The 115,343-nt window shown below is 45.3% G+C and carries 100 protein-coding genes and 2 tRNA genes (2 of these 102 cut by a window edge); 47 read left to right on the plus strand and 55 right to left on the minus strand.

Annotation, left to right across the window (positions count from 1 at the left end):
• The 5 genes from QZZ22_RS07755 to QZZ22_RS07775 all read left to right on the plus strand — a co-directional run.
• A protein-coding gene (locus QZZ22_RS07755) for a VWA domain-containing protein (RefSeq protein ID WP_292463860.1) crosses the window boundary here: on the plus strand, positions 1-1,794 show its 3' portion. The gene continues 657 nt to the left of window position 1, outside the view; 1,794 of the gene's 2,451 nt are visible here — the last part of the coding sequence; its start codon lies off the left edge, out of view; it ends in the stop codon at positions 1,792-1,794.
• Between the two features lie 303 nt (positions 1,795-2,097).
• Positions 2,098-3,399 (plus strand): O-acetylhomoserine aminocarboxypropyltransferase/cysteine synthase family protein, encoded by a 1,302-nt coding sequence (locus QZZ22_RS07760; protein ID WP_292463861.1) that lies wholly within the window; start codon positions 2,098-2,100, stop codon positions 3,397-3,399.
• Positions 3,396-4,868, plus strand: coding sequence for a homoserine O-acetyltransferase (locus QZZ22_RS07765; protein WP_292463862.1), 1,473 nt, complete (start codon positions 3,396-3,398; stop codon positions 4,866-4,868). Before QZZ22_RS07760 ends, QZZ22_RS07765 begins: the two co-directional genes overlap by 4 nt.
• A gap of 128 nt (positions 4,869-4,996) precedes the next feature.
• On the plus strand, positions 4,997-5,368 hold the full coding sequence (locus tag QZZ22_RS07770) for a MarR family transcriptional regulator (RefSeq protein WP_292463863.1): 372 nt from the start codon (positions 4,997-4,999) through the stop codon (positions 5,366-5,368).
• Between the two features lie 78 nt (positions 5,369-5,446).
• The gene (locus tag QZZ22_RS07775; protein WP_292463864.1) at positions 5,447-6,061 is read left to right on the plus strand and encodes a 4Fe-4S binding protein; all 615 of its coding nucleotides are present in this window, start codon (positions 5,447-5,449) and stop codon (positions 6,059-6,061) included.
• Between the two features lie 163 nt (positions 6,062-6,224).
• Here QZZ22_RS07775 and QZZ22_RS07780 read toward each other — a convergent pair whose 3' ends face one another.
• The gene (locus QZZ22_RS07780; RefSeq protein ID WP_292463865.1) at positions 6,225-6,623 is read right to left on the minus strand and encodes an immunoglobulin-like domain-containing protein; all 399 of its coding nucleotides are present in this window, start codon (positions 6,621-6,623) and stop codon (positions 6,225-6,227) included.
• 281 nt (positions 6,624-6,904) lie between these two features.
• On the opposite strand from QZZ22_RS07780, the gene QZZ22_RS07785 reads away from it, so the two are divergent.
• Together QZZ22_RS07785 and QZZ22_RS07790 are read left to right on the plus strand one after the other, a co-directional pair.
• Entirely contained in the window at positions 6,905-8,005 is a 1,101-nt protein-coding gene (locus QZZ22_RS07785; RefSeq protein WP_292463866.1) for a hypothetical protein, read from the plus strand.
• Between the two features lie 134 nt (positions 8,006-8,139).
• A complete protein-coding gene (locus QZZ22_RS07790) occupies positions 8,140-8,574 on the plus strand; it encodes an SRPBCC domain-containing protein (RefSeq protein ID WP_292463867.1) in 435 nt (144 codons plus the stop codon).
• Positions 8,575-8,577: 3 nt separating this feature from the next.
• Here QZZ22_RS07790 and QZZ22_RS07795 read toward each other — a convergent pair whose 3' ends face one another.
• Both QZZ22_RS07795 and acnA read right to left on the minus strand, forming a co-directional pair.
• Positions 8,578-9,675, minus strand: a complete 1,098-nt coding sequence (locus QZZ22_RS07795; protein WP_292463868.1) for a citrate/2-methylcitrate synthase — start codon at positions 9,673-9,675, stop codon at positions 8,578-8,580.
• Between the two features lie 174 nt (positions 9,676-9,849).
• Positions 9,850-12,615, minus strand: a complete 2,766-nt coding sequence (acnA, locus tag QZZ22_RS07800; protein ID WP_292463869.1) for an aconitate hydratase AcnA — start codon at positions 12,613-12,615, stop codon at positions 9,850-9,852.
• 193 nt (positions 12,616-12,808) lie between these two features.
• Between acnA and QZZ22_RS07805 the strand changes: the two genes are divergently transcribed.
• The gene (locus QZZ22_RS07805) at positions 12,809-12,976 is read left to right on the plus strand and encodes a hypothetical protein (protein ID WP_292463870.1); all 168 of its coding nucleotides are present in this window, start codon (positions 12,809-12,811) and stop codon (positions 12,974-12,976) included.
• Positions 12,977-13,036: 60 nt separating this feature from the next.
• Here the strand turns inward: QZZ22_RS07805 and QZZ22_RS07810 are convergent, their stop codons facing one another.
• From QZZ22_RS07810 to QZZ22_RS07820, 3 genes are all read right to left on the minus strand, one after another.
• Complete coding sequence (locus QZZ22_RS07810; RefSeq protein WP_292463871.1) at positions 13,037-13,231, minus strand: B12-binding domain-containing protein; 195 nt, start codon at positions 13,229-13,231, stop codon at positions 13,037-13,039.
• Entirely contained in the window at positions 13,219-13,344 is a 126-nt protein-coding gene (locus QZZ22_RS07815; protein WP_292463872.1) for a hypothetical protein, read from the minus strand. Before QZZ22_RS07815 ends, QZZ22_RS07810 begins: the two co-directional genes overlap by 13 nt.
• Positions 13,345-13,405: 61 nt before the next feature.
• Positions 13,406-13,837 carry a hypothetical protein gene (locus QZZ22_RS07820; RefSeq protein ID WP_292463874.1) on the minus strand — a complete coding sequence of 144 codons (432 nt, stop codon included), beginning with the start codon at positions 13,835-13,837 and terminating at the stop codon, positions 13,406-13,408.
• Between the two features lie 608 nt (positions 13,838-14,445).
• Here QZZ22_RS07820 and QZZ22_RS07825 point away from each other — a divergent pair.
• The gene (locus QZZ22_RS07825; RefSeq protein WP_292463875.1) at positions 14,446-16,938 is read left to right on the plus strand and encodes a Cache 3/Cache 2 fusion domain-containing protein; all 2,493 of its coding nucleotides are present in this window, start codon (positions 14,446-14,448) and stop codon (positions 16,936-16,938) included.
• Between the two features lie 190 nt (positions 16,939-17,128).
• Here QZZ22_RS07825 and QZZ22_RS07830 read toward each other — a convergent pair.
• From QZZ22_RS07830 to QZZ22_RS07845, 4 genes are all read right to left on the minus strand, one after another.
• Positions 17,129-17,205 (minus strand) — tRNA-Val (locus tag QZZ22_RS07830).
• Positions 17,206-17,414: 209 nt separating this feature from the next.
• Positions 17,415-18,017 (minus strand): NAD(P)H-dependent oxidoreductase, encoded by a 603-nt coding sequence (locus QZZ22_RS07835; protein ID WP_292463876.1) that lies wholly within the window; start codon positions 18,015-18,017, stop codon positions 17,415-17,417.
• 71 nt (positions 18,018-18,088) lie between these two features.
• A complete protein-coding gene (locus tag QZZ22_RS07840) occupies positions 18,089-18,391 on the minus strand; it encodes a Dabb family protein (protein ID WP_292463877.1) in 303 nt (100 codons plus the stop codon).
• A gap of 217 nt (positions 18,392-18,608) precedes the next feature.
• Complete coding sequence (locus QZZ22_RS07845; protein WP_292463879.1) at positions 18,609-18,758, minus strand: hypothetical protein; 150 nt, start codon at positions 18,756-18,758, stop codon at positions 18,609-18,611.
• A 167-nt stretch (positions 18,759-18,925) separates the two neighbouring features.
• Between QZZ22_RS07845 and QZZ22_RS07850 the strand changes: the two genes are divergently transcribed.
• Genes QZZ22_RS07850 through QZZ22_RS07860 form a run of 3 tightly spaced genes read left to right on the plus strand, consistent with a single transcriptional unit; the run spans position 18,926 to position 21,372 of the window.
• Entirely contained in the window at positions 18,926-19,546 is a 621-nt protein-coding gene (locus QZZ22_RS07850; RefSeq protein ID WP_292463880.1) for a magnesium transporter, read from the plus strand.
• The gene (locus QZZ22_RS07855; RefSeq protein WP_292463881.1) at positions 19,543-20,100 is read left to right on the plus strand and encodes a magnesium transporter; all 558 of its coding nucleotides are present in this window, start codon (positions 19,543-19,545) and stop codon (positions 20,098-20,100) included. Before QZZ22_RS07850 ends, QZZ22_RS07855 begins: the two co-directional genes overlap by 4 nt.
• Positions 20,101-20,160: 60 nt before the next feature.
• Positions 20,161-21,372, plus strand: a complete 1,212-nt coding sequence (locus QZZ22_RS07860; RefSeq protein WP_292463882.1) for a potassium channel family protein — start codon at positions 20,161-20,163, stop codon at positions 21,370-21,372.
• Positions 21,373-21,394: 22 nt separating this feature from the next.
• Here the strand turns inward: QZZ22_RS07860 and rpiA are convergent, their stop codons facing one another.
• The 4 genes from rpiA to argH form a co-directional block, all read right to left on the minus strand.
• The gene (gene rpiA / locus QZZ22_RS07865) at positions 21,395-22,090 is read right to left on the minus strand and encodes a ribose-5-phosphate isomerase RpiA (protein WP_292463883.1); all 696 of its coding nucleotides are present in this window, start codon (positions 22,088-22,090) and stop codon (positions 21,395-21,397) included.
• 16 nt (positions 22,091-22,106) lie between these two features.
• A complete protein-coding gene (aspS, locus tag QZZ22_RS07870) occupies positions 22,107-23,438 on the minus strand; it encodes an aspartate--tRNA(Asn) ligase (RefSeq protein WP_292463884.1) in 1,332 nt (443 codons plus the stop codon).
• A gap of 160 nt (positions 23,439-23,598) precedes the next feature.
• Positions 23,599-24,861 (minus strand): Glu-tRNA(Gln) amidotransferase subunit GatD, encoded by a 1,263-nt coding sequence (gene gatD / locus QZZ22_RS07875; protein WP_292463885.1) that lies wholly within the window; start codon positions 24,859-24,861, stop codon positions 23,599-23,601.
• Positions 24,862-24,896: 35 nt separating this feature from the next.
• The gene (gene argH / locus QZZ22_RS07880; RefSeq protein ID WP_292463887.1) at positions 24,897-26,375 is read right to left on the minus strand and encodes an argininosuccinate lyase; all 1,479 of its coding nucleotides are present in this window, start codon (positions 26,373-26,375) and stop codon (positions 24,897-24,899) included.
• Positions 26,376-26,600: 225 nt separating this feature from the next.
• Between argH and QZZ22_RS07885 the strand changes: the two genes are divergently transcribed.
• From QZZ22_RS07885 to budA, 3 genes are all read left to right on the plus strand, one after another.
• Positions 26,601-27,134 (plus strand): J domain-containing protein, encoded by a 534-nt coding sequence (locus QZZ22_RS07885; RefSeq protein ID WP_292463888.1) that lies wholly within the window; start codon positions 26,601-26,603, stop codon positions 27,132-27,134.
• 299 nt (positions 27,135-27,433) lie between these two features.
• Positions 27,434-27,907 (plus strand): chemotaxis protein CheW, encoded by a 474-nt coding sequence (locus tag QZZ22_RS07890; RefSeq protein WP_292463889.1) that lies wholly within the window; start codon positions 27,434-27,436, stop codon positions 27,905-27,907.
• A gap of 184 nt (positions 27,908-28,091) precedes the next feature.
• Positions 28,092-28,958: an acetolactate decarboxylase gene (gene budA / locus QZZ22_RS07895; protein ID WP_292463890.1), complete on the plus strand. Its 867-nt coding sequence runs from the start codon at positions 28,092-28,094 to the stop codon at positions 28,956-28,958.
• A gap of 10 nt (positions 28,959-28,968) precedes the next feature.
• On the opposite strand, the gene QZZ22_RS07900 is transcribed toward budA, so the two are convergent.
• Entirely contained in the window at positions 28,969-30,852 is a 1,884-nt protein-coding gene (locus QZZ22_RS07900) for an ATP-binding protein (RefSeq protein ID WP_292463891.1), read from the minus strand.
• 169 nt (positions 30,853-31,021) lie between these two features.
• Here QZZ22_RS07900 and QZZ22_RS07905 point away from each other — a divergent pair, with 169 nt between their 5' ends.
• Together QZZ22_RS07905 and QZZ22_RS07910 are read left to right on the plus strand one after the other, a co-directional pair.
• Entirely contained in the window at positions 31,022-32,179 is a 1,158-nt protein-coding gene (locus QZZ22_RS07905) for an LL-diaminopimelate aminotransferase (RefSeq protein WP_292463892.1), read from the plus strand.
• 225 nt (positions 32,180-32,404) lie between these two features.
• Positions 32,405-32,770: a hypothetical protein gene (locus QZZ22_RS07910; protein WP_292463893.1), complete on the plus strand. Its 366-nt coding sequence runs from the start codon at positions 32,405-32,407 to the stop codon at positions 32,768-32,770.
• Positions 32,771-32,780: 10 nt separating this feature from the next.
• Here the strand turns inward: QZZ22_RS07910 and QZZ22_RS07915 are convergent, their stop codons facing one another.
• Together QZZ22_RS07915 and QZZ22_RS07920 are read right to left on the minus strand one after the other, a co-directional pair.
• Positions 32,781-33,800: a phosphate uptake regulator PhoU gene (locus QZZ22_RS07915; RefSeq protein ID WP_292463894.1), complete on the minus strand. Its 1,020-nt coding sequence runs from the start codon at positions 33,798-33,800 to the stop codon at positions 32,781-32,783.
• A 24-nt stretch (positions 33,801-33,824) separates the two neighbouring features.
• Positions 33,825-34,958 carry a hypothetical protein gene (locus tag QZZ22_RS07920; protein ID WP_292463895.1) on the minus strand — a complete coding sequence of 378 codons (1,134 nt, stop codon included), beginning with the start codon at positions 34,956-34,958 and terminating at the stop codon, positions 33,825-33,827.
• A gap of 125 nt (positions 34,959-35,083) precedes the next feature.
• On the opposite strand from QZZ22_RS07920, the gene QZZ22_RS07925 reads away from it, so the two are divergent.
• Complete coding sequence (locus QZZ22_RS07925) at positions 35,084-35,755, plus strand: RAD55 family ATPase (RefSeq protein WP_292463896.1); 672 nt, start codon at positions 35,084-35,086, stop codon at positions 35,753-35,755.
• Positions 35,756-35,863: 108 nt separating this feature from the next.
• On the opposite strand, the gene QZZ22_RS07930 is transcribed toward QZZ22_RS07925, so the two are convergent.
• The 7 genes from QZZ22_RS07930 to QZZ22_RS07960 form a co-directional block, all read right to left on the minus strand.
• Positions 35,864-36,031 carry a hypothetical protein gene (locus QZZ22_RS07930; protein ID WP_292463898.1) on the minus strand — a complete coding sequence of 56 codons (168 nt, stop codon included), beginning with the start codon at positions 36,029-36,031 and terminating at the stop codon, positions 35,864-35,866.
• Between the two features lie 316 nt (positions 36,032-36,347).
• A complete protein-coding gene (locus tag QZZ22_RS07935; protein ID WP_292463900.1) occupies positions 36,348-37,700 on the minus strand; it encodes a type II secretion system F family protein in 1,353 nt (450 codons plus the stop codon).
• The gene (locus tag QZZ22_RS07940) at positions 37,697-38,614 is read right to left on the minus strand and encodes a type II secretion system F family protein (protein ID WP_292463901.1); all 918 of its coding nucleotides are present in this window, start codon (positions 38,612-38,614) and stop codon (positions 37,697-37,699) included. The genes QZZ22_RS07935 and QZZ22_RS07940 overlap by 4 nt, the downstream gene beginning before the upstream one ends.
• Positions 38,615-40,822 carry a type II/IV secretion system ATPase subunit gene (locus tag QZZ22_RS07945; RefSeq protein WP_292463902.1) on the minus strand — a complete coding sequence of 736 codons (2,208 nt, stop codon included), beginning with the start codon at positions 40,820-40,822 and terminating at the stop codon, positions 38,615-38,617.
• A 139-nt stretch (positions 40,823-40,961) separates the two neighbouring features.
• Complete coding sequence (gene pstA / locus QZZ22_RS07950) at positions 40,962-41,855, minus strand: phosphate ABC transporter permease PstA (protein ID WP_292463904.1); 894 nt, start codon at positions 41,853-41,855, stop codon at positions 40,962-40,964.
• Complete coding sequence (gene pstC / locus QZZ22_RS07955; RefSeq protein ID WP_292463905.1) at positions 41,852-42,754, minus strand: phosphate ABC transporter permease subunit PstC; 903 nt, start codon at positions 42,752-42,754, stop codon at positions 41,852-41,854. The genes pstA and pstC overlap by 4 nt, the downstream gene beginning before the upstream one ends.
• A gap of 85 nt (positions 42,755-42,839) precedes the next feature.
• Entirely contained in the window at positions 42,840-43,835 is a 996-nt protein-coding gene (locus tag QZZ22_RS07960) for a PstS family phosphate ABC transporter substrate-binding protein (protein WP_292463906.1), read from the minus strand.
• A 250-nt stretch (positions 43,836-44,085) separates the two neighbouring features.
• Between QZZ22_RS07960 and QZZ22_RS07965 the strand changes: the two genes are divergently transcribed.
• Positions 44,086-44,547: an arsenate reductase ArsC gene (locus tag QZZ22_RS07965; RefSeq protein WP_292463908.1), complete on the plus strand. Its 462-nt coding sequence runs from the start codon at positions 44,086-44,088 to the stop codon at positions 44,545-44,547.
• 320 nt (positions 44,548-44,867) lie between these two features.
• Here the strand turns inward: QZZ22_RS07965 and QZZ22_RS07970 are convergent, their stop codons facing one another.
• The 6 genes from QZZ22_RS07970 to QZZ22_RS07995 all read right to left on the minus strand — a co-directional run bounded on the left by QZZ22_RS07970 (position 44,868) and on the right by QZZ22_RS07995 (position 50,718).
• Positions 44,868-46,892 (minus strand): hypothetical protein, encoded by a 2,025-nt coding sequence (locus QZZ22_RS07970; RefSeq protein ID WP_292463909.1) that lies wholly within the window; start codon positions 46,890-46,892, stop codon positions 44,868-44,870.
• Between the two features lie 24 nt (positions 46,893-46,916).
• On the minus strand, positions 46,917-47,096 hold the full coding sequence (locus QZZ22_RS07975) for a hypothetical protein (protein ID WP_292463910.1): 180 nt from the start codon (positions 47,094-47,096) through the stop codon (positions 46,917-46,919).
• 100 nt (positions 47,097-47,196) lie between these two features.
• The gene (locus QZZ22_RS07980; RefSeq protein WP_292463911.1) at positions 47,197-47,631 is read right to left on the minus strand and encodes a hypothetical protein; all 435 of its coding nucleotides are present in this window, start codon (positions 47,629-47,631) and stop codon (positions 47,197-47,199) included.
• Entirely contained in the window at positions 47,585-48,547 is a 963-nt protein-coding gene (locus QZZ22_RS07985; RefSeq protein ID WP_292463912.1) for a phosphate uptake regulator PhoU, read from the minus strand. Before QZZ22_RS07985 ends, QZZ22_RS07980 begins: the two co-directional genes overlap by 47 nt.
• Positions 48,548-48,713: 166 nt before the next feature.
• Positions 48,714-49,811, minus strand: coding sequence for a chorismate synthase (aroC, locus tag QZZ22_RS07990; protein ID WP_292463913.1), 1,098 nt, complete (start codon positions 49,809-49,811; stop codon positions 48,714-48,716).
• A 25-nt stretch (positions 49,812-49,836) separates the two neighbouring features.
• On the minus strand, positions 49,837-50,718 hold the full coding sequence (locus QZZ22_RS07995) for a cation diffusion facilitator family transporter (RefSeq protein ID WP_292463915.1): 882 nt from the start codon (positions 50,716-50,718) through the stop codon (positions 49,837-49,839).
• Between the two features lie 182 nt (positions 50,719-50,900).
• Between QZZ22_RS07995 and QZZ22_RS08000 the strand changes: the two genes are divergently transcribed.
• Positions 50,901-51,617: a hypothetical protein gene (locus tag QZZ22_RS08000; RefSeq protein ID WP_292463916.1), complete on the plus strand. Its 717-nt coding sequence runs from the start codon at positions 50,901-50,903 to the stop codon at positions 51,615-51,617.
• A gap of 88 nt (positions 51,618-51,705) precedes the next feature.
• On the opposite strand, the gene QZZ22_RS08005 is transcribed toward QZZ22_RS08000, so the two are convergent.
• Positions 51,706-52,290, minus strand: coding sequence for a hypothetical protein (locus QZZ22_RS08005; protein WP_292463918.1), 585 nt, complete (start codon positions 52,288-52,290; stop codon positions 51,706-51,708).
• Between the two features lie 161 nt (positions 52,291-52,451).
• Between QZZ22_RS08005 and QZZ22_RS08010 the strand changes: the two genes are divergently transcribed.
• Both QZZ22_RS08010 and QZZ22_RS08015 read left to right on the plus strand, forming a co-directional pair.
• Complete coding sequence (locus QZZ22_RS08010) at positions 52,452-53,222, plus strand: carbon monoxide dehydrogenase accessory protein CooC (protein ID WP_292463919.1); 771 nt, start codon at positions 52,452-52,454, stop codon at positions 53,220-53,222.
• A gap of 26 nt (positions 53,223-53,248) precedes the next feature.
• Positions 53,249-53,614 (plus strand): cupin domain-containing protein, encoded by a 366-nt coding sequence (locus QZZ22_RS08015; RefSeq protein WP_292463920.1) that lies wholly within the window; start codon positions 53,249-53,251, stop codon positions 53,612-53,614.
• Between the two features lie 448 nt (positions 53,615-54,062).
• On the opposite strand, the gene QZZ22_RS08020 is transcribed toward QZZ22_RS08015, so the two are convergent.
• Positions 54,063-54,599, minus strand: coding sequence for a PGF-CTERM sorting domain-containing protein (locus QZZ22_RS08020; RefSeq protein WP_292463921.1), 537 nt, complete (start codon positions 54,597-54,599; stop codon positions 54,063-54,065).
• A gap of 350 nt (positions 54,600-54,949) precedes the next feature.
• On the opposite strand from QZZ22_RS08020, the gene QZZ22_RS08025 reads away from it, so the two are divergent.
• Positions 54,950-55,735, plus strand: coding sequence for a winged helix-turn-helix domain-containing protein (locus QZZ22_RS08025; RefSeq protein ID WP_292463922.1), 786 nt, complete (start codon positions 54,950-54,952; stop codon positions 55,733-55,735).
• A 224-nt stretch (positions 55,736-55,959) separates the two neighbouring features.
• Here the strand turns inward: QZZ22_RS08025 and QZZ22_RS08030 are convergent, their stop codons facing one another.
• Positions 55,960-57,303: a tripartite tricarboxylate transporter permease gene (locus QZZ22_RS08030; protein WP_292463923.1), complete on the minus strand. Its 1,344-nt coding sequence runs from the start codon at positions 57,301-57,303 to the stop codon at positions 55,960-55,962.
• Positions 57,304-57,445: 142 nt separating this feature from the next.
• Between QZZ22_RS08030 and QZZ22_RS08035 the strand changes: the two genes are divergently transcribed.
• Entirely contained in the window at positions 57,446-58,366 is a 921-nt protein-coding gene (locus QZZ22_RS08035; RefSeq protein WP_292463924.1) for a TIGR00269 family protein, read from the plus strand.
• Here the strand turns inward: QZZ22_RS08035 and QZZ22_RS08040 are convergent.
• The gene (locus tag QZZ22_RS08040) at positions 58,360-59,268 is read right to left on the minus strand and encodes a hypothetical protein (protein ID WP_292463925.1); all 909 of its coding nucleotides are present in this window, start codon (positions 59,266-59,268) and stop codon (positions 58,360-58,362) included. The two genes, QZZ22_RS08035 and QZZ22_RS08040, sit on opposite strands and share 7 nt — an antisense overlap.
• Before the next feature lie 446 nt (positions 59,269-59,714).
• Here QZZ22_RS08040 and QZZ22_RS08045 point away from each other — a divergent pair, with 446 nt between their 5' ends.
• Together QZZ22_RS08045 and QZZ22_RS08050 are read left to right on the plus strand one after the other, a co-directional pair.
• Entirely contained in the window at positions 59,715-60,329 is a 615-nt protein-coding gene (locus tag QZZ22_RS08045) for a hypothetical protein (protein WP_292463926.1), read from the plus strand.
• A complete protein-coding gene (locus QZZ22_RS08050) occupies positions 60,253-63,546 on the plus strand; it encodes a lectin like domain-containing protein (protein WP_292464100.1) in 3,294 nt (1,097 codons plus the stop codon). The genes QZZ22_RS08045 and QZZ22_RS08050 overlap by 77 nt, the downstream gene beginning before the upstream one ends.
• Positions 63,547-63,716: 170 nt before the next feature.
• On the opposite strand, the gene QZZ22_RS08055 is transcribed toward QZZ22_RS08050, so the two are convergent.
• From QZZ22_RS08055 to ftsZ, 4 genes are all read right to left on the minus strand, one after another.
• A complete protein-coding gene (locus QZZ22_RS08055) occupies positions 63,717-65,738 on the minus strand; it encodes a sodium-translocating pyrophosphatase (protein WP_292463928.1) in 2,022 nt (673 codons plus the stop codon).
• A gap of 208 nt (positions 65,739-65,946) precedes the next feature.
• On the minus strand, positions 65,947-66,402 hold the full coding sequence (locus QZZ22_RS08060) for a hypothetical protein (protein ID WP_292463929.1): 456 nt from the start codon (positions 66,400-66,402) through the stop codon (positions 65,947-65,949).
• 8 nt (positions 66,403-66,410) lie between these two features.
• Entirely contained in the window at positions 66,411-67,889 is a 1,479-nt protein-coding gene (locus QZZ22_RS08065; RefSeq protein ID WP_292463930.1) for a dihydropteroate synthase-like protein, read from the minus strand.
• A gap of 92 nt (positions 67,890-67,981) precedes the next feature.
• Positions 67,982-69,160, minus strand: coding sequence for a cell division protein FtsZ (gene ftsZ, locus QZZ22_RS08070; protein ID WP_292463931.1), 1,179 nt, complete (start codon positions 69,158-69,160; stop codon positions 67,982-67,984).
• 502 nt (positions 69,161-69,662) lie between these two features.
• Between ftsZ and QZZ22_RS08075 the strand changes: the two genes are divergently transcribed.
• The 5 genes from QZZ22_RS08075 to QZZ22_RS08095 all read left to right on the plus strand — a co-directional run bounded on the left by QZZ22_RS08075 (position 69,663) and on the right by QZZ22_RS08095 (position 74,125).
• Entirely contained in the window at positions 69,663-71,408 is a 1,746-nt protein-coding gene (locus QZZ22_RS08075; protein ID WP_292463932.1) for a site-2 protease family protein, read from the plus strand.
• Between the two features lie 66 nt (positions 71,409-71,474).
• Positions 71,475-72,485 (plus strand): potassium channel protein, encoded by a 1,011-nt coding sequence (locus tag QZZ22_RS08080; protein ID WP_292463933.1) that lies wholly within the window; start codon positions 71,475-71,477, stop codon positions 72,483-72,485.
• Positions 72,486-72,489: 4 nt separating this feature from the next.
• Positions 72,490-73,176: an NAD-binding protein gene (locus QZZ22_RS08085; RefSeq protein WP_292463934.1), complete on the plus strand. Its 687-nt coding sequence runs from the start codon at positions 72,490-72,492 to the stop codon at positions 73,174-73,176.
• 44 nt (positions 73,177-73,220) lie between these two features.
• Positions 73,221-73,970 (plus strand): sulfite exporter TauE/SafE family protein, encoded by a 750-nt coding sequence (locus QZZ22_RS08090; RefSeq protein WP_292463935.1) that lies wholly within the window; start codon positions 73,221-73,223, stop codon positions 73,968-73,970.
• 57 nt (positions 73,971-74,027) lie between these two features.
• Positions 74,028-74,125, plus strand: a tRNA-Arg gene (locus QZZ22_RS08095).
• Positions 74,126-74,151: 26 nt separating this feature from the next.
• Here QZZ22_RS08095 and pheT read toward each other — a convergent pair.
• Positions 74,152-75,774, minus strand: a complete 1,623-nt coding sequence (pheT, locus tag QZZ22_RS08100) for a phenylalanine--tRNA ligase subunit beta (protein ID WP_292463936.1) — start codon at positions 75,772-75,774, stop codon at positions 74,152-74,154.
• A gap of 437 nt (positions 75,775-76,211) precedes the next feature.
• Between pheT and QZZ22_RS08105 the strand changes: the two genes are divergently transcribed.
• From QZZ22_RS08105 to rnhB, 3 genes are read left to right on the plus strand one after another with little or no spacing between them, the layout of a single operon-like run.
• Entirely contained in the window at positions 76,212-78,389 is a 2,178-nt protein-coding gene (locus QZZ22_RS08105; RefSeq protein WP_292463937.1) for a type II/IV secretion system ATPase subunit, read from the plus strand.
• A gap of 16 nt (positions 78,390-78,405) precedes the next feature.
• A complete protein-coding gene (locus QZZ22_RS08110; protein WP_292463938.1) occupies positions 78,406-80,583 on the plus strand; it encodes a type II secretion system F family protein in 2,178 nt (725 codons plus the stop codon).
• 39 nt (positions 80,584-80,622) lie between these two features.
• On the plus strand, positions 80,623-81,267 hold the full coding sequence (gene rnhB, locus QZZ22_RS08115) for a ribonuclease HII (protein ID WP_292463939.1): 645 nt from the start codon (positions 80,623-80,625) through the stop codon (positions 81,265-81,267).
• Positions 81,268-81,364: 97 nt separating this feature from the next.
• On the opposite strand, the gene QZZ22_RS08120 is transcribed toward rnhB, so the two are convergent.
• The 4 genes from QZZ22_RS08120 to QZZ22_RS08135 form a co-directional block, all read right to left on the minus strand.
• Positions 81,365-83,866, minus strand: a complete 2,502-nt coding sequence (locus QZZ22_RS08120; protein WP_292463940.1) for a PGF-pre-PGF domain-containing protein — start codon at positions 83,864-83,866, stop codon at positions 81,365-81,367.
• A gap of 239 nt (positions 83,867-84,105) precedes the next feature.
• The gene (gene purQ / locus QZZ22_RS08125; protein WP_292463941.1) at positions 84,106-84,801 is read right to left on the minus strand and encodes a phosphoribosylformylglycinamidine synthase subunit PurQ; all 696 of its coding nucleotides are present in this window, start codon (positions 84,799-84,801) and stop codon (positions 84,106-84,108) included.
• Positions 84,798-85,049, minus strand: coding sequence for a phosphoribosylformylglycinamidine synthase subunit PurS (gene purS, locus QZZ22_RS08130; protein ID WP_292463942.1), 252 nt, complete (start codon positions 85,047-85,049; stop codon positions 84,798-84,800). The genes purQ and purS overlap by 4 nt, the downstream gene beginning before the upstream one ends.
• A 101-nt stretch (positions 85,050-85,150) precedes the next feature.
• Positions 85,151-85,738, minus strand: a complete 588-nt coding sequence (locus QZZ22_RS08135; RefSeq protein ID WP_292463943.1) for a CDP-alcohol phosphatidyltransferase family protein — start codon at positions 85,736-85,738, stop codon at positions 85,151-85,153.
• 248 nt (positions 85,739-85,986) lie between these two features.
• On the opposite strand from QZZ22_RS08135, the gene QZZ22_RS08140 reads away from it, so the two are divergent.
• From QZZ22_RS08140 to QZZ22_RS08150, 3 genes are all read left to right on the plus strand, one after another.
• Positions 85,987-86,370: a hypothetical protein gene (locus QZZ22_RS08140; RefSeq protein ID WP_292463945.1), complete on the plus strand. Its 384-nt coding sequence runs from the start codon at positions 85,987-85,989 to the stop codon at positions 86,368-86,370.
• A gap of 215 nt (positions 86,371-86,585) precedes the next feature.
• Positions 86,586-88,796: a diphthine--ammonia ligase gene (locus tag QZZ22_RS08145; protein WP_292463946.1), complete on the plus strand. Its 2,211-nt coding sequence runs from the start codon at positions 86,586-86,588 to the stop codon at positions 88,794-88,796.
• A gap of 79 nt (positions 88,797-88,875) precedes the next feature.
• Entirely contained in the window at positions 88,876-90,114 is a 1,239-nt protein-coding gene (locus QZZ22_RS08150) for a hypothetical protein (protein ID WP_292463947.1), read from the plus strand.
• A 35-nt stretch (positions 90,115-90,149) separates the two neighbouring features.
• Here the strand turns inward: QZZ22_RS08150 and QZZ22_RS08155 are convergent, their stop codons facing one another.
• Positions 90,150-91,529 (minus strand): divalent metal cation transporter, encoded by a 1,380-nt coding sequence (locus QZZ22_RS08155; RefSeq protein WP_292463949.1) that lies wholly within the window; start codon positions 91,527-91,529, stop codon positions 90,150-90,152.
• Between the two features lie 111 nt (positions 91,530-91,640).
• Here QZZ22_RS08155 and QZZ22_RS08160 point away from each other — a divergent pair, with 111 nt between their 5' ends.
• From QZZ22_RS08160 to QZZ22_RS08170, 3 genes are all read left to right on the plus strand, one after another.
• Positions 91,641-92,168, plus strand: a complete 528-nt coding sequence (locus tag QZZ22_RS08160; protein WP_292463950.1) for a CidA/LrgA family protein — start codon at positions 91,641-91,643, stop codon at positions 92,166-92,168.
• Entirely contained in the window at positions 92,161-92,877 is a 717-nt protein-coding gene (locus QZZ22_RS08165) for an LrgB family protein (protein ID WP_292463951.1), read from the plus strand. Before QZZ22_RS08160 ends, QZZ22_RS08165 begins: the two co-directional genes overlap by 8 nt.
• Positions 92,878-92,955: 78 nt before the next feature.
• Entirely contained in the window at positions 92,956-93,201 is a 246-nt protein-coding gene (locus QZZ22_RS08170; protein ID WP_292463952.1) for a hypothetical protein, read from the plus strand.
• A gap of 64 nt (positions 93,202-93,265) precedes the next feature.
• On the opposite strand, the gene QZZ22_RS08175 is transcribed toward QZZ22_RS08170, so the two are convergent.
• Positions 93,266-93,556: a hypothetical protein gene (locus QZZ22_RS08175; RefSeq protein WP_292463953.1), complete on the minus strand. Its 291-nt coding sequence runs from the start codon at positions 93,554-93,556 to the stop codon at positions 93,266-93,268.
• A gap of 257 nt (positions 93,557-93,813) precedes the next feature.
• Positions 93,814-94,833, minus strand: coding sequence for a TIGR00341 family protein (locus QZZ22_RS08180; RefSeq protein ID WP_292463954.1), 1,020 nt, complete (start codon positions 94,831-94,833; stop codon positions 93,814-93,816).
• A gap of 143 nt (positions 94,834-94,976) precedes the next feature.
• Here QZZ22_RS08180 and fen point away from each other — a divergent pair, with 143 nt between their 5' ends.
• Positions 94,977-96,002, plus strand: coding sequence for a flap endonuclease-1 (gene fen, locus QZZ22_RS08185; RefSeq protein ID WP_292463955.1), 1,026 nt, complete (start codon positions 94,977-94,979; stop codon positions 96,000-96,002).
• Positions 96,003-96,031: 29 nt separating this feature from the next.
• On the opposite strand, the gene QZZ22_RS08190 is transcribed toward fen, so the two are convergent.
• The 4 genes from QZZ22_RS08190 to QZZ22_RS08205 form a co-directional block, all read right to left on the minus strand.
• On the minus strand, positions 96,032-96,811 hold the full coding sequence (locus QZZ22_RS08190; protein ID WP_292463956.1) for a CPBP family glutamic-type intramembrane protease: 780 nt from the start codon (positions 96,809-96,811) through the stop codon (positions 96,032-96,034).
• Between the two features lie 249 nt (positions 96,812-97,060).
• Entirely contained in the window at positions 97,061-97,351 is a 291-nt protein-coding gene (locus QZZ22_RS08195; protein ID WP_292463957.1) for a hypothetical protein, read from the minus strand.
• A 410-nt stretch (positions 97,352-97,761) separates the two neighbouring features.
• Positions 97,762-98,100 carry a DUF86 domain-containing protein gene (locus QZZ22_RS08200; RefSeq protein WP_292463959.1) on the minus strand — a complete coding sequence of 113 codons (339 nt, stop codon included), beginning with the start codon at positions 98,098-98,100 and terminating at the stop codon, positions 97,762-97,764.
• Positions 98,093-98,377, minus strand: coding sequence for a nucleotidyltransferase family protein (locus QZZ22_RS08205; RefSeq protein WP_292463961.1), 285 nt, complete (start codon positions 98,375-98,377; stop codon positions 98,093-98,095). Before QZZ22_RS08205 ends, QZZ22_RS08200 begins: the two co-directional genes overlap by 8 nt.
• Before the next feature lie 189 nt (positions 98,378-98,566).
• Here QZZ22_RS08205 and QZZ22_RS08210 point away from each other — a divergent pair, with 189 nt between their 5' ends.
• From QZZ22_RS08210 to QZZ22_RS08220, 3 genes are all read left to right on the plus strand, one after another.
• Positions 98,567-98,695 (plus strand): hypothetical protein, encoded by a 129-nt coding sequence (locus tag QZZ22_RS08210; protein WP_292463962.1) that lies wholly within the window; start codon positions 98,567-98,569, stop codon positions 98,693-98,695.
• Between the two features lie 86 nt (positions 98,696-98,781).
• Positions 98,782-101,385, plus strand: a complete 2,604-nt coding sequence (locus tag QZZ22_RS08215) for a DEAD/DEAH box helicase family protein (protein WP_292463964.1) — start codon at positions 98,782-98,784, stop codon at positions 101,383-101,385.
• A 212-nt stretch (positions 101,386-101,597) separates the two neighbouring features.
• Positions 101,598-103,403, plus strand: coding sequence for a thiamine pyrophosphate-binding protein (locus tag QZZ22_RS08220; protein WP_292463965.1), 1,806 nt, complete (start codon positions 101,598-101,600; stop codon positions 103,401-103,403).
• A gap of 113 nt (positions 103,404-103,516) precedes the next feature.
• Here the strand turns inward: QZZ22_RS08220 and QZZ22_RS08225 are convergent, their stop codons facing one another.
• Genes QZZ22_RS08225 through iorA form a run of 3 tightly spaced genes read right to left on the minus strand, consistent with a single transcriptional unit; the run spans position 103,517 to position 107,327 of the window.
• Complete coding sequence (locus QZZ22_RS08225) at positions 103,517-104,803, minus strand: phenylacetate--CoA ligase (RefSeq protein WP_292463966.1); 1,287 nt, start codon at positions 104,801-104,803, stop codon at positions 103,517-103,519.
• 5 nt (positions 104,804-104,808) lie between these two features.
• Positions 104,809-105,441 carry an indolepyruvate oxidoreductase subunit beta gene (locus QZZ22_RS08230; RefSeq protein WP_292463967.1) on the minus strand — a complete coding sequence of 211 codons (633 nt, stop codon included), beginning with the start codon at positions 105,439-105,441 and terminating at the stop codon, positions 104,809-104,811.
• Positions 105,438-107,327 carry an indolepyruvate ferredoxin oxidoreductase subunit alpha gene (gene iorA, locus QZZ22_RS08235; protein ID WP_292463968.1) on the minus strand — a complete coding sequence of 630 codons (1,890 nt, stop codon included), beginning with the start codon at positions 107,325-107,327 and terminating at the stop codon, positions 105,438-105,440. Before iorA ends, QZZ22_RS08230 begins: the two co-directional genes overlap by 4 nt.
• Before the next feature lie 289 nt (positions 107,328-107,616).
• On the opposite strand from iorA, the gene QZZ22_RS08240 reads away from it, so the two are divergent.
• The gene (locus tag QZZ22_RS08240) at positions 107,617-108,393 is read left to right on the plus strand and encodes an SDR family NAD(P)-dependent oxidoreductase (protein WP_292463969.1); all 777 of its coding nucleotides are present in this window, start codon (positions 107,617-107,619) and stop codon (positions 108,391-108,393) included.
• A 26-nt stretch (positions 108,394-108,419) separates the two neighbouring features.
• Here QZZ22_RS08240 and fdhF read toward each other — a convergent pair whose 3' ends face one another.
• Together fdhF and QZZ22_RS08250 are read right to left on the minus strand one after the other, a co-directional pair.
• Entirely contained in the window at positions 108,420-111,149 is a 2,730-nt protein-coding gene (gene fdhF / locus QZZ22_RS08245; RefSeq protein ID WP_292463970.1) for a formate dehydrogenase subunit alpha, read from the minus strand.
• Between the two features lie 16 nt (positions 111,150-111,165).
• Positions 111,166-112,815, minus strand: a complete 1,650-nt coding sequence (locus tag QZZ22_RS08250; protein ID WP_292463971.1) for an NADH-ubiquinone oxidoreductase-F iron-sulfur binding region domain-containing protein — start codon at positions 112,813-112,815, stop codon at positions 111,166-111,168.
• A gap of 593 nt (positions 112,816-113,408) precedes the next feature.
• Between QZZ22_RS08250 and QZZ22_RS08255 the strand changes: the two genes are divergently transcribed.
• Both QZZ22_RS08255 and QZZ22_RS08260 read left to right on the plus strand, forming a co-directional pair.
• On the plus strand, positions 113,409-114,839 hold the full coding sequence (locus QZZ22_RS08255) for a sodium:solute symporter family protein (protein WP_292463972.1): 1,431 nt from the start codon (positions 113,409-113,411) through the stop codon (positions 114,837-114,839).
• Between the two features lie 176 nt (positions 114,840-115,015).
• A protein-coding gene (locus QZZ22_RS08260; RefSeq protein ID WP_292464101.1) for a hypothetical protein crosses the window boundary here: on the plus strand, positions 115,016-115,343 show its 5' portion. Its footprint extends 20 nt past the window's final position; 328 of the gene's 348 nt are visible here — the first part of the coding sequence; its start codon is at positions 115,016-115,018; its stop codon lies beyond the right edge, outside the window.

Raw genomic sequence — 115,343 nt, forward strand, 5'->3', positions numbered from 1 at the left:
ACGCTTCATGACATCAAGTTCTCAAAGCTTGGAAAGCACACTATGAAACTGGTAATCATACCTTCCGGCGGTGACAGCGACAATATCAATAATGATTTCTATAAATCGGTATATGCTATCCCTAAACCCAAAATAACTGCCATCGGTCTTGAAACCGGCTCCCCCCTTGCCTATTCACTGCAAAACCTCTATGCAGTCTCAACGGCAACGGACCTGTCCAGTATAGATGGCAAGAAGGCGATAGTGATTGACAATACACACGCCAATTCCTTCTCGCAGAGCGATGTGACGAAGCTCAAAGCTTTCCTTAATGACGGACATGGGATCGTAGTAGTCGGCGGGGACCACTCATACAACTATGGTAACTACCTTGACTCTCCGATCGAGGAGATACTTCCGGTAGTATCCAGACCCACTGACTGGAGCGGAGGAAGGAATGTAGTTCTGGTGCTTGATGTATCGGGGAGTTCAGTCGATTACAATATGACTACAGACATAGTTTCAAATGCAGTCAAAATAATAAAAAATGAGAATCTAAGGGACTCACATGTAGGAATTATTACTTTTGGGAGTAAGGGGTTTGACTTCTCTAACGGACTATTATATCTTGGCACTTCTTCAAATATAGAACTTTTAGAACAGCAATTAGAAGAGATGAAATTTGGTGGTGGAGAAACCAATTTGAATGAAGGATTAGAAGTTGCTGAAACTTGGTTAGAGGATGAAACAGGTGAATTAGAAATTATAATAATTTCCGATGGAGCAATTGACTCTTACAAAGAAACAATAGCAATATCTCAAAGGCTTCATGCGAAAGGTGTTAATTTTTACTTCCTTCATATTAATTCAGGCGATAAAGGCCAAGATGGTTTACTAGACGAAAATGGTAACTATGTGAGTAAAAGAATAATGGAAGAAGTAAACGGATCTCATGTTTGGCTTGAGAAGGGAGAAAGAGCAAATATAATATTTAGCGGTATACAGCAGCCTTCCGATCAAAATGATACTGCATTTGGTTCATTCCCTCTCATAGAACTCAACACGCAGCATTTCATAACACGTAATGTTGAAGTGGAGGGTGAGATTACAGGGTACAATGATGTCACACCCAAGGCTGGAGCCGACAGGCTGGTTATCACAGCCACAGGTAAACCTGTACTCACTACCTGGAGATATGGCCTGGGGAGGGTAGCAGCCATTACAACTGATAATGGGGAGCGGGGCGGGAACAGGTGGGGAACCGCACTGTATTCCGGCAACAATTCAAAAATAGTCTCCTCAACTGTTAACTGGGCCATAGGCAACCCCCGCGAGGAAACGGGTGCAGTTGTGGAAGCACCGGATACATGGTACGGAACACCTGCCGATGTTGTGCTTACAATGTATGATACCGGCATCCCTATCCTGAAGCTCAACGGTGACAATGTTGATCTTTCCCTTACAGGGAACAATGTATATGAAGCGAGCATCAGTCCCGACACCATCGGAGTGCATGACCTTTCGGGTTATCCGCTGGCCGTCAACTATGCGCTGGAATATCGCGATGTAGGTCTCAATGAGAACCTGCCTTCCCTCATCAGGGCCTATGGGGGCAACACATATACAGAAGATGAGGCGCGTGCCAGCCTCCTTACGGAAGCCCGGCAAAAATCCCAGAAACTGGTGCGCGATATCGTCAGCCATAAGATGTATTTCCTGCTTGCCGCTCTTATAATCTTCCTTGGTGAAGTGATAGTCAGGAGAATCAGGGAAATAAGGGAAATGAAGAAAATGCAGAGCGAGATGCAGGGCTAAACCAGCCTGCATCATTCTTTTTTAGATATTCACCCAGCCTTGCTAGAATTTGTTGCCAAGAGACTTGTTATCAAGTATGATAACAAATGATTAAGCCATGGCTGCCATTGAAAATACTATCTTCCAATCGTATCAACCTGTTGCAGACCAGTTTTTTGAGTAAACATCCTGTTTTAGTAAGCTCTATTGAGGCTTTTTATTACTAATGAGCATAAATTCACAATTGTTATATGCGAAATTAATATATACTGGTTCAAACTACTACACTCTTACGTTAAAGGCATACACACAGAGGAACAGTAAATGGATAACAAGGAATATGGATTCAATACCCTTGCCCTTCACGCAGGGCAGGTCCCTGACCCTACAACAGGTTCAAGGGCAGTGCCGATATATCAGACAGCAGCTTATGTCTTCAAGGATGCAGAGCATGCAGCCAGCCTTTTCGAGCTTAAGGAATTTGGCAACATCTATACCAGGCTGATGAATCCTACCACCGATGTCCTTGAAAAAAGGGTCGCAGCAATCGAAGGCGGCACCGGAGGGCTTGCTGTAGCCTCGGGCATGTCTGCGATAACCCTGGCCATCCTCGGGGTGACCGGACCAGGAGACGAGATTGTCTCAGCCAACAACCTGTACGGTGGCACTTACCAGTTATTCAACAATACCCTGCCCAACCTCGGCAGGAAGGTCAGGTTCGTTGATTCCACAAAACCAGAAGAGTTCCGCACGGCCATCAACGAGAAGACAAAGGCCGTGTATGCGGAGATCATCGGTAATCCCAAACTTGACATACCTGACCTTGAAGCGATAGCAAGGATAGCACATGAGGCAGGGGTGCCGCTCATTGTGGACAACACCGTGGGCATAGGCATTACAAGACCTATTGACTTTGGGGCTGACATAGTTGTGCTCTCTGCCACCAAGTTCCTTGGAGGACATGGGACGACCATCGGAGGTGTCATCGTGGACTCCGGGAAGTTCAACTGGGATAACGGAAAATTCCCGGGACTGACAGAGCCTGACCCAAGCTATCATGGCCTGAGATACTGGGAGACCTTCGGAAATTTTCCTGAACTTGGCAACATAGCTTTCATCATCAAGCTCAGGGTACACCTGCTGCGTGACCTGGGACCGGCCCTGAGCCCTTTCAGCGCCTTCCTTCTCCTCCAAGGTCTTGAGACACTGCCCCTGAGAGTGGAAAGGCACAGTACCAATGCCCTTCAGGTCGCAGAGTTTCTCAGAGCGCATCCGCTTGTGGAATGGGTCAATTACCCCGGCCTTTCGGACCATCCAAGCCACGGGCTCGCAGGAAAGTACCTCCATGGAAAATACGGAGCTATCCTGGGATTCGGTATAAAGGGAGGACTTGAAGCCGGCAGGAAGTTCATTGACAGCGTGGAGCTGCTCTCCCATCTAGCAAATATCGGGGATGCAAAGACCCTGGTCATCCATCCTGCATCCACTACTCATCAGCAACTGACCGCTGAGGAAAGAAAAGCTACAGGTGTGACCGATGATTTTATCAGAATCTCAGTAGGACTTGAGGATGTCAGGGACCTGATCGCAGATATAGACCAGGCGCTGAAGAGGTCTGTAACATGAAGAACGAATCATTGGGAATTGTTGAGACTCAGTATTTTCACCTTCAAGAAGACCTGCAGCTTGAAAGTGGAAAGAAACTGTCTTCGGTGACGCTGGCATATGAGACCTACGGAAGCCTGAACACCGACAGGAGTAATGCGGTATTGGTGTGCCATGCCCTCAGCGGGGATGCGCATGCAGCCGGCTGGCATGCCGGGGACACGAAACCCGGATGGTGGGATACGATGATAGGACCGGGCAAAGCGCTTGATACTGACAGGTATTTTGTGATATGCTCCAATGTGCTGGGAGGATGCAAAGGTTCCACAGGGCCATCAAGTATCAACCCGGCCACTGGCAAACCCTACAGTATCGATTTTCCGGTGATAACCATAGGTGATATGGTTAAGGCACAAAAAGCGCTCACAGACCACTTTTCCATCAAAAAGCTATTTGCCGTCATCGGGGGCTCCATGGGCGGTGTACAGGTGCTGCAGTGGACGGTATCATACCCGGACTCCGTGAGCAAGGCGATAGCCATAGCAACAACCTCACATTCATCTCCCCAGCAGATAGCCTTCAACGAGGTAGGGAGGATAGCTATAATCTCGGACCCTAACTGGAGTGAAGGGAATTACTATTCCCAGAGCCCGCCGGTCCATGGTCTTGCACTAGCCAGAATGATCGGCCACATCACCTACCTAAGTGATGATTCGATGCAGCATAAGTTCGGAAGAAGGCTTCAGGGCAAGAATAAATATGATTTTGACCTGGCTTTCGATTTCGAGGTGGAGAGCTATCTCCATCATCAGGGCCAGTCCTTTACGAAGCGGTTCGATGCCAACACCTACCTCTACATAACCAAGGCACTTGACTATTTCGACCTAACCAGGAACGGCTCGCTCAGGGAGGGTTTAAAGGATGTCCAGGCCAAGTTCCTTATAATAGGAGTCAGTTCGGACTGGCTGTATCCGCCTTACCACTCCAGGGAGATCGTAGCCGCGCTGAGCGCCAACGACAAGGAAGCCATTTACAGGGAGATCGAATCCAACTACGGGCATGATGCATTTCTCCTGGAGACCGGGCAGTTGAATTACCTTCTGACCAATTTCCTGTCTCACGTGACGGTTGCAGATATCATGAAAAAGGATATTGTCTCTATCAGGGAAGGGATAAGCATTGAAGAGACCGCCCGGGTGATGTGCAGGGAAGAAATAACCCACCTGCCAGTGACTTCCCAGAATGGCGAACTTGCCGGGATAGTCACCTCATGGGATATATCCAAAGCCGTTGCCTTGAAATATACTTCCCCCGAGCACATCATGACCAGAGAGGTCATAACCGCAAGTCCTGAAGAGACAATCGAGAGCGCAGCAAAGAAGATGCAAAAGATGAATATCTCTGCTTTGCCGGTGGTTGACGGAAACAGGAAGATACTGGGCATAATAGGCAGTGATGAGATCAACAGACTCATCGGCGGCTACATCTGAATCTACTTTTTTCTTTCATTTTTGTAGGGGAAACAGTACTTCTGGTTCTTGAACTCTGACGCAGTACTTGGAACTATTTATATAGGCTGCTGATTTAATACAGTACTGTTACAAAACAGAGGTATTATATGATCGACTTTGCCTGTAAGGAGTTTAAGATAGAAGCTGTCATCAAATGCGGTTTGAACCTGACAAAAGCTGACCTTGAGGTTCTGAGACACTTTCTCCAGTTCGGTCAGGATTGGCTCAACACCGAGCATATTGCAGAGGATCTGGGACTTAACCTTTCAACGGTCCAGAGAAGTGTAAAGAAACTATATGAACGTAACATCCTCATCCGCTCCCAGAACAATATGGATGGCGGAGGATACTTCTTTGTCTACAAGATTCGTAGCAAAAAGGAGATAAGGGAACTCATAATGCAGGTTGTCAACAGCTGGGTGAACAGGGTCGATACTGAACTGCAGGCCTGGGCTGAAGAAAAGCACGAAAAGAAGTGATCATGTAGTACAGGTACACAGAATAAAATTATCATACTCAAAACATCCTATTCAAAATCTTAAATCAAGAGTGTAATCATGCTTAAAATAACTCCATACCTGGGCATTTTTGTCCTTATAGTATCCATCGCAGGACTCTGGTTCCCATTGCTTGGCTATTTCCTGTTGCTGGTCTTTGCCACACTTATGATCACCAGTATCTTCAGGGGAAGGTGGTTTTGCGGGAATCTCTGCCCCAGAGGAAGTTTCAATGACTTCTGGGTAAGTAGGATATCCAGAAGCCGGAAAATACCAAAATCCCTCCGGAGCTTCTGGGTGAGGGTTCCAATCCTTGCGCTTATGATGGGATTCATGGGCTACAGGCTCATATCAACACAGGGGATCATAAACCAAATCGGAATGGTCTTTGTGGTCATGTGTCTGATAACCACTACAATAGCACTCATTGTAGGTGTCAGTTTCAGTCCGCGTACATGGTGCACCTTCTGTCCCATGGGAACCATGCAGAACATCATCGGCGGTCACAAGTACAGATTGCATGTAGATAACTCAAAATGTATTGACTGCAACAAATGTGATAAGAAGTGCCCCATGCAACTTGAAGTGCATAACAACGAGCACAAACCGGATTGCATAAAGTGTGGCAGATGTGTTGCAGCCTGTCCTACAAAGGCGCTAGCATTCAAAAACTGAATATTCGGTGCAGGTAAATTTGTCTGTGATGTAAATTGCGGAAAATATGAAGGATATTCAATCCCCCTTCCTTTAGGAAGGGGCAATTAACTTTAAAATTAAATTTAGAACTAATTTTTATAATTGAAATTCTATTTATCTATCAGGCTATAATCCTGTTTATTCAGAACCTTGCTTCTATCATGAAAGTCTCTTCCAGTTCCATACTTTCATCGGTTTCAACAACTGACACGACTTTCTTAATCCTGTATTGCCCCTCTTCTATTTCATTCACAAAGACTTCTTCAGGAGTGAACCCCTGAGTGAATACTTCCCCGGGTGTCAGGATGATCATATCCATTGTCACGACCATGTCCATCTCTACAGGTTCCCAGGCTGCACTGCTAGCATTGTAGAATTCAATATCGAAAGTACGGCCGAACATGAGATTAGTGTTACCTGTGTTCCTTATATCGAATTCGATAAGATCGGACATGCTAAATGTGTCCTGGGAAATTTCCATAACTGCACCAGGTATCAACTCGCCATTATCCGCATCCGCATTCCCTGGCTCATTGTCCAAGCATCCTGCCAGGAATATAAAAGATGCAACTAATACGATTGACACTAAAGGAATCCATTTTATTTTTTTGTTCTTTTCTTGTATCATTTTCTTTTTGCCCATAGTTACCGTGCTCTTAAACGCCATGACAAGTGATAAATGATTCTATAGTTACGGATTCGGTTGCAGCTATCGTCTTTTTTGGAAGAAGAAGTAGTATATTGCGGCCATTCTTTTCATGATACGTTAGCAAAGAATTTAACCTCATGTACCATAGTATTTTCAGGGTAATAGGGGTTCATATGAAAAGCAGATCTGCGGTTTTCATGGCAGCATTGCTGCTGATTCTCATATTAAGTGGGACAGCATCCGCCCTGACAGCAAGGAACGGTGGAACTGTTGTAATAGATGATGTGATAGAGGATGATGTCTATATAGCCGGAGGTAATGTCCTGATAAGCGGGACAGTTGTCGGTGACGTCGTGATAGCCGGGGGAAGAGTAGAGGTCAGCGGCAATATCACAGAAGATCTCACTGTTGCAGCCGGTGAGGTTGTTATAACCGGGAGTGTCGGCGACGATATAAGAGTCGCAGCAGGCAACCTGACCTTCAACGGGGATGTGGAAAGCGACCTTGCCCTATTCACCGGCGATACGGTCATTGGCAGGGAAGCACTTGTGGGCGGAGTGCTTGCGTTCTCAGCTGGCCAGATGGAAATGCTTGGGAATGTCACATGGGACCTAGCAGGTTCATCTGGCACCATGGTATTTGGAGGTCATGTTGGCGGGGATGCTGAAATTCAGTCTGGGAACCTTGCAGTGCTGCCGGATGCAAGAATAGAAGGCGATCTTCGATACACTGCTCCCGAAAGGATTGAAATTCCCGACGGAACGGTCGGAGGAGAGGTCTATTACAACATGATGGCCGACAGGAGCGGGGAAGTTGGAATTATTGTGGTCCTCTGGTGGATATTCAGTTATCTTGCTCTTGTTGTTATCGGTCTTGTGGCCCTGGCAGTCTGGCCTGACAGGATGCAGCGCCTGGCACGAAGAACATCAGAAAATCCGGGAAAAGCTTTCCTGGCAGGGTTAATGATAGTGATAGCAGCTTTCGCCATCTCTCTGTTACTAATGCTCACGATCATAGGGATACCTTTTGGATTGATAATACTGATATTGACCATCATCCTGCTTTATGTAGTGAGGATAATTACAGGGCTCTGGCTTGGAAAGTGGATGTTCGCTAAAATGGGAAAAATGCAGAGACCGTGGGTGGAACTTGTATTCGGGCTCTTCGTACTGCTGCTGGTAAGTGCCATTCCGGTAATAGGGTGGCTTGTTAACCTGGTCGCTACCTTGATACCGGTCGGGAATCTGGCTGAGGAAATAAGAAGGCGTTTGTGAGATATCTTCAATTTTTGAAGAAATGAGCAAAGATGCTCGCATAAAAGTCAAAGTATAAATATGAAAGAGTATATCAATGCTTTTAACAAGCAGAGTTTTTAATATTCCCTTTTTTAAGGGAGGTTCATTTCGAGATGCAAAAGATATGCACAGACATCATTATTGATGCGCCTGCCGAGAAGGTGTGGGGCATTCTGACTGATTTTGAGAGTTTTGATAATTGGAACCCTTTTATACGGGTCAAAAAAGGAAAGCTTGAAACCGGCGCACAGCTAGAGGTTCTCCTTCAGCTGCCAGGGCACAAAGCAATAACCATGAAGCCAACTATGGTAAAGGTTGAACCAGTCCGCGAATTTCGCTGGTCTGGCAGCATGTGGGTGAAAGGTTTATTTGATGGCGAACACGCTTTCAGGATAGAGGAGCTTGATGAGAGCAGATCACGCCTTATACAGTGTGAACGATTCAAGGGAGTGCTTGTACCTCTTATTCTTCATATGATAGGGGATGAGATAAAGCAGGGATTTGAAAGCATGAACCGTGCACTGAAGAAGGAAAATGAAAAGACCTGAACTTTAAATATAGTTTGCTCTTGGCCTTATCACCCTGTTATTGGCATATTGCTCAAAGTAATGGGACACCCATCCCGATACTCTTCCTGTTGCAAACACGGATGTTGCAAGTTCTGGCGGGATATCAAGGTACTTATACACTACCGCAGAGTAGAAATCCACATTCGGAAAGATAGGTTTTCCTTTGGTTGCCATGAACTCGCGATACATAGTATGCTCCAGTGTCTCAGCCACATCATACCAATGACTATCTCCCTGTTCATCTGCGAGCCTTCTTGCAATATCCTTGAACAGTTTTGCCCTGGGATCACAGGTTTTATACACCCTGTGACCAAATCCCATCACTTTTTGTCTGTGTGATAACTTATCAAGCACATACTTTTCAGCATTTTCCGGGTGGGACACTTCATCAAGCATGTTCATTACACCTTTACGGGCACCGCCATGAAGAGGTCCTTTAAGTGTACACAGGCCTGTTATCACTGCGGAATAGATATCTGCCATCGTTGAAGCTGTAATTCTCAGGGAGAAAGTAGATGGGTTCAGTTCATGTTCCGCACTCAGGATAAAATCCTTTTCAATAGCATCAGCTTCGAGTTCAGTAGGCACTTTTCCTTTTAGCATGTATAGGAAATTGGCACCATGGGAAAGATTCTCATCCGGAGCTATCGGAAGCTGTCCGGTCTTGTACCGGTGTACTGATGCAACAAGGGTCGGGAACTTTGCCACCAGTCTGATGGACTTGCTCATGTTTGCTTCCATTGAGCTGTCATCTTTTTCCGTATCCATATGAGCAGAGCAGCAGACAGCCGTCCTCAATGAGTCCAGGGCTTCTGAACCATAGTTACAGACGTTTAATACATTCAGTATATCACTATTGATGTATCGCTCACTCCTGAGCTTTTTGGAATAGCTGTCAAGCTCCCGCTGGTCAGGAACCTTTCCGTGTATCAGAAGGTATGATACTGCATCATAAGACATCTGTCCCAGTTGTTCAACTTCGATCCCCCTGTATTTCAAAATTCCCTGTCTACCATCGATAGAACATATGCTGGTATCCAGAGCTAAAACATCTTCAAGTCCTTTTTTCGTATCTTGCATATAAGTGCCCCCTACGCAGGAAATCTACGTTTTGGTAGAAAGATGTCCATAATGGATTGGACATACAGTTATAGAGTCACTAAAAGTCCGTCTCAAATTGACCGGACATTATTCAATGAATGAGTAAAACACATTAAGTATGTGTGATTAAATGTGATTAATAGGTAAAGAGGATTATTCCCCTTTAATCCTATCCCTCAGGAACTTATGCAATATTCCACCGTTCCTGTAATATTCTATCTCAATAGCAGAGTTCAGCATTACGATTACATTGAACTGTTTCTGACCTTCGCTACCTATGGCTGTGACGCAGAGCTCGCCAAATGGTTTCAACCTGTCGATTCCCTGGATATCAAAGGTTTCCCTGCCTGTCAGTCCCAGGCTTTCAGCAGTCTCTCCGTCCCTGAACCTGAGTGGCAGCACACCCATACCAACAAGGTTGCTGCGGTGTATCCTTTCAAACGACTCTGCAATGACTGCTTTTACACCCAGCAGCTGTGTGCCTTTTGCGGCCCAGTCCCGGGAACTGCCGGTTCCATACTCCTTTCCGGCAAGGATGATAAGCGGAGTGTGGGATTCTACATATTTCATTGCTGCCGGATAAATATACATCTCCTCACCTGTGGGGTGATAGAGAGTCCAGGAACCTTCTTTTGCAGGAGTGAGCTTGTTCTTCAGGCGCACATTCCCAAATGTCCCCCTCATCATGACTTCATGATTTCCACGTCTGGATCCGTAAGAGTTGAAGTTCTTTTCATCGACTCCCCTGGAGAGAAGGTACTGGCCTGCCGGATAGTTGGTACGTATGGAGCCTGCAGGAGAAATATGATCAGTAGTGATGCTGTCACCTACCATTACAAGGACGTGCGCATTCTTTATGTCAGCTAGCGGGGCTGCTACAGGCGGGAAGTCCTTGAAGAATGGCGGCTCCTGTATGTAAGTAGAGTCCTTGTCCCAATCATATAGCAGTCCGGAAGGAGCATTGAGCTCTCTCCAGAGCGATGTTCCCTTGAAAACATTGGAATATTCCTTTTCGAACATCTCCGGAGTGATAAAGTCCTTTGTATAATTGTCTATTATTTCTTTCCCGGGCCAGATGTCCTTCAGGTATACAGGCTGCCCGTTAGGATCACATGCGATAGGCTCTGTAGTAAGATCGATATCTACAGTTCCTGCCAGCGCATAGGCAACTACGAGCATAGGCGATGCAAGGTAGTTGGCTTTGACCTGGGCATTGATCCTGCCTTCGAAATTCCTGTTACCGCTAAGCACTGCTGCAACGGTGAGGTCCTTTTTCTCGATCTCCTTTGAAACGGCCTCATTGAGAGGACCGCTGTTACCGATACAAGTGAGGCATCCATAGCCTACAACGTGGAAGCCAAGCGCCTCCATATATGGCATGAGGCCTGCCTTTGTGAGATAATCAGTAATGACACGTGATCCCGGCGCCAGGCTGGTCTTCACGAATGGCTTGACCTTAAGCCCGCGTTCCACTGCATTCTTTGCGAGAAGTCCTGCCTCCATCATAAGCGAAGGATTGGAGGTGTTGGTACAGGATGTTATAGAGGCGATGACCACTGAGCCATGTGAGACGTTCATATCATCCGCACACTTGACTTTAGCGATGCCGGTGTGGTGTGGTGCTGCAGCAATGCTATAGCCGCCTTCCCCCAGCCAGCGGCTGTAATCTTCCCCATTTGGAGTCTTGCTGTTCTTTGCTTCAAAGGCTTCCTTCATGGTCTGATGGAATGCAGTTGACATATCCTGTATGGCAATGTGGTCCTGGGGTCTCTTAGGCCCTGCAAGGCAGGGTGAGACAGTGCTCATGTCAAGTTCAAGGGTGGAGCTGAAAGCCGGCTCAGGAGAGTCCTCTGTCATGAAAAGGCCCTGCTCCTTGCAGTATTCCCTGACAAGATTGATGTGCTCCCCGGTTCTGCCTGTCTGGAGCATGTAATCGAGTGTCCTCTCATCCACAGGACAGAAACCCATGGTCGCACCGTATTCAGGAGCCATGTTGGCAAGTATTGCCCTGTCAGCCAGGTCAAGTGTCCTGTATCCGGGGCCGAAGAATTCTACGAATTTGCCCACAACACCATGTTTCCTGAGCATCTGCACAACAGTCAGTACCAAGTCTGTGGAATTGACACCTTCCATGAGCTCTCCGGTAAGCCTGAACCCGACGACCTCGGGCACAGGCATGTAGTAAGGCTGTCCGAGCATGACTGCTTCGGCCTCAATACCGCCTACTCCCCAGCCCAGCACACCAAGTCCGTTTATCATGGTGGTGTGGGAGTCAGTGCCCACAAGGGTGTCAGGATAGGCGATCACTTCGGAGCCTTTCTCCACAACATGCACCAGAGGAGCCAGGTACTCAAGATTGACCTGGTGGATGATACCGCTTGCCGGAGGGACAACTCTCATGTTGTCAAAAGCTTTCTGCGCCCAGTGAAGCACTTCGTAGCGCTCCTTGTTCCTGTGGAATTCGTACTTCTCGTTGCAGTGAAGCGCATAGGAGGTGCCGTAGTAGTCCACCTGGATGGAGTGGTCGATAACAAGATCAGCGGGTATAACAGGATTGATCTTCTTCGGATCTCCCCCAAGTCTCTGCATGGCCGACCTTATGGCAGCAATATCAACAACTGCGGGCACACCTGTAAAGTCCTGGAGTATCACTCTTGAGGGAACAAAAGGAATATCGGATTCCGGAGCAGAGTCAGGGCTCCATTTTGCAAGGTTTTTGACGTCATCTCCGGTAATGACCTCTCCGTCAATGTTCCTCAGGACCGCTTCAAGCAGGACCCTGATAGAGTATGGCAAGCCTGAAAGGTTAACAACACCAAGTTCTTCCAGTTTTTTCAGGCGGTAGAGAGTTATTTTTTTACCGCCAAGGTCAAGAGTCTGTTTAGCCCCGAAGGGGTCATTAGCAAGAATACCTTCCATGAATGTCACCTATGGTAATTAACACGAATAATATAAATGGTTATTTAAACGGATCTTGTTTCCGTTATCTGTAATGCTGCAACAGCAATCTTCAAAGCCGGATAATGTCTTCACGGCCCTATCTTCCGCAGATTTATGATTGAACGCCCATAAAATCTACAGGAATATATAACTTTGCCTGCATACAGCCCTTATGAACGCCGGAGCCGACAAGGCCAGGTCTCTGGAGCTTTTGGTAAGTAATACCAAGATGGTCCTGATCAGCACCCACGATCCCTTTCTGGCACTGTCGGGGGATCAATGTCTGGTCATTAAAAGGGTGAGGTTCTCTAAACAGAAACCATTAGAAAAGAATATTTGATATAGAAGGAGGGAGGTTTCGCATTTTAGCGAAACCTCTGGATGGAGAGTTTATTGGAAGTCACACTTCAGCTACAATGTTGCCAAAACAGCACATCCCATTTTTTGAACCTGCCGGTAGCGATGTGAACGCAGAGATCCCTGACTCAACGATCCGGGATGCTGCAAACATTTGGGGCAACTGGCACCTGCCCTCTTCAAAAAGGTCACCAAAGAATCTCATGCCTTCGATGAAGCCATGCTCTATAAGCTGCACGAGTCCACACCTGCTTTGATGGCCTCGAGTGCTATTTCTTCAACCGCGCTCTCACTTAGATATATGGCCGCATTTTTTGTCCTGTCAATGATCTTTTCCTTTACATGATCCACATTATTCACCTTTGTTCAGCTTTCTTTGTTCAACATTCTTCAATCGTTTATAGTAGGATTATCACAAGTATGCTATTATACCAAAATCCAGCGTCAGGGAAAGGAATATAGCTATCAGCGAGAACACAATTATCACGAGGTAGTTCAGGCGTTCCTTTGATAGCGAGATGCTCCTTACGATATACTCGAGCCCTTCGTAATCGGTTTCGTTTAAGGGCCTTCTTTCTTCCACCTTCCGGAGCAGTTCCAGATCATTCAGGACACCTACACGCCGAGTTGCAATATGATACCTGTGAGCGAAGAATGCAAAGTAGCCAATGACACCCAGATAAAAGAAAGCTTTTGACAGGAGCCCGTTGTAGTGGTCCGCGATAATTACCATCCTGACCAGGATAGCTGATATAATGCCCAGCCAGAAATAGAACTGGACGGTTCTGAGGCTGTGAGCTCTTGGAATATAGATGTTTATTGCATTCGATACTGAATCTGTCATAATTATCCTTCTGCCTGTATCCCTGCGATTTTTTGTTCTTTTGGTATTCAATTGCCCTTATCTGATGATTCAATTGAATTACTAATTTAAAGTAACCAGAATCCTACTACCTATTTTATAATATATAAATATACCTCAATTAGCGCTTTGTTCGAAAAGGAGGATTTTATCGGACAACGAAATGAATTTTCGGACAAAAATACGAATATTCAAATAAGGTCTCTGTAGAAATCCTCATTTGAATTACATAGACAAAATTGGTAAAAAGGCAGTTTGGCACATGGTTGTAAAATTGCTTGTGTGTTTTACCAAGGATTGTAATTAACTTATGGTGCATATAATTTTACGTATAATAATAATTGTATATTATAAGTGGTATTTATATAGCAGTCCTTCTAAATCCTATAAGGGCATGTATATTCAGGCGGAATTGTTTCATCTATATCCGGGGTCTGCCAGATGGATCTAAAAAAAATAAGCATTAGCCATAAAATATTGGTAGTATCTTTATTATTAACTATATTGCCCGTAACGATTGTTGGTTTTCATGCTTCGGGCAAACAGAAGCTGGTACCTGGTCTCAATTAGAAGAGTATTTGAATGACCAAATGTTTCTTGAAAAGGTTTATATAAAGTCTACATTTTCCCTTGCACAAGACAAAGTAAATAGTGACCTGGGAGTTGCAAGGGCTGTTTTTTACTCTAACGGTAATCCTGAAATTGTTGATAGACAAATGGTACTAGGAGAAGATTATGTCGTCAATAATAATTTTGAGATCGTCGATAATGTCAAGAATATGGTAGGAGGGACTGCTACTGTATTTCAGGTACTGGATGAAGAGGCTGTAAGGATCTCTACTAACGTCATCACCGATGAGGGAGAAAGAGCAGTCGGTACTACCGTGTCGCAACCAGTGTATGATACAGTTGTCAACAAAGGTGAAACGTTCTACGGAAGGGCATGGGTGGTCAATGCCTGGTATCTGACCGCATACGAACCGATCAGAAATAGTTCTGGTGAGATCATAGGTATTCTTTACGTTGGTGTTCTTGAAGATCCATTCGTCAATACAATAAAGACACATATGAGTGAAATTGTTGTAGGTGAGACTGGATATATCTATATAATGGACTCTGAAGGAAATCTTGTTATTCACCCTAATATGGAAGGTGAGAATGTCTACGAGCATGAGTTTGCAAAAGAGATCATCAATAACAAAGAAGGTATTATTGCTTACGAGTGGGAGGGTCGTGAAAAGATTGCAGGCTACACGTACTATGAGCCAAACGATTGGTATATAATATCAAATACTTATTATGAAGAGTTTGCAGGTCCTCTACTGGCAATCAGGAACAGTTTAATAATAGCTGTTTTAGTCTTTGTGATTCTTGGTGTTTTAGCTGCATTCCTTCTAAGCAGATCTATTTCCGGTGGAATTCAAAAAATAGTTACTGAATTTGACGATATAACCAACGCTACTCTTCAGGGTAAACTGGACAGGAGAGCAAATGTTGATGTAGGTATTGATTTCGAGGCGATACCCAGGGGTTTCAATCAGGTACTGGATGCTGTGAAAGAGAATGAAGAAAAGCTCCAGGAATTCATAGACAATGTCCCTGTTGGGATCTTCCGTACTAATTCTGATGGAAAAGCTCTTCAGGCAAATCCTGAGATGGTACGGATCGTAGGCAGAGAGAGTAAAGAAGAATCTCTCGAATACATGCATAATGTAGGGGAACAATTATATGCTAATCCGGAACGTCGTGACGAGCTTATCAATGTACTTGCAAAAGAAGGTCATGTTGAGGATTTTGAATTTGAGGCTTTACGTGCAGATGGCAAACATGCCTGGTTAATGATCAATGCAAGAACAAATGTAAAATCAAAATCAGATGATAATCACTTTTTAATAGATGGTTTTGTTCTTGATATTACAGAACGTAAAAAAGCAGAAGAATCACTGAAAAGAACCGAATCGAAATATAGGCAGGCACACAATATACTGCAAAAGGTCATTGAAAGCCCTAAAGATGTTGTCATATTTGCTCTTGACGAAGATTATCGGTACATTGCCTTCAATAAAAATCACCAGATGACAATGGATCATATATGGGATGCCAGAATAGAAATTGGTGTCAATATGCTTGATTACACTAAAAACCCTGCAGATGCGGAAAAGGCAAAAGTGAATTTTGACAGAGTACTTGCAGGAGAAGCCTTCACGATTGTTGAAAAGTACGGTGATTCTTTACTCGAAAGAAAATGGTATGAGAATGTGTACAGTCCTCTTGAAGGTGATAAAGGAAGTGTTATCGGACTTACTCTGTTCATGACTGACATCACTGAACGTAAACAAGCTGAAATGGCACTTCTTCAAGCCAAGGCCTTGGCTGAAGAATCTAATAAGATAAAATCAGAGTTCATTGCGAACATGAGCCATGAACTTCGTACACCGCTCAATTCAATCCTTGGTTTTTCCCAGATACTGAATGAAAAAGTGGTTGGAGATCTGAATGAAAAACAAATACGTTATATCTCTAATATACTGAATAGTGGCACTCATCTGTTAGACTTAATCAATGATATTCTTGATATTTCAAAAATAGAATCTGGCAATATGGAATATGCACCTGAGATAATTGATATCAAAGAAGTAATGAATGAAATAATAGTATTAACGGAACCTCTGGTAAAAGAGAAGAATATTGGTTTTGAAGTCAGCAGTGCATTTGAAAGGCTGGAAATAAATGCAGACAAGATGAAGATCAAACAAATAATATTTAATCTTCTTAGCAACGCAATCAAATTTACACCGAAAAACGGCAAAGTATGGTTTGATTCTAAAATAATGACTGGAACTGTTCAGATCTCTATATCAGATAATGGTATTGGCATTCCACTAGAAGAGCAAAAAGCTATATTTGAGCCATTTAAGCAAGTTAATTCATCTGCAAACCGCACTCACGGAGGAACTGGATTAGGACTTGCAATTGTTAAGTACTATGTAGAGATGCATTCAGGAGAGATACATGTTGAAAGTGAAGTTGGTAAGGGAAGTACGTTCACATTTATAATACCAATTGGTTTGAGAAACAATTGATTATTGATCATAGAAATAACTTTGATTTAAACCCCGCCTCAGATAGGCACTCCTATTCCCCACTACAAAAACCAGTATCAACTGACACAGTAAATAATTGCAATTCAGAGGAAGCATAATCTGAACTATCATGTTGCAATGACGAAAAGGAACTTTTTAAGTACTTAAAATCAGAAGAAGTATTTGAACATGGTGGGCCCGAGGAGATTCGAACTCCTGACCCCCGCCGTGTAAAGGCGATGTCATAACCGGCTAGACCACGAGCCCAATGTGTGCAAATTCAATGCCCGCAACAGGAAACTTACGAGCAACTCCTTAATGTAACTAGTTGTATATATTACTTTTTGGTCAACTGACTGTGACTTTGATTCAGGGGGATCCTGTGACTGCATCCATTCCATTGACGGCAATGGCAGAAAGAGGGATGAAATAGACGGAAACAGGCTCAGTAACCGGACTTCTTATAGGTCATCTAATTAGTAACTATTTTGCGGGAAACACATATCTACCGTATCACGGACTTCCCGGAGCCATGCCTCTCTTTGCTCCTGAGTGCTCCCGGCTATCGTCCTGAACATCCTGCGGCTGTAGTTCCTCACGCCGCAGAAATCAAAGATGCAGTTTCTCCATATCTTCTCGAGCGGGTCCCCGAAGACAGTGTTCTCCCTTTCCCCGGGAGTGTTGGAGGTATTGAACACGATAGCTGCTTTTGCCTTTAAAAGACCTATCGGAAGGCCGGAGCCATCATTATTTTCATCGAACCTATATGCCACCTTTTCCCGGAGTACCCGGTCCACCCAGCCCTTAAGGATAGCCGGGGGCTGTCCCCACCAGTTCGGATGGATGATGATTATGCCATCGGCGTCCCTGATCTCTGAGCAGTGGGTCCGCACGAGTACATCCTCCGATCGGTCTGTGATAAGTTCCTCATCCCGGATAACAGGATCAAAATCCTCCATGTAGAGATCATGGAAACGGACATCATGCCCGTTCTCATTTAGAGTATCAACTGCCTCAGATGCAATAGCGTGATTGAGGCTTTTATCATAAGGATGACCCAGTATAACAGAAATTTTCATGACAGGACCACCCTGCAAAAACACAAACAGCCCGGGCGCTTACATATGAATGTCATGTGTGAACTGTCCTCTTATACCAGATAATCTACAACAACCCGCTCTTCCCGGATCTTTGCCACAAATTCAGCAACTTTCAAATGCTCCGGGTCACCCTGATAAACGGACAGTGCCGCTTCGTCTCTGAACTCTGAGTAGAGCACGATATCGAATGCGGCATCCGAGGGTTTCATATTGTGCCCGACTTCCAGCAACAGGATCTCAGGTATCTTTCCCGGCAGGGACTCAAGCATCTCTTTCATTACGGCTGCATTCTCATCTTTGCTTTTTCCTTCCGCATAGTCTTTCAGTTTCCACATAACGATATGTTTTAGCATGGTATCTTCCTTTTCCGGGACACTTCTTTAGTACTCTGGGTTTGTTTTGGCATCCCGGCATTCATCTTTGAACTGTAAGTGTAGTATATATTAAAAAAGATATGCACCCACACCGATGAACGAAACTCCGAGAGGATAAGAGAGAAAAATAACTAGAGGAGACAATCAGGCGAGGGAGGCAAATAAGCAGGGGAGATAAATAGATAGAGGAGACAAATCACAGATATGATAGCTCGGTGGATAGCCTCGCAATCTTTGATACATGGCCCCTTGTACTGCAACAACTGTCAAGCATTAGCTCCATTGGGAAAATTGTCACCATGTCTGCACCTTCCCTGAAGGTCCCTATCACGGATTCCAATTCCATGCCCCTGGTGATTATATTGTTTGCAAGTTCGCTGTTAGCGAGTTTGAACGATTCGAACGCATCCCTGAAGCTACCCGGAATATGCGTGAAGCAGGCTATGCGCTATTATTAGGTTAAAAATATTAATCGACGTATCTATATATAAGAGCGAAACGTATTAGGCATCTATGCCTTCCCATGCAGGTCATGAGGAAAATGATGATAATGAATTTGTCGAAGAGTATCTTGGCGATTTTGCAAGTGTCAGGTCAATAGTACGCGAAGCTCTGCCCTTTCAGCTCATAGCGACATTCGGGGGAGTTACCTCAGGCATTATCCTTTCAGGAATGACCGATGAACTGCAGATGATACCCGGACTTATAGTGATAGCTCCGGCAGTGCTTGGAATGAGAGGAAATATCTCATCCACCCTGGGATCCAGGCTTGGCAGTGCCATCCATATGGGCCTTATCACTAAAATAGAACGGAATCCCGAACTCATCAACAGCGTATCAGGTTCTCTGCTCCTCAGTGCCATAATGTCCTTCATACTTGGCATAATGGGACACTATATAACCATCGCATTCGGGTTGCAGAGCGCCGGTATACTGACATTGACTCTTATTGCAGTAATTGCCGGTGTTTCTTCAGGTATTATCCTGTCCTTTGTGGCGGTTCTTCTTGCCCTTGGAATGTTCAGGTTCGGATTCGATCCTGATAACGTTGTTACGCCTGCTATTGCCACTATAGGGGATATCGTTTCCATGCTGATGATATTCATAGCCGCAAGGATGGTGCTTGCACTGTGACATACTATACTGTGAGAGGGATAGTAGGAAGGAGCTTTCCAATAATCCTCTTCACTTCGATCATAGGCATACTCACCGGACAGCTGCTCAACCTGCGGATAGAGAACCTTATAGCAATGCCAATAATACTGCTTCTCATACCTGCACTTATTAAAATAGGCGGTGATACCGGCAGCATGCTGGGAGCACGCCTTTCATCTGCCCTGCACATGGGTCTTGGAGGCAGCCTGCGCCATAGTCCGGTCGTACGTAATAGCGTGATTGCAGCTTTTATAGTGGGCGAGTGCGCTTTTACCTTCCTGGCAGTAGTAGTATGGATGACAGGGGCGATACTCGGGATAGGATTGGATCTTGGAACCCTGATGATGTTATGCCTCATAGCAGGCACCTTTGAACTCATCATCGTGTTCTCATCGACTGTCACGGTAGCCTTTGTATCACATCGCCTCGGCGCCGACCCTGACGACACCGTCATCCCCCTTATAGCGACGCTTGGAGACCTGATAGGTGTTGTCGGCATATTTATGACAATGAATCTGTTAGGATTCATCTAGCAAAGATTTAAAAACACTAAAAGTACATGAGAAATAGTAATAACAGCCGGTAGAAAAATTATGAGCCCTAAGGTAATAAAGTATATCCCACGCAATCTCAAGGATCTCCTTATAGAGATGAAGAACACATCCGAACTGATGGTGGATCTTGCTTATTCTGCAATGGTGTATGACGATGAGGATATCGCGGAAGAGGTCCTCAACCTTGAAGAGAAACTGGACACACTCGACTATCACATGAAGATCGCTGCCATGTTAAGTGCAAGGCGGGTGGAGGAGGCAGAGGAGATGTCAGGTGTGCTCCAGGTTGCACGTGCATCCGGAAATATCTCCAATGCTGCAGGCGACATTGCAAAGATAGTCCTGCTGGAAATGGGAATACCCATGGAACTGAAACTGGCACTCCGGGAAGCAGAGGAGACTATTGCAAGAGCGACTGTCAGCGAGGACTCACCCATTGCAGGCAGGACCCTTGAGGACATCGAGCTCGACACAGAAACAGGCATGTGGATAATTGCCATCCGTCGCCAGGACGAGTGGATATACGATCCCAATCACGCCACCAGAATACGTGAAGATGATGTGCTATTTGCACGCGGGCATGATGAAGGCGTTCCTATATTCATGGAACAGGCCACCAACCAGAAATATTTACCAAGGGAAGTGCAGCATGAACGATTCCTTATAGACCTGGAAAGGGCAGTGGATATAATCGTCGAGATGAAGAACATGAGCGAACTCTCGGTAGGTCTCGCCTACTCTGCACTTTTGTTTGATAACAAGGACATTGCACGTGAAGTCAAGGCACTTGAAGGAGAGCTCGATGCCATGAAGAATGAGCTCCAGCATTGGGTACTGGAAACAGCTAAACATGTTCCTGACGTTAATCAGCTCAGAGGGCTCCTGCATCTGGCCCATGCAACTGAATCAATATCTGACGCCGCATATATGATAGCAGATACTGTCCTGAGAGATATTGAACTGCATCCGGTCGTTACCCTTGCCATCAGGCAATCGGATGAGGTCATCACAAAGCTTGTTGTCCAGAGCTGTTCACCCATAGTAGGAAAGACATTTGGCCAGCTCAAGGTCGAGACAGAAACAGGGATGTATGTAATGGCCATTAAAAGAGGAGATAAATGGGTGTACCGTCCCAATAAACGAACAGTCATCGAGGCAGGCGACCTTCTTATAACACGAGGCTCACGTACAGGAGAGGATGCACTATTTGAAATATGTGCCTGTCCTTTTGAAAATGAGAAAATGTCCTGATCTTCGGATCAGGACCATCCTCTTAAGATCTTATTACTTCTACAGAACCGTCTTTTTTACCGATGTAGACTTCATCCACATTGGTGAATATCCCGTGCTCAACAACACCGGTGAGCTGTGAAAGTATCGCTGACATCTGCTTTGGGTCACTGATAGTGCCAAAACTTGCGTCAATGACGAAGTTCCCGTTGTCTGTTACAACAGGACCATCCTTTCTTGCAGCCATACGAAGCTCAGGCTTGCCACCCAGCTCCTTTATCTGTTTTGCTACCAGTTCCCTCGCATAGGGCAGAACTTCAATTGGTACGTAGTGTCCCAGTTTTTCACTTATCTTGGACTCATCGGCAACTATAACAAAGCGTTTTGCAGACCGTGAGACGACCTTCTCACGAGTATGAGCAGCTCCACCACCCTTTATAGTGAAAAGGGATGCATCCACCTGGTCAGCACCATCGATAGCAATATCCAGCACAGGATGCTCGGCAAGAGTTGTAAGAGTGATGCCTGCCTCTATCGCAAGCATTTCAGATTGATAGGATGTTACCACCGCAATGATATTCAGTCCCTCACCCACCCTTCTTCCAAGTTCTGCTATTGTGTAAGCTGTGGTGGAGCCTGTACCAAGGCCCACGACCATCCCGTCGCTCACAAGGTCGGCGGCTGCAATTCCTGCAGCCTTCTTTCCGGGGTTTTCCCCGCCAGTGTTCCTTTCCTTCATGGATATCACTCCGGCATCACGGGGACAATCTTCGCCTGTCTCTGGGGAAGAGCACAACATCACGGATGTTCTCAACACCCAGCATTGTCATGACCAGCCGGTCACATCCGATACCCCATCCACCATGTGGAGGCATACCATACCTGAAAGCCCTCAGGTAGAAGTCAAAACCTTCCGGATTAAGTCCCTGGGATTCTATACGCTCCCTGAGTTGCTGCGGGTCATGGATACGTTGTGCGCCGGATGATAGCTCCATTGTCCTGTGCATCATATCGAAGGATTTGGAAATCTCAGGCTTGTCCTCGTAAGGCTTTGCGTAGAAAGGTTTTACCTCGGTGGGCCAGTCTATGATGAAATAATGTGACTGGCCAGTTTCTGTGAATACATGGTTACCAATTGTGTGTTCGGACAGAGTGCTGAGGTCGTCACCCCATTTCAGGGACTCTTCGCCATAAGAGTTAACGATAGTGAGAGCCTCATCATAGGTTATCTTCATGAAGGGGGTCTGCGGAACATTCAGTTCGACACCTAGAGCTTCCAGTTGTTTTGAGCAGTTGCTGACAACCTGTTCATAAACATAAGCGACCATGTTCTCCAGTATCTCCATTACGTCAAAATGATCGCAAAAGCTTGCTTCAATATCAATGGATGTTGCTTCGTTGAGGTGCCTGCGGGTATCATGCTCCTCTGCCCTGAAGATGGGGCCTATCTCGAACACCCTGTCCAGTCCGCCGGACATCAGCATCTGCTTGAAGAGCTGCGGGCTCTGGTTCAGGAAGGCTTCCCTGTCAAAGTAAGTGATCGGGAAGAGTGATGTTCCGCCCTCTGTTGCCGTTGCCACTACCTTGGGAGTAGAGGTTTCCAAAAAACCGTCTGCTGAGAGGAAATCTCTGACAGCCTTTAGTACTTCATGCCTGATAGTGAAAACAGCTGTGGTCCTTTCTCTTCTCAGGTCCATGAACCTTGAGTCCAGACGGGTATCCAGGTCAGCATCAACCTTTCCCGTAGTGTCCATTGGAAGAGGGGAGTCCGCTTCGTTGAGCAGGGTTATCTTTTCAGGGATGATCTCGTAGCCATTAGGTGCCTTTGCTTCCGGCTTGACGGTACCCGTCACAGAAACAATGGACTCTCGCATAAGACCCCTTGCCGTATCCAGCAGTTCCGGATCGGTCTTTTTCTTTACAAGTGTGATCTGGCCCCGTCCTTCACGGTCCCTTAACACAACGAAACAAATACCTCCGAGGTCGCGAACCTCGTGAACCCAGCCAGCGATGGAGACTTTCTTATCAGCCATTTCCGCCGGATCGATCTTAGATGTGTAATGTGTTCTGAGATCTTTTAATAACATACCTTCACCTGATCTGAAATATAAATACCTATAAGCAATTCATTATGAGCGATCTGCCCTTGTGAATATAAGCTGAATCAAATACTCTGGCACCAATAGTTATTACTTTGCTATAAACCTAATTATTAACGGTCCTACCCGTGTCAGGCTTTCGCTAGAATTAACAAGATTCCACGATACTTCTTCCGGATATCTCGCCTGCAGTGTTCTTTTTCATAATATCGGCAATCACATCAGGGTCATCGGACTGTCCCAGGGCCCACATCAGCTTAACAAGCGCAACTTCCGAAAGCATATCCTCACCTTCTATGGCGCCAGCCCTGAGCATGTCCCTTCCTGTATCATATACCCTGTCACACACCCTGCCATGAAGACATTGGGATGTGATAACTACAGGCATGCCGGAACCTACAGCTCTCTCTATCTGCAGGATCCACTCAGTTGAAACATGTCCAAGGCCTGTTCCTTCAATGACTATACCATGGTAACCCGTATCCACATAATAGGAGAGTATATCGGGGCTTGCACCGGGAGTGAACTTAACAAGCGCGCATTTGGGATCAATGGCCTCTTTAAGTTTCAGTCCCTGTGCTCCTCTTTTTACATGATCACCTGATATTGTCAGTTGCATGGCCTTGTAGTCTACATAGCCTATAGGCTCTCCATTGATGGATCTGAAGGCATCCCTTCTGGACGTGTGCATCTTCCGGACTTTCGTACCGCGGTGAATAGCACAACTGCTATCTGATTCTTCACTATGCATCACAACAGTGACTTCAGCGATATCACTAACGGCAACAAGTGCAGCACATATCGCATTCATTGCATTGTCACTGCTTGGCCTGTCTGCACTGCGCTGTGAGCCTACAAAAACTATCGGTACAGGCGTCTCGATCATAAAAGCGATTGCTGCAGCTGTATACATCATCGTGTCAGTACCATGGGCCACAATTACTCCGTCGGCGCCTTTTTCAATCTCCCTTGCAATTTCCCGTGCGAGTTCCTGCCAGTATTCCGCCCTCATGTTCTCGGACAGGATATTGTATATGGCCTTGCCGCTGAAGTCGGCTATTGTCCTGAGTTCCGGCATGGCCCTGAGTATATCGTCTGCAGAGAAACTGGCTGTTACAGCACCAGTCCTGTAGTCGATCTTACTTGCAATGGTGCCGCCCGTGGACAGGATGGAAACCTTTGGTAAAGCCGGACCTGCCACCGGAGGTTTTCCGACAGTTACCGGAGAGGGAGCTTCCTTCAGCACCTTTTTTTCCAGAAGGGTGATTTCTGCATTTTCTGGATCTATGCCTGCATTATAACCGCTCTTCATTTTAAGGACGATATGCTGAGTTGTACCTGGCATGACTATGCCCTCATACTCCACTCCGTCCTTTTTGACCTTTATCCTGTCGCCTTCTTCGAATTCCATGATTATCCCTGACGCAAAGTTATAAGATATTATCTTCAGTTGCCTTCCATGCACTTTTCGACTGTGTCGAACAGTTCTTTCAGGGAGTTTTCGATGCTGCCATTCAGTACATTGATCCTGTAACGTACTTCCTCAAGCTCCCCAATATGCATGCTTATAGCTCTCCCCGTCTCATCGGGAGAGGGACCTCCTATGATCCTGCGTCTCCTTATATTAGATACAGGGTCAAGGGCATCCTTTACCATCTCTTCGGTCAGGCCACGCTCACTTAACCCGGCACCTAGAATGTCGCTTGATACGGCATCTATCTCTTTTAGAGTTGGGATGCCTGTACCACGTGCAAGCACACCCACTATCTGGTGCGCGGTCCTGAATGGAATACCGGTCGCCCGGACCATCGTATCAGCAAGCTCGGTAGCAGTTGTGAATCCGGCTGTTGATTGTGTGGCCATGGCGTCGGTGTTCACTTTCATTGAGCCGATAATGCCTGTCATTATCCTTACAGCACTTCTTGTGGCTTCCACTGAGCGCCACATATTCGGTGTAGCTTCCTGCAGGTCACGATTATAGCTTAAAGGAAGAGCCTTGCAGATGGTCAGTAGTGCCATGAGCGAGCCTATGACCGTTCCAACCTTACCGCGGATGAGCTCGGCAGTGTCCGGGTTCTTTTTCTGGGGCATTATTGATGAAGTAGAAGAATAACTATCGTGCAGCTCAACGAACCCAAACTCAGGGGTTGACCATATAACGAGTTCTTCAGCCATCCTGCTTAGGTTTACCATTATGTTTGCAAACGCAGATGCCGTTTCGATTAGGAAATCACGGCTGCTTACGGCATCCATGGAGTTTTCCAGAAGGCTCCCAAACCCCAGAAGCGAAGCTGTTCTCTCACGGTTAAGGTCAAAGCCTGTGGAAGCAAAGGCAGCCGCACCTAGAGGACTTTTATTGACCCGTGTAAAAGCGTCTGTCACACGATCACTGTCCCTTGCTAACGCACCCTCATGGGCAAGCAGGTGATGGGCAAATGTTGTTGGCTGAGCATGCTGCAGGTGAGTAAAACCCGGCATCAGTGTCTCTGTGTGCACCGATGCCCTGTTAAGAAGAGCGGAGCGGAGCCCTGCAAGCTCCTCCATGATCGAGAGCAATTCATCCCTGAGCCTTATACGGATGCATGTTGCAACCTCATCGTTGCGGGAGCGTCCAGAATGCATCCTGCCTCCGGTTTCCTCGCCTACAAGGTCGATGAGCCTGGATTCAAGTGAGATATGGATGTCCTCATAAGAGTGATCCAGCTTCTCAATCCCATCTTCCTTCACAGCCAGGAGGCCCTTAAGGATCTTACTGCAGTCATCTGCTTTGATTATACCCTGCTCTTTCAACATGACCGTATGAGCCAGGTCAACCAGTATATCTGCTTCGAATATCCATTTATCAGCAGACATAGAAGAAGTAAAATTCAAAATATCTTCATCAGGACTGGAGGACAGACGTCCCCTGCGTAAAATATTGCTCATGTAAATCCTCAGTTAGCCTAAATATAATATTAGAAGTGACCTTAATTTTGTAGCGTGGTATGGCTTGAATACATAAATAAGAATCGGTTTTACCATTCCAGCCTTCCCGGATGTTTTTTACCCGGGGATGATTTGAACTCATCAAGGAGGTTCTTGTCTATGTATATAGTTATATAAAGGAGCATAACCTTATGAAGCCTTCAAAAGCGAAAATGAGTGGATCAAATGATAAAATTAAAAGGGCATGAGATTGGTTTAATAGTTGTTAAGGATGCTAGTAACAGAAGGGCTGTTCAATTTAGGAATAATATTATTACTACTTTGAGAAAGATCGGTGTTAACGAAAATGATATTGATATTCCTCTTGAGCGTATGGCGATAAAAAAATCCAAAGCTTCTGCAACCTGGTGGATATCGAATCATCGAATGCATTACAGCCATAATATGCAAAATAAATATGTAGAAAACCTGTATGTTCTATCCAAGGTAATTGAGATCGAAGCAAATAGGGTCATTTCGGAGGAAATCACGTTGTCAGATTTTATTTCTGAGTTTAAAGAAGATTCAGATGTTTATGACAGACGAAAAGAGGCGCGAGAGTTTTTTGACTGCGACCATGACGAGACTGATTTTGGGATCATTGATAAAAAATACAAGCTGATGTCAAAAGAACTGCACCCGGATATGCCAACGGGGGACACTGAGAAATTCAAGCAGCTAAATATTGCACATAAGATTCTGAAGAGAGAATTAACGTAAGATCAATTTATATACTTCAGTTTATCGTTTCTTAGTTGCCAATATCATCTTGTTTAGTAAATGTTTCCCGATGATGTGCCATCTATAATGCAAGAGTGGAAACCAGATCGATATTGCTGATTCAGTCTTTTTTCCGGTAAAGCCATTCAGGGAAACTCTGCCCGGAGATTTGGAAATATATGATTTCAATAAAAGGAAGAATTACCTTTGGATTTGTATATGAGATAATATTATATATTTCCCACACATATACGAGTATAAGTTTTACGTGAAAGTCCATCCAATTAATTGAGGTCAACATGGCAAATGATATACATCAATATCAGGAAAGCAGTTCGAACGATATGCTTCAGCTTGTCGTCTTTAGTCTGGGAACAGAGGAATTCAGTGTGGATATCATGAAAGTGCAGGAAATAATTCGGCTGCCTGAGATCACCCGTATTCCCAAGTCTCCTGACTACATAAAAGGCGTCATTAACCTGCGTGGGAAGATAATTGTGGTAATGGACCTTGATAAACGGTTCGGGCTCCCTTCAAAAGAGATCACTGAGGAATCCAGGATAATAGTTGCTGATGTTGAAGGCACTATTGTTGGAATGGTCGTCGACTCTGTAAGCGAGGTAATCCGGCTGCTTGCGTCAAGCGTGGACCCCACCCCTGAAGTAATAAGCCGAAGTATCAATGCCGAATATCTCAAAGGAGTGGGTAAACTAGATGACAGGCTGTTAATCCTGCTCAACCTGGAAAATATAATCAGCGAAACTGCAGGCTAAGAATTAGCCCTGCAGAAAGTTTCCATTTTAGAATCCCGATGATCAGAACCTAACAATGATACACTAGTATCAACTGATTACCGTACTGAGAGTTCGTATACATTGGATATGTCATACCTGCTTCTCAGAAACTGCACCTGGCATTTTTATAACTACAGTATACTTGCTTTTAAAAGGTGATATAATGAGAATTTCGAGATTAATGATCATAGCATTCCTGATAATCATAAGTGTGATGATACCAGGTTGTCTGAATGCAGAAGACCCGAACACTGAAGACCCGGACAATATTGCCGCTGAGAGTTATTTCCAGGGGTCAGGAGATATCATGACAGACCTTGCATATAACAGCGATACTCTTTACCAGGTATCTACCATCAATGCTCTTCTTGAAGGATTCTATGATGGTGATACCAGTCTGGAAGCCCTTAAAAGCAGAGGAGATTTCGGGATCGGGACCTTTACGGCTCTTGACGGGGAAATGATAGTTCTGGATGGAGAGGTATACCAGGTTAAAGACGACGGGGTTGCATACCTGACCAATGATTCCATGACAACTCCTTTTGCTGCTGTCACTTTCTTCGAAGCCGATGAGACAGGGGTCATCAGCGAACCTATGGACAAAGAGCAGGTAGAAAGATACCTTGAAGAACTGATGCCCAACAGAAACATTATGTATGCTGTAAAGATAACAGGAACATTCGAATATATGAAAACGCGCAGCGTTCCCAGGCAGACACAACCATACCCCCGGTTAACAGAAGTTACAAAGAACCAGCCTACTTTCGAGCTTACCAATGTAGAAGGAACAATTGTCGGTTTCTGGCTGCCCTCCTACATGAACGGCGTCAATGTACCTGAATATCATCTGCATTTCATAACAGACAGCAAAGATGCCGGAGGTCATATCCTCGAGTATAATATTATCAATGGTACTGTGGAGATCGACAATACATATGATTTCTACCTTAGTTTGCCACAAAGTTCCGATCTGATGGACATTGACCTGTCAAAAGATAACAATTCTGAACTTGAAATGGCTGAAAAATGAAATAGACTAATTAATCAGCGGCCGGGAGAGTAACGTGCACTTTTGTCCCGGCCCCCTCGTCACTTTCAAGCCAGATCTTACCGCCATGGTCCTCAACGATCACTTTGGTTATATATAAGCCAAGGCCATTGCCCCCGTAACTCCTTGTAGAGGAACTGTCAATCTGGTAGAATTTCTGGAAAAGCTTTGGCATATCATCTTTTGAGATTCCGATGCCAGTATCTTTGAGCACGACATGGACGTCACCATTTTCACGGTATGCTGACAAGCTTATCTTTCCCTGCTTATGAGTGAACTTTATAGCATTGTCCATAATGTTGGCAAAGGCCCTTGGAAGATAATCCGAATCCCCGTAAGTGAAGAGTTTGCTCGAAGAGAAATCATCCTCTATAAAGATATTTTTCTCCTTAGCCTGTTCCGATAACTCACCTACCGCAGACAACAGGGAATCTGACAGGAGGATCTTCTCGAACTTATACCGTACCCTGCCTCCCTGAGAAGAACTGGCAAACAGGAGAGAGTCGATCAGGTTATGAAGGCGCTTTGACTTGCTGACAACTTTCTCCATAGCACGTAATTGCTCCGGGTTCAAAGGACCGAATGTGCCCTCCTGGAGCAGCTCACTGAACCCTCTGATGGTTGTAAGGGGCGTGTTGAGCTCATGCCTGAGATTGGAGAGGAACTCATCCTTGAGCTTATCAAGGGACTTGAGATCCTCATAGGCTTTTTCAAGCTCTTCTGTTGACATTTTCAGGGCTTTTTCAGTCCTTTTACGCTCAGTAATATCACGAATGTGTTCTACTGCCATGATAATGTTGTTATTCTTATCGAAAACCGGAAATGCACGATATTCCCGGACTTTCCCGTCGAGCTCACTAGTTTGCTCAACCTCGGCAACATTACCAGATGAGAACACCTCTTTTACATAACATGGATCACACGGGGCATCCCGGTGCATAAAGCAGTTATAGCAATGCGGATGCTCCTCATTTTCCGGAGTGCATTCTATATTCTCGTTTTTCCAGTTACTTGTAACTACCCGCAGGTCACGATCGACTACAACAATAAGATCCTGGAGAGCATTGAAAGTGCTGGTAAGTAATTCCTTCTGTTGCTGCAGTGCATCTTCAGACTGCTTATTTTTAGTGATATCGGCGATCAGGCAAACCCCGCTGTCAATTGCATTGCCAAGAAGCCGGTGTGGAACGTAATAGGATCTCAGGTACAGCTGGTCACCTGCTATCTGCGCAGGATATTCACTCTCATAATAAGGAAAGATATCCTTATCAGATCTCAGGAGCACCTTCTCAAGCCGCTCATCGTTCACAAAATCAGTTATCGCAGCTCCAATAACCTCATCCCGGGGGACCCGGAATATCTTTAAAAAACTTCTGTTACAGTGAGTAATAATACCTTTGTGATCAATGAATATACCAAGAGGAGATGACTCAAATATTACCCTGTGTCTTTTCTCAGATTCAAGTAAAGCTTCTTCCAGGACCTTTCTCTCGACAACCTTGCCAAGACGGGCGATGATAGCATCCATCAATCTTTTCTCTTCATTGAGGAACGGCCCGATATCAAGAACAGGTCGCTCTTCAAGATAGACCACAAGCAAACTTCCTTTTACTATTCCATGGACTACTATATCCGTTGAGATCTTCCAGGGGGTTTCTTTGAAGTTATCTGTCTGGAAGGTGTCGTTATCCATAGTAATACGAGCTGCAGCAATCTCAGAGAACTGGCAGGCTGATGGCATACGCTGTGCAATTCCCTTGAGTAAGGACTGCAGGGGAATGTGCAGATCAAAAAGAGAGGAGATATTGTATATGCACTCCAGTTCTTTTTCCCTTTTTCTTAGTGAAGCCAGTTCTTCAGAATATATGGAAAACACCTGTATCAATTTTATATGCTTTATATTTATATTATCTTTATTAATAGATTTCGTTAATCCACAAGAATTGTGGCCCAATCTACCCATGACCATGTTTTTAAATATGTAGCCAGTAATAGGGAAGGTGTTAATTGCGTTATTTCTTAAAAATCAAATACAAGGTGAGTAAATGTATTCTGACAGGATCAACAGACTGCCCCCCTACTTGTTTGCAACCATCGATGAAGCAAAGGCAAAGATCATAGCAAAAGGTGTGGATGTGATCGATCTTGGAGTGGGTGACCCTGACCAGCCAACCCCCGCACACATTGTGGAATCCATGTGCGAAGCTGTTCGCGACCCTTCCACACACCAGTATCCATCCTATACCGGAATGATCGAATTCAGGAAAGCCGCCGCCGACTGGTGTAAACAGAGCAGGGGACTTGATATCGACCCGGCTACTGAAACGCTTACACTCATAGGCTCAAAGGAAGGGGTGGCGCATGTCCCCCTGGCCTTCATCAATCCAGGGGATGTCGTACTCTGTCCGGATCCTGGTTACCCTGTGTATAAGATAGGCACACAGTTCGCTGGAGGGAAAGAACATATTATGCCACTCCTTGATGAAAATGACTTCCTGCCGGACCTTGAAGCGATACCCAAAGATGCTCGCAGCAAGGCAAAACTGATGTTCATCAATTACCCGAACAACCCTACATCTGCAACTGCTGACCAAAAGTTCTTCGAGGAGGTCGTACAGTTTGCCCGCGAGCACAACATTGTGGTTGTCCATGACAACGCTTACTCCGAGATGGTCTATGACGGTTACCAGTCCCCTAGCTTCCTGAGCGTTGACGGTGCGATGGATGTCGGCATCGAGCTCTATTCAATGTCAAAGACCTACAACATGACCGGATGGCGCCTTGGGTTTGCCGTCGGCAACAAAGACCTTATAGCTGGTTTCGGGAAGGTTAAATCAAATATCGATTCAGGAGCATTCGATGCTATCCAGAGGGCAGGTATTACAGCACTGTCAAGTTCCCAGCAATGCGTTGCTGACATGAACAATATCTATACCGAAAGAAGGGATGTACTGCTCAAAGGGCTCAGTGAAATAGGCATTGATGTGAAACCACCAAAGGCAACTTTCTACGTGTGGGCACCTGTGCCTGAAGGATACGATTCCATGGGATTCTCCAAACTGCTTCTTGAAAAAGCAGGCATTGTAGCAACCCCGGGGGCCGGTTTTGGCCAGTATGGTGAAGGATATATACGCTTTGCACTTACCCAGACCGTGCCAAGGATGAATGAAGCAGTGGACAGGATGTCAAAGCTGAAACTCTGATCTCGGCTTTTGACCTCTTTTTCCCAGTTACTATCCCAGTTACTACATATGTAACTGTGATTAGTTCCTTTTTCAGTTTCCGTTCTGAACATGTAGATGTATGCTGGTTTTGTATGCTTCATTTTTATTATATGAACATTATTTTTAAAATGACATACATGTTAATGATATAAATGAGCATTTAATCCATTGATTATGCTCCCGGAAAATATTAGTCCCAATCACTTGAATAGATCAGAGATAGGCAAATTCCTCTACGATATAAGATACATCATCCTGCTGTACATCATCGGTGATTTCCTGACAACCTTTCATGCAATAGAGAATGGGTTCGGATTTGAACAGAACGGACTCCTTGCAAGCCTTATGACAGAATTCGGGATGTGGTCACTTGTAATTGTGAAGATTGCAATACTTGGAGTCGTATTCTGGGCCTACCGTACGATCAATTCATCCACCGGGCCAGTTTCCCCACTCCTGTGGACATTCTCAAAGACAGGCATCAGCCTTCTTGGCCTGTTGCTGGTGATCAACAACATGATGGTCATCTGGGCCAGGGTGAGCTTGTTTGAATATGTAGGGATGCTTTAAAGGGGGCCTTTTATAGAGGCATATCCTTCAGTTCCTTTGAGCCCATATTGATAGAGATCTCAGCAATATCAGCACTGTATTCCGCGATGCGTTGAAGGCTCTCAAGGACATTCCTCTTGTGCTCCCCTGTACTGCTGTCCTGGCCGCATTCCCTTCTGCAGATAAGGGCAGCCATATTGGATAGCTTCTTTGAGTTCTTTATTATTGTGTTTGCAAACTGAGGGTCCTTTCCTGACATTGCCTCTACTGAATCCCTGAACAAAGCCTGTGCCACCCTGCCAATCCTGAAGATCTCATCGTTGCGGTCCACAGGACAATCCATCTCCAATACATTGGTGGCAATCCTCTGAACATGATCACCTATGTGCTCCATGCTTTTTGTAACGATCCGATAACCCAGACAGTCCTTTGACCGGACAATGCCTATCTTCTGTGCCATGAAGGGATCATCAAGGGCTGCTCTTAACTGCCTTACAGTCAGCAGGTAGAACCTGTCCACATCATCATCCCTCCGGATGACATCATTTGCCAGCTCAAGGTCATGTTCCTCCAAGGAAATCAACGCATCCTCAAGCATAGAAGAGATTATCCGGTCCATGCTACTCATGGACTTGAGGATAGTGATCTCCTGGTAATTCAGAAGGCTCTGCAGTACAAGTTCGGTCCCCGTTTCCTCAACTATCTCAATGCCTATCAGGCGCTTGCGAGCAGCATCTCTCATGAACTTCCTTTCAGATGCCGTAAAACCGTTTGGGGAAACTATTTTCATTATGTCATAGCCCATAAGATAATTTGACACAAGCATCCTGAAATCATCTTCCTGATCACCGGAGAGATATATTTCTATGACAGAGCGACATATCTTTTCCTCAGCAGGCATCTCCGCAGTGACAGTAAGCGAACGGTCAGACCTTACAGAAAGGGAAACGGTGTCCCCCGGAGATAGTCCACTCTGCCGAACCCACAAGATAGGGAGCGACACAATATAGGTAGACCCACCTGTCAGCTGAATCTTTCTTTTTTCGGACATTTATTGCAACCTCTTTTATAATAGTTATGAAAGGACTGTAAGGTTGCCCGAGACCTGGCTGAGCTTTGCAGTCATCCCCCTGTCGTCGGTGACCATAAGGTCGATGGTCACATTCTGGTGATTATAAGGATCTATCATCGGCCTGACAACCATACCTGAGAGGTTATAGTCATAGAGAACCTCATTTCCATTATCGTTCCACAAGGCCCATTTGTAGCTGGTGATGAACCCATCGTTGTCCCTGGAGTCAGAAGCATCCAGTATCATGTAACTGCGAGGAGACTGGGTGCCGTTCGTATCCATTATATACTCCACCCTGAACTGGACATTAGCCACCGGCATGGGAGGAGTGAACAGCCCCTTGAAGATATTAATGTAAGAAGTTATCAGCTCTATCTGCAAAGGCTCTTTTTCCAGGGGTGGCACCCCAAAGTAGGATCTGAAATCAACAGTATAGGATATATCATAATTTGTTGTATTTGAAAGGCTGCCTCCCGAATCATTCCCGAAGAAGGTGATGGTCTGGGTTTCGTTAAAGATGGTGAAGTTGGCCCCTTGATGGCATACAGTGGAATTATTTATGTCAACCACTTTATAAGTGAAAAACTCCCCGGAATAAGCTTTCCAGGGATGCATTTTCAGGCGATAGGTATAATTCTCACTGTTGTTGGTCCAGCCTGTGGTGGCGGGTATGGCCTCTGAGCCTGTTACCACGATATCGGAAAAGTTGAGGTGAATGGTCTTGGCCTTGGTGGCGGGTATCATGACCCTGTTCTTTGCATGATAGACTGCCGGATAATCGCGGTAAACATCATGATTTCCGGAAGCATCGTAGGCCTTGAAGTTCAGGAAGTAAGCGTCATTGAGCTTGATGGAAGAAATGTAGGAGTTAGCGGTATTGAGGTTGAGCACGGTCATGTCTATGGACTGCCACGCAGTTCCGTTGCCTGAAGGCTTGATGGAGACGATCCTGAGCTCTTCGCTCTTCACAGCTGCCTGGTGGCTTTCGCGGTCCATTGCATCCTTTTGCATGGTGGATACCATGAAAGCTACGCCGGAAGCAGCGATAATAGTGATCAGTATCAATAGTAGCGTTGCAAATATCACTGAGACTCCGCGGGTATCCCGCAGGAAAGTGTTCATATCCTTACCAGCCATCAAAGAGAAAAAGCAGATACCAAATGATATACTTTATTAACATAATATATATAGTACCCTATAGTTTATTTATTTTTTTAGTTTGTTCCAAAACCATTTAAACAATGATTACTTTAAGGGAATCAATGGTATTGACGAACTTCGGATTATCGGATGTGCCCCAGCATGTAGTGTTGCTGGTCGAGGAGGATATTGGGGATGCAAAGACCATCTTCTTCCGGAATATAACTTCCGAAGCTCTGAAAACCGGAAAGACTGTTTATTATATATCAACCAAAAGCTCGGAAAAAGATGTAAGAGAGCAGCTATCATTTCTTGGTCTGGGGACGGGCCTGGAAAACCTGACGGTCATGGGTAACTTCACAGACCCTTTTGTGTTGCTTGACCTGTGCTATAACAGACGCAAGTTATGCACTCTTTTCGGAAAGGATAACATGCCTTTATGCACTATGACAGATACTGACATCTGCATAATCGACAGTTTCTCATCACTGTTCATCCATGAGGAACTGCAAAGTATGACACAAGCCCTTAATTCCCTTATTACCATCAGCAGGGACACAAATACTACCTTCGTACTGGCATCTGACATGGGGATTCTCCCGGAACGCGCCGAAAAGGTGGTTAGGTCCATGGTGGACGGCATAATCCAGTTCAGAATAGAGTATTTCTCCGACAAGATCAGCAGGTATATCAACATCCCAAAGATGAAAGCGACCATCCCGCCAAAAAAGATGATGGCATACAACATAACAGGCCAGGGTATTATGGTCGATACCAGGGAAAGAGTTGGCTGACCTATAATAAATTCAAAAATGAAAAAAGGGTACTAAACGGTTGTTGATAAGATATTATGGTTGTTTTTGGAGTGATGTTAACCGGATGAACGATTGAACATAAGAGATTTAATCTTCCATACTGCCTTCAATCTTGGAACCATCATAGTTGCAGCGGGTATTGATCACTCCGCGGAGAATAGGCATATAGTCAGCATCTTCATCATTGTTCATAACTACGGCAGAGCTAATGTATCCAAAATCACTTCTTTTAGTCCAGGTCTTAAATTTCATCATGTTATCCCTCTTTGTGATTATTCTATAGTATTGCAGAAATAATATATAGAGATTACACCAGTCTTTTTAGTAGGCCTATTAATAGATATATACCTATATAGAAATTAAAATAGATTTTTAATGGGCATAACTTTGAAGATCTAATCCAGGACGGAATCAGGTGCCTGATGCTGGCAATTGATATCCGGAGAGGACACGTCCTACGACATGTTCAACTGAAGCACCTACCGGATATCGAAGATCTCTGCGATGTGGGCGATCGAAAACGATCCCAGTAACAAAACGCAAAGCCCAAGTGAATGAGATTTTCACTCCCCTAGAACTCATCATTCACTATTATCGTGGCAATACCACTTGATTCACCTACTGTCGCTGTTACTGTATATGTACCTTTATCTGATCCGGGAACAGGCGTTACAGCCACGGTTCCGTCCTCTTGTGTCATTGAACTGGTTATCACACCCTGAGGTGCTATCGTCATCTTAACAAAGGTACCAGGCACAGGATTGCCATCCGTGTCAGTGACATTGAATACTATAGGCTCCTGTAAAGGAAGACCGCCAATGACCTCCTGGGCGTCACCGGACATAGCGGTTATTGTATAGGTGCCGGCTATGCCGGCCGGGAGCAATAAGGTTACAACTGCCACATAGCTCAGGGCGATCAGGAGCGCAGAGTGCTTGAAGCCGTGCTTGATCTCACCTTCGGTGATCTGGCCGATGATGAGCCCTCCGAAAAAGGCGTTGAGGACGATCATATGGAAGAAGCCGCGCCCGAAATTGATATCTGAAAGGCCGGCGCCTCCCAGCATTTCCAGGCCGACCCCCTGGATCATAGGGAGCAGGGAAGTGGAAAGGATATAGGTCAGCATTATGATTATACCCTGGGCAAGGTAGAATATGATAATGTACTGCTTCAGGTTGGCCTCTTTCTCTCTTTCGATGCCTATGACAGCCCTCATGTCTTCCGATGTACGGAAAAGCAGGTCTGCTACATTGCCGCCTGTATAGGCTGCCATGACCACGATATCAATATATTTGTTAACCAGCCTGCTCCCTATGGAAGCTGACATCCTGTGCATGGAATCTTCAAAAGAGTGGCCCAGGACCATTGATGATGCGGCGTCCTTGGCGCTTTTGCTTATGGCTCCCATATTGGTTCTTGAGAGTGTGACCACACCTTTTACGGGATCTATACCTCCCCTCATGAGCTCTGACAGCTTGTACAGGAACTCACCGAACGCTACCTCCCTTTTCTTCAGGTTCTTTTTCTGGATGAAAGTATCGATGGAGAAAGGGATGATAGCCACCAGTGTCGCAAACACGATTATGTGGTCCAGATCGTCCTTTGACTTATCTTTTTCCTCTTTGGCCGGCTCTGTTTCCACGGCTATCGGGAGCTCTCCTCTCTCTGCAGCTTCAGATGCTTCCATTTCCGCAACAAGGGCCTCATAGGCAGCCTGCTTTGCAGCGGCTTCACTGTTCACTGCGGCACTGCTTTGCCCTTCAGGAGGAAAGAGTGTGTGTCCGGCCAGTATGGCGACGAGTACTATCATCAGTGCTGCAAATACGGGGACCCCGAGGGTCAGATACTCCCGTTTGATGTTGTAGCGTATGCTCGCGATCTGTGCATAACGTTTCAACACCTGGAGATATACGTCTGTCTTCATAGGATGCTCCTTGAGTATTTCATCCAGAGCAGTATCAGAAATACGATGTTGATGAATGGCAGTGCGAAATATACGAAGAGGTTGAACATCTGCCTGGGAGTCAGGGGTCCCAGGTCGATACCCAGCGCGCTTCCGACCACGATCATAAGGACCACAAGCACCACGCTCATTACAACGCCGCTCAGGTAGCCTTCCCCGTAGACTGCAAGTGAGTCCACGAACTCTCTTTGTAGCTTGCCACGCAGGTCCATGAGTTCCTTGGATTTCATCTCAAGATAGGTACGAAGCCCTCCCCCCGCCTGCATGGCATTGGCGAGGTCCATGCATATCGTCCTGAAGGATTCGGAAGAAGTGTTGCGTACAAGGTGGTTCATGGCAGTGACACCATCCTCGCCCAGAACATCCACACGATACATGACCTTACCAAATTCGGTAGATATCTCACCGTAGTCCTCTATGGCTACAGTCCTCACAACATCCATGGGCGAGGAGCCGGCACTTGCAAGGATGGACATGTAGCTCAATGCAAAGGGAAGCTCGTGTTCTATATTCATGTTCTTGCCGGATATCTTGTTGTACAGCACAAAAGGAAAACCGCTTATGGTAAGGCCGAATGTAAGGAATGTCAGCATCCCGATGTAAACGAGAGGCGTTGAAGAATTGCGAAAGAGAATCACTGAAAAAGTAAAGACAATAGCTGTTGCAATCAGGGCCGTGACTATGGAGAGGGATATGAACATGCCGGGTGTCATGATCATGTCGGCCTGGTAGAGGGATCTGGAAATATCCTCCCGTGGCTTCCTGTCAAAGTATTTACCCAGGAAGTAGCAGAACATCTTGTACTTCTCCAGGTATTCGTTGGTCTCACCGTCATTGAATGCCCGGCGGATACCATCAGTGCTGCCCGTTCCCATTTACTGCATCGTCTCCATAAGCTCATCCTTGTGGCGCGCATATTTCCTGATAGCCCTGGCAACATCCTTATAATCGCATATGCCCTGAGCAGCAAGGCTTTCAATGTACCTTGCCCGCTCGTCCATCTCCCGGACAAGTTCCTCTACCTTTATGCCGAATTCCTCTTCGATATCCTCAAAGAGAGAGCTGCTGCCGCTGAACTCATAGCGGTCCCCGACCGGGTCCCATTTGAAGACAGGGTTGGTGATAAGGTCCTTGCGCTCAGGGTCCAGTTCCACTATTTCAACTATCCTGAGGGCGCGCCTGATGAAGTGCTCACCGACCTTGACCATGGCGTTGAATATGACCATGTCAACACTGGCAAAGAGGTTCCTGGGCACGTTCATGGGTTCGGATTCAACTCTTGAGAGCAGTTCGTGGATGGAGCCGGCGTGGATGGTGCCCATACAGGGGTGGCCTACAGAGATGGCCTGGAACAAAGTGCCGGCCTCAGCGCCACGAACCTCACCTACCACTATGTACTCGGGCCTCTGCCTCAGTGCGGCCTTGAGAAGGTCGAAGAGCTCGATGTCACCTGCAGATTTGCCGCTGCTGCTGTCCCCACCAAAACCCGCCCTTGTGATGGACTGGGTCCAGTTGGGGTGCATGAGGTTCATCTCGGCGGTGTCCTCGATGGATACTATCTTGTATTCGGGAGGAATGAAAGAACCCAGGGCGTTGAGGGTCGTTGTCTTGCCGGAGGCCGTACCACCTGCTGCAAGTACGGAGCGCTTGTATTCGATGACGATCCAGAAATATGCCAGCACCTGTGCATCATAGGTGCCGTAGTTCATGAGGTCGATGCAGGACACAGGATTGGACTTGAAGCGCCTGATGGTGAATGTGGAGCCTCTCTTAGTGACCTCCTTGCCGAGGGTGAGATTAGCACGGCTGCCATCGATCAGGGTGGCGTCCCTGATGGGCTGGAGCACTGAGATGTGCCTGCCTGCGGCCTGGGCCATCCTCATGACGAAGTTGTTAAGCTCAAGCTCCTCGAAGGAGACATTCGTCTTAAGAGAGCCATATATGCGGTGATTGACGTATAGATTGGAATAAGGACCGTTGCAGGTGACATCCTCGATATAGGGGTCATTCATGAGCAGGTCGATCCTGTCAAATCCCATGTATTTTTTGTGAAGATAATAGAAGAACTTCTCTTTCTGTGCTTCTGTCAGTTTAAAGCGATATATTTCCGTGATGAAGAAGAAACGGTCCCTGAGAGCGTCCTTGCGGTTCTCCTCCTCCACCAGCAGTATCTCGGAGTGAGCCATCTTGTCAAAGGCGTTCTGGACAATCGCCATGGTCTGCTCCTCAGTCTCACTGAGAGGAGGCTCTATGCATTCGTAGGAAAGCTCCTCCCCGTCAAACCATACATGCACGTACTGGAACCTGGGAGTTACTTCGTATATGAGATCCAGATCCCTGTGAGGCACGCCATAGATCGGTTTGCTGACCACGCCCGGCTCAAAGACCAGCTCATCAATGACTTCGGGCTTAGGATTGATGATCTTTTCGATCCTCTGCAGCAGAACCTGGACAAAGTCATCCTCGCTTTCGGAAAGCCCATCATTACCCTCAGGCAAATGCAGAGGGTCATCAGGCTGGCTTTTCTTTCTCCTGAGACCAAGGCCCGATTTTTTCCCCCCGGCAGGCTTTTTCGCCTTTTTCACTTTCTTCCGGGAGCCCCGCATCCCAAACAAGCCCCTTTTCCCTGAAACTTCCTCCGGCACATCACTTATTGAGCCCAGAGCATCTGCTCCGTCAAGCATCGATACAGCAACAGAGCCTTCCTCATATTCCTCATATTCCCCATATTCACCGCATTCCTGCCTGACAGCTGCCTCTCCCCCATCCTCCGGAGAGCCCTCCCTGCTGCCGGGAACATCCTTCTTCTTCCTGAAGCTCAATCCAAAGCGCTTTTTCCCGGCAGGCTTACCTGACCTGACCGAAGGCTCATGGACCTCACTCTTCTTTTGCCTTCCCCTAAACCCGAAAATACCCTTTTTCCCTTTTTTGTTCTCACCACTATAACCGGAAACTTCCTGAACAGGCACATCCTCCCCGGCAACACTTTCAGAATAAGTTACTTCAGGTTCCCGGAAAGAGAGCTCCGCCTCTTCGGACGGGATCTCATAATCAGAATAGGTTTCCGTGTTTGTACCAGCCATCTAATGCTAGTAAAAGAATGTGCTGATATATACTTAATCTAAGTGAAGTATATAGATGAAAGTAAAGTATAGAGAAAGGAAAAGAGCAGCAGCTTTGAATAAGTCATGCGGGAGTAAAAAGAAAAGAAGGACAGGTGGGTCAGCCTATCCTGCGCTTCCACAGAATCAGTCTTGTCGTTGCATTAATGATCATCACAATAATTATCAAGACAAATGCTGCTGCAAATCCCTCTGAAACGGAAACCAAGTGGGGAAACTCGAAGGAATGATAGACGGTTATAGGCAAAGCTGCCACAAGGTCCTGAAAAGGATATATCTTTATTCCAAAGATCATTTTCTCGCCCGCACCGACCCCGAATTCGGGAAAGAACTGCGTATAGCCTGCAGTCAGTATAACGACAGCAGATTCTTCGGCAGCACGTCCTACGCCTAGCACTATGCCGGTAATTATGCCGGACAGTGCATAAGGTATTGTTATACGCTTGATAGTATCCCATTTAGTTGCACCAAGAGCGTAACTGCCCTCCTCCATATCTCTGGGAACAGTATCTATTGCCTCTTCTGCAGCCCGCTCTATAGCGGGAAGTATCAGTATTGCAAGTGCAATTGAACCTGAGAGCAAGGAAAAACCACCTGTAACAGTCCTCATGTAATAGACAAGTACGAGCAGTCCAAAAATACCCAGAACTATCGAGGGGGTACCGGATAGTACGTCAATGAAAAAACGGAAGCCTCTTACAATAAAGCCGTCTGTTGCATATCTTTTCAGGTACACTGCCGTACCGACTGCAACAGGAGCCGCAAGAATCGTAGAGAAAATGGAAAGAAGAATAGTACCTGCAATCGCATTCCCTATAGCTCCTCCGAAACTGGGAGCCATGGACTCTGGTGTCAGCAGGAAATACAGGCTAAGGCTTGGCATTGCTTTCACAGCAATGGTTCCCAGTATGAAGAATAATATCAGGACTGTGGAGATGGCGCATAGATACGAGATTCCGATGAACATGTTGCCTTTTATGAATCGTGTTCTCATACACGGCCTCCTATTTTCCTTGCCGCTGCAACAAACACTATCTCCATAGCAAACAGAACGGCTGCAATAGCAAACAGGGCACTCTTTGGCTCTTCAAAAGCTACATAGTAGCCGATATCGTTCAATATTTTGGAGGTCATTGCATACCCATAACCAAAAAAAGAGTTGGGTATGGTAATCACGTTGCCGAAAAGCATCACTATTGCCATGGTCTCACCCATTGCGCGCATCATTCCCAGGATAACTGCAGCCATTATACCCTTAGATGCGGCTGGCAAGACCACCTGACTTATGGTTTCCCATCGTGTTGCACCTAAAGCAAAAGAAGCTTCTCTGTACTCTTTTTTAACTGCACGTATTGAGTCCTCGGAAATGGGGATTATAGTAGGCAATATCATTATTGCAAGCACCGTCGATGCCAGTGCCAGGCCTGCCCCGTCTGTGGACCCCGCACGGAAAAAGGGGATTAAACCAAAAGTTGATGATATAAAAGGCGCTATGTGGTCCCGGAAAATACTTCCAAGCACATAGAGCCCGAAAACCCCGTAGACAACAGAGGGGATACCTACGAGGAGTTCAATAAGAGGACGCATGACAGAAGTTACTTGCTTTGGGGCAATCTCAGACATGAAGATGGCAGTAAATATACCTAAAGGTACGGCAAGTATAAGAGTGACAGCAGTAAGGATCATGGTCCCAGCAATGAATATACGAATTCCATAAACGTTTTCCGAATAATCCCATACAGAACCTGTCAGAAAATTGATAAGTCCCTGGCTTACAAAAGTAGGATAGGCAACATAGAAAATGTAACTTACAAAGAATATAGTAACCACGGCTGTTAGCACAGCACATGAAGCAAAAAAAACCTGTGGTATGGATTGGACAATCCTGCTCATTAGTATCTGTTTCCCATTTTAAAAAAAAGATGATTTGTGCGGTTGCACAAATCATTGTGTCTAAAGATCTGTTCCTAACTTATACTTAGAGGATGTCATACATTGAGAAGTAACCGACCTGTGTGAAGTATCCCTTCTGTGCAGGCTGGGTTGCAAAGTCTATGAATGACTTCTCAATTGTTGAGGGAGCACCGTTTGTCAGGTAGAGCAGTGGTCTGGTCAGACCGGATGGGAAGGTGCTGGTCTCGCCCTTGAGGGTTGCCTTGATACCGGACTTTACATCCTTCTTTACAGTGGTGGTCATGGTGTCAACCGGAAGGATGACTACACCGGTGGATGATTCTGCAAAACCGAAGTCCACGAATCCGATTGAGTTGGTTGTTGATTCAACTGCAGCGAGCACACCGGCGTTACCGGACTTGCCTACTGCCTTTGTACCATCCATCCAGGTCTTTGAGCTTCCGTGTATGAAGTAGGAGAAGGTTTCCTCAGTACCGCTTGTTTCTGATCTCTGGAAGAGGGTTGCACCGGAACCAGTGGTGTTAAATCCAGCAGTTGTCAGGTTTGCATCTGAGACTTTTCCATTTGCATCTGCGGACTCGAAAAGGGTCTTAATCTGAGCCTTGGAAGGTACTGTACCGGTCGCGTTGCCGATGCCATTTCCAATAAGAACTACAGCACTGGCACCAATCTGGTGTTTCTGGAGTTCAGGGTATGCAGTTATAGTGTCAACATCCTCAGAGGAAGCACCGATGTCTACAATACCGAGCTTAGCAGAGGTGATACCTGCACCAGAGCCGCCAGCCTGGACTGTGACCTTGATACCGGAGTTCTGTTTCATGAAGTCTTTTGCGAGAAGTTCAGAGACTGGCTGAACGGTTGAGCTTCCAGCTATAAGGAGCTGGGTTGATGCACCAGCGGCTGCGCCTTCAGCGCTTGCACTGCTGGAAACGTCGCTTGAGAATGATCCTAAGATTGTACCGACTGCTGCTGCACCGGCGATTGCAACTACCACGAGAACGAGGGTTGCAACGATGGGTGAAACACCAGCTTCGTTGTTAAAGAGTTTCTTTATGTTCATATCTTTACACCTTTTTGCTACTTATTTTGTCATTTCTGAGCGGGGTTTAATCGCTCTGAGTGCTAAACTGTGTTTAGGATATATAATACTTTTACAAATAATGTATATAGAGGCTGCTGCAATATAGATTTAGCATATCTCTATATATTGATGTGTAAATGCGATGGAGAATCGGTGTTATACAAAATCTATGGGAGATATATTGTTTATACAGGTCAGATTTATCCGTGTGGTATGAGTAATTAGGAGTATGGCTTACAATAACAGAAAGATCAAGGTTCTATTCATTTGCGTGCATAACAGCGCAAGAAGCCAGATGGCCGAAGAATACCTCAGGAGGATTGGAGGGGACAGGTTCGAGGTGGAGAGTGCAGGACTCAAGCCATCCAGCATCAATCCCATGGTGATCGATGTCATGAAAGAGGATGGTTTCGACCTCCGGAGAAAGAAAACCCAGGCAGCATGGGACCTGTTCAGGCAGGGGAGACTCTACAGTTTCGTCATCACGGTCTGTGACAGGAAAAACGAGGCTGAATGCCCCATATTCCCCAGGCCGTTTGTGCAGATGAACTGGCCCTTCCCGGACCCAGAAATATTTACCGGCACAGATGAAGAGAAAATGCAGCAGATGCGGGATCTGAGGGATTCTATCAAAAAGAGGATCGAGCAGTTTGTCGAGGAAACAACCGGGGTTTCCGATGGCGGGGAATAGGCTAGCTATTCCTCATTTCTTCATTATTAAGGCTGTCTTTATTAATTATTTTTCAGACACAGATTAACACGGGATTTACACGGATCTGGCCCTTTGCAGGCTTAAATTTCCAGCTTTACCATGAATCGGTGTTAATCTTTGTAGATCCGTGTCTGAAAGAAGATTCGGAGAAATAGCATCCAAATTGTAATGAAAAATGATCCCAAAATCGAAAAACAACTTTAAAGGAAACATCGTTCCCAGCGCAGATCCTAAAAAATACACGCGCCCGAAAGGGCACGCAAAAAACGGAGGATAATTTGCAAAAGCTGACAGCGCGGTCAGCGGGATATCAGGACGTAAACAGCCATGAAAACTCCCAGGGCAATGAGAATAACGATCGCGTACAGGTAATTCTCCACAGCATCTATTGCTACGCCTTCGATCGTCCCGAAAGCTGCTGAGACTCCCTCGATGGTACCTCCAAGCAAACGGTGGAGGAGCTCCTGCACCTTCAGCACTGTCGCTGAAAATGGATCCGGAAGCCAGTCCATCATGGAAGAGTTGACTGTCTCCTGCTGCACCTCAGTGGAATAACCACTTTCCAGTGCATACACATCTTCAGTCGAATACAGAGGCTCATAGGATGTGTCATCATCTACTGCAACCGGACTTTCCGGGGTTTCACCGGTCACAACCACCCAGCCGCCATTCAATGGGTCCCAGCGCTGCTTTACCTCCACTCCTGCAATAAAGAAGGAAGACTGCACTTCTCCCCGGTAGCCATCGATAGCCTTGAAAGCTGCCCTGGCAGCAGGCAGATCGGGAGCATTGGCCGGTTCGATGTTGTAACCCAGCCCCAGCGATGTCCCGGGGGGTAGAAGCACACCGGAAACCGTCAGTATCTGGGAGCCGTTCACCTGCGATAAGCCTATGTCCCACTCACTCAGAGGCAAATCACTTCCGGCCAGGCTTTCCTCTGCACTGCCGGCTACATAATTAGCACTTTCCGGTATCACATCGCTCAGGTTAACCCAGGCGGCACGGTCGCCGCTGTTCCTGATCTGGAGGTTCACCCTGTAACCGCTATCCGACGGGGACAGCTTCTTTTCCGTTATCACATGCGCCCCATGTACCGTAATGCTGCCGGTCCCGGAACTCCAGGTGAATTCCTTCCCGAAGAAATCAGACTTAGCCGTCACCGGACCGAACGAATATCGACCCTGTCTCAGGGGTACCAGTTTCCGGGCAATGTAGTACTGGCCGTCCGGAGTAACATAACTGTAATCCCCGTGCTCGAAGGTCTCCACAGTTATAAGCTCTTCAGGGATGTCTGCAAACGTAACGTCAACATTATCCACCGGATAAAGACCGAGATTGTAGATGTTGGTCCTGATGAAGGAATAATCCCACGCGTCCCATATCTCATAATAGATATTGCGGCTTCCTTCAGTACTGTTCCCGTTCTGGCGGACCGACCATGTGGTCATGTTGATCTCATCGCCGACAACCTCCATGATGACCTTAAGCTCAGGGTCCGTGCAGCGGAAAACAGTGGCTGCGCTTGTATCATAGTACCCTTTCTTGATATCGGTGCCGCCGGCAGTGGCATTTATGTAATAGTTCAGTTCATAGGGAGAGGTCCTGCCATCCCATTGCGGCGCTATCACCGTGAAGTTGATGCTCTGCTGCTTCCCTTTCTCAAGACAGTCCAGGTTCCTGACAATGATGTTGTCCCGATACTCAAAATCGCCATTCCCTTTAAGTTTGAACTCTCCAAGGTTCACCTTAAGGACAGCATTCTCCACCCAGGCATCCCCTGTGTTCTTTACCGTAACCTCGATTTTCTTTTCCTGACCGGGTGCATATTGTTCCTTGGAAACATCGACGCCTTTGACCTTCTCGGAACCCGCCGCAAAACTTATCTCAAGTTCAGGCCGTCCTCTGGAGTATACCTGCAACTGTGCAGAAGGAGTATTGTAGCTGTCAACACTGATGCCTGTCAGCTCCACCTTTATCTCATTGTCCCAGTGGAACCACTTGTCACTGTCCTGTAACTCCAGGAACAGGAACTCCTTGCGGACAGCACCCTGCTTTTCAGCCGAGATCAGGGCAGACTTTGTCTTCAGGTCAAAATCATCCGCCCTGAAGGTGTATTTCACCCCTCCTACCTCCATTTGCCCTGTCCTGCCCCATTGCAGGCTAAGAGAGCCTTCACTTACCCATTCGGTACATGTATCAAGCTCATCGCAGGGACAGAAAGTATCTGCAGACACCGCAGGCACCGGCAATAATAAAAATAATAACAAAAAGGCAAGACCTGCAACGCAGCGTAAACTAAAATCGACACAAAACGTTTTTTTCATTTAACTCCACTCCCACTCCACATATCATGATCTTTTTGAAACGCGCCTGAAAACAACATACATTAAAAGGGCATAAGCCAGCAAAGCAGCAAAAACAAAAGGAACAGCCATATTGAAGAAAGAAGATGCAGTATACCAGCAGGTAGAATAGAATGTGTAAAGGGACAGTATTGACGCTGCCAGCAGACTCAGCAATCTTTTCATGATTCTTAGTAGGATTGTGCTCTTATATCCCTTGCACAAACGAAATAAATAGCAAAAAAGGATTTTATTAGGCACATGCCAGATATATATGCCTATATAGTTATCCCCGCCTGAAAACCTCATACCCGAAAACAGAGAGAGCTATGATTATGGAGGTCATTGACAGCATGAACACCATATTTGAAAACGCTTCTTTCAGCACTATCCAGGACATGCCGCCCAGGACATGCGTAATGCTCATCAGCAGGATAATGAGAACACCTATCGGGTATATCTCCTCTCCCTTGAGAAGTTTCAGGACAGTATAACCCATAGCATAGTAGAAAACCACAGTAAATGCCAGATATGGCAGTACTATATCGTTCCTGACAGCAAAGACCAGCGTTGGGCTGAACTCATAAGCAAGGATGTTCTCGATACTGCCTGCGAAATAGAAAGTAAGTGCGTAATCAATGACAACTGAAAGTGAAAGGAAGAGGGGGATCATCCTATAATTGTGATAGATCGATCGAATATTCTGCGATATTTGATGCATAGTCCCTTATCCTGCCAAAACTGTCAATGATTATATTTATTGATGCATTATCTGCCGATTGGGTAACAATAACAAGTTTCCCATTGATTTCCTCTCCTTTTTCAATCAATTGGTTAGCAAGCAAATTATCAGATCTGCGTAAAGACTCAAGAGAATCCATAAACAGATTCTGCAGATCCATGCATATCTCTTTCAACTGGCTCAATACATCCGGCGTCATCTCAGTATGCTCGTAATGCAGGGCTATTTTAGATATATGGTCCCCTGTTCGCTCGATATCGTTACCTGCCAGACGGTAATAAAAAGCCTCTATAAGACTGAGACTATCATTCTTTGAGAATTTCCTCAGGCTCAGCCTGCTCACAAACTGCTTTGATACCAGAATGAACAGACGGTCTATATCATCATCCCTCTTAATTATATCTTTACAGACAGAACGTTCATTGTTCTCAAATGCATCGTACAGCTCCTCAAACATGAGATAAATTATCGATGACATGCGCTTGATGCCTTTCTCGATCGTGAACTCGTCGATGTCCAGGTAGTTCTGAATCACAAGCAACCTGTCGCTGCTTTCGGCAAGTTCAAGGCCAACTAGACGATTACATAAATTCTTGATCTCGTTCCCGAACTCCCCTGATAAATGCTCTCCCTGTATCTCTATAGACTTATAGTCGCCTACTATGTAGAGCCCGATGATATCTCTCTTCAGGTGTTCCAGGTTCCTGTTACCTTTGATTTTCCGGACATCTCTGCCTTTTTCCACACGAGGGGGTCTTATTATAAGCGAGCCGTCGTCGTTGTAGATAATCGATAACGGAGATCCCGACTTCAGTTTTTCTTTAGAGGCCCATTTTTTGGGAAGCGTGACGATATATGTTGATTTTCCTGTGATCTGTACTTTTCTTGTATCCATTTCGAACCACTGACTACTCCTGTCACATTATGAACAGTCAGCAACAATATAGATGTATCCTACATAAATATATAGATGCTACATAGCATATATATATACATGCAAACTGCCGTTCCGTTGAAAAAGAAAAAAGAAGATAAGATAAGGTAAAAGCCAGAATATGGTATTATTTCATTAAGGATTCCGGACCTATCCACCCGGACCTTATCATATGGTCCGCGATCACAAGCGCCATCATGGCTTCGGCCACCGGCACCATTCTCGGCGGTATCGTAGGGTCATGGCGTCCATGTATCTCTATATCCACTTCGCTCATCTGCGCCATATTGACACTTCTCTGGGACTTTGAAATTGATGGTGTCGGCTTTACAGCGATACGGCATATTACAGGCAGCCCTGTTGAAAGACCTCCTATGATCCCACCCGCATTATTTGTATCGGGGATAATGCTTGCGTCATCGATAACAAAGGCATCATTCATCTGACTGCCTTTCATGCGGGTACACTCAAAACCCAAACCTATTTCCACGCCCTTGACAGCACCTATGCTCATAAGCGCAGCAGCGATATCTGCATCAAGCTTACTGAAGACCGGTTCTCCAATGCCTGCAGGCACCCCGGTCACGATAATTTCCACAATGCCGCCGATGCTGTCACCTTCATTCCTTGCGAGCCTTACCTGCTCAAGCATTTTTTCAGCCGCTTGCGGGTCTGCACACCGGACAGGTGTCTTTTCGACATTTTCACGGATCCCGGTAAAGGTAACACTGCCGGCTTTCACGCCTCCAAGCTCGATAACATGGGCAAGGACCTCGACACCGTGGAGGGATAACAACTTTTTAGCAATTGCACCTGCAGCCACCCTGCCGATGGTTTCCCTGCCGGAAGATCTTCCACCGCCCCTGTGGTCCCTGATGCCGTACTTTTCCTGGTAGAAGAGATCTGCGTGTCCGGGACGTGGGATATCCCTGATATAATCATAAGCATTTGGATTTGCATTCCTGTTCCATACCAGCATGGACACCGGACATCCTGTGGTCATACCTTCGAAAACACCTGAGAGAATCTCCACAGTATCGGTTTCCGAGCGGGGAGTTGAAACTTCGCTCTGGCCCGGTCGTCTGCGATCCAGATCCTTTTGTATGTCTTCCTCCGAGAGTTTAAGCCCTGCAGGTACTCCGTCAACGACCACACCCACAGCTGTACCATGTGACTCTCCCCAGGTAGTTATCCTGAGCGAGTGACCAAAGGTGTTTCCTGGCATAGTGATATAGTATCCCTGAAGTTATTTATGTATGACTGTTCTCGGCGGGCTCGATATGCACGAGTACTTCCTGGATGCCTTCAAATCTTTCTTTGATGCGATACTGGACTATGTGAGCCACAGTGTGTGATTTATAAGTAGGCATCCCCGGGTCGACTTCAACATGCATATCCACATAAACACTCCCCTGAGGACCACGGGTGCGTATGTTATGACAGCCCTGCACACCTTCCACCCTGCACACGACATCTGCGATCTGCGCCGGGTCAATAGACGAATGATCACAAAGTATCGAAGCGCTGCTGAATATTATCTCGATTCCTGCCCGAAGGATAACAACTGCCACCAGAACCGAAATAATAGGATCTATGAGAGGATAGCCTGCATTGATAGCAACCAGACCCAGAAGAACTGAAAGCGAAACGTATATGTCGCTTTTTGTGTGCGCAGCATCTGCCAGCAGGACCTCACTCTGCAGTTCTTTCCCTTTTCTCTTCTCGTAGGTAGTGACCGCATAGTTCACACCCATTGTACCCAACATTATCATGAAACTTAATGTTGTAACTTCCGGGTGGGCACCATTACCGAATCGTTCAATTGCGGAGCGAACTATCTCAAAGGCCACGACTCCCAGAATGAATGCGATGAAAATAGCAGCAAGGGTCTCAAACTTCCTGTGCCCGTAAGGATGTTCAGCATCCGGCGGCTTTGAAGCTATCTGGATACCGATGAGCCCTATAACATTGGATATGCCATCAAAAAGAGAATGATATCCGTCAGATTGCATGCTTAACACGTTGGTGTACATACCATAGATTATCTTAGCAGCGGCAACGCCAAGGTTCAAAAAGAGTATGTACCACATTACACGCTGTATCTTTCTGAACCTTGAAGGTGTGGTATCCATGCTAATTGATAGCATTACGAAGGATATAAAATGTCTCATTTTTATAACTAACAAAAGAAGGTGCCACAACAATGTTTTTATAAACCAAGTGTTTAATATATAAATAATAATATCATAAATAACTATCAATTAGCCAACGTTATCAGCCAAAGTTACTACTCTAAGAAATCTCCGGTGATATATTGAAAAAATTCCACACTTCGTGTATTCTGGTAACTCTTATGATCATGTCATCGCTATCTATAACTGGATGTATAGATACTCCCGACGCGCTTCCGGCATTTGTGGATGAGAATGCGCTGGACAGTTATGGATGGTCGCAGATCGAAGCTGTTGAGTACAGGACCTTTGAACAAAAGATATCCAACTCAACCAGTGTCAGTATTAACAGCACGGTTGTTAAGTATCGCAACGACAGGCTTGCAGAAGACATTGAAAAGCAGATAAGTGATTTCAAGAACGATCATAATCTGCCTGTCAACATCGAAGTGCCATCTATCACTTCCGAGATCCATACCAGTCGCATCACTTTCCCGGCAGGTGTGAAACTACCCAATGACATAATAAACAGAATAGTGGAAAGCAGTGTGAAAGACCTGAGCTCGGATAACAATATCGAGGATCTCAAGGCTACCAGCACAAGGCAGATTACATTACAAAGCGGACTTAAGGTCCCGGTCTACATACACTCCGGAGCCACGGGCTCCGGAAGCGGGGGCTTGAGTGTAATTGCAGTTGTTGCGGCATATGAGGATGAAGATTCCAGCACCATTATCACAGGGATAATCCCCAACGGCAGCATGTCCGTAAACATGGGACCTGTCAGCGGTAACCTCTTCACTATCGACGGTGAACGCGAGCTGGAAGAAGTACTCAGGCTAATCAGTAATATCCAGTAGATTTACGAAAAATCTGCAGAAATTAGAGGTGCTATCCGCCCTACATCCTAAATCTTTTTTTGTGCTACCTTAAGCAGACAGTGCTATTTCACTCTGGATTATAATGAATGGCCATGCTCATTAAAGATAGTCCCAGTAACAGAGTGAATATAATATATAACCCAAACAGATTTGATTCTGCAAGAAATCCCGCGCTGAGACTGTCCATGGAGAAGGTAATGATGGCGATAGATGCCAGTATTGCAAAAGTTGAAGGCATGAGCATCTTGTTCTTATTTGCTTGCGGGACAGAAAGGCAGAAAAACACAGAACCAAGAGAATAGAATATCATAATGGAAGCCCTTGTGTAGGCTGAGCCAAAAATGCCCCAGCTGTCAAATGAGAGCATGAAGGACCTGCTGTAAAGCATGCTAGTGAACATACTATCCCTGAGAAGGGTCATCGGAATCAGGCTTGTCAGAAGAGGGATTCCCCAGTACCATCTTCCCGAGACCGCTCTTATGCTGTCAAGAAAAAAGAGGAGCCCGAAAGCAGGAAGGAACAGTGAAAATATATACAGTAGAGGTATATAAACCGAGAAAGTCAGCAATTCGGAAAATAAGAAAGTAATTAGCACGGACAGAAATGTGGATGTGATTAGCAAGAGAGATAACTTTGCTTTGTTAATGGACATTCGCTTCATGAACTTAGCATATTCCTTGAATTTATTGTATAAGTATCTTCCTAACTTATCATATAGCGGATGCATTTTAGAGATTTCATCAAAAAAAAGTATAAAATGGCGACTTTTACAAACCGGAACATATAATTCTTATAAGTCCCGAGTTGAAGAATATGGTTAAGATCGCAGTTACAGGAAAAGGAGGTGTCGGAAAGACGACACTATCCGGTACCTTGGCAAGGATGCTTGCAAGGGATGGATATGAGGTGCTTGCTATTGATGCAGATGCCGATATGAACCTCGCGTCTGCTATCGGTGTAAAAAATACTCCCAAGCCCCTGACAGATTACCAGGAGCTCATAGAGGAAAGGGCCGGAGAGAAGGGGGGCATGTTCAAGTTCAATCCCAAGGTGGACGATATCGTGGATATGTTCGGCGTTGTGGGGCCTGACAATGTGAAGATGCTGGTGATGGGGACCATCGAAAGAGGCGGCAGTGGCTGCATGTGTCCTGCTTCGTCCTTCCTGCGTGCTTTCCTGCGCCATGTGGCCTTGAAGGAGAGTAGTGCCGTCATTCTGGATATGGAAGCAGGCATCGAGCATCTGGGCCGGGGCACCACCCGTGGAATAGACCTGATGATCGTGGTGGTTGAGCCTGGCATGCGGTCCATAGAAACGGCCCAGAGGATCAAGGAACTGTCAGAGGGTATAGATATCAGGCATCTTGCGGCTGTGATCAATAAAGGCAATTCCGCCAATATCAGGCCGCATCTTGAGAAGCTCGGCATTCCGGTCCTGGGAGAGATACCTTACGATACCGGACTTGCGGAAGCTGACCTCATGGGTCTGGCACCCATCGATGTTGGCGGTGAATGGGTGGATGCTGTCAGAAGCATAAAAGAGAACATGCTGAGCATGATAGCGACATTTGAAAAGGAAGCATGATTTTAAATCCAAAACCGGGACCTTCTATGTCGCTAAAAACATCATATCACCAGACAGAACCCTACATAACAAAAGACGGATCATCTATCAGGGAGCTGATGCATCCCCTTGTGCACGGGAACCTGACACAGAGCCTTGCAGAGGCAATTGTGATGCCAGGCTGTGAAACACTGCGCCACAGGCATACCGGTTCTGAGGAAATATATCACATCACCGGAGGCTCAGGATACATGACAGTCGGAGAAGATGGCTTTCAGGTGAAAGAAGGCGACAGTATATGCATCCTCCCGGGAGAATACCATAGTATAAGAAACACCGAAAAGGTGCCCCTGAAGATACTGTGCTGCTGCTCACCTCCGTATTCTCATGAAGATACCGAGCTACTGGAGTGAATCGAGCTGCCTCTATAGTCATAGAAAGCAAGAAGCAAAGATAGAACAGGTTAATGTAGGAAATCTTTTATGAAGCCGAGGAGGTAAATGTTCTCATATAATGGTGTGAAAATTACCCATGAAGGAAATGTAAATCGCTAATGGGAACGCTTTTTATAGGATAAGGACACTTTTTGACCTAAGCCTAAGGAGGTAGTATGAGGCGCCTGGAAACCACCACGCTTTAAGGCGCCTCTCTCCTAACGAATCCGAAATATTCCCCAATATTTCTTCCCGGATATTGCGAGTGACCTTACTCGCAATGTCTAATAGGCACTTTCTTTATATAACCCAATCCGTTCTTAATTATACGAACGAGCTTACAATTTTCCATCAGGCTTTATTTTAATGCTATTATAATTTCAGCCCGACTATTCATTTCAGCCCGGCTTTTCTGCTCACTTTCCGTCTATCCTTTTCTCTTAAAGCAAATGGCCGATAGTATTCCGACAATAGCAAGAACAGCACCAAATCCAGGGGATTGTTGCTCTGATTCTGATTCACCGGATGGCTCCTCATTCGTTTCCTGCTCCTGACCTTCATTTACAGGAGCAGATATGTCTTCTGTATCCTCATCACCTATCGGATTAGTTTCATTGACTTCTGTCGATGGGATCTCCGATTCAGTTTGTGGATAATCAGCAGGGTCCCCGGGGAAGGTCAGGGCATTGATCTCTTCTACATTGGTGAATCCATCCCCGTCAGAATCGAGCGCTTCAATTGATGCAAAGTCCCTTTCACTTGCCTCATATGCCATCCCATAAGGATTCCGGGAGCCCCCACCGTTTGGATTAATATGACAGGTAGCGCATGCATCAAGCCTTGTACCTTCCGTGTCATACTGCTGGTTGAAAGCATCCAGATATGCGGGCCTCGCTGCGACAATAGGTGAGCCTAACAACATTATAATTACTACCAAAACCACTGCAATTAAATTCTTGTTCATATCTTCATCCCACATTCCTAAGTAAATAATAAGTTCATTATTACGTAGTTATAAATGTTCTTATCATCCTGATCGAATAAGAGAAGATAGGTAGTAAGGATTTCATCAGGCCAGAGAGTTATTGTTTAAGGTGAAGCTTTCAGCAGCAAAGAAAGTAACTGATGAGTCCAACAAGTGGATGAATAAGAAAGTTCCTTATAAAAAGCAGTCTGTTGGTTGCAAATTATAAAATATACTTCAATTAGACATTATATATAGTAAAAACTCCATTTAATTCAATATAAATAGCAATACCACTATATTCTATGATTGAGTGTGAGAAGAAAGAACTATTTTTATGAGGTGTTCAATTGAAGCAACTTCTTCTTGATGTGATGTTTGCCTCTGAGAAGAGAAAAGAGGTTTTATTGCTGTTAAATGAAGGACCTCAGGAGATGGAATATCTTCTTAAGTCTCTTAATACTACTAGACAAGCATTACTTCCTCAGGCAAAAATACTTGAGAACCACTACCTTATTTCCCATCAAAAAGATGTCTACGAGCTGACATCTATCGGAAAGCTGCTAGTTGAGGAATTCATTCCACTGCTAGGCACAATTGAATTTTTTAGTGTTGATATTGAATACCTGGGAACTCAAAAACTCGAGTTCATACCTCCGCACCTTTTAAAAAGGGTAAAGGAAATTGGAAGCAGTGAGGTTATGACTCCTGAGATAGCAGAAATGTATGACCTCAATGAGAAATTTCATGAGGCTTCAAAAAAATCCAAATCCGTATTTATAGTGACATCCTTCATCTACCCCAATTTCTGTGAATTAACCTATGAGCTCATAAGGAATGATATAGAAGTTCACTTTATCATTTCCCCTGAATTAATGGATCGACTAAAGGGACATAAATATGTTAATATTAACCGACTTCTAGAAAATGACCTGATTCATATTTATGTGTATTCGAAAGATTTGAATTTCCTTTTTATGGGTTGCAATGACTACTACCTCATTGTAAACCCTCTGTCGCATGATGGGACAACCGATCGGAAATATATTATGTCCAATAAAAAAGAGGCTCTTGCATGGGGACGTGATTTCTTTGAATATTATCTGAAAGATTCTGCACCACTTACACAACTTTAATTAGGTTCATTTTCTCTTATTCTTTGATTATTTCCTTTAATGGACAATATAACATAGTTTCAAGAATTCGGTTTTTGAGCTTACCTATATCCCCGCATAAATATGCGATGGAAGTAATTCGAATCCAATCCCTCAAATTATTCCCCTATATTATCAGCAAAGAGGAGCTCACCATCTCACATCCTTATCCTCATGATGATACCGGACCCGTAAACTCCCGGCATTTAAAAAAAGTAAAGTATCACAGGTAGCAATATCACCCCCATGGCATGGCTCTTGCGAATTTTCAGGAAGGGGGAGAGCATACCGACAGATGTGGCGATGGCAAATACCACCAGGCCGAAGAGACCGGTGAAGAGCAGGACCAGCAGGGTTAGCACTGCGATCACGCAATAGCACAGGATGGGATAGTCTATGGACAAAAGCCACAGGTGGACCCGGTCTCCGAGGTAGATGGTGGAAAAGTAGGACAGTATCGCCTTCAGGGCGATGGCACACAGGAAAAGGATAATTGTGGATGCATCCAGGCTCACCCCTTCAAGTAGGCCGTTGATCACCACCATGGCTCCGTTCCTTGTCTTACCGATAACGGCAAGTGCTATCAAACCAAAGATGGCATTGCATGTGTTCACACCTGAAACGGAGACAATGAACTCTTTTGCAGAGCTGAGCATTTCCTCATCCGAGTATCGGGTATATTGGTTCTCCTCCTTTGAGAAATCCTGCTTGATGAACAAACGTGCAAAGACCGTGGCGATAGAAGAGGATATTCCTGGCAGCCATGCTACAAGCGAGCCTGAGACACCGCCAACGAAGATGCCCCTGAATATGCGTTTCCTGTCCAGCTCAAGCCGGGAACGCAACTGAGCAGGGATCACAGGAGCCGACATCAGGCTGATGATGAGCTGCGATGAACCGAAAAGGCCGCTGAGCAGGGGGAGCAGTATGGAAGGCTCCCCAAAGGATATGACCGGGTTCATCAGATACTCCATCCTGAAAGCGAAAACTCCGAGCATCCCGCTCATGAAGAATATCACCAGAGCGTAGAACCTGCTCTTCCAGTGGGAAAGCGAACCCTGTCCTTTGACAAACTCGCCCCTCTCGGTCATTATCATCAGGAATACCACAAAGATGAGTATCCACGCAAGATAAGCCTGTATGAGCGGGTATGCTGTCAGGATAATCATGGACAGCGGGAGAGCTATGAACAGCGCAAGAGCAACAGAACCTGCGCTGCCAAGTGCGGAAAGGCGGACAGCCTCTGCACCGCGGCCTTCCAGCAGGAGAGCATGCCCGGGGAGGACTGCCAGTGCAGTGTCATCGTTAGGTGCTCCAAGGAAAATTGCCGGGATTATGTCGTGGAAGGTATGTGACAGGGAGTTTGAGAGGATGATAACGGCCACATAGAACACCGGCACTCCGTTATCCGATAATAAGGGAGACATTGCAAGCAGTATCAGCGCGAAATTATTGGTATGTATCCCGGGAATCAGCCCTGATATCACTCCCAGGAGATATCCGGCAACAATGGAAAGTATGAACAGTACCAGAGATATATCAGCGAGCATGCTAACCTCTTAATGGCAGACCTACAGATCGTGCACTTAAATTTTTCATTGGGTAGCAGAATATTGAAGCCTTATTTAATTTTTTTGATTTTGTTCTGTGTACAAGACAGGTATTTATACTAGCGTTCCATTGCAAAAGCTGATGGAAACCACGACACTCAGATGCGATAAATGCAACAGGGATGCGATCATATTCCAGAAATATTCCGGCATGCACTTATGCAGGAAACATTTCATCGAGGATGTTGAACGCAAAATAAAGCTGACCATCAGGAAACATTACAGTATCAAGAGAAACGAGACCATTGCAGTGGGTCTGAGCGGTGGAAAGGACAGCAGTACAACGCTTTACATCCTGCACAAGATATTCGGAGGAAGGCCGGATATACATCTGGTTGGCATTTGCATTGATGAGGGAATAGAAGGTTACCGTCCCAATACCATCGAGTCTGCAAAAGAATTGACATCACAACTTGGAATTGAACTTATTGTACGCTCCTTTAAGGAAGAATATGGCACTACAATGGACCTGATAGCGCCTCAGAAAAGAGAAAAAGGAACATGCAGCTATTGTGGGGTCCTCCGCAAATCCCTGCTCAACAAGACCGCACTTGAGCTTGGTGCCACACGACTTGCAATAGGCCATAACCTTGACGATGAAGCGCAAACTATCCTTTTGAACCACATCAAAGGCGATGTTTCAAGAATGGTACGGCTGGCTCCGCCCAAGGAACTTGAAGGACTCGTACTGCGTATGAAACCTCTGCGGCAGATACCGGAAAAAGAAGTTGCCCTGTATGCTTACCTGCATGACCTGCCTCTTGGTTTTGGCGGGTGCCCGTATGCACATGAGGCTATGAGAGGAGAGATCAGGGTGCTGCTTAACGACCTTGAGGTAAACCATCCCGGAACAAAGTATGCACTTCTGAGTGGATTTGACAAGATGTCAGGTATTCTGGGAAGGGAGTTTCCCCAGGAAGGGCTCTCAAAATGCCGCATCTGCAGCCAGGCCTGCACCGAAGATGTATGTCAGGCCTGCAAGCTATTGGGCAGGAATCAGTGATCGAGGATATAATCATCCAGAGAATATAGTTTTTTACCGTTCCTGTTAAGGTACAGACGAGTCCACCAGATAGTCGTGAGCGGTTGTACCATTAGCAGGGTAAGCATAATATTAGTCAATGACCACACCTGTGCCACTACATCAATGTATCCTGCTATCTCACCGAAAAGCTGCATAACTACAGCAATAACCATCAAGAGCAGCCACAGTGATAATGCGCCGGACTTGTTGGACATAAAAACCGCCACTCCTTTTTCGATTGCACTTACCGGATCCAGGTTTTCAATCACCAGGGCATACTGGACAAATATCAGTACAATGCTTATCGCCAGAAGATAGAAACCCCATATCAGAAGCCCGAAAAGCAGCACGGAAGTACCTGCAATAGCCTGCTGCGGATCGTTGAGGAGAGTTCCAAGGTCCCCTATGGAAAGGATGCCAGGTATCGTAAAAACAATTCCTGCCAGGGAGAGCAGCAATATGAGAATCTTTGCAAGGAACAGGCTCACAACATTCCTCATTCCGTATGCTGACATATCCCTTAAACTAGTGTCACCCCTTTGTGAAGCTTCTTTTGACATGCCTATGGCGCCTGCCATAAAGAAAGACTGCAGGAACATATAGATAAGGATAAAAACAATCCCGAATGCCACAATGGACCAGACACTTCCGGAAAGCAGGGAGCTTGTTACAGCCAGAAACTCCTCGGGGCTTAGCTGCTCAAGGTCCAGATTGTTGGCCGAAACTCCCGGGAGTATGAACAACATCACAAAGACCACAGTAAATATAAAGAACAGAACAAAAGTCATCAGGACCTCCATGATAAAAGGTACGCAGATAGCAAGGTTTCGCTTCCATGTGCTAAAACCTTTGTGTACTATAGTGGTAATATCCTCGGTCATGGTTTTTCTCCTGAGTTACAGCCAATAGGAGATAGACATTTATATAGATATTTGATTTCATAGTAAATACCAAGTGATTAAGCCTTCCGAATATATTACTAACTATTTATATAATTAGCAAGCCATTGTATATTTATATTTACGGGGACAGTAAAGCCTAAATACAATGGTGCCATTATGGGGTTTGCGCGGGTGCTTTTTTCATACACTAAACCCCACTCCCCAAATACATTAAACCCCCACTCCCTAACCCGCGCAAATTCTTATTCCTACATAACTTACATCCCGAGTTAATCGAGTATAGTTCAACAGGAATTAATCTTGTATTTCTGATAGTTCTTATCCCTTAACAGCTTACTCATTTATGTGTCTATTATTTCCGGGACTTTTTTACAATTAATTATTATATAATTAGGCACAATCCTAGTACGTAGGATGGAATGAATGTGAAAACGATGCCGAAACTGGAGTCTCTTCTAATTGTATTGATATTTTTGTCTATTGTTGCAACAACTCCTTGTAATGCGATGGTTTCCCAGGAAGAAGTTGAAAGTGAAAATACCCCTATGTATAACAATTGCATTAATGCGTCTGCAGAACCTTGTTTCTTTACAGCACCTGTAAATCCTGCATTCATAAAATATCAGGAAGAGTTAAAACAGAACCAGGAGAAAACAGGCATCGATAATGAACAATTCAATGATGCTGCCTTGAATGTTTTTCTTCCGGTTTATAGTACTGAGAACTATTTCTACCCGGGTAGTGGATTGTTGTTTTCAGGAGATATGGAAACGCCCGAAAACCTATTGCATCCTCCCGGACTCCGGCCTTCGCCTGTAGTCCTTTCATACCTTTCCCCTGTTAATATGGAACAATTGCTGGCTGACGAGGCGTACAGCGACATGCCATCCGTAATGTCAAACACCATAACTTCCGGGGCCTATCCATCCCGCTACGACCTGAGAGGAGAGGGGTATTACAGGCATAAGAAACCAGGCATTTGCAGGCACGTGCTGGGCACATTCTTCATTAGCCTCTCTGGAATCTTACCTTATGCATAGCAGATCAGAGAACTGGGACTTTTCTGAGAATCATGTCAAAAATATGCTGGTCTCCTCCTACCAGAACGGTTTCGACCGTACTTTTCACTCTGATGGAGGATTGGATCTGATGACGGTTGCATATCTTACCAGATGGGATGGGCCTGTAACTGAGCCCGATGACCCCTATGATGACCTGTCACCGATCTCTTCTTTAGATGTTACCGTAGCAAAACACGTCCAGGAGGTTATGATGCTTCCGGGACTGAATCACTCGGACAATCTTTTCAAATGGGCGATAATGAACTATGGTGCTATAGACGTAGCCATTCATGATGATAATTCTCTTTACTTTAACAAAGAGAACAACAGTTATTATTGTTACAATGAAAATGCAGAATTAACACACGCTGTATCTATGGCAGGCTGGGACGATAATTTCGACAGGAACAAATTCACTCCCGCAGCTCCTGGAAACGGTGCTTACATTATCAAGAACTCCTGGGGTGACAACTGGGGAGATGACGGTTACTATTACATCTCTTACTATGATACCGTAATTGGAAAGGATGTGTATGCACATGATACGGGAAAGGCGTATACAACAAACTTCGTTATCATAGCAGACAATGTCAGCAACTATGACCGCATCTACCAATATGATCCTCTTGGATGGTGTGCAAGCATAGGCGATAATAACAATACAGCCATTGGAGCCAACATTTTCATGGCAGTGTCAAATGAAAGACTAGAAGCTGTGAGTTTCTACACGGTGGATTCTAACTCTTTATACAACATTTCCATCTATCTGGACCCTGAAGGCGGCCCGGTCAGCACTTCAGGTCCTGTGTCTGTAAAGAATGGAAGCATTCCCATAGCAGGATATCATACTATAGAACTTGATGACCATGTTTCACTTCTTCCGGGACAGAACTTCTCGGTTGTTATCACCTTTACAACACCTGCGTATACTTATCCTCTTGCAGTTGAGAAATCCGTGCATGATTATAGCAGCAACGCGCATGCAGAAGCAGGACAAAGCTACGCAAGTTCCAATGGGAACAGTTGGATAGATATTTCCGCACATGGAATGAATGTATGCATCAAAGCTTTCACATCAGAAGAGAAAGAACCGGAAGCAGGATTTGTGGCAAGTCGAAGATATGTCCATGTGAATGAAACTATTGATTACCACGATGCCAGTCTCTTTTCTCCGCAGTCATGGAACTGGGATTTCGGAGACGGTTCCACAGCAGAAGTGCAGAATCCTTCGCATTCCTATACAAATCCCGGAATTTATAATGTCACACTCACTACATCGAATGAATTTGGCAGTAATGTCACACAACGAACTTCCTTCATACGTGTGCTTAATTCCACTATCACTGTCAGCAACTGTGGAACTGCAGACTTCATGCATATACAGGATGCCATTTGGGCGGCATCAGAAGGCGATACTATAATTGTTGAGCCGGGAACATATACTGAGATGGTCAGACTCAGGAAAGACAATATAACTCTCAGGTCATCCACCGGCAATCCTGAGGATGTAAGGGTTACATCTTCACATCTCGATCTTACTAACCAGCTTAATATTGCAGTCTCTATGATGGCAGATAATATCACTCTCCAGGGTATCAGTTTTTCAGGCCGTTTCTATGGGATGCTCACAATGCTTTCAAATGATTGTAATGTAATTGACTGTTCTTTCTCCGGTAATGGATATGGCATAAAATTTTCAGAATCCGATAATAACCGGATGTACAATTCCACTATTAAAGACAATTTTATTGGATTGGATATATGGAATTCGGCTAGCAATTACCTGGTAAATAATTCGATCTCAGGTAATAGTCTCTATAGTTGTATCTTCGATTCACAACCAAATTTTATAGATACCAGCAATACCGTCTCCGGTAAACCAATTTATTATCTTGTGGGAATATCTGACCTGACGATTGATTCTGACTCGAATGCAGGCCTGGTTCATCTTATTGATTGTTCGAACATCACAATAAAGGATTTCGAGAGCACAAGCGAGAGATATGGTATCTACCTGTATAATACTACCAACAGCATGATAGAAAATTGCAGTTCCACTGGAGATTACTATGGAATATATCTAACCGATTCTGCAAACAACATAATAAAAAATTGCACTGTGAGTAACACTATATCGCATGGCATCTCACTTTCCGGATGCAGTGACAATCTGATATATAATAATTATTTCAACAACACTCATAATATCCAGATTTCAGGCGGGCTCTCCAATAAATGGAACATTACAATGACTCCCGGCACCAATATGATCAATGGAAGTTACCTCGGAGGTAATTTCTGGGCAAAACCGGGCGGAAACGGATGGAGTCAGGTAAACCCCTCTACAGGCAATGGTTTTTGCCAACAGTATACCGTAACCGATGATGGGAGCAATATCGATATTCTTCCGCTGACCATTAACGGAGAGCTTTCAACTGATGATGGGAATAGTGACCTGACTAACGGTAACGGACAAAATCAAGATAAGGGCATGATTATATACAGGACCAGTCGTGATGGGCTTCCCGGAAATGCCATTTCAACTGATTCGAACATGCAGTTTGTCAGCAGGGATGCAGAAATCCGGTATGTTTTCACAAAGGAAGGAAATCCCATCACCCATATCCGGTTTGAGGCACAGATAAACAAAGGATACGTTGTGGCAGATGTCAGCAGGCTGAAAGGAATACCGGAAGATGCTCATGGAGAACCTTCAGGCCTTATCTATGAGAATCTGGAGGTCACTCTGGGTGATGAGAGGCTTCCCCTCTCGAATTTCATAGCGGAGGCATTCATAGGATTCGAGGTTCCCAGGGAATGGATAGAGTCAAACAATATTGATGAGGATAGTATCCGCCTGGAGCATTACTCTAATGGAAAATGGAACAGGCTTCCAACTGTGAAAGTAAGCGAGGATAGTGAAAAGTTGTTCTTTGAAGCAAGAACCACAAGTTTCTCACCCTTTGCAATCAGCGGTGACAAGATCCAGGCACAGGATTACGAAGCACTTGGGAAAACTTCAGCATATGAAAGTGGTTACCAAATACAAAACGGAAACACAAAAGCAGATAGAAACGACGATTCCGGAAAGAGCATCAATATGATACTGTTATTGTTATCAACACCCATAGTGACTATTGCATCTATGATTGTTTACTATAGACACAAAAATTCTAAGATGAGGATGAGGAAATGACCTTATGATAAGTGTTCCCTGTGACTTATGGTCCCGATTGAGATAGACTTTTTTTGCTTTTTCTTTAAAGTCTATTTTGTTTATTTATAGAATCGATTTCTTTTAAATAAATTTAGATCAGAAACAAAAAAGAAAGGATCTCCGGCTTAATAGCCGGAAACATACCTGTTTTAGAAAATACCTGCTCCGATGAAAAGGGAGGAGAACAGGATTGCGACCATGTTCACTACCTTGATCAGGGCATTGAGCGCTGGTCCGGATGTATCCTTGAACGGGTCTCCTACTGTGTCACCAACGATAGCAGCTTTGTGAGCGTCAGAGCCCTTACCACCGTACAAGCCATCTTCAATGAGCTTCTTGGCGTTGTCCCATGCACCGCCTCCGTTGTCCATTGTAAGGGCAAGCATAAGGCCACATACGATGATACCGATAAGAAGGCCACCGAGTGCTGCAGGACCAAGCAGAAGTCCTACTGCCAATGGTACGAGTATCGCCAGCATGCCTGGAATTGCCATTTCACGAATAGCGGCTGCAGTGACAATATCAACACACTTGCCGTATTCCGGTTTTGCGGTCCCTTCCATAATACCGGGGATCTCCCTGAACTGGCGGCGCACTTCATTGACGATCTTGAAGGCCGCTTTGCCAACAGCCTGCATTGTGACAGCCGTGAATATGAACGGAAGCAATCCGCCTATGAACAGTCCTACGAGAACGACAGGCTGATCAAGGCTCAGGTTGACAGGATCCATTCCCTGATTCACCTTGTGTACGTAGTCTGCGAACAGTGCAAGCGCACCAAGTGCTGCAGAGCCTATGGCATATCCCTTTGTAACGGCCTTTGTGGTATTACCTACAGAGTCAAGGGAGTCCGTGACCTTGCGGACATTGGAAGGCAGGCCTGCCATCTCAGCAATACCGCCTGCATTGTCAGTAATAGGACCATATGAGTCAAGCGCTACGATCATACCTGTTGTGGAAAGCATCGCTGCTGCTGCTATTGCAACACCGTAGATACCAACCGCAGGATCTGTCGCTCCGCCTACGACGTAGAAAGAGGCGAGGATACCAATGACAATGGTAATTACGGGGAACACTGTGCTCTCAAATCCCATTGCAAGACCGGAAATGACGTTTGTACCGGCACCTGTTTCAGAAGCTTTTGCAATCGTCTTTACCGGACGGAAGGATTTAGATGTGTAGTATTCCGTGAATACCACCATGAGCACCATTATAGCGATACCTACAAGGGCTGCATAGTAGAATCTCATGTCGTCCATCAGGGATGTTGTAACAAAGTAGAATGCTATCAGGGACAGAATTGCTGAACCTGCAACACCTTTGTACAGTGCATTCATGATATTGCCACTGCTTCCTACTTTCACGAAGAATACGGATATGATGGAAGCAAAGATCGCAACTGCACCGAGTATAAGCGGATAGAGGATTGCGTTTGGATATGAGGAAATGATCAGTGAACCAAGAAGCATGGAAGCAAGCACAGTGACCACATATGTTTCAAAGAGGTCAGCACCCATGCCTGCGCAGTCACCGACGTTGTCACCGACGTTGTCAGCTATTACAGCTGCATTACGCGGGTCGTCCTCTGGGATACCGGCCTCGATCTTTCCTACAAGGTCTGCACCGACATCCGCAGCCTTTGTGAAGATACCTCCACCAACCCTTGCAAAGAGACTGATCAGACTTGCACCGAAACCGAAACCAATTACAAGATCAACATCGCCGTACAGAATGTAAAAGCTGCTGGTACCGAGCAATGCAAGGCCTACTACTGCAAGACCAGTGACCGCTCCACCGCGGAATGCAACAGACATTGCTTTCTGCAGGCCTTTTGATGCAGCGTGTGCTGTCCTGACATTAGCCCTGACAGAAACGTTCATTCCGATATATCCGGCTACTGCTGAACTTATTGCACCGACTAGGAAACCAATAGCTACTTTTGTCCCATCTGGAAGAAGGACAAAAATAAGTGCTGCAAGAATTACAGCCACTACTGCGATAGTCTTGTACTGGCGGTTCAGATATGCCCCCGCACCCTCCTGGATGGCGCTTGCTATTTCCTGCATCTTTTCTGAGCCAGGTTCTTCTTTAAGAACGCTGCGTGCAAAGATCCCAGCAAACAACAAACTAATAACACCAGCAAGAGGGGCAAGATAGATTATAGATTCCATTTTTAGAACTCCTCTCAATATACTTATATTATGTACTGTAAATTTATTTCTTCTTTATTTATAAGTGCTAACCGGAACAACAAACCACTGCTGGATGGCTTGTTATATAATTTTTTAATAATGCCGGTTATAATAGAGATATATAATATATAAAGTTAGACAGAATTATGACATCTCCAATATGAACTTATCGATTGGAAAGATCTAGTTATAACCCTCCGCCTATCTGCATAAGCTCAAACCCTATGCTCCCCGGAACTTCCACCCGGAACACAAAGACATTATATTTCAATTTCCGTGCAGCAGCCATTGCATTCTTCTCTTCCGGACCAAGGATGCCGTCAGCACTTGCAATGCAGAAAGATTTTCTTTCGTCCTTCACAAGGAAATCGAAGTATTGCCCATAATCACGCAGGAATCCCATCAACTCTTCCAGTTCATCCCATTTCTCACACATGTGTATGTGTTTATTAGCTGAATTGCTCACATACCAATCGCGACTCATGTAAGGATATTTATCATATTGCTCCTTGAGCTCATCGTAGGCTTTGGATATAGCTGATGCGTCGTTTTTGACATCCACCCATTTCCAGCCCTGCTGTGAGAAATACCGCGCAGCCACGATCACAACTATCTTATCCATATCCTGTTTTTCCAGTTTCATAGTAACACCTAAAACTCATCATCCTGTGAATAACTTCTATTAAATTTGAGGGCGATCTCCGCTTGTTTGAGCTCTCTTCCAAGATACCCCGCATGTTCAAGCCTTGATACAAGGCCCATGTCAATAAGTGTATCCATCACCTCACCGGCGCTCTTCCCGGCAACTGAGACCTTCTCATGCTCGGCAAGGATCAAACCACCCTTACAATCTTCATGAGGGATGATACCAATCCTGATACTGCCTGCAGGATCGAGCTTCCACATCCTGTGCGATTTGGCCCTGACGAAGACCTCAGGCAGAACGGCATCATTGCGCCTTCTTTTTTCCTTTATTTCCATCAGGTCGATACCAAGATCCTTGGGGGAACTGGCCCTCTCACGCGCCAGCAACATCATAAGAGAAGCCTTACTGAGCTCACTGACAGAACCCTGTGCCTTATTACTGAACTCAGGCGTGAAGAGTATGCTTGCACCCACGTCAGCCCCTATGCCGCAAAGTGTTGCATTGGAGCCTGCCGAGTCTGCATCAAGGAGTTCCGTCACGTTGCCAACCCCGAAAAAAACAGGGATATCAGGGAAACGCCTGTGGAATTCACTGTACCTGACAATAGAATCTGTGAAGCCGTGTCCTATTGGATCAAGCACGGGATCAGCTATTATTTCCTCAATGCCTTCTGAGCGTGCTGCATTGATATTCCTTAGAAGACTTTCCAGTCCCTCATCAGGATCCGGGATAACTACCGCTGGCACACCGGCTTTGGCAACAAGGGAACCAACAACTCCAATATTGCTGCTGTCCAGACTGAGTATCAGATCTATACCCATCCCAAGTGCCTGTGTGAAAAGATCAGGATCAAGCGTATCTATGCTGACAGGGACCTCTGTGACCGATCTGGCAACATTAATGGCGCGCTCAACATCACCGGGTGTCGCGTGGAGAGAGGCTCCAAGGTCAATGATATCAGCGCCTTTTGCGACAAATGACCTTATTCTTCTTGCAAGGGCGTTGCTCTCCATTCCGGTGGCATCGACCACCTCTGCCATGACCTTCATGCGACTGTTCCCGCCCAGCTTCAGGCTACCCAGCATTAGAGATGGTTCTGATCCGTCTTCAAGCTCCCGGGCTTTTTTCAGGGCCATTTCCCGCCTGACATCGATAAGCAACTCACATGCAGGAACCTTATCTGAGAACTCTATTTTGTCGGCAAAGGGAAGCACATAATTCAGGTCATAGGCATGTTTGGGACCAAGACGGATCCTGCACCCGAGCTGGGCTGCTGCCTTTGAGAAATCTCCTGAACAGAGGCCAGGTATAAATATAATATCGTAATCGAACCGGGAAATATCCTTTTGAATAGCAGCCAGCAGCTTACCCGGAGTAATAAAAGCCGCTATCTTTGTATCAGCAATAGTAATATCCGCATTGTTACCTACCGACTTCCTTACAGCCATCTCTGACAGATGACCAGTGGCAACCAGTATTTTCATGGCTCAAAATGGTAATGCTACCTGATAAGAATTTCTTTTCAAAAAAAGTTGCATGGCCGTACCGGTATGATACGGCTGCAAATACTCGATCATTAATGGATGATATCGATTATCGATCCACCGGCATTCCTGGAACTGACAGGCTCAATGACCGTACGTCTGGCCTTATTTATAGGAGTTGTTGCATGTCTGTAGGACCTGGGGGTTTCCGGAACCATGCTGGCTGCTCTTGATTCATACTGCGGACCAAGTACCTGTGCGGACTGGACACCTGTCATGATAGCCATCACACGCACCTTGCCTTCATACTCATTGCTGATACGTGCACCCCATATGACGTTTGCACTGGGTGACAGCTCATAGGTGAGTGAGGCAGCGATCTCTTCAGCTTCTTTGAGGCTGAGGTCAGGACCACCTGTTATATGCACAAGGCTTCCCGTTGCACCTCTGTAATCAACGTCTAGGAGCGGGTGATTCAGTGCAGCGCGTACGACATCGTCACTCTTGTCCTGATTCTTGCTCTCTCCGACGAGCATGACTGCAACTCCGCCACAGCTCATGATAGCCCTGATATCTGCATAGTCAAGGTTGATAAGTGATGGCTTGGTGATTGTTTCGGTTATGCCCTTCACGGTCTCAGAGATCAGCTGGTCCATTACAGAGAAAGCCTGTTCTATGGGCAGGTTTGGGACATACTCCAGAAGTCTGTTGTTGTCAAGTACAATGACCGTATCTGCTGCGCGGCGGAACTCCTCAAGGCCTTCTTCTGCTTTGACTGCCCTTGCTCTCTCAACCCTGAAAGGGCTGGAGACCATGCCTACGACAATAGCTCCCTGCTCTTTAGCGATCTCAGCCACGACAGGAGCAACACCTGTACCTGTTCCTCCTCCCATGCCGGCTGTTATGAAAACAAGATCCGCGTTCTTGAAGACCTCTTCAAGGGTGCCGCGCGCAAGCTCTGCTGCCTTGGCACCAACTTCAGGGTAGCCTCCGGCACCAAGCCCGCGGGTCAGTGTCTTTCCCACGAGAATCTTCTTGTCGGCCCGGATAATATCAAGGTGCTGCTTATCAGTATTGATAGCAATTGTCTCGGCACCTTCGATACCGATATTATAGAGCCTGTTGATCGTATTGTTACCTGCACCACCGCAACCTACAATAAGGATTCTCGGCTGTCCGAACATGTCGAACTGATCATCCACTGCGATCGTCTGGCGGTACTCTTTTTCCTTTTCAGTGTGTTTTAATGCTTCCTGGACTATCGACTGCACATTCATCCCCTCACGGATATGTTACATCTCGGTATAGTATGCGATTTCTAATATTGCTCGTTAATGCTCAAACAATTCATCAACGTTTATCAACGTTTCATAGTTCTGTGATTGCTATATTTCGTTCCTTGTTTTTATACTTATGCTTTTATGCAATAAAAATAAGTATACAAGTGAAGGTAAGCCCGAAGTATCCTGGATTTGAGAACACAAACTGCTCAGTATCTGTGACCACAGAACCACGATGCGAGATAACCATGAATCATTTGATATTTAAAAATAGTTATATATAAGAGTATCTAAGCGTTCTGTTCACAGACATTCCTATACAAAAGCATGGATTTTCGCAGGTACATCTATATATACAGATGCTACTATGTTATCTCACCTTTAGAAAAGGACCAACCGGAAGAAATTCCCTTATGTAGTAAACGCCTTACGATTAAGAATCCACAGACATTCCACAAATGATCCATAATTCAAGTCTCAACGGAGAGTTTTTTTGAACACTACCATCGCATTTACAGTTTTTTTGCTGTACTGGTTATTAGTTATAGCCCTTAAAAAGAAAGGAATACTGGAGAAGTATAATATCAGCACATACGGGCCAGTCCTCATGATAAGGACTACCCGCGGACTAAGTCTTCTTGACAAACTTGCCAAACCCAAAAAAGCCTGGAGGCTCTTTGCTGATATTGGCATCAGGCTGATGTTCATCGGTATGATAGCAATGTTCCTTATTGTCATACTATCCGATATTGCCCTTTTGAGCTCGATCGGGACCAATAGCGTCCCGGAGCCTGGTAAGTTCAATGAGGCAAGGAATATATTCCTGATACCCGGTGTCAATGAGTTCATACCGCTCACATGGGGAATAATTGCACTCATAGTCACTCTGGTAGTCCATGAATTCTCACATGCCATATTATGCAGAGTGGAGAATATCCGTGTCAAATCCATGGGTATCCTGCTTGCACTCGTGCCTATCGGAGGATTTGCCGAACCTGACGAAAAGGAACTTTTCGGTAAGGAAGAAGAGGAAGAGGATAACAGGCCAGACCCCTACGGAGACCGCAGGCTTGGAATCAGGATCCATGATGATGAGCCGGTGAAAAAGAAGGTTGCATCCGAAAAAATGGCTACACGCACCCAGAGAAGCCGGATCCTGGCAGCCGGCGTGATGGCGAACTTTGTAGTAGCACTGATAGCATTTTCCCTGCTGTTTGGACCCGTGCTTGGCGCCATCTCACCTATTGGCAATACCATGATAGTTGACGTGGAAGAGGACTCAGCTGCTTATACTGCCGGCCTGAGGCAAGGGATGGTCATTACACAACTTGATGAGACCAGCATAAGTGATGTAAATGAGATGTTGCTTTATCTGGACTCAGCACAAGCCGGGTCCACTGTAATGGTCCATGCCGCAACCGACAGGGTTGTTTCTGTGTATGAGGCGCAGATTATAGACATCGAACCTGACAACAGGGGTGTCCAGGTCCAGGGTGTCGTTGAAGGTTCACCTGCACAGGCTGCAGGATTTGAAGAAGGCATGTACATAAGGAGTATGGATGGCCAGCCAATACTGACTGCCACAGATTTCATGTCCTTTATGGACACAACGACTTCCGGCCAGACCGTAGTGGTAGAGATCGTCAGCGTTGAGGACAACATGCAGGAAACTACCAGAGAATTTACAGTACAACTGGAATCTCATCCTGATGAGAATGTTGAGAAAGGATTCCTGGGAGTATACACCGGAGGGGCCGGACATGTAGAAACATCTCTTGGGTTCTCAGTAGGAGAGTTCCCGGCACGTGAATACCTGGGCCTCCTCAAGGACATACCAGGTATGCTGACAGGTCCCGTTGGGTGGATCATCCTTCTGGGGCTTCCGATAATAGGATTTGCAGGTGAAGGTTTCCCGGGATTTAGCGGCACACTGGCACAGTTCTATGAGCCTGTAGGATGGGCCGAACCTCTTGGTATCGGCCTGTTCTGGATAGCCAACGCCCTGCTATGGATAGGATGGCTCAATTTCTATGTCGGCCTGTTCAACTGCCTGCCGGCAGTTCCCCTTGATGGAGGACATGTTTTCAGGGACTACCTGCATGCAGCCCTCTATCGCATCACTAACAACGAACTTAAAGCTGAGCGCCTGTCAACAGCCATCACAGCAACGTTTGCACTGCTAATACTCATGTCCTTCTTGCTCATGATATTCGGACCATACATGATACATGGGTTCTGACAAGAGAGAACAAGTCTGGCAGTAACAAGAGCACAGTAATATAATTTAGTTTAAAGGATCGATATTATGCAACGGAAACTCTGGCACAGGACAATCCTGAGGTCCTTTTTACTTACATTTGCTGTGGTCCTTGTCTATCTTTTAATTTTTATATATATAATGCAGTACGAGCAACAGTACGTTCATGCAAATCTCGTTGATGGCACTTACTGGGTAATGACAACTATCACCACCGTAGGATACGGAGACATAGTGTTTACATCGTCTGCAGGAAAGTTCTTTTCTATAGTAGTGCAACTTTCAGGCATTCCTGTTGTTTTCGGACTGCTTTTCAACCTTCTGATATCGCCATTGCTCGAAAAGAACATACGTCCAAGTATGCCGGTAAAGATCTCAGGAAATCCCTCCGACCATATCATTATTTGTGGCTATAACAGTCTTATAGAGACTCTTGTTGAAGAACTCAAGGAGAACAAGGTTTCCTATGTGCTCATTGAAGAGGAAGAGAACGTTGTGAAAGATCTCCTGAAAAAAGATATCGAGGCTGTACAGGGAAATCTCTCCGATGAAGAAACCTTCAGGAACGTATATGTTGAAAAAGCGAGTTTTGTCATTGTAAATCGTTCCGATGAAGTAAACGCAAATATCATCCTGACAGTACGGACCATCAGTGACGTTAACATTATTGTCATTGTCGAAGACAGAGCCAATAAGAAATATATGAAATATGCCGGTGCGACGAGTGTAATCTCGCCAAAGGAACTCTTTGGAAGGTTCATTGCCAGGAAAGCTGCAGACCCCTTCCTGAGAAGACTTACGGGTACCACCGAGTTTTTTAATGGGGTCAGTATTGTGGAGCTTCCAATATACCCTAAAAGCCCGCTTCTGAACAAGACTATAAAAGAAGCAGCGATACGTAACAGGACAGGAGCCAGTTTAGTGGGAATGTGGAAACGTGGTGTTCTCTCTTTTGACGTGAATCCTGATGATGTCATAAAAGACAACTCCGTACTCCTGGCTGTAGGCACCACCAGCCAGCTGTCTGAACTTAGAAATCTCACCCAACAGAGCCGGTGATATCATGATAGCAAAAGAAGACGGACACCTGATAATATTAGGATGCGGAGATGTTGGAAAATATGTAGTTCAGACCCTTCAACAATCCGGCCTGAAGTTCATTGCTGTTGATTCAAATCCTAAGGCCTTTGATAATGCCAACTATGAATATCTGGTTGGCAATGCCACCGATGAAGATGTGCTTAAGCAGGCTGGCATTGAGACAGCTTCAACGATTATTGTTGCCTTGAATGCCGATACAGAAGTAATATTTGCAACCCTTATGGCAAGAGGCCTGAACCCGAAGTCAACTATCCTTGCACGTGCGAATTCATATAGATCTATCGACAAAATATATAAAGCAGGAGCTGATTATGTCGCTGCCCTTTCTATTGTTGCAGGACAGATGCTTGCGAAAATGACTTCCCGCTGCCTTACAATGTCCTGTAAGAAAATGGACGAAGATATTGCACTTTATGAAGGCATTGACATAGAAAAGCACACTGTCACCCATGAGTCCGATCTTATCGAGAGGACAGTAGCGGAAATCGGGTTAAGGGAAAGGTTTGGGTGCACACTTATAGGGATAGAAAGGGAAGGAAAAATAATAACGGAGATACTTCCTTCATCTCTTATATTAAAGAACGATGTCATTGCAGTAATTGGTACAAAACAGGAGATCGGCCTGTTCAAAGAGAAATATGTGAAGTGAACGTAACCAGGGACACTGGCATATCTGCGATTAGAGGAAAACAGATGGAAAATATACTATTAGTGATCATAGTGTTCATCACTTCCATCCTATTCTCTATGCTCGGGATTGGAGGAGCTGTTTTTTATGTCCCCTTCCTTTACGGAACAGGTATGGAGCTCCTTAGCGCTATCACAACTGCCCTTTTACTCAATATTGTAACCTCCGGCTCCGCAGCCATGCTGTACCTGCGGAAAAAGATGGTGGACCTGCAAGTGGCAGTACCCTTGATACTGTTTGCTGCCATCGGGACACAAATAGGAGGATACATTGCAAGACTTACTCCTGTTAATGTACTGCTTCTCATTTTCAGTATCCAGATGCTGTTCATTGGGACAGAGATGCTCTTTGCAAGATTTGAGAAGTTCTATCGTGGAAAAGAGATTTCCGGGAAAAAGAAAAAGATCCTGATAGTTATCGGAGGATTTGTAATAGGCATCCTTTCCGGTTTATTAGGCGTGGGTGGTGGGTCTTTTGTAGTCCCTATGCTCATAGTCCTGGGGTACGGTGTTAAATTCGCTGCTGCAACCTCCGGGTTCGTGGTTGTCTTTGCGTCGCTCGCCGCGTTCCTTGCACATGTATGGACCTGGGAACCAGATGTCACACTGGTAATATACATAATTGTAGCCTCTTTCCTTGGTGCACAGATAGGTTCAAGACTGATGTACAGCAGAATAAAAGCGGAGACACTTAGGAAAATATTAGGAGTCATGCTGCTGGTCATGGCAGCGAGAATACTGTCAGGGCTCTTTTAATAGGAACCTATTGATAGAAACCTTTAATACCGTCTGTATCAATCAATACATCCCTGTGGGCTCGTAGGGTAGCCAGGATATCCTAATGGGCTTCGAAGAGGCTTTATTTGCCCCGAAGATACCCATTGACTCGCGTTCGAATCGCGGCGGGCCCGCTTTCTTTTTCTTTTAGGAGTTCTACTCACTCTTTCATCAAATCAATCTCGAAACCCACCACAGGCTGACCCAGACCGAAGTTCACGATGACCTGCGGGTAAAGCTCTCCCATGACGCCTACTTTCCTGCCATTTACAAGTATATCCGCTCTTCGGCCTTCCATGAAAGCCGGGTCTTCTGACTCTGAAACCTCGTAGGAGGTAACTCTCTCCCTCATGAACGCATCCACAAGCTCCCTCACTTCTGTGAAATTAGCCTGGGCATGAATAGATACTGCAGCAAGGTGCAGACCGTTCTTGTTATTTATAACAACATCTCCTGCTTCAAATACCCGTTGTGGAAGCTCTCTGTGCTGGTTCATGGAAAGTATCTCAAGGAGGTTGGGCAGGATAGTGGTCCTTACCATTGTCTGTTCTTCACTTATGGGATGCAGCACACAGGTGACGTCACTTGTTCGTTCCCTGCACATCCAGTCGAAATTGATCTTCTCACTGGTTAGAGTGAAGGGCATCACCTGCGAATAACCTAGGCCTGTCATAATCTCTCGTACTGAAGAGCTGATATCTGATAGGGGGTGAGACTTGCCCACTGTGGCATTCATCGGGAATATAGCAGGAATGTTATTGAAACCGTAGCCAACTGCAATATCCTCTATGAGATCAGAATTATCAAGGATATCCGCACGGTAGCCAGGTATCATTACTTCGATAATGTCCTTATGAAGCTCCTGAGCACCAAATCCCATCCTGTTCAACTGCCTGATAATCTCCTTCACAGGAAGGTCAAGCCCTACGAGAGCATCGACTTCAGACTTTCGGAGTATCTTGACTCGGGGTGAGAGATCAAGGGGTATATGCTCAGTGCCGTCCGCCTTGATGACCTTCACATATTCAACCTGCCCGCCACGCTCTGCAAGTGCTGTTGTCACTATATTCAGTGCAGTATAGACCTCAGAGCCCAGGCCTGTGACATCTACAAGCAGATCAGTGGTGTTCTCATTTACCATGGTAAGTGTGCCATTGATAATCGGAGGGAATGAAAGGACGTTGTCATTAGCGTCCAGTATTAGCGGATATTTATCCAGGCCGTCCAGTATACCTGCGAACTTCATACCCTTAGGATGCTTTTCAAGTATCTCTTTCATGGACATGGGTTCTGTGAAATCCAGCGGAACAAAGCTGAAGCCAGGATCTGCGGCGATATACCGGAAAGGAGCCTGCACTTTAGATAGGTCATGCACACCTATGGACACTTTTTTCCTGTCACGTCCAAGACCCCAGTGCAGGGATTCCTGCAGGTCCATCAGGGATTTGATGGAAGTGGATGTGAACCTGAGACCCCTTACTACAGCACATCCGAATACCGGCCGGATGTTCTCAATCTGGGCGTCCATGCTTATCTCTATCTGATAAGGTCTGACCTCGTAGTCACAAAAGCCGGTTCCAATATCAAGAAAACCACGCATCGCACGTGCCACACCCTCCACGCTATAGAGGTCCGGGCGATCAGGGAAGAATTCAATGTCGATGGACTCCTCTTCAATACGCTCTATATCGGCACCGATCATAGGCACACGCTTAATGATCGTGTCCTTATCGGTTCCTGTCAACTCTTCAAGATCGTTGTATGGTAGGGTTATTATTGGCATGCAGGATATCCTCTCTGTCCCTTATCACTATTCTACCTGAACATATCAACCTTTAGATTTAATGTTTTTGATTTAAGGAGCGATAATGAGTGATAATGAGTGATAACTATAGTTAGATCAGTAGAAGAACACGAAAATAGTTATGATATCACCATGTGCATAAAATCCGTGGAAAAATGTTCTTTTGTACATAGATGTATCAAAAAAGAATGCTCATTCGATGTTATTATAGTTTTCATGTACATCTTGGATTTAAAGTTGTTCATCATTATTAAAGGATAGTCAAAGGAAGGTCTTCAAAGCGTAGCTTTAAGTTTATGACCAGGTCTGCTTTGAGAGTTCTCCCAGACACAATACCTTTAATAACCATAGTAATTATATTAAAAATATAATATAACTCTGTATTTGTACAATTTAACTATTATTAGGTGACATTCATGGCTGATGCTCAAACTGGAAACATGAAAAACAAAGAGCTTGAAAAAGCCAAATCAGAAGATGAAGCATTAAGTGTTCTACCAATAAACAAAGCGTCATTAGATGACGGAAACTTATTTGACACTGTTATTGATACAGACGAAGAAAATCAGGAAGATGGAGAAAGTGAAGACATCTTAGAAGCGTCAAACCTTCTTGATAAATTAGCACAAATGAAAATATCCGAACAGAAACTCGAGGAAGGATTCAACTCCCTCATTATGAAAGGTTCGGTTGCCTCAGAAGCTGGAAAAACCTTGGATGAAGCCGGAATTCTTGTTCCCAGGCCAGAGAACACGCCTATTGAAGAAAAAGCGGATATATCATCCAAAGATGATGACTTTAATATCCTTCTCCCGAGATCACCTGGTTTCGGACCGGCTAAACGAAGTTTTCCCGATATAAAAGTAAAAGAAGAGATTGCTGCTGAAAAGGATGAAGAGGCAAAATTAAAAGTAAGAAGTATTCTTGAAGAAAAATCAAGGGAAGAGAAAATAGTAACAGTTGAGGGAAACAGAGCAGAAATCGAGATAGAAGCAGTAGAAGAAACTATCAAAGAAGAAAGAGTGGGATTCATTGATAAAGTAAAGAGTCTCTTTAAAAAGATAGAAGTAGAGATAGAACCTTATGACCCGCAACTTCATGGCTTTATTTCCGAATTCAGAGGTGTCGAGGGGTATGAGGAAATAGAACGTTATTGGGTTAACGAACCCTATACTTTTATTGTCATCCTCTACAACGAAGAAACAAACCATCATCTGTATTATGTAGTAGAGCCCGAGCTTACAGATTTTGAGGAAGTATTCCTGAAAGAGATAAGGGACAGACTGCGTGATGTACTCCTGGTCGAGGAAATAGATGAAGATACATGCGACAAGGAAGCTGTTCTCGACTCCAAGATCTGGTCTATTATTCAGGACTATACCCTTGAGATAACTTCTCCGATGCTTGCCAAGATCTCCTATTACATCAAAAGGGACTTCATCCGTTTTGGAAAGATCGACGCACTTATGTGCGACAATTCCATAGAAGATGTATCAGGCAACGGCCATGACATACCGATTTTCCTTTACCATCGGACTTATCAGAACATTCCGACCAACATAGTATATCCTGAGGACGAGCTCAATTCTTTTATCATCCAGATGGCTCAGAGAAGCGGCAAGCATATCTCAGTGGCTGAACCAATAGTAGACGCCACCATGCCTGACGGGTCAAGGATCCAGATGACATTGGGAACCTGTGTCACAGCTCATGGAAGTACTTTCACCATACGTAAATTCAGTGAAACACCAATCACACCTGTAGATCTCATTAAGTGGGGGACCTTTTCTGCAGAAGCTATGGCCTACCTGTGGCTATGTATTGAAAATAACAAGAGCCTGATATATGCCGGAGGCACCGCTTCAGGTAAGACCTCTTCACTTAACGCAGTATCACTCTTCATTCCAGAGAAGGCAAAAGTCATTACACTTGAGGATACGAGAGAACTCAAACTACCTCATCCCAACTGGATACCCAGCATGACAAGAGACTCGTTCACTGCTGATGAAAGGGGAGCTGTGGACATGTATGATCTCCTCAAAGCTGCACTGCGTCAGCGTCCGGAATACCTGCTTGTAGGCGAGGTAAGGGGAAAGGAAGCATTGACGCTTTTCCAGGCAATGTCCACAGGGCACACGACATTCTCCACAATGCATGCAGATTCGGTAGCATCTGCCATTCACAGGCTTGAGAATCCGCCGATCAGCGTACCGCGTTCCATGATCCAGGCACTGGATATCATGAGCATCCAGTCCCAGACATACACCAAAGGAAAACGTGTGAGGAGAAACATCAAACTTGTTGAGATAATAGACATCGACCCTAACACAAGGAACATCAGGACCAACGACATCTTTGTATGGGATTCCGAAACAGATGTCTTTGTCAGGACCGGCGAATCAAAGGCGCTCTTTGACATCAAAATGCGCCGTGGCTGGGGACAGGGCAGGATAGAAGAAGAGCTGTACTACCGCCAGAAGGTACTGGAATACATGGTCAATAACACTATCACTGACTTTAACGAGATATCAGGGATCATCAATGCTTACCAGTCAAGACCCGAAAGGGTCCTGAAAAAATTACAGATAGTGTAGATACGGAGGTGAAAAATTGACTGAAAAGGAGAAACCTTCTGAAACTACCATGCTGCAGCCGGAAGAAACTGAGCCGGAAATTGTCGAGAGTGCCCTGGAGCTCCCGGAGGATAAAGATGGACCATCCAGGACCTCAAAAGACAAGAAAAGAAAGATAAAATTAGATATTACTCCGTACATCACAAAAGCTGGTGTTTACTACAAAGTTCTTAAGAAGGTACCATTTGTCCTGCTTGGCACAAAGATCAAAGCCCGAAAGCAAAATTACGTGAATCTGCAAAAGCAGCTCAATCAAGCCCGTATACCCGTATCTCATGAGATGTATATCTCAAATGCCATATTCTATTCCATACTGGCAGGCATATTCGGAGCTTTTTTGGGACTTTCCCTTACATATATAATAATAGAGCTTGTAGGGCTTCCCGATAAACTGACAAAGCTTACTTTCAGTCCAGGCATGGCTTTCCTTCTGTCATATAAAGAGATATTCGTCGCTTTCTTCATTACTATTGTTTTTATTGTGGGTCTCGGGGGACTGGTGTATAACATATTCATGCTATACCCGGGATTCCAGGCAGGCGAACGCAAATCCAAGATCGATATGCAGCTGCCCTATGCTGTGACATTCATGTATGCACTCAGTAAAGGAGGCATGAATATCCTGGATGTTTTCCGGGCTCTTGCAAAGTCAGAGGACACATATGGAGAGGCCTCAAAGGAAATAGATGCCATTGTAAGAGATATGGATTACTTCGGGCATGACCTCAGGACCGCGCTTACAAATGCTTCAGAAACAACACCTTCGGATAGGTTCCAGGACCTGATATACAATCTTCTTACTGTAATAGACAGTGGGGGTAACATACCCAACTATTTCCGCGACAAGTCAGAGCAGTACCTGATAAGATCAGAAGTTGACCAGAAGGGTTTCCTTGATACGCTTGCACTACTTGCAGAGTCATACGTGACAGCTTTTGTGGCAGGCCCCCTTTTTATAATAATTATGGGAGTTATGATGGCGGTCATGGGTTCCGGGACAAGCACTATGGTATATGCGATCATCTATGCCGTATTGCCTGTAGGCTCCCTGATGTTTGTTGTCATGATAAGCATCATCACCCCTACTGAAATGGGGGAGCCGAAGCTTCTTAACACACGCATGATACTTGATCATGGAATACCAGAAGTACCAGGATATCTGCTGCCTGAATACGATGAGAACGGGGAACCGATGGGAGAGACACTGGAGAAAATCCGGGAAAGAGGCTATTTCGAATCATTCATTAAATCGAAGAAATCACTTGCTATAAAGAATATTATAAAGAATCCGCTTGCATCGATGTTCCGTAATCCGCTTGCAACAATGGCGGTCACAGTCCCGCTGGCACTTCTTTTGGTAGGCGTGCCTCTGATGATGAATATTCACAGACTGACGACGCCTGCGCTTCTGGTGGATTTCATCGACGATAAGCTCGTGTTCGCAATACTGCTGGTAATAATACCACTGTCCATCTTCTTTGAGATCAAGAGCATGAAGAAAAAGAAGCTGGAAAGCAATTTCCCGGATTTCCTGAAGAAACTGGCAAGTACTAACGAAACAGGCATGACGCTGAGGGATTCTATCAAGCTCATGGCTAAATCAGAAACTGATGCTCTCAGCCGTGAAGTGAAGAAGATATGGCATGATATGCTATGGGGGATCGAGATCAACGATTCGCTCGTAAGATTTGCCAACAGGCTCAGGACGCAGGTTATCACACGTTCACTATCCCTCATAACAAAAGCAAATGAATCCAGCGGTGATGTGGGAGAGGTACTGATCGTAGCAGCAAGGGATGCTGCTTCCGAGCAGGGGATGAGAAGAGAGCGTACTATGAGCATGATGATATACATAGTTATCATCTACATTTCCTTCCTTGTGTTCGTGGGTGTCATCTATGTAATTTCAACAACGTTCCTCACGGAGATGGCGTCAGCCGGGGAACAGATGGCCGCATCCGGGGGCCAGGGAGGCTTTCTCGGTAATTTCGACCTGAACGCATACACACAGCTTTTCAAACATGCGGCTATCATTCAAGGACTGAGTTCTGGCCTTATGGCAGGGGCCATGGGTGAAGGTAGTGTCATGGCAGGCCTGAAGCACTCCACGATCATGATCATAATCGGTTACGTTATATTCACTCTGTTCATCTGACAGACATATTAATGTAGACAGATAGACGGATAGAGTATAATGAGAATCGCTGGGATCGATGAAGCTGGAAAGGGGCCTGTGATAGGTCCCATGTGCGTTGGCGGAGTGCTTATGGAGGAGTCCAGGATTAACGTCCTGAAGAACCTGGGTGTGGCTGACTCAAAGAAACTGACTCCAAAAAAAAGGGAAATGCTTGCCCTCCAGATAGAAAAATATGCTCTTCAAGTCTTTGTTCTTGAGATCAGACCTCAGCAGATAGATGAGCTGCGCAAGCTGATGACCATGAACGAGATAATGGTGCTTGCCTTTTCCAGAGTCCTCGAAGAACTGCATCCGGATGTTGCTTTTGTAGATGCCGCCGATGTGAGCGAGGAACGATTTGGGAAAAGACTCCTGCTTGAATATGAGAAAAAGTACGCTGAGAAAGCTGGCTGCATGTCAGTTATATCAAAGCATCAGGCTGATTGCATATACCCGATCGTTTCTGCTGCTTCCATTGTCGCAAAGGTACGCAGGGACAGCCTGATAGAAGAGCTCAAAAAAGAGATAGGAGTGGACTTTGGCAGCGGTTATCCTTCAGACCCTAAGACTAAGAAGTTCCTGCAGGACTGGTTCCAGGAACATGGAGAATTGCCTGATATAGTAAGGCATTCCTGGAAAACGGCTGTGAATATCATGAAATGAGAAGGTCTACTTTATCATGCCCGCTGTTGGAACCTAATTTGCGAACTTTAAAAAAGACTGACTGTCAATAAGAACTAAAAAATGTTGAAACGAAGTTTTAACTTCGTTTCCTGTACAGAATATATGCACCTCCAAGCACTACCGAGATACTTCCCAGTATCAGAAGGATATTGCTTGAGATACTCTTGGTTGCTGCTACAGTTCCCGCTTCCTCATCGGCGATCAGGTCTGCACCGGTATCATCCACCGATCTCAGTGATGTGTCAATAACATCGTTATCAGATGTTCCAGAACTGATAGCAAACGGCGAGAAACCCGGAGTATGGCTTTCGAAGTACATGTACCTGTCATCTTCCCCGGCAACAGTTGTCGGGACTGCATCCCACGAATCATCCGCATACCTGAAGAGTTTTACCAAATCAACATTGATCTCATTTTCTTCCAGCCAGGATTTCTCAACTCTGAAGCCAATCATCAGGTTCTCGACATTTTCCGGAGACACAAAGCCAACACTGCCAACCCATATGTTCATTTGCTGGTAAACTTTGCCGGGCGCATCGGTCTTTGCGAATGAGGACCTGCCCTTTAGCACTTCAACTATGGCCTGTATCTTTCCTGAGTTCTTCAAAGCATCGAACTGGATGGATGTGATGGCATTGCCCTCTTTTTCAAACTCATAATTTATGCGCGAGTCTACGTTAACGAAGATACCCTGAACTTCCTTTACCTGGATGTTCTCGTACTTCTCGCCGGTAGTGCCACCGCCGCCACCACTGCTCCCGCCGCTTCTGACGGTAGAGGTAGAGGCTTGGGAGGGCTTCGGGCCAATCCAGAACTTGGTAGTGAACATCTGCAAGTTACCTGTATTGTCCTCAACATACAACGAAGCAGAATGCGCGCCATGGGCCAGTCCCGTGGCATTGTAAGAGGCGTATGAATCAGTGATACTTGCATTAGGACTGTCTGTGACCTCTATACCGTCAAACATGAGAACTATGGAGCTTCCGTTAATACCTGTCCGCACATCAGAGTAGTTGAAGCGGATATCCACAGATGTTGTACCTTCTGCAAAAGCATGGTCATTAGAAGGTGTGACTCCAACCACAACAGGAGCGGTGCGGTCCACATTTATAACATGGTCAGATTCCATCGAAATGCTGTTCTTTGCAGTATCTGTTGCAACTGCTCTGAGAGTATAGTCCCCTTCCGCAATCTTTGAAAGATCGAGCTCCGCAATCCACGAACCATTTTCCAGGTGTCCAGTGGCCGTTTTCACAATCTTGGAGCCGGAAAGAAGTTCAACGCTGACAGCTGCTACATCTGCTGACGTGCCGGATTCGAAGACCTTAACTAACAGGTCAGAATTGGTGTACACGAGCTTACCATGATCAGATGTTCCTGAAACATTACTTATAACAACTACGGGAGCTGTGTTGTCAACGGCCACAGCCACTACTTCTGATATCTCCTTACCAGAAGCATCCGTGCTGAGCAGATTCAAAGTATACATTCCACTTGGAAGGGGTTTTCCCTGCTGATCTGTTGCATTCCATTCAAATGTATACATGCCCGAATCAAGATTCTCAGTGATGCTATTCTCAAGAACTGCAGCACCAGTGCTATCAGTTATTGAAAACTCAGCTGATACATAATCAATGCCACTTATATTAACTTTTATGTCTACCGGATTGTTAACACTTATGGCTTTTACAGAACTTACTTGCAGGTATTCAGTGTTGCCTTCGACTATTACAGTCGTGCTTACTACGGGAGACCATGACATATGATCCTTTACTTTGAAGTCTATAGTATGGGTTCCCACTGACAGGTTTGAGCTGGAAAAGTTTGACTGGTTACTTAGCAGATTGTCAATGCTGGACCACCACTGATAACTAACGCTCTTCCCATCGGGGTCGATGCCTGTCCCACTGAATGTGATGTCCTCACCTGCTTTAGCAGGATTGGGAGAGATAGAATCAATAGTAGCTACAGGAGGAGTATTTTTCAGGATGACCAGATTACCATAAACCCGGTCAGACCACTGACCTTCACTATCCACGGCCCTGAAGCTCATCGTATGATTGCCTACGGATAGACCACTCGTATATAAGGTCCTTCCTCTGCATTGTAAACCATCTAGGTCAGAGTACCATTCATGAGCTTGCTTTAATGGGATTGCAGTGTAATTGTAAACGTATATGCCAACTAGATCAACTTGCTCACGCTCAATTGCAGGATTCGGCCGGATAAAACTGATTGCAACTACAGGACGTGTATCTGCCGAAATCAAATCAGTCCTTTTCAAGGAGTCCGATCCATTCGCATTGCTGACCGTCAGACTCACAGTGTAATTACCAGATGCCATATAGGTGTTTGCAGGATTCTGGAGATTGGATGTACTGCCATCACCAAAGTCCCACAACCATGATGTCGGCTCTCCGCTTGAGGTGTCAGTGAACCTGACCTCAAGAGGAACTTTTCCGCTTACAGCATCCGAGTCAAAGGAAGCAACCGGAGCTGGAGTAATCTCAGAGGCATTCGCGATACCTATGCATAGAAATGATACAATTACCACTAAAGCAACAAAGCTTATTTTCATTTAATACCACCACTCAAATGAAATAAGGACAAATGTTAGATAAAAATGTTAGGAAACATTGTTACTTAAAATGAGTAAGTATTAATTAATGGATAAAAGTAAGTAAAAAGTTTAAATTTAATACTATGCATTTTTATTAAGATTCAAATCAAAGGCTCAAGAAGAACAAAGAAGTATGAGTAAAGGAATTACCTATCGATACTTCTTGTTATTCAAAGAATAGTCCAAAGTACAGCCATTCAACGGTTAGAGATATACTCCACCATCGACCTGAACACCTTCAATCCGTCAGAAGAGCCCAGCACTTCCTCGGATGCACGTTCGGGGTGTGGCATCATTCCAAGCACGTTCTTCCTTTGGCTTACTATGCCCGCGATGTTCTCTCTGGAGCCGTTGGGATTTGCTTCGTCGGTGGCATTACCGTTTTTGTCCACATACCTGAATACTACCTGATCATTCCTCTCCAATGATGCGAGGGTCGGCTCGTCAGCATAATAGTTACCTTCCATGTGGGCTATAGGGATACTGAGAGTTTCTCCTTTCCTGAACATGGATGTGAAGGGCGTGTCGGTGGTCTCGACCCTCAGGTAGGTGGCCTCGCACCTGAATTTGGGGTAATTGTTGGTTGTGAGCGCACCGGAAAGCAGGCCGGACTCGGTAAGCACCTGGAAACCGTTGCATATACCAATAACGGGTTTTCCTGCATCTGCCTGTTTCTTGACGGAATTCATTATCGGGGTTCGTGCGGCTATTGCGCCAGCCCGGAGGTAGTCACCATAGGAGAAGCCTCCCGGTATCACGATACCATCGAAACGGTCAAGGTTCTCTTCCTTGTACCACACTAACTCAGCATCGACACCCAGTACGTCCTTAAGGACATGTATAATATCAAGATCACAATTGCTTCCCCCAAACTGGACAACAGCAATGCTCATTCTATTTCCCTCAGGGATACGGAATAATTATGGATGATCGGGTTAGCTATCAGTTTCTGGCACATCTCTTCTACATTTTCCCTTGCACTGTGTATGTCATCCGCTTTCAGGACAATGGTATATTTCTTTGCGGTCCTGACACTGTCGGCCTCATAACCAAGGTGCTCAAGAGCCCTTTTGACAGTCGTGCCTTCCGGATCGAGCATACCGGCCTTAAGTTCAATAATTACTTCAGCTTGATACTGCATCTTCTATCCTCAGCTCTCTTATTAAATGGATAATAGTGATATCAGGCTTTAATGCAGCACTTGATATTATAATCTTTGCTCCGGGAACATGGGCCTATACCTTATGCAAGTGACTGCTTTGCATGCAACAGGCGCTGTACGACAGTCACATGAGTGAGCACCACAATGACCACGATAGCCAGACCCAGCATTCCGGTAAGGGCTCCTGCCACAAGCACCAGCAACCTTTCCGGTCTTTCAGCTATCCCTACGTCCATTTCCTTTGCCCCCGCTGCCTCTGCCCGGGAGCGTGTATAACTTACAAGGTAGGAGCCGATAATTGCTATTACTGCCCATAGCCACATTGGAATGGAAAGGAAATCTACCTGAGTGATATTTCCTGATATCAGGCCATAGATAATGCCCGCAAATATCAGGGCATCAGCATACCTGTCACAAACGGAATCAAGCACTGCCCCAAAAGCAGTAGTAAGGCCATTAGCCCTTGCAACTGCCCCATCGAAAATATCAAAGAGCCCGCTCAGAAGGATAGTGAGAGCCCCCAGTATCAGAAAACCCCTGGCGAACTGGAGTGCAGCAATAACACTAACAAGTAACCCGATAATAGTTAACGCGTTCGGTGATAGAGGTATATTTCTTGCCAGAGGCAGGAACCAGTTCCTGATATTGTCTTTTAGTGCTCCCAACATAGTATGTCCATCCTGTTATCTCATATCCCAACTCATTTTGTTTTATTTGTATTTATCCATCTGCCTGTTTCTGTCTTTGTACAAAGGGAATACTCATCATAATTATGGTGATTATACAAAAGAAGGTAGATATCATTATATACTTGATTGTCAAACCACCAATTGTACTATAGAAAACAGGACCCATCTTTTCCTTAGTTATGGAGTCATGTCGGAAATAACCATAATCCGGGCAGAGGCAATAACAAATGAAGACCGAACGCAAGATCATTGTATCAGAGAATGGAAAACTCGTTCTGAAGAAAATCACTCTGGCATGCAGGGATACCAGTGGAAAGAATCTCTATCTCCTTGAATCAAACAAAAAAGGCGAAAAAAAGGAAAGTCTTTACGAGCGTATCGAGAATAATTTCCTGAGAATCGGTTTGCTTAAAAAAGTAGATATGTCGACACTAAACAATGAAGAGATTAACCGGCTTATCTATAAGAAACATGAAAAGGAGGATAGGTTCCTCAAAGCTGGCGAAAAGCGCGGCTTCAACTTTGATGTTGATATGGACCCGGAAGATATCCTGAAGTTCTATGTCTCCCTCACACCCGAAGAAAGGATCGAACTTAACTGCAAGCCTTGAACTTTAAAACAGGGGTTGACCGGGATTTGATCAAATCCTAGTTTCATTTATTTGTATTGTCTCGGGTTCTAATCAAGGTTCGATTTTAAATCAATACTTCTATAAGCTGCGTTGGTCGATTAGACAGATGTTTCCTGCAAACTCATTTATACAAAACTTTTATTGATAATCATTGTGTATAGCCTCTCAAAAACATATTCTGTGAAGAACTGAAAATGTGCGCAATTACAGGCTACTTTAACATTGATGACTCTATTGAACTGACCTTGAAGTCTCTGGAGAGTATGAAGAACAGAGGACTTGACGGCGTCGGGCTTTGTGGACCCGCGTGGGCAGAATATAGCGGTGACATACACAGTTTGAACCTTCCTTCGGGCATACAGCAGAACGTGCTTGGTCATCGCCTGCATTCCATGGTCAGTTTTGTACGCCAGCCCATAGTCCATAATGGGAAAATGGTTGTCAACTGCGAAATATACAACTGGAAAGAACTCGGGGAAAAGTACGGCATTGAAGCTGTAAATGATGCGGACCTGCTCATAAAGTTAATAGAGCTGAAACTGAAAGACGAAACAGATAGCTTAAATGATGAAAAGGCTGATGTGCCCGGGGAGATTTCAGAAACTGTTGTCCTTCAAAAACTGGATGAATTGCTGGCCGAAGTAGCAGGAGTATATGCCTTCGCTTACTGGCTTGGTGATAAGATCTACATAGCCAGGGATATTATGGGAATCAAGCCACTCTGGTATAGTGTAGCTAACGGATTCGCTTTTGCTTCCGAGAAAAAGGCCCTCGTTGGTACAGGACGCATAGACATCAAGGAGCTTAACCCACGCGATATCTTTTGTTATGATATACAGAGCAACTCCACCATTCACTTAAACCGCAAATTCTTCTCTATCCAGCCGGAGCACACAAAACCGATTGAAGAGATCAAAAAAGATTTCCACAGCCTTTTGGAAAATGCCGTTTCCATACGCTTTCCTGATGAAAGGTTTGGCATATTATTCTCAGGTGGACTGGATTCTACCGTTATAGCATGCCTGTGCAAGATGCTGGGGAAAGAACCTGGAATTGATTTCACATGCTATACAGCCGGACTGGACGAGGTACAGCTTCCCCTTGATATTGAATACTCACTGAAGATGGCAGAAGAGCTTGGCCTTGACCTGAAGATTAAGAGGATTGGGCTTGAGCAAGTTGAGGAGTATCTTAAAACTGTCGTTCCGCTTGTTGAAGATACCAATGTTCCGAAGGTAGGCGTTGCCCTGACAATGTATGTAGCATGTGTGGCTGCCAGAGAGGACGGCATAAGGGCCATGTTCTCAGGCTCCGGCGCTGATGAACTGCTGGCCGGATATGACCGCCATAAACGTTCCACAGATATCAACAGGGACTGCTATGCTGATATACTGAAGATATACGAGAGGAATACCTACAGGGATGACGTGGTCTCGATGAACAATAACATCGAGTTGCGTGTACCATATCTGGACAAACGCTTTGTTGATTATTGTCTTAAGATACCTGCCAGCTACAAGATGCATGAGGATCAGAACAAGTGGATACTGCGTGAAATAGCCAGGGAGCTTGGTCTCCCGCAGGAGCTGGCCCTGAGAAAAAAACAGGCTGCACAGTATGGCAGCAGGTTTGACAAGGCAATCGGCAAGCTGGCAAAAAGAGCAGGGTTTAACACAAAGACCGCATACCTGAAACAATTCTATGACCAGCACAACCTTAAGCTGGGTGTGCTTTTCAGCTCAGGCAAGGACAGTAATTATGCAATGCATATCATGCAGGAGCAGAACTACTCCATAGAGTGCCTTATCACTATTAAGAGCCAGAATCCCGACTCATATATGTTCCACACCCCCAATATCAGCCTGGCCAACCTGCAGGCAGAGGCGATGGGTATCCCACTTATCGAAGAGACCACAAGAGGCGAAAAGGAAACAGAGCTTAAGGACATGAAGAACGCCATCCTCAGAGCAAAGACTGAGTTCGGGATAGAGGGAGTTGTCACGGGGGCTCTGTATTCGAATTATCAGCGCGAAAGAATAGAGAAGGTGTGCGATGAGCTTGGCCTTAAGGTATTCTCACCTCTCTGGCATATCGATCAGGAAAAGGAGATGCACCAGTTACTGGCGATAGGGTTTGAGTTCATATTCAGCAGCGTCGCAGCCTACGGGCTTGACAAAACCTGGGTCGGACGCAGGATAGAAGAGAAGGACATCGAACGGCTTGTCAGGCTCAACGAGAAGATTGGTCTCAATGTCGCAGGTGAAGGAGGCGAGTTCGAGAGCTTCGTGCTCGACGGGCCTATGTACCATAAGAAGATAGAGATTCGGGAAATGGAAGTTTTAGAACTGGATGAGTACACTGCAAAAGTGGTCATCACCAATGCAGCGCTTGTCGATAAAGACTAAATACTGCCACCAACTACGAAAATATAAATACTGTTCTCCTTATATTTGTTAATTAGAATTGCGATAGCAGTTATAAGGAGTGGAGTATTTGGAACTTACAATGGTGATACCCAGTTACTGGAGCCGGGATAGTGCTACAGGCTGGAAAGAAGGGGATGCTGTTTACGACCATCCCATCCCGATAGACCAGGAGGGGACGCTTGGCAGGGCGATCAGAAGCATGAAAGTGCTTGATGATAAGGATTTCAAACTAGTGGTACTGGCAGTGGCGACTTCTCCGGATATCGAGAGTGAGGTTGAGGATATTGTAACAACGATCGTTGAGCAGACAGCACCTGATGCAGGAATAAAGGCTGCGGTGTTTGGAACCTCACACCTGAAAAACATCCATGAGATATTGGAGAAAGAGAGGAATGCCGCTTACCAGGACCTTCTGCGGCTTATGGGATATTCCAACGTTCGTAACATGTGCCTTTTTGTACCTCACATCATTGGGGCAGATGCTGCAGTGCTTATCGATGATGATGAAGTGTTCGAGGACCCTGATTTCATTGGTAAGGTCCGGGAGCATATCGGCCAGGATGTTAACGGCAGGAAGATATACGGACTTGCAGGCTATTATCTGCAGCCGGATGGCAATTTCTATGTACCTGCTCCCGAAGATGGATGGGCCTACTACTGGGGCAAGCAGACACAGATGAACAAAGCCTTTAAAGCTGTGATCGCATCCCCGCCAAGAATAAAGGAAACACCATTTGTATTTGGCGGGAACATGACAATTCACAGGAACCTCTTTACAAAGATACCCTTTGATCCCCATGTCAGAAGGGGAGAGGATATTGATTATATCATGAACACCATGATGTTCGGTTTCAACTTCTTCCTCGATAATGAATTGCACATCAAGCACCTGCCGCCTGAAAAAAGTCATCCGCAGTGGATGCGTCTTAGGGAAGATATATACCGTTTTGTTTTTGAAAGAGAAAAACTGAGACACCAGAAGGACATAAAAGGCATGAGGCGCATCTCGGCCGAGGATTTTGGCGAATACCCCGGCATTTTCCTGAAAGAAGACCTTGACGAGAGAATAAAGAAAGCCAGCATGCTCCTCTCTGGAGAATACCGTCGCAATGGCGACCTTCAGGGAGGTATTGAAGCTTTGAAGAACATTGAAGTTGCTAAAGAAGAGGCAGTACCTTCATTTGATCCTTTCGAGCATCTTTTAGAACTTCAGAAGAGCTGGGAGCAGTTAATGAGCTATACGGGTCAGGATATGGTCAGGCAGGAGATGCAAGGAATTTTGGGGAAAAAAAGGTAGGTTAGCCAGACTTGCCAACCTTCCTATGTTCCTGTTCATACCCGGAAAAATTCCACGTAGACAAAACCAAGTGTCATCAGCAGGAAAAACAACAGTCCAGCCCAGCTCAGGATCTTAAGGAATGTTCCCGGACGGTCCTTTGCCGGCACATTGCTGCCGTTCATCACTTTATAGTTTATGTAGGCCAGAACCGGCGAGGTGACAAAGCTGATGATGGCAGCAAAGCTTAGCAGTTGCAGCAGGTTATTGACGAAAAATAGCACGATTATGCAGGAAGCGACCACCGACAATACAATTGTAAGCTGGAAGATTTGTTTAAAGCGCCTGGAAAAACTGTCGTTGAGCAACGTGCAGCTGGCAGCCAGTGAACGCGGATAACCATCAATACAGGTCATGGTAGTGCTAAACATCGTGGTAAAGGCGGCAGTCAGGATCAAAGGCTTTGACCATGAACCAATATTTGCTGAATACAAATTGACCAGCTGTTGACTGAAACCTATCCCACCGCTTGCAAGTTCCGCGCCAGACCCATACATAATGAGTTTGCCAAGCCCAACAAAAGCTACGGCCATGAGTACAGCCATTACATATCCCAGATAAAAATCAATCGAGGTTTCCCTGGTCGTTGCGAAGTGGCCGGTTTCTTCTTTCCGGCTGAACATCCACAGGCTTGACCATGCTGACAGGTCTATCGGTGCCGGCATCCATCCCAGTAACATCACTAAGAACGGAAAAGCCATCCATGTCCAGGGACTTGGGCCAACAAAGTCTGGTGATGCAACAGGACCGTGAGAAAATGCCAGGCCCAGCGCTACCAGTGTGCTCAGGCCAAGTACCACAACAGCAAGTTTTGCCATCTTATCAAGCATTTTATAATGCCCTACCAAAATAACTGCAGCACATATTAGCAGGATGCCAACAGTCAGAATGGGAATACTGCTGCCGTCAAATCCATAGCCTGCAAATAAAGTTCCACTGATCATGGCCACACTGGCTGTATTTATTATCCCCGTGAAGATATTGATACCGAGGAAGATATATACATAGGCGACACCCTGCCGTTTATACCCGGCCAGGAGACTTTCACCTGTAGCAGCTGTATAGCGCTGGCCATATAAGAAGAACGGATATTTGAAGAGGTTAGCCAGCAGAATCAAACCAATTAAACTCCACCCGTATTGTGCCCCGGCCTGAGTCGACCAGACAAGATGCGAGCCGCCAATGGCAGCACAAGCTACCAGAATACCAGGACCTATTGCCTTGAACAGGTTGGTACGGCTGTCAGAACTTGCGAAAAGCTCTGAACTGATCTTTTTGAACATACTGGCATGACTACTGGGATACTCAGCAGTTACCGGCGTGATAGATCCAATAGCAGGTTGTGCATTGGTCATAGCTATGGGTTGCTTGGTCATGGTTACATCTCAGAATAAATATCAATAAATATCAGGTATCAATTTCAATCACGGGCGATATTAATCTAAAAATATAGATATTATTTGTATTATAAAACGCTTTCCCGGCAAGTGTTAGATGTAATTATCCGGACAATCCCCGAATTCTTCTGCCATGAAGCCGAAAACCTTAATGCTGCCGAGCAACAGTTGAAGTACTCATCTAAGAGTACATGTTTGTATCTGCACGGGATGATCACTGACAATTTTTCAAAATGCACTGAGCTTGCTGACATATCCATGATCAAATATCTTATTCAATTCGGTATTATTTTCCTTGCCAGTTTTCTGGGCGAACTCCTCTATACATTCCTGGATATTCCCATACCTGGTAACATACTTGGAATGCTGCTGCTGCTTTTGTCCCTTCTGACCGGCCTGTTGAAGCTGTCCATGATAGAAGATGTGAGCAACTTCATGCTGAAGCACCTCCCCTTCTTTTTTATACCTGCAGCCGTAGGATTGATAACCAGTTTCTCTTTATTGGAAGGAAAATGGACAGTTCTTGTGTTCATAGTCGTTATTTCGACCTTTATCGTGGCAGCGGTTACCGGCATAACGACACAGGTGCTGATTAAAAGGAGGAAATCAGATGAATGAGATAATCTCTTCTCTTGTTACTTTCCTGATAGCTTCCCCGGTGTTTGGCATAGGGATATCTCTGCTGACTTATTGTGCAGGCAGTCTGCTATACGAAAAGACAGGCTCTCCCTTGCTGAATCCACTGGTTCTGAGTATGCTGGTGATCATTGCCCTTCTTGTGAGCTTCGATATAAGTTTCGATGACTACAACCGGGGAGGGAGATTCATATCCTTCTTTCTGGGACCTGCCACTGTAATCCTGGCCGTGCCCTTATATAATAAGATCAGCCTGCTCAAAGAGAATGCCCTGCCTATACTTGCAGGAATCGTAGCAGGTTCTGCTGCCGGCATTGTGAGCATAATTCTCATGTCCAGGATGCTCGGGCTGAGTGAGCTGGTGAGCACTTCCCTTATCCCCAAATCTGTCACAACACCTATAGGGATAGAAATCTCCAACCAGCTTGGTGGAATGTCATCAATAACAGTGGCAGCCATTGTTTTAACAGGAATAACAGGTGCCCTGCTGGGACCCATGGTCTGCAGGCTTTTCAGGATCAGGAATAAGGTGGCGATAGGAGTTGCTATTGGCACCTCATCCCATGCTCTTGGTACCACCAAAGCCGTGGAGCTGGGAGAGACCGAAGGGGCGATGAGCGGACTTGCGATAGGCATCGCAGGACTGGTGGCAGTGTTTCTGGCTCCGATACTGGCGAATTTACTGATGTGAGAAGAATTGATGCTTTTCATATCTGTTATTGGAATCTAACAGGAATGCTTATTTCAGTAATAACCAAACTATGTCCTAATGAACAGGGGAGTTTTCATGATCCATATACAGAAAAGATATCAGGATATTGCTGATGAAATAAAAGAAGAGGATATTGACCTTGTAAAGATCAACCTGACGATCACAAGAAAAGTCTGCTGTGGCGGCAGGGATAAGAAAGACTACGACCTGGGCTGGGTCGAGCATCCTAAAGACATGAAACTGACTACTGTCAGGGAATACACAATTAAGGATCGGGTGCTTGAGGTATGGATAGAACCCTGATATAGTGAGTCACTGCCTGACAAAAAAAGAAAGATGTGATGATTGAAGTAGTTTCGTTAAAGGCTTATTCTACTTCGATCTCTAATCCGCCTATGAAACCAGCTACTATGTTGTAGATCAATGCGGTAAGTATGCCAACAACAAGGCCCATTATCCCATAGAATATTGGCAAAGCTACAATAGCTCCAATTCCTAAAGCCAAGCCTGCTATTCCAGAACCTTCCATCATGGAGCCCATTCCTATAGATGTGATTGTCAGTATAGCTCCAAATATGAGCCCCATTATTCCGTAAACTGCACCAAAAATCTTTCCTAGTGAGAAAATCCCGATATTCGTAATGTACTTTGTTGTCATAACAAAACCTCTTAAAGAGTAAATAAAGTAGCATACATAATATATAAAAAGATATCCAAAGTAATTCCATTTTTAGACTGTTCATCACATTGAGAAAATGATGCATGATATTGACATGAGCAGAGGAATCAGGAACTCAAAGAGCCTATTCAACAAACAAGATGTTAAAATGTGGTTCTGTAGAATTCTTCAATCTAATGACATACAACCTTGCAGACTTGCCAAGGTTGTATGCTATTAACTTATTTAATCTCTTTTTACCATTCCTGTGATATAGAAATTATAAATGCCATAAGCATGATAAGTATAATCCAGATAGCTAGTGCATAATTTGTTGTCTTTTTTGCGCCATCTATCTCAGACCACTTGCCAGGCCTTACGCCCTGTACTGAAAAGGTGATGACGCCCGCAAGGTTCACTGCAATCAGATTAACAAGGAACAGCAGAAGCGACTGAAAAGCTATTATCTGGTGGCCAGACCCCAGGAGAAGGCCAAATACAACTAGCGGAGGGAGAAGAGCAACGGCAACCATCACTCCTACAATAGCTGCCGAAACGCCAGTGGTGATAGACAGCACCCCGGCACCTCCTGCGGCGAGTGCCAGTATCAAGTGACCGTATCCAACGTCAGTTCTGGTGGCTATCTCATTGATGGAAGGATCAACTGGGACAAGAGAACCCACGATCAGTGAGATGAGAAATGTTATACCTATACCAAAGCCGTTACTTTCCAGCGCCTTCACAGCAAGTTTCAAATCTCCGAGAGCTGCAGACAATGAAAGAGCGATGTTTGGCCCGAGCATCGGTGCTATCACCATTGCTCCGATTATTATTGCGGTACTGTTATAAAGCACTCCTATCACTGCTACTATAGAAGATAGGATAACTAGTGCAATGTAGACCCTTGTGAGTTTCACGTTCTCGATTGCTTCCTCATAAAGTTCCTCACGAGTGACCTGTCCATACTTGGTGTTTTTTTCAACGTTAACCTCATTCTTCTCATAGTCCTCACTCTTACCATCGGCCTCTTCTGGATGAGGTATGGTGGCATCAATAGCATGGATAATAATCCTGAAGGAGGACTCTCCTGAAAAACGGTTGCTAAGTTTATCTATGATCTCTTCAATATCCTCTGAAATAGAAAGTATCCTAACAAGGATATTTCCACTCGAAAGTTGTATGTACCAAACACCAACATGGTTCATTCCCTCAAGTAACTGCTCAACTTCATGTTTTTGATCACCCGGAAGAATCACTTCTAGAAGTCGCGTGGTCATGATAACCTGTCAGAGAGGATCAATGCAGTACTATTGAAGTTGCGGGAATTTATAGTTATCATGAAGGGAACATTCCATATGGTGATAGATGCTGCAACTCAAAAAGCCAAAAATACTATCTATATCAGATGCATCTTACCTTTATGGGTACGCAGATCGGAACCTTACTTACAAAAAACCCTATCACTTACGAAGAACTGTCGGGTAAAGTGATTGCCATCGATGCATACAATACCATATACCAGTTCCTGAGTGCCATCAGGCGAAAGGATGGATCCTTACTTACGGATTCTTCCGGCAATCCAACTTCGCATCTTACCGGCCTCTTTTCAAGAACCAGCAAATTGAGGGACGCTAACATTAAGCCGATTTTCATTTTTGATGGAAAGCCACCGGAGATGAAGAAAGAAACACTGGAGAAACGCAGGGGGATTAAGGAAACAGCAGCTCTTAACTATGATATTGCCAGAGAGGAAGGCAACCTTGAGGACATGAAGAAATTCGCACAGGGAACTTCAAGAATTACTCCGCAGATACTTGACGAATCGAAAAAGCTCCTTGAACTCATGGGTATTCCCTGCTTGCAGGCGGAATCTGAAGCTGAGGCACAGGCGGCATTCATGACCTCCCGGGGAGATGCCGACCTCGTGGGTTCACAGGACTATGATGCGTTCCTTTTCGGAGCAGAGAGTGTCGTCCGCAATCTGGGAAGCACCGGGAAGAGAAAAATCCCCGGCAGGAATGCCTATGTTGCAAAGACACCGGAGCATATCTCCCTGGCAGGCTCCCTTGAGCAGCTGGAGATCACCCGTGAACAACTTATCGATATTGCCATTTGCATCGGCACGGATTTCAATGAGGGGATCCATCATGTCGGCGCAAAGACCGCTCTGAAACTTATCCTTAAGCACAAGGATATAATCACGATGATCAAAGAAGAGAACAAGGATATACGCACATGCGCTTCAGTTGAAGAGATAAGGGAGTTCTTCCTGAACCCTCCGGTAACAAGAGATTATACCCTGAAATGGAAAAAGCCAGAACCAGACGCATTATTTGATTTCCTTGTAAGGGAGCGTGACTTTTCCGAAAAGCAGGTTTTGAGTAATATCAAGATCTTAGAGGGCAGGGCGAGCGATAATTGCCAGTCTTGTTTAGGCGACTGGTAAACAATTTATGATGAGGTACAGGAATATTTTCAGGGCTGGAACAGGGAACCAAGAATCACAAGTATTGTGAGCATGGATGTCACGTTGGCCAGTATAGCTGCTTCAAGCCCCCTTTTCCAGTAAAGCCATCCGAAAACGCTTCCTGCCATGACGTTCAGGATCATGATTCCGGAGGCAAATACCATATTGAGTTCTATTGACGATGATAGTGATGAAACATAGCCAAGACCATAAAGGATACTTGCAAGCATTATGGATAACCAGATGCCGGTGGTTGTAGGAAGGCCTTCAGATGTCTTTTTTATCTTCCATGTGATCCACACTAAAAAGGTTACCAGGAAAAATCGCAGGATTAGCTCTTCCACTATGCCTACATAGAATGAATAGAGGAACCTCTGCCATAAGGGTGGTGACGACAGGAATATGGTCAAAGGTTCAGTGAACATGGAAAAAATACCCCTGTCCACTACAAAGATAGTAGTGCCCACCAATACGCCAAGCAATAAGGACAGTTTTACAGACGAACTGAATCCTGCAGGCAAACCCCTTGCCTCAAACAATGATTCAAGCACTGGTGCCTTTAAGCCAACTTTCCTTCCAAGGAAAAGACCTACAACGATGGAAATGATCAAAAAAACGGTGCCCCGGGCAAATTGTGTTGCCAGGACCATTGGAAGGGAACTGCCAAACTGGGCAACCACATCCCCTGAGACTGATACTGCATATGGAAGGGATGCAAGCATCGAAAACTCTGCTACCATGAACAACACCCAGAAGACCCCCCAGTCAGTAATATTTTTCGTGTTCATCCTTAATGTTCCTTTTTTCAAGCCAACTTAGCAGAGCTGTATGTATTTTGCTTTTTCATTTACTATAATCGACTATTGTATAAGCGTTCTTTTATTTGTAACTGTCCTATAGTTACTAGAAAACTAATAAAAAGAAACTATTCTGGACACGATGCTTGATGCCTGAATAGAAACCTTGAGAAAAGAAAAAAATACTGCTTAGCATAAAACAAAAATCAAATCCGTTTTTAGGTCAATTTCATTGACTGCTCATTCTATTTCGAGTTCCAGACCACCTATGACCCCGGTCACTGCATTGAATATCAATGCGGTGATCACACCACCAATAAAGCCAAGCACACCATAGAAAATAGGTAATGCAATGATTGCCCATACTCCAAATAACATTCCTCCGGCTCCCTGACTGTACATCATGGAGCCCACTGTCAGGGAAGTAAGAGTTATGATAACTCCAAATATCAGACCCATTACTGCATAGATCACTCCCGTGATCTTCCCAAGTGAAAGCACACCAATCTTTCTCACGAATTTCTTCACCATAAAATAAACCCTCCATTAGTATATTCTTTAATAGTAGTTTAAAAATATATCTGGCAGGGAGGATTGCAGAGGAGCGGGGAATCAGGACGGTATAGCTGTCATTGGGTGCTTTAGGGGAGAGGGGGCGGTTTGATTACGGGTCGGTGAGAAAGGAGGGGATGAAAGAGAGGTTGAAGTAAGTAATTCTGTAGAATTCCCTCATTCACCATTGACAAACAAAGAACAACACAACCCCGCCCACCGGAGGCGGCACATTCCCTTGCTGCCGTACTGAAGACTATTGAATTAATGCCAGTTGTCAAGTCGCAAAAGATGAGCAAAAGAAGATTATGCAATCTTGGTACTTACTACATTGTTCAATCCTTCAAAAGCACCCCTTGTCGAGATGAAAGTTTGGTCAGCTAAATCGTTTACCTGTCCTCCAGGATTCTCCGTGTTTCCAATTCTAAATCCGGGAGGTAGTTTTCGATTATGTCCCATACTATATCCATGTCGATGCCAAAATATTCGTGTATCAGGATGTTTCTCAATCCCACTATCCTTTTCCATGGGATATGGGAATAATTATATCTGGTTTCAGGAGGGATTTTGCCTGCAGCTTCTCCAATGATCTCAAGATTGCGGACAACCGCATCAACCCGCATCTCGTCTTCCAGAAATTCCTCAAGAGTGATATTCTCCACATACCTTTGAATTTTCTCAATTGCTGCAAGCATATCTGCAAAGAAAACCAGTTGGTCTCTAGGCATAAACAGCCTCTTTCAGGATATGCTCTCTTAGCCGTGGCTTTATGGCTGTCTCAATGACAAGGTCCACGTCTCTTCCAAAGAGTTCTTCAAGATAGAACTTAAGTTCCATATAATTACCAAAGGTCTTTTGGCCTTCTTTGAATTCCACAAGGATATCAACATCACTATCTCTGTGTTCCTCTCCTCTTGCAAAAGAACCGAAAACACCCACTTTTTTGACACCAAAACGCTCCATTATCACGTTCTCGTGTTCTCTTAACATCCCGAGGGCATCCATAATTATTACTCACCGACAAAGTTTAAATCGTTAACCCTGAACATGGCAGAAACCGGTTGATTTTAATCTGCAGCCGGGATTCCGGTATAGTTCTGCTGCTTCCTTAAGATTAGCAATGGCCTCCGCAATATCCTTATCGATGTCTATCGCTTCTGGACACATTTCTTTGCGCCGGATGATCTGAAACCGATGCTTGAACCGGAAGGCTTTGAGGACATCGAATGTTTTGATGATGTGTTGCCGGAGATCGATATGTGGAACGGAAGGAATATGCTGTTCTGTAAGGAGAGGAAGGTTGTTGGGAGAATAGATGCTTGAGAGCATCTAGTTCCTTTATTATAGCTCTATAAATTAAGATGGCATCAATCAAAAAGTTGATATTGTAATATCCAAATTATAAAATCATGAATGAAAAAAAAGTGAGTTTCAAGAAAATCTCATCAAGTACATATAAACCAACTAATCCAGAGGTATTATGGCGCGATTTAACTAAAAAAAATAGGAATCCTACAATTGAAAGTCTGTGGTCACATCAAGCTGATATTCTTAGGGACTATATGGACAATATAGAAGCAAAGGATGTTGCACTTGAACTGCCAACAGGGAGTGGAAAAACTCTAGTTGGTCTTTTAATTGGAGAGTATCGAAGGGTTGTAAATAATGAAAGAATATTATATCTTTGTCCCACTAAGCAGCTAGTATTTCAAGTCTTAGAAAAAGCAACTGGATACAATATTAAAGCACATGCTTTTGTAGGGACTCAAAGAGAGTATAATGTAGAAAACTTTAATGATTTTTTAAGTGCTGATGCTATTGCAGTCTCTACATATAGTGCATTGTTTAACTATGGTAAATATTTTAGTGATGCTAATGTAATTATTTGTGACGATGCTCACGGAGCCGAAAGTTACATTTCTTCGATGTGGTCTTTAAATATAAGTTCTTTTCATGATTTATACAATGAAATTATCAACCTTTTTCAAGATGTTTTGCCCAAAGCATTTGTCGACTCATTATATACCTCATCGACTACTCGAAAAAAAACTATCGAAAAAGTACATAATCATCATTTTTATGAAAGGGTTGACCGATTAGAAGAATTACTATCTACTAATCTTTCACGTGATCAGCCAAATTTATATTATCCCTATCTTTCTATTCAAGATAATTTAGCAGCATGCAACATGTACGTCTCACCGTCTGAAATTTTAATTAGACCTTGGATTCCACCTACCCTTTCCCATGATTCTTTTATTTCTGCTACTCAAAGAATCTATATGTCAGCTACCCTAGGAAAAGGTGGAGAATTAGAAAGAATAATAGGTATGCCTGAAATTAGAAAGTTGAGTGTTCCAGCAGGTTGGGATAAACAAGGTTCAGGGAGGCGATTTTTTGTATTGCCCGATAATAAATACAAAATGAATGAATACATTCATTTCATAGCCGACAATATCAATAAACGTGATAGAACTCTAATTTTATGTCCTGATAATCAAACAGCTGACCTAATAAAATATTCCCTAGGAGAATGTGGAGTAAGTCACACATATTATACCGCTGAGGATATAGAGGAATCATTGGATGCTTTTGTCGCAGATGATCATGCTATTCTTCTATTAACAAATAGATATGATGGAATCGATCTTGCTGACGAAGCATGCAGGCAGTTGATTATAGCAGGGTTGCCCGCTGCTGCAAATTTACAAGAGCGATTTTTATTATCACGTTTAGGAATTATTTCCATTCTAAAAGATCGCATTAGGACTCGTTTTACTCAAGCATCTGGAAGGTGTACTAGAGGAGCATCTGACTATTCAGTTGTGATTCCAATAACTCAAGATCTTTTTAAGTATTGTCAGACTAAGGAAAACCGTGATGAAATGCATCCTGAACTCCATGCAGAATTAAAATTCGGACTGCAGCAAAGTAAAGAATATGAATTGGATGACCTTTCAGAATTAATTGATTTATTCATGGAACATGGGGAAGATTGGGAAAGTGCAGAAGAATCAATAAAAGAATTTAGAGATGATTTAGAAATTGTAGAAGATAATAGAAGCATAGTTCTTAATTCTATTGTAAAGGATGAAGTATTATTCCAAAACAATTTATGGAACAAACATTATGATGATGCTTTTATTCAAGCTCGTAAGATAATAGATAGACTATCAGGAGATGATTTCTCTGATTATAGAGCTTTGTGGAGTTATTTTGCTGGAAATGCTGCATTACTACAATATCATAAGGCAAATGACACTACCTACTTAGATTCATGCGATACATTTTATACCATGGCTAAGAAATCTGCAAGAACAATTAGCTGGTTTGCAAATTTGCGTTCCCCAAAGCGATTGACTGATGATATTGATTTAGACGCACTATCGGGTTATGCAATAGAACATATTATTGCAAAAATAAATAAACTTGGTTTAGTTGGTCCTAAGTTCAATACTAAAATGAAAAACATAAAAGATTTAATTTCAGCAGATTCAGCAAATGAATTTGAAATGGGTTTGACAAATCTAGGTGAGTTATTAGGTTTTGAAACGGACCATCCTGGACAAACAGCTGATCCCGATAGCATCTGGATGTTAAATAATAATGTTCTAGTATTGTTTGAAGCTAAAAGTGATGAGAAAGAAGAGGGAGATATTTTTGTCCGAACTTGTAGACAAGCCCGTGGTCATTACGAGTGGGCAAAACATAATATTTCAAATTATGATGAGTTTGAAATAAAAATATGTGTCGTTATCTCTAAAAAACCCACTTTATCTAATGATGCAATTGCACAATCAAATGATTTGTACTATGTTAATATTGACGAAATACGCCATATATTTGAAACGGTTTCAGGGATTTTAAGTAGAATACGTTCGCAATCAAATAAAGTTAATGATGATAAAATAAGAATTAAATTGTATGAAGAATTAAAGGCCGCAGACTTAGACCCTGAATGCTTGATTGCTAAACTCAATAAAACACCACTTAAAAGTTTGAGTGAAACGTAAATAACCCAAACCCTTAAATACCACCTCTCCCGAACTCATACCTAATGTCAAATCCTACCACAGCTCACACTGTATTCAACGTGTCCGTAGTAGTGGTAGTACTGTCAGCTTGAGCAAGAAAAAGAAACTTTTCAGGCTCAAGTGCGCTGTTTTTGGTTCTTTACTGATTAGTGTATCCTGTGCCGGGATCGTTTCTTTCACGGAGAATGAAAATGGAAGAAATGAATGGAGCAGAAATTTTAGTTAAATGCCTGGAGGACCTCGGGGTCAGACACATCTTTGGTTATACGGGAGCGGCGATACTGCCGGTGTTCCATGCCCTTGAGAAGAGTGATATCGGGATAATCATCAATTCCAATGAGCAGTCGGCGGCGTTCAGTGCAGCCGGTTATTCCCGGTCGAGCAGCGAGGTCGGTGTAGCCATAGTCACATCCGGACCTGCAATTACCAACACGCTCACCAGCGTTGCGGATGCCTATGGTGATAGCATTCCCATGCTTGTAATTGCAGGGCAGGTCCCGGAGCATAAGATAGGCACCGACTCGTTCCAGCACATCAACGTCAAGGGCATTTTCGGGGAGGCTGCAAAGAAGGTCATACAGGTATCGAATGATGATGACCTTGAGTCGATCATCAAGGACGCATACTACTTTGCCAGGTCGGGAAAACCCGGGCCTGTTGTCATAGATGTTCCGCTGGACAAGCAGCAGAAGATGCATGAGTACCGGGACATGAACGTCATGAGGTTCGAGGAGAGTTATCATGACGACAGGCACCTGTGCGAGGAACAATGCGCAGAGTTCTTCCGGCTGCTGCTCAACTCCAAAAAGCCACTGCTCTACCTGGGCGGTGGCCTGAACTCGGAAGCAGGAAGCAAGGCCATCCGGGAGTTCAACGAACGCTTCAACATTCCCTCGGTCAACACCCTCCTGGCAAAGGGCGTCGTTGACGAACGGAATGAACTCAACCTCGGGATGCTGGGCATGTTCGGCACACCGTATGCCAATATGCTCATCCAGGAGAACGACTTCTTCTTCGCCATCGGGGTCCGGTGGGATGACAGGGTCGCGGAGAAGGTCGGGTTCGCGATAGGCACCGACATAGCCTACATCGATATCAATCCCGAGAAGATGCACCAGATAAAGATCGAGCGCGGCCCGAAATTCACATTCATCGGTGATGCTGCTACAGCCATCCGGGACCTGCTCAATTATGCGAAAAGGTACAGCATCACCTTGGATATACACGAGTGGCAGGAGCGTGCCAGATTCCTGAAGAGGTCCTGGCCCTTGGATTATAACAGAGAATCCAAGAAAATACAATCTGCCGAGGTCATGGCCCTGCTTGCAAACTATGTTGACGGCAACACAAAGATAACCACAGGTGTCGGTAACCACCAGATGCTTGCGGCCCAGTACCTGCCAATGCAGAAGGCCAAGTCCTTCATGACATCAGGCTCTTTCGGAACAATGGGTTTTTCCCTTCCCACAGCCATCGGTGTCTGCTATGCCAACCCGGATGCAAGGGTCATTGCAATAGATGGTGACGGCAGCCTGAAAATGAACATGGGGGAACTGCACACTATTGCGTCACTGGACCTGCCCGTCAGGATACTAATGCTGAACAACCAGAGTGATGGCATGGTCCAGAATCTGCAGGATGCAGCTTACGGGGGAGCCAGGACAGGAACACAGAGACCGAAAGATGTTTGCTTCGCCGATATCGCAAGGTCCTTTGGCTTCAGTTACACAGCAAGAGTAAAGGACAGAAGTGATCTGAAAGAGAGTATCGAAACCTTCCTGAGTTCAGAAGGACCCTGTTTCCTGGAAGTCTGCACTGACAGCGAGGAGGTCCTTTACCCTAAGGTTCCTGCCGGAGGAGCTTATAAGGACATGATCCTTGGGCCTTACATAAAACAGGTATCTTCCACTTCGGCTTGTGATCGGTCAGATCTGTCCGAAAGACCTGATTTGTTAAAAGCAGATGGTATCTCTGTTAATATATCAAACATTGAGTAGTCTCAGGAAACTGGCCCTGCAGACTATATCTAAGTCTGTAGAGGCATGTTTCCTGCTTGAACGACCACCTGTACAGTCAAGCAGGGACGGAACAACAATTCATTTTCAATTGTTCACATTTCCCTGTTATCGATGACTCTCCTGCTCTTCTTTTCACTGCGAGGCAGCGCTCCCATTGCCACACATTCCACTTCAACACTGACACCTATGAGATCCTGGAAGGCCTTGTCGAGTTTCTTTGCCTTTACCCTGCAGTTCTCGAGGTCATCCGCATGCTCGATCTCGACCCTGAAAAACATGGTGTCCCTGCCGGCATCCCTTTCAAGGATTATCTGGTACTCGCTACTCACACCTTCAACCCTGTGAATGACATCCTCTATCTGTCCGGGGTAGACATTCACACCTTTTATCTTGATGCGGTCATCGGTACGCCCCAGAAGGCGGTCTATGCGCGGGAAAGGACATCCGCATTTGCACGGCTCGGGCAATATGCGTGTGAGGTCCCTTGTCCTGTAGCGGATCAACGGGGCACCTTCTTTGGTCAGCGTGGTTATTACCAGCTCACCAAGGGTGCCATCGGGCAGGCTCTCCCCCGTGACCGGGTCAATTACCTCAAAGAGCAGGTGGTCGGACCAGTAATGAAGACCATCATGCAGCGAGCAATCCAGGGCAATACCCGGTCCGTATATCTCGGTCAGGCCGAAGATATCATAGGTATCAATCCCAAGTTCATCCTCGATGCGAGCCCGCATTTTGGGACTCCAGCGTTCGGAACCTATAATACCGACCTTCAGGTTTATTTTGTCCTTGAGGTCTCTTTTGCTGATCTCCTCTGCAAGCAGGAGGGCATAGGAAGAGGTGCTTGCAAGTGCCGTGGACTTCAGATCAAGCATCATCTGCAACTGTTTTTCGGTATTTCCCGGACCCATGGGAACAGCCATGGCCCCCAGACGCTCCGCACCTGCCTGAAACCCGATGCCTGCAGTCCACAACCCGTATCCGGGTGTTATCTGTATCCGGTCCTGATCTGTAAGTCCCGCCAGCCGATAGCAGCGCATCATCATATCCGCCCACACCTCCACATCATTCTTAGTGTAAGGGATAATGACCGGGCTGCCGGTGGTACCCGAAGACGAATGTATCCTCACGATCTTCTCGTCCGGCACGGCCTGCAGACCCAGAGGATAGGCATCCCTCAGTTCTTCCTTTGTGGTAAGCGGGAGCTTTGTTATATCTTGCAGGGTGTTTATCTGGCCTATATCAATCCCTTCCCTCCGGAACTTCTCCTGATAAAAGGGACTCCCCTGCATAACTCTTTGAAGAAGATCCTTTAACTTGACAGTTCTTTCCTCCACTGATATACCCAGGTCCCGGACATCAATTTCATGACAATTACACATTCATCTCACCTTGTCTCATTGGACGCTGCGGATTCCATACCCATTCCCTTTGTGTAAGAGATACTTTCAATGGCCATGTCAAACACGCTGCGATTAACGTCCCTGTATTTTTCCGGTATCATTTTCTCAAGCACATCCCACAGGTATTCCTGTGAGAACGGTAGCAGACCCGCACCTGCTGCAGCTGCTATCATGGCAACGTTCGCCGCCTTGTAGGTCCCTGCATCCTTTGCAAGCCGGGTGAAATCGGCAGAGATGATATTCGGACAATTGTCATTAAGGAATCCGATGAGCCTGTCAGGGTTGTATTCCTCACTTCCTCTGCCCTGAGTAGATGGCAATATAGCGTGTCCGTTCACCACGACACTGCCGCCCTTGCGCAGATAACGAAGGTTTCTGGCGGCTTCTGCGGGTTCAAGTCCTATGATGAGGTCGGCAGTTCCCTGCGGTATGAGCGAGCCGTACACATCATCCCCTATCCTCACATGGCTTGTAACGGAACCCTCCCTCTGGGCCATGCCTATTGTCTCAGCTGTAGCCACATGGAAACCTGCATCCATGGCCGCGGTGGCAAGCAGGCGGGAAGCCAACACAACACCCTGGCCACCCACGCCTGCAATAAGAATATCGAATTTCATTGCAAGACCTCCTTCAGAATAATAGCTGCCGAGGGACATGTCTGGGCACACAGGCCACAGCCGCTGCATGTATCCTGAATCACAGGCAAGCCAGAAGTTATTGAGAATATGGCGGGACATCCCAGCTGTGAGATGCAAAGCTTGCAGCCTGTGCATTTATCTTCATCAACAATATACTGCCCTGCTCCCTTGCTTATAGCAATACATTTCTCTCTGAAAACAACAGCAGAGGGACCTTCGAATTGCATAGCTTCTGTGGCTGCATCTATGCATCCCTCAAGGCTATCTGCTCCTATTGTCCTGACCAGGCCGACACCACAGCTTTTGAGGACTTCTGCTATGTCGATTATCTTTGCAGGCGAGCCTACGGCCGTTATACCGATACCCGGATGAGGCTGATGACCTGTCATGGCAGTAGTGCGGTTGTCGAGAACCGCAATAGTGATGTCAGCATTGTTGTATACCGCACTGACGACTGCAGCTATTCCTGAGTGGAAGAAGGTCGAATCACCAATAAAGGCGACCTGCTTTGCTTTTCCATTGCTGCTGTACTCCTGTGTATGGGACAGGCCGGCGGCGATGCTGATACCGGCACCCATGCAAAGGCAGGTGTCGACCATATTCAACGGCCTGGCATTCCCAAGTGTGTAACAGCCGATATCCCCGGAGAACACAGAGCCGATATCCTTCTGTGACCTCAGTTTGCCGGCAGCTTTCTTGAATGCATAGAACACTGTCCTGTGCATGCAACCTGCACACAGGGTGGGAGCCCTTATCGGGAGGGAAGGGACTTCTTTTAAGTTGATGGCAGGCAATGAATGGGAAAGGCCAGGAATATCCGTATTGCCTTTTTCCAGTGAGCTGTTGATGCCGTCAATGACAACATCGACATCGTACTCCCCGCTTACCGGGAAGCAGCCGTTCTTCTTCCCATATATGTTAACATTGAGGTGATGTTTGCCAGCCAGTTGCAGGAACTGCTCTTCCATATACGGGTCCAGCTCCTCGACAACTATCAGGTCAGTGATGCCCTTCAGGAACTCAAGAGCTGCCTTTTCAGGGAAAGGGTAAACAGTTGCTGTTTTGAAGACCGGGAACACGCCAGAAAGAGCTCTTATAGCCTCCATTGCATAGAGATAAGAGACACCCGAAGCAGCGATACCTATCCTGCTGCTTCCCTTTGATACTGAATTGAATGAGTTGTCCCCGAAGTATTCGGAGAAACGGTCCGATAATCTCAACTGAAGATCCTCCAGCAGAGGGTGCCTCTGGGCTGTCAGTTTAGGGAATATGGCCCATCTGGTGTCTTTTACAAATCCTTCGATGTCTCTGGGAACCGGAAATATGTCCCCGATGACTACGTCCGCACATCCATGGGAAACGCGTGTGGTCGTCCTGAGTATCACGGGAGTTTCCATCTCATGCGATAATTCAAAAGCCAGCAGGGTCATATCATAGGCTTCCTGCGGCGTGGAAGGATCCAGGACGGGTATGTTTGCAAAATGGCCAAACACTCTTGTGTCCTGCTCTGTCTGGGAGGAGTGCGGACCCGGATCATCGGAAACGAGGATTACGAGCGAGCCTTTCACTCCTATGTACGAGAGACTCATGAGAGGGTCAGAAGCTACGTTGAGACCGACCTGTTTCATTGTAACGATGGCATTAGCACCTGAGTATGCGGCTCCCACGGCTGTTTCGAGCGCCACCTTCTCATTGGTCGCCCATTCAGCATAAATGCCGTATTCTTTTGCATGGGAGGCTATGGTCTCCATAACCTCGTTGGAAGGTGTGCCGGGGTACCCGCTGGCTATCTGTACACCGGCTTTCATCGCACCAAAAGCGATGGCTTCGTTACCCATTAATATACGTTTACTGGACAATGGCATTCCTCTTGAATGGAGATGATATGAGAAAATGATATGAAAGATTCATATCCGGAACATGAAGCATTGCATGTATTTATACATTGATGCTAACGTATGAACTCATTATATAAAATATAAATGTTTTGTCACTGCTCTTTTGTCTCTGGAAGACGGTAAAAAGCCCATCACTAAGAAAAAGAGATTGCAATCATATCTGATAACAGATGAGGAGATGATATCATCAAAATACTTTCACTCTTCCTGAATTAGATATTTATTGTTTCAAACCAAGCCTGAGTGAGGACTAGCAATGAGCCAGACTTTTAAAATAATAGAAAACGAATTTGAGGGGAAAGTTGCTATTGTAACTGGAACCGGAACCGGAATTGGTGAGTCTATTGCCGAGAGGCTTTACGCAGGAGGCGCTTCAGTTGCGCTTATTAGCCGTCATGTTAAGCCGCTTAATGAGATTTGTAAGAGAATTGATCCTTCGGGGAAGCGCACTTTTCCAATAGAAGTTGATGTTCGCGATCCACAACACATCCAGATAGCAATACAATCGATCATCAGAAGATTCGGAAAGATTGATATTGCCGTTAACAACGCTGGAATAACAGGACCTGCAAACACTCATGTTCAAGATACTGATATAGAAATATGGCGAGATGTAATAGAAACCGATCTCAATGGCGTTTTCTATTGCATGAAATACGAAATACCAGCGATGCTTGAAAATAGGTCTGGCGCTATCGTTAACATGTCATCTGCCAATGGACTTGTTGGCCTGGCAGGCATGGCAGCTTATACAGCCGCAAAGCACGGTATAATAGGGCTAACTCGGTCTGCAGCTCTGGAATTAGCAGAGTCCAATATTCGAGTATGTGCAGTTGCTCCTGGTTATGTTGCGACTCCCAGGATCATGGATTCCGGAAAGGAAGCTACGGATTACATGGCAGCTGCGCATCCCATGAAACGCCTCGCTGCAAGAGAAGAAGTAGCCGACTTAGTAGCCTATTTACTGAGCGAGCGTGCCGCATTCATAACAGGCAGTGTTCATTGCATAGATGGAGGCTACACAGCCCAGTAGTGGAAATGGACATAATACATCAGCGATTATTTCAATTCTGGCTGTTTGTATTTTCCCCTGCTTTTCCTTATACGTGCAGCCACCACTTTATATTCTGGACACATGGTATCATTGTCGCAAACATCAGATGTCAGATAATTGACCATGCTTTCGGGGAAGTGGAAAGTGGTGCTTAATATTCCTTTTTTGACCGCAGTTGAGATACGGGCTCTGATATCTGTTTTCCCGCGTGGTGATTCTACACAGGTCATGTCTCCGTTATTGAGTGAATGTTCTTTGGCATCATCGGGGTGTATCAGAAGCACATCTTCAGTGATAAGTTGTTCATTGGGCGTACGACGGGTCATTGCCCCACTGTTGTAGTGTTCCAGACCGCGGTTGGTTGTAAGAATAAAGGGATAATCCTTGCTGTGTTGCTGCAGCTCCACAGATTCCTTATAGGTCTGTTTGTAAAATGCTCCCTTACCTCGTTTGAACGTTTCTGTGTGCAATATAGGAGTATCAATGCCACCATCATCCACAGGCCACTGCAATCCGGTCTTGCCCAGGTTTTCCCAGGTAATGCCTTTAAAGAAAGGAACAATTTGAACAATTTCATTTAAAATGCCCTGTGCCGAGTAATCGGGTTGCGGATACCCCATGCGCTGCATGACCTCCGTGATTATCTGTCCGTCGGTTTTTGTGCCGGGTAAGGGTTCAATTACCCTGTTCACACGTTGCACACGGCGCTCTCCGTTGGTGAATGTACCTTCCTTCTCCAAAAACGAAACAGCAGGTAATATCACGGTGGCAAGCCTGGAAGTTTCGGTCATGAACAATTCCTGAACTACCAGAAGATCCAGTTTGCTTAATGCTTTTACAACCATCCGGTTATTCGGATCCGTTTGCACTACATTCTCCCCAACTATCCACATAGCTTTCAGTTTATCCTGTAGCGCAGCTTCGTACATTTCCGGGATTTTATAACCAATATGCTGAGGTAATCTGGCACCGTAAAAGTTCTCATACAGGGCATGCACCTCATTGTTGGTCACATCTAAATAACCGGCACCCTGATTTGGCTGACAGCCCATATCAGCTGCGCCCTGCACATTATTCTGTCCGCGCAATGGATTGACACCCACACCAGGACGGCCTATATTGCCGGTCATCATTGCCAAATTGGCAATCATCATAACCGTTGAAGTTCCCTGTGAATTTTCGGTTGCTCCCAGCCCATGGAACGACATTGCATTTTCCGCAGAAGCATAAGCAATTGCTGCTTCACGCACCTGATTGCGATCCACGCCTGTTATGCTCTCCAGTTCATCAATATTCTGCGAGAGGACATGTTGTTTAAAAACTTTAAATCCTTCGGTGCGTTGTTCTATAAACTGAACATCCACTAAATTCTCTTTGATGATATAATAAAAGAAAATATTCATCAAAGCTATATTGGTACCGGGTTTCAGTTGCAGGTGATGATGTGCATAACGGGCCAGTTCGGTCTTGCGGGGATCGATCACTATCAGTGTCGTATCCTTCATAGCGGCCTGTCTGATCTTTGCACCTGTAACCGGATGTGCATCGGTGGGATTGGCTCCGAACACCAATATGCAATCGGTGTATTTGATATCTTCAATTGAATTGGTGGCGGCACCGGTGCCAAAGGTGCGTTGCATCCCTAAGGCAGTGGGAGCGTGGCACACACGGGCACAATTATCAATATTGTTCGTGCCGACCACTGCACGCATGAACTTTTGCATCAGGTAGTTCTCTTCGTTGGGACAACGCGCTGATGAAATACCAGCGATATGATCAGGGCCATTTTCTTTGATTATCCGGTTCAATTCAGAGACAATAAGATCATAGGCTTCATCCCAGGTGGCTTCAACAAATGCACCATCCTTTTTGATCAATGGTGTTCTGATACGATCGGGATGATCATAAAATGAAAATGCATATCGTCCTTTCAGACACAGATGACCGGGATTGACCTTGCTGTCCCACGGAGCCTCTATCGATCTTACTTTTCCATCTTTGACAGATACCTCTAAATTACACCCTGCACCGCAATAAGTGCAAACGGTCCGGACCTTTTTATCTGCAACAATGGATTTGGATTCATATACATCCGATATCGCAGAAGTAGGACATGCCTGCGCACAGGCTCCGCAACTTACGCAGGAGGATTCCATAAAAGATGTATCCATGCCTTTTACAATTCTGCTTTCAAATCCCCTACCGGCCATGCTTAGCACAAACATTCCCTGGACCTCGTCACAAGCTCTTACACAACGTGAGCAATTGATGCATTTAGACATATCCGAGGTCATGTAAGGATGGCTCAGGTCCCTGGTTCTGTTCAGATGATCCTTACCGGCCGGATATCGTACATCTCTCACACCCACACGTGCAGCTACTTCCTGCAGTTCGCAATTGTTGTTCACCTCACAGATCAGACAATCCAGTGGGTGGTCGGTAAGCACTAATTCGATAATATTCTTACGTAATTTCAGAATGCGTTCTGATGAAGGATAGATGTGCATCCCTTCTGCAACCGGTGTATGACACGAAGCCACTACTTTAACGGGACCATCCTGCTCTAATGCAACATCCACACTGCACACTCTGCATGCACCAAAGGGTTTCAAATGGGGTGCATCACATAAGGTTGGGATCAGTTTATCGCCATGTGAACGTTTCACAAATTGCAATATACTTTCGCCTTCCAGAATGGCGTGTGGTTGATCATTGATATATGCTAGTTTGTTCATGTGCGTCGAAAAAGGTTTATTCAAAATAATCTTCTAATTCCCTGTCAAAATACTGCAGCGCATTTTTAACAGGTAAGGGTAACCCGCTTCCAAGGGCGCAAAGGGAACCCTGTTGCATAGTGTCAAGTAGGTCGCTGAATAATTGCCGGTCTATTTTGTAATTGCTTTGGGTTGCTTTTTGCAGCAACTCAAAACCACGTGTGGAGCCTAATCTGCAGGGGAAGCATTTTCCACAGCTTTCATGAGCCGTGAATTTAAACAGGTGTTTTATGTATTCGATCATCGGGAAGCTTTCGGGAATGCATACAATGGAAGCATGCCCCAGTAAAAAGCCATTTTCAGCAAAGGATTCAAATGAGATATGTAAGGAGTTGACCTTGGATACCGGAACCAGACCACCTAATGGCCCCCCAATGTGCAAAGCTTTTACATTGCTCTTGAAACCACCGCCTAATTGTTCAATTACAGTTTTAAGCGGGGTGCCCATTTCAACTTCATAAATACCAGGTCTTTTAAAGAAACTATCCAGCGAAACCAATTTGGTGCCTTTGGATCTTGAAGTGCCGATCTGATTAAAACAATCACCGCCCTGCTCAAGAATAAATGGAACATTGGCAAATGTTTCAACACTGTTCACCAATGTAGGCATGTTGGACAGACCCTGTTGAGCCGGAAAAGGTGGCCGAACACGTACTTCTGGGCGTTGTCCTTCTATGGATGAAAGTAATGCCGTTTCTTCACCACAGATGTAAGCGCCTTGAGCTTTGATCAGTTTAAACACAAACGAGAAACCCGAATTGAGAATATTAGTTCCCAGTAAATTCAAATCTTCCAGTTTTCGGATACTTTGCTCGATAATCATCTGTGATCCTGGATATTCTGCTCTGACATAGACTACACCAGTATTCGAGCCACTTACGTAGCCCGCTATCAGCATGCCTAATAAGACCCTGAAAGGCTGTTGTTCCAGCAAATGCCGATCAGAGTAAGCTCCGGGGTCACCCTCGTCGGCATTGCAAACAATGAATTTATGTTTGCCTTCAGCTTCTTTAATAACTTCCAGTTTGATCCCCATCGGGAAACCGGCTCCACCACGCCCTGCTAATTGTGCTTTCTTGACCTCGTCCAGAACCTCATCAGGCATTAGCGTAAATAAGTGATGTAAACGATTGGCAAATGCTTCAGCGGTTAATGCGGGTTTCATTAAGATGGACTTTCCTAGTGCCTGAGCTATGTATGTCTCTTGTGTAATGACTTTTGATCTGATTACTGAAGCAATATCATTAATATCCTTACCTGAATAGTTCTGTCCACTATAATGGAATGCATTATTCTCATGGCACCTGCCCAGACAGGTCATTTCACCAATCTGTTCTTCTTTCAGGTGTTTTTTCAATTCACTTTTTACCCGCGATTGTGTGCCGGCACATAAGCAAGCGCTTCCGTTGCATACATATGCTTTTTTGCCTTTGTTCTGAGGTTGAAGAAATTCATAAAATGAGAATGTACTATAGATGGCGGCTTCACCCATCAAATTGTCTTTGGCAATTTGTTGCATTTCCTGAATCTCAGGCGTGCCGCTTGCTTGCGCTAACAAACCTAGTTTTTCAAACAGGTTTTCATGTAAACCTTTGCGACCGGATAAACAACTTAAATTTTCTGACATCAGATTTTTGGGTCCTTTTATTGTTGGTTTTCATGATCCAATCATTTCTTCTACAAAGTTTCAGGTTTGTAATAGCCCATTTCGAATAAGTACATCTAATTTTCCTTTTAGTTGGTGTTGTGCTGAAGAACCTTTCTTTTATATTCATAAATTATTATTTATATTTTTCTATTAAAACTGCATTACTAAGTGAGACACGAATGTTGTATGCATCTCGTTTACATTCACCACCTCTAAGCCAGAAAGCATCAATAAAATAGTTGCTATCAACAATTCTATAAGATCTAGGACTGAAAATGAGTGCTTTACCCAAAACTCCAATGGGATTTAATGTTTTAACATGGCCTATCAGAGATAAATAAAAACATTTTTAAACTTAAATGTGCTTTCATGTACATTTTAGTACATAATAATTCATCACAATAGGAGAATATCATTTGATATTGATAGATAGCCACAAAAACGAAGTCATTGTAAAACACGAAGGCATTGAGAAGGAGAGGGATTCATAATGCCTCTTCCATATATCTATCTTATAATTTCCATCATAATCATGTTGGGTATCACGTTCTATTTCATACTGAGGCGCGAACATGCTTAATCATATCCTCCTGGTATTATATGTGGCCGGAATCCTTTTGCTCTCCCTGAAACTCAGGCAGGGAACTTTTTCAGGATTTGTGGTATCGGACCGCAATGTGATACACCCCGCAGTTATAGGTATAGCCTATATGGCTGCCTATTTCAGCGCTGCCTCTTTTCTGGGTGGGGGAGGCTACGGGCTTATAGCCGGCCTCCCATGGGTCATCTGGGCAGTTTTCTTCCACGTTGCCTTTGCCTGCCTTGCATTCCTCATTGCACCCAAGATATGGACAGCATCCCAGAAGTACGATGCCAAAACAGTACCCCAGCTACTGGAACGAAGATATAATTCCCAGAGAGGCAAGGTCCTGCTTGCAGGGATCATGCTGCTGATGTACACAGTATATCTGGTCGCTATCTTCAAGGGCTGTGCCAATCTTTTCCAGGGCCTCCTCGGAGTTACATATGTCCATGGCCTGCTGATAACTGTGGCAATAGTGGCTCTTTACTATGTAATAGGAGGACTGCCGGCCATCCTGTGGATCAGCTTTCTGCAGGGACTTATTATGCTGGTAGGTGCCGTGTTCCTTTACGGAGGACTTATCTCAAGCGGTGGCGGGATTGGCATCTGGGATATGATCCCAGAGAATATACTGAGCATGAGCGGAGCCTCAGTCCCGTGGCAAAAGACATTCGGGAATGCCTTTGCAATAAGTCTAGGCCTTCTGGCACTGCCTGACCTGCTGATCATGCTGTTCTCTGCCAGGGATAAAAGAGTGGTGCGCTTCGCAGGTATCTATGGCCCTATATCCATTACCATCTACGCATTATGCATCTTCTCTCTGGGCGTGCTGGCCTATGGAGTGTTCAGCTCGGAACAACTGGCCCCCTTCATGGCGAACCCCGACGGGCTGGTACCGTTTCTGGCAACATCATTGCTGCCACCAGGATTTGATAGCATCGTGCTGCTGGCTGCTATCTCTGCTGCCATGTCCACAATGAGCGCTATTGTGCTGGTAACGACAACCGCCCTTACTTCAGATATCCTGAAGTACGTGCGCCCTGCCACTTCTGATGATAAGGTGCTCCTTATGACAAGGATAGTTGGTGTAATCATTATTCTCGTGTCGGCATTCTTCGCATTGGACGTACCCCAGATGATAGTGCCACTGGTTTCCGCAAGCATGGGAGTGATTGCCTGCTGCGTCTTTATCCCGCTCATTTTCGGACTTTACTGGGAGCGCGGTACTTCAACAGGGTTTACTGCAAGCCTTATGGCAAGCTTTGGCTCGATAGTGCTCTGGCAGCTCTTTGGTAATCCCCTCGTTCATCCCGTATTCGTCGGTCTGATATGTGGCACCCTGGCTTATCTGGGAGGAAGCCTGGCAAGTGCCCGCCCTATCCCGACCACAGTTGGCGATATTGATGTAATAATTGATTGATGAAGTGGGACACATCAGATTCTGAACAGGTGCTGAAAACTGTTCATCAGCACCTTTTTTATTAGGACTTTTTATCAAGTGCTTTTCTCCGTTAGATCCTTAACCAGGGTCAGTCCATGAAAACAGATTTAACTTATCAAAATGAATAAAAATAAAAGGTGTTCCTATTGAAGAATGTGATAAACAAGAGTTTCGAGATACAGGATTACATGCTTGATGGCGCACTTGTCAACGGTTTCTGGATGACACTTGAAGACAGGGAGAATCTGACAGCAGAAATTATTTACACGCCTGTAGATGGAAAGTCCTTTGAGCCGGCTACCACAGAAAAGATGATAAGTGGAATTACCACAAAATGTGACAACTTCAGATCACTGCTCCCGGAGAATGTGAATTGTGAGGTCACCTTCAAGGATTTTAATGGCCTGACATATACTGCGAATGGAAACTTTCCTGACATTGAATCTAAAGAACTGGCTGAGATAAGGGCTGTTTACAGGTTTT

Origin of the sequence: Methanolobus sp., from assembly GCF_016278365.1 — an archaeon.
Classification (GTDB): Archaea; Halobacteriota; Methanosarcinia; order Methanosarcinales; family Methanosarcinaceae; genus Methanolobus.

Bases quoted from the DNA above. Each gene is read 5' to 3' on its own strand.
- QZZ22_RS08090 (WP_292463935.1), top strand. From the start codon at position 73,221: ATGGAAAATATACTATTAGTGATCATAGTGTTCATCACTTCCATCCTA.
- aspS (WP_292463884.1), bottom strand. From the start codon at position 23,438: ATGTTATTAAAAGATCTCAGAACACATTACACATCTAAGATCGATCCG.
- QZZ22_RS08180 (WP_292463954.1), bottom strand. From the start codon at position 94,833: ATGACCACGCGACTTCTAGAAGTGATTCTTCCGGGTGATCAAAAACAT.
- QZZ22_RS08040 (WP_292463925.1), bottom strand. From the start codon at position 59,268: ATGACCGAGGATATTACCACTATAGTACACAAAGGTTTTAGCACATGG.
- QZZ22_RS07805 (WP_292463870.1), top strand. From the start codon at position 12,809: ATGAACGCCGGAGCCGACAAGGCCAGGTCTCTGGAGCTTTTGGTAAGT.
- QZZ22_RS08190 (WP_292463956.1), bottom strand. From the start codon at position 96,811: ATGAACACGAAAAATATTACTGACTGGGGGGTCTTCTGGGTGTTGTTC.
- QZZ22_RS08085 (WP_292463934.1), top strand. From the start codon at position 72,490: ATGATAGCAAAAGAAGACGGACACCTGATAATATTAGGATGCGGAGAT.
- QZZ22_RS08175 (WP_292463953.1), bottom strand. From the start codon at position 93,556: ATGACAACAAAGTACATTACGAATATCGGGATTTTCTCACTAGGAAAG.
- QZZ22_RS07820 (WP_292463874.1), bottom strand. From the start codon at position 13,837: ATGACAGATTCAGTATCGAATGCAATAAACATCTATATTCCAAGAGCT.
- iorA (WP_292463968.1), bottom strand. From the start codon at position 107,327: ATGCCATTGTCCAGTAAACGTATATTAATGGGTAACGAAGCCATCGCT.
- QZZ22_RS07885 (WP_292463888.1), top strand. From the start codon at position 26,601: ATGATAAAATTAAAAGGGCATGAGATTGGTTTAATAGTTGTTAAGGAT.
- QZZ22_RS07845 (WP_292463879.1), bottom strand. From the start codon at position 18,758: ATGGAATTGGAATCCGTGATAGGGACCTTCAGGGAAGGTGCAGACATG.
- fen (WP_292463955.1), top strand. From the start codon at position 94,977: ATGGGTACGCAGATCGGAACCTTACTTACAAAAAACCCTATCACTTAC.
- acnA (WP_292463869.1), bottom strand. From the start codon at position 12,615: ATGGAAGGTATTCTTGCTAATGACCCCTTCGGGGCTAAACAGACTCTT.
- QZZ22_RS08155 (WP_292463949.1), bottom strand. From the start codon at position 91,529: ATGACCAAGCAACCCATAGCTATGACCAATGCACAACCTGCTATTGGA.
- QZZ22_RS07970 (WP_292463909.1), bottom strand. From the start codon at position 46,892: ATGAAAAAAACGTTTTGTGTCGATTTTAGTTTACGCTGCGTTGCAGGT.
- QZZ22_RS07975 (WP_292463910.1), bottom strand. From the start codon at position 47,096: ATGAAAAGATTGCTGAGTCTGCTGGCAGCGTCAATACTGTCCCTTTAC.
- QZZ22_RS07960 (WP_292463906.1), bottom strand. From the start codon at position 43,835: ATGAACATAAAGAAACTCTTTAACAACGAAGCTGGTGTTTCACCCATC.
- QZZ22_RS08030 (WP_292463923.1), bottom strand. From the start codon at position 57,303: ATGCTCGCTGATATATCTCTGGTACTGTTCATACTTTCCATTGTTGCC.
- QZZ22_RS07890 (WP_292463889.1), top strand. From the start codon at position 27,434: ATGGCAAATGATATACATCAATATCAGGAAAGCAGTTCGAACGATATG.
- QZZ22_RS08105 (WP_292463937.1), top strand. From the start codon at position 76,212: ATGGCTGATGCTCAAACTGGAAACATGAAAAACAAAGAGCTTGAAAAA.
- QZZ22_RS07920 (WP_292463895.1), bottom strand. From the start codon at position 34,958: ATGGCTGGTAAGGATATGAACACTTTCCTGCGGGATACCCGCGGAGTC.
- QZZ22_RS07835 (WP_292463876.1), bottom strand. From the start codon at position 18,017: ATGAAAATTTCTGTTATACTGGGTCATCCTTATGATAAAAGCCTCAAT.
- QZZ22_RS08225 (WP_292463966.1), bottom strand. From the start codon at position 104,803: ATGTGTAATTGTCATGAAATTGATGTCCGGGACCTGGGTATATCAGTG.
- QZZ22_RS08230 (WP_292463967.1), bottom strand. From the start codon at position 105,441: ATGAAATTCGATATTCTTATTGCAGGCGTGGGTGGCCAGGGTGTTGTG.
- QZZ22_RS08135 (WP_292463943.1), bottom strand. From the start codon at position 85,738: ATGTTGGGAGCACTAAAAGACAATATCAGGAACTGGTTCCTGCCTCTG.
- QZZ22_RS07860 (WP_292463882.1), top strand. From the start codon at position 20,161: ATGAGCCCTAAGGTAATAAAGTATATCCCACGCAATCTCAAGGATCTC.
- QZZ22_RS08140 (WP_292463945.1), top strand. From the start codon at position 85,987: ATGAAGACCGAACGCAAGATCATTGTATCAGAGAATGGAAAACTCGTT.
- pheT (WP_292463936.1), bottom strand. From the start codon at position 75,774: ATGCCAATAATAACCCTACCATACAACGATCTTGAAGAGTTGACAGGA.
- QZZ22_RS07985 (WP_292463912.1), bottom strand. From the start codon at position 48,547: ATGGATACAAGAAAAGTACAGATCACAGGAAAATCAACATATATCGTC.
- QZZ22_RS08010 (WP_292463919.1), top strand. From the start codon at position 52,452: ATGGTTAAGATCGCAGTTACAGGAAAAGGAGGTGTCGGAAAGACGACA.
- QZZ22_RS07965 (WP_292463908.1), top strand. From the start codon at position 44,086: ATGGCTTACAATAACAGAAAGATCAAGGTTCTATTCATTTGCGTGCAT.
- QZZ22_RS08220 (WP_292463965.1), top strand. From the start codon at position 101,598: ATGGAAGAAATGAATGGAGCAGAAATTTTAGTTAAATGCCTGGAGGAC.
- gatD (WP_292463885.1), bottom strand. From the start codon at position 24,861: ATGGAATTCGAAGAAGGCGACAGGATAAAGGTCAAAAAGGACGGAGTG.
- rnhB (WP_292463939.1), top strand. From the start codon at position 80,623: ATGAGAATCGCTGGGATCGATGAAGCTGGAAAGGGGCCTGTGATAGGT.
- QZZ22_RS08015 (WP_292463920.1), top strand. From the start codon at position 53,249: ATGTCGCTAAAAACATCATATCACCAGACAGAACCCTACATAACAAAA.
- QZZ22_RS08120 (WP_292463940.1), bottom strand. From the start codon at position 83,866: ATGAAAATAAGCTTTGTTGCTTTAGTGGTAATTGTATCATTTCTATGC.
- QZZ22_RS08065 (WP_292463930.1), bottom strand. From the start codon at position 67,889: ATGAAAATACTGGTTGCCACTGGTCATCTGTCAGAGATGGCTGTAAGG.
- QZZ22_RS07795 (WP_292463868.1), bottom strand. From the start codon at position 9,675: ATGCAAGATACGAAAAAAGGACTTGAAGATGTTTTAGCTCTGGATACC.
- QZZ22_RS07765 (WP_292463862.1), top strand. From the start codon at position 3,396: ATGAAGAACGAATCATTGGGAATTGTTGAGACTCAGTATTTTCACCTT.
- QZZ22_RS08035 (WP_292463924.1), top strand. From the start codon at position 57,446: ATGGAAACCACGACACTCAGATGCGATAAATGCAACAGGGATGCGATC.
- QZZ22_RS08145 (WP_292463946.1), top strand. From the start codon at position 86,586: ATGTGCGCAATTACAGGCTACTTTAACATTGATGACTCTATTGAACTG.
- QZZ22_RS07850 (WP_292463880.1), top strand. From the start codon at position 18,926: ATGCCTTCCCATGCAGGTCATGAGGAAAATGATGATAATGAATTTGTC.
- QZZ22_RS08020 (WP_292463921.1), bottom strand. From the start codon at position 54,599: ATGAACAAGAATTTAATTGCAGTGGTTTTGGTAGTAATTATAATGTTG.
- argH (WP_292463887.1), bottom strand. From the start codon at position 26,375: ATGAGCAATATTTTACGCAGGGGACGTCTGTCCTCCAGTCCTGATGAA.
- aroC (WP_292463913.1), bottom strand. From the start codon at position 49,811: ATGCCAGGAAACACCTTTGGTCACTCGCTCAGGATAACTACCTGGGGA.
- pstA (WP_292463904.1), bottom strand. From the start codon at position 41,855: ATGAGAACACGATTCATAAAAGGCAACATGTTCATCGGAATCTCGTAT.
- QZZ22_RS07915 (WP_292463894.1), bottom strand. From the start codon at position 33,800: ATGTCCGAAAAAAGAAAGATTCAGCTGACAGGTGGGTCTACCTATATT.
- QZZ22_RS07940 (WP_292463901.1), bottom strand. From the start codon at position 38,614: ATGGGAACGGGCAGCACTGATGGTATCCGCCGGGCATTCAATGACGGT.
- QZZ22_RS07980 (WP_292463911.1), bottom strand. From the start codon at position 47,631: ATGCATCAAATATCGCAGAATATTCGATCGATCTATCACAATTATAGG.
- purQ (WP_292463941.1), bottom strand. From the start codon at position 84,801: ATGAGCATTGCTGTTGTCCAGTTTGGGGGAAGCAATTGTGATCTTGAT.
- pstC (WP_292463905.1), bottom strand. From the start codon at position 42,754: ATGAGCAGGATTGTCCAATCCATACCACAGGTTTTTTTTGCTTCATGT.
- QZZ22_RS08080 (WP_292463933.1), top strand. From the start codon at position 71,475: ATGCAACGGAAACTCTGGCACAGGACAATCCTGAGGTCCTTTTTACTT.
- rpiA (WP_292463883.1), bottom strand. From the start codon at position 22,090: ATGAAGGAAAGGAACACTGGCGGGGAAAACCCCGGAAAGAAGGCTGCA.
- QZZ22_RS07935 (WP_292463900.1), bottom strand. From the start codon at position 37,700: ATGAAGACAGACGTATATCTCCAGGTGTTGAAACGTTATGCACAGATC.
- QZZ22_RS08255 (WP_292463972.1), top strand. From the start codon at position 113,409: ATGCTTAATCATATCCTCCTGGTATTATATGTGGCCGGAATCCTTTTG.
- QZZ22_RS07760 (WP_292463861.1), top strand. From the start codon at position 2,098: ATGGATAACAAGGAATATGGATTCAATACCCTTGCCCTTCACGCAGGG.
- QZZ22_RS08060 (WP_292463929.1), bottom strand. From the start codon at position 66,402: ATGAAACTGGAAAAACAGGATATGGATAAGATAGTTGTGATCGTGGCT.
- QZZ22_RS08210 (WP_292463962.1), top strand. From the start codon at position 98,567: ATGCTTGAACCGGAAGGCTTTGAGGACATCGAATGTTTTGATGATGTG.
- fdhF (WP_292463970.1), bottom strand. From the start codon at position 111,149: ATGAACAAACTAGCATATATCAATGATCAACCACACGCCATTCTGGAA.
- QZZ22_RS08005 (WP_292463918.1), bottom strand. From the start codon at position 52,290: ATGTCCATTAACAAAGCAAAGTTATCTCTCTTGCTAATCACATCCACA.
- QZZ22_RS08195 (WP_292463957.1), bottom strand. From the start codon at position 97,351: ATGGTGAAGAAATTCGTGAGAAAGATTGGTGTGCTTTCACTTGGGAAG.
- QZZ22_RS07825 (WP_292463875.1), top strand. From the start codon at position 14,446: ATGTTTCTTGAAAAGGTTTATATAAAGTCTACATTTTCCCTTGCACAA.
- QZZ22_RS07925 (WP_292463896.1), top strand. From the start codon at position 35,084: ATGGTATTGACGAACTTCGGATTATCGGATGTGCCCCAGCATGTAGTG.
- QZZ22_RS08170 (WP_292463952.1), top strand. From the start codon at position 92,956: ATGAACAGGGGAGTTTTCATGATCCATATACAGAAAAGATATCAGGAT.
- QZZ22_RS08165 (WP_292463951.1), top strand. From the start codon at position 92,161: ATGAATGAGATAATCTCTTCTCTTGTTACTTTCCTGATAGCTTCCCCG.
- QZZ22_RS07840 (WP_292463877.1), bottom strand. From the start codon at position 18,391: ATGCTAAAACATATCGTTATGTGGAAACTGAAAGACTATGCGGAAGGA.
- QZZ22_RS07995 (WP_292463915.1), bottom strand. From the start codon at position 50,718: ATGGATACCACACCTTCAAGGTTCAGAAAGATACAGCGTGTAATGTGG.
- budA (WP_292463890.1), top strand. From the start codon at position 28,092: ATGAGAATTTCGAGATTAATGATCATAGCATTCCTGATAATCATAAGT.
- QZZ22_RS07930 (WP_292463898.1), bottom strand. From the start codon at position 36,031: ATGATGAAATTTAAGACCTGGACTAAAAGAAGTGATTTTGGATACATT.
- QZZ22_RS07945 (WP_292463902.1), bottom strand. From the start codon at position 40,822: ATGGCTGGTACAAACACGGAAACCTATTCTGATTATGAGATCCCGTCC.
- QZZ22_RS08250 (WP_292463971.1), bottom strand. From the start codon at position 112,815: ATGTCAGAAAATTTAAGTTGTTTATCCGGTCGCAAAGGTTTACATGAA.
- QZZ22_RS08055 (WP_292463928.1), bottom strand. From the start codon at position 65,738: ATGGAATCTATAATCTATCTTGCCCCTCTTGCTGGTGTTATTAGTTTG.
- purS (WP_292463942.1), bottom strand. From the start codon at position 85,049: ATGCAGTATCAAGCTGAAGTAATTATTGAACTTAAGGCCGGTATGCTC.
- QZZ22_RS08215 (WP_292463964.1), top strand. From the start codon at position 98,782: ATGAATGAAAAAAAAGTGAGTTTCAAGAAAATCTCATCAAGTACATAT.
- QZZ22_RS07785 (WP_292463866.1), top strand. From the start codon at position 6,905: ATGAAAAGCAGATCTGCGGTTTTCATGGCAGCATTGCTGCTGATTCTC.
- QZZ22_RS07775 (WP_292463864.1), top strand. From the start codon at position 5,447: ATGCTTAAAATAACTCCATACCTGGGCATTTTTGTCCTTATAGTATCC.
- QZZ22_RS07790 (WP_292463867.1), top strand. From the start codon at position 8,140: ATGCAAAAGATATGCACAGACATCATTATTGATGCGCCTGCCGAGAAG.
- QZZ22_RS08240 (WP_292463969.1), top strand. From the start codon at position 107,617: ATGAGCCAGACTTTTAAAATAATAGAAAACGAATTTGAGGGGAAAGTT.
- QZZ22_RS07905 (WP_292463892.1), top strand. From the start codon at position 31,022: ATGTATTCTGACAGGATCAACAGACTGCCCCCCTACTTGTTTGCAACC.
- QZZ22_RS08205 (WP_292463961.1), bottom strand. From the start codon at position 98,377: ATGGATGCCCTCGGGATGTTAAGAGAACACGAGAACGTGATAATGGAG.
- QZZ22_RS07770 (WP_292463863.1), top strand. From the start codon at position 4,997: ATGATCGACTTTGCCTGTAAGGAGTTTAAGATAGAAGCTGTCATCAAA.
- QZZ22_RS08200 (WP_292463959.1), bottom strand. From the start codon at position 98,100: ATGCCTAGAGACCAACTGGTTTTCTTTGCAGATATGCTTGCAGCAATT.